The following is a 103,014-nucleotide window of genomic DNA, read 5'->3' on the forward strand; positions in this document are numbered from 1 at the left end:
AATATTATTTTCACTATTCTTGTTGTTTATAATTTCTTCTTCATTGGCTATAAGAATTACATGATTTTCTTTATGTTCAACAAATTGATTAATGAAACCGAATATACTTTCTAATGGTACAGAAGATCGTTCTACATCATCAAAAACCAGCAATTTATCTTCAGTTAAGTTAAATGACTCTAAAATTTTTTTTGGATCGAAATCTATTTTTAAGTACTTAAAAATACCTAAACACACATTTTTTGAAAGTGCACGTATATTAACTTTACCTTGAGAAGGTTTATCCATTAAACCATCTAAATAAATACTTTCACACAACAAATCGTATAATTGAGAAACAGAGCAAATTCCATTTAATGATATATAAATATATTTTTTATTTAATTGTGCTAATATTTTTTCAATAAATGTCGTTTTACCTACACCCCACTGACCTTTTAGTAAAATAGCAAATTCAGGACTTTCTAATTCAACATAGTTAATAATTGATTTATATATTAATGAATTATGAGTGTTCATCATCATATCCTAGTAAAATGGTATCATCAGATAAAACTTTTTCTCTTGCTGTATTGGGTTTCTTTAATCACAAACCTCATCAATTCGAAAAGATACGAACATGGTTTTTTTATCATTAAATGTATAGCGATACACAAATTGAAGATCGTTATTTCGAAATAATGATACAAAGTCATTATTTTCACAGGCTCTTTTGTCGAAAATCATTTGCACATATAAGGCAAACATCTCTGGTGTGTACTTTTTACTGTTATCGTTATAAAGATAATCATAAATAATATATTGTCCATCAGCAGTGATATTTGCTAATGATGTTTCATCGTTTATTTTTATTGGAAATTGGCCATATTGTTTTTGGATTTGTTGTTTAGCAATTCGAGCCAGCTCTCTCGCCACGCCGTTGGGGCTAGCATTATAACCTATGCACAATATTTGCAAGTTTTGAGTAACACTTTTTCTTACTGTTAGATCTTTTTCTTCTGCTAGTTCGATTAATCGTTTTTTATCAGATTGCTTAAACCCTGTAAAATGGACATCAAACGTTTCTTTTTTAGCTTTACTTTTTTTTCTTGAACTTCCAGCATTATTGCTAATTTGTAAAACTTGGGTTAAAAACTGTTTAATACTATAATCATGATAATTGTACTCAATGGTGGATATAATACGATCTACCTTAAATGTTCGGATTTCATCACGAACGGCACAAATACCAGAAAAATAGATTTCACTATGTTGGTTAATCAATACCTTATTTAAATTTAAAAGACGATAGCTAATATCATCATTTGCATCAGAATAAGAAAACTCAATATCTTTTGAACCTACCCACAAGGTTTTTAGTTTAGATTCAAAATTATCTTTTAAATATCGATCACGTTCTTTAGCTTTTTTCTCTTTTTCTTCTTCAGTTGGAGGAATGTAAGAAATACTTCTGACTGGATTCTGTTTTTTTTCTTTTTTTGCGTCAGCTTTAATTGCTTTTTTAACTTTGGATTTTAGAATTTTTTCAGGTGAGCTTTTAGATAATTTTGCTGTGCCAAAATTGATCGTATCTGAACTTGTTGTATCTTTTTGTTCAGTAATTTTTGGGGAATCATTGCCTTTTTCTACCTGTATAGAATTTGAAATATTAATTTTTGATATTAACTTGAATAAAATAAAGCGTATTGCTACGAAAAGGGCAGATGTTATTGAGGAAAAAAAAGAGATAACAATTGCAAATGATGGCAACAACAATGAAAATTTATTATTATCTTTATCAACAAATACAACGAAAAGAATTGATGTACAAAAAATTAAGAAACTAAAGCCACTAAATTTTAAAACCACTTTGTTGGTGCTTGTTATTAATTTTTTTACGGTCAAAAACAAAAAAGATACTAAAAACCCTAAAGCTGAAAAGAAAAATAAAACGACAATAAAAAGACCTAACATTATAGATTTTTCGTCGTAATTAATTGCCAATGAAATAGAAAACACAAATGTAAAGAAACAAACAATCATAAATAAAAACAGTTTTTTATCTGAAAATAGATGATTGTTTTTCATCCTTTAGTCTCCTGTCAAAACAATTTAGCCTTTAATTCGTTAAACTCTTGATCGGTTATTGCACCCTTTTCTTTTAGGTTGGCCAGTCGTTCCAATTTTTCTAACGTTTCATCTGTTAGAACGACTTCTTTTGGTTTTTCATTCGGTAAAAATTCACCTTGACCATTCGCCAACCATTCTAATGTGGCGCCTGTTTCAGCCATGCAACGAATAACCAAATCAGAAGGGAAAAAGTCCCTTTTGTATCTCAAGGACAAATTAGACGCACTAGTGCCTAAATGGTTACTTAGTTCTAATTTTGTTTTAAAACCATAAGCCTTTATAACCCTATCAATTACAGCGGCTCCACCTTTTTCAAAATCTATCTTCATAAATGAATCTCAAATCAATGCAAAAATACACTTGAAATGAATCCAAGATTCATTTATATTAATCTCAGATTCATTTTTACATATATGACAATATAAAAACAACTAACTAGGAATAATGCACTATGACGCCAAGAATATCAATAGCTATTTCAGCGCCTTATGTCACTGTTGATGAATTTGCCCGTGTATCAGGCATGAATCCACGCACGGTAAAAAAATACATTAGTGAAGGCAAATTACCTATCCGCAAAAAACAAATCACAGGCAAGTACGACCGTTCATCAACCTTTATCAATATGGTGGCTTTAACCCTTGAGGGCGCTAAAGCGTTTAACCCTGAGTTAAATATTAAAGAGGAATAAACAATGAGCTACGCAGTCTATTTAAGCCCGAAATGCGCCGGCGTTTCGAAAACAATTTATATCAAAATCAATCAACATAACCAGAAAGGCTGGGTTGAGAAGTCGAACGGTAAAGTAATTAAGTTGCATAAAAAGTTAATGGCTAATTAAGTGAGCCTAGGCGCACTCAATCCTGGACATTGCAGGGGGAGGGGGTTACATGAACACAATGCAAAATAATCAAACTATAGAACCACGCAGTCTATTGCGTGAGTTTCACCAAATATTAAGCAATAAGCGCAGTTTAGCCCGTTCTGCTTTTAACAATTTAAAGCCTGGGCAAAAGCGTTTACTGCTGAACGCATCAGGCATCGAACCGCGCACAACAACCATTTACAACGCAACCAGTCAATTTACTCACACTTGGGAAATGAATTACGACAATTTAACAGATAACGAAATTGACGATCTGAAAAAGGGTTTACGTCGGTTGCAAGCAATTATCGATGCATTCGCACTATGTGAAGAACAGGATTTTAAGAAAGAAACTAAAAAGGTGGCATAAATGAACATGACAACATTATCTGGAGATGCGTTATTGCAGGCTCTAAACCAAGCAAAAGAAGAAACTAAATCAGGGTTGTGCGATGTATTTACCGCAAAACTTGAGCGTTTGGCGGTACATATCCGCAATAATTATCTAACACCGATCGAATCAGCCGAGCTGTTAGAGCAAGAAGCCGAAGCAATGCGATCACAACAACGGGAAGATGTTTGATGGCAGATTTAGCAGATATAGCACAAGCACACATTGAAACAGTTGCCGCTGTAGCTGTGAAAAATGTAAGCGCAAAAGTTTACACCGGCAAATCATCACTTTATTGCTGTGAATGTGGAGAGCCAATACCAGAGGCACGGCGTGAAGCGGCGCCGTATTGCAGTTTGTGTCTTGATTGTCAACAGTTAGAAGAATTAAAAAATGTAGGTAGAGGGAGAAAAATGAATGTTTGAAAAATTTATACACGCTGCGTACAAGAATTTTTACGTGGACGCCCAACTGTTTGAGTTGATTGCTGTTTATGGCGTTCGGGTTATTAGCGTTTTAAAAAGCGAGTCCTCGCCGTTGGAGATCGGTGACACATTCACTATCACGTTTGGATTTCGTTAAATCATAATTAATTTTAAGGAATAAAAATGCGTGTAGAAAAGTCCTTTTTGAAGTGGCCGGGCGGTAAAGGTCGCATCATTGAAAAGTTATTACCATTCTTTCCTAGTGATTGTCAATTTATAGAGCCGTTCGTTGGTGCTGGTAATGTCTTTATTAATGTGCCCGCTAAAAGCTATATCTTGGCTGACATTAATCACGATTTAATCAATACATATTCTTGGCTAAAAGATGATTTATCGACGCTATATAACACAACTAAAGAATTGTTTGATACAGAAAATGATTTTTACGATATTCGAAATCAATTTAATCACCCAAAAATTAGGGGGACTGTAAAGTTAGCGGCTCAGTTTATCTATTTAAATCGACACGGATTTAATGGGATGTGCCGTTATAACAAAAAGGGGGAATTTAATGTCCCGAAAGGAAAACATAAAAATATTTATTTTCCGGGTACGGAAATGATTAATTTTAGTAATAAATTACTTTATTCCGATGCCTCTTTACTCTGCCGTGATTTCACGCGAACGATTGGGCTAGCTAGTGCCGGATCGGTTATCTATTGCGATCCGCCATATCTAACTAAACATAAAGATAGCTTTGTTGGTTATGCGCCGTCAGGTTTTGGTTACTCAGACACCGAGCTATTGGCTAACTGTTTGTATGATGCCGTTTCAAGGGGCGCAACCGCAATTATTTCAAACTGCGACAATGGCGCCACTCGCGACATATTCCACCGTTTTAAACTTCACTCAATAGACGCCCCACGATCGATGGCAGCAAATGGCAATCGTCAATCTGCAAAAGAGATTATTGGCGTATTAACGCCGGATATGCTTTAACAACAACCACCAAGTTGGAAATATAACAATGCTTAACTACATACGTAAATATTTATTACACTCAGCTAACCTATTTCATGATCGTTTAGCGGTTGTTATGCAGCCGCCGAAATTGAAAAAAGGCAAAGGCAAAAATAAAACTGCGCACACGCCCACAGGTGTAGCAAAAGCTCGCCGAGCGGCTAAAAAGATGCGTAATAAACAGCATAGCAAGTAACATGACCACAATCACGCAAAACCTACCAACATTAAATCACAGGGTTAAATATGCCCTGCTTTCTGGTATGCGTGATTTTTACGATACCGTCGGTAAATTTTTGCCGACTAAATTCATTCAACAAAAATCACAATACGCAACAGCCCACCGTGCGCCTCGTGATTTAACAATTATTGAGCGTCCACTGTGGGAGCAGATTCCGCATGAGTATGACTATTTTCACCCGTATTTTAGTGACGTCCCGCAATTTATTGGTAGTTATTTTGCTCGCAAATATGCAACCCTGTATCAAGAAAAAGGTTCAAAAACAGCAAATACTTATTTACGCACTTGTGGACTAACTCGATGTACCGAAGTGCAACAGCAATACGCAATCAAAAATGCAGGGGAAAGCCTGATTGTACAAGAATTTTATGAGCAATTATCGAGATTACCAATTTTAGACAAAATAGACATTGAAGAACTTGCCGGAAAGATTGCAGGCTATATGCACAATCTAATTATCAAGTTTTTAGAAACAGATGAATTTAAGTTGAGCGATAACGCTCATGAATTAGCTATCTATAAATTTGCATTAGAGCAACTCAAGCCGTTAAAAATTGTCGCCCCTTATTTTGCTGATTATAAAAAAGGTGAAATCAGTGAACAGCAAATTGTTATCGCGCTAGCTAAATTATCAGATGATAAGTGGTGGAAAAGCAAGTTAAAGCGACGATGGGCTTTTCAACGTGAACACTTGGCTATTGCTGCCGGACAAGTTCAGAAATCCGCAAGCCCTTACGCAAGCCGTACTTGCATTGGTGAATGGAAAGAGCAAAAAAGGAAAAACCGAGAATGGCTGAAAAATCAATGTATAGAAAATACTGAAACAGGCGAGCAATTTGAACTTGTTTTACAAGTAGATAAATCCAATGCTAACCCTGCAATCCGCCGTTGTGAGCTTATGGTAAGAATGCGGGGCTTTGAAGATATTGCTGATGAGTACGGCTATGAAGGGGCATTTATAACATTGACCGCGCCATCTAAATATCACTCAGTACACGTCAAGGGTGGTTTTGTTCAAAACTGGAACGGCGGCACACCACGCGACACGCAACGTTATTTATGTAGTGTTTGGGCAAAAATTAGAGCAAAACTAAGTCGCAAAAATATTAAAATTTTTGGATTTAGAGTTGCAGAGCCTCATCACGACGGCACACCGCATTGGCACATATTAGTGTTTATGCTGCCGGAACATAAACAACGGGTTTACGACATCATGCGATCATACGCATTAGAAGAAGATGGCAACGAACAAGGTGCGCAGCACGCGCGTTTTAAATTCGAGAACATCGAAAAAGAGAAAGGCACTGCAACGGGCTATATTGCCAAGTACATCTCAAAAAATATTGATGGTTATCAGCTTGATAACGAAGTCGATGACGAAACAGGACAAAATCTAAAAGAAATGGCAAAAAATGTGACTGCTTGGGCAAGTCGTTGGGGTATTCGCCAATTTCAGCAAATCGGTGGCGCACCTGTAACTGTTTGGCGTGAACTCCGCAGACTGGGTAGTCAAAAAGTCGAAAGCCCAGCAATCGATCCGGTTTTGGCCGCTGCCGATGTGGGCGATTGGGCCGCATACACAGAATTACAGGGCGGCGCAATGGTGCAGCGTAAAGATCTGCGCGTCAGAATTTCGTACGAGGACGAGCAAAATCAATTTGAGGAGACCATACAAAAAATAAAAGGCGTCTTTTCGCCGATCGTCGGCGCCGCGTCATTTATTTGTACGCGACTAATTAAATGGACTATCGTCTCAAATAGGCGCGAATGCGCCCCTTGGAGTTCTGTCAATAACTGTACGCAGGTTAAAAAATCACCGCAGTACGATCAGCGTGAAGAAATTAGAAAACAATTGAAAACAATTGGCTTGCCCGATGATAATTTCACCATAAACAGGCTTTATTTACGAAAGAGTTTAAAAATTAGTGAAAATCAGTGGTTAAAATTAGACAACACTTTAGACGGTGTGCATCTCATCGTTAGCAATTCGCCAAGCCGATTTAAAAAGCCGATTAAAAATGATTTTGTTGAGTTTGATTTTTAGTCCAAATTTGATAACGACTGTAAAAAACTTTCAGGAATCTATACCGTTTCAACTTAAAACAGGAATTAATACACATGTTGACAATGAAACTAAGATCGATATATAGTAAAAATGCGTTAGCAAAATCTAGCGTCAAGTTTAGCAGCTTGCGTATTCAAGAGAGCATAACCGCTCAGTGCGGTATTTTTATGCGTGCTTAGTCATATCTGTTCTATGGTGGACTAAGTGAGGGAGCCGGAAGGCTCGCCGTTTCTCTTGAGCGGTCTGCTAACCTTGCTTGGTTCACCGCCAAATTTTAGCAGGTTTGGGGTGATTATATTAATAATTTATCAAGAGAATAATATAATGAAAAACTTTAACCAACTTACACCAGTTGACACATCCGAAAACGTTATTATCAACTTAAGCGCTTACGCAAAAATTGAACAAGCTGAACTACTCGCTAGATTTCTTCTAAATTCAAACTACACAGATAAAAATGAATTCACAATCGCAGTAAGTTGCATTGCTGATTTATTGTGTAGTGTGATGAAAAAAGCCAAATAATAATCGAAAATAATAAAGCCCACAATGTGGGCTTTGGAAGATTTATGAAACGAAATTAGGTAAAATCAAACACTACAGATCCCTTACCTGCTTTAGCGATATTCAGGAGTTGATGGCCGTTCATACTATTTGCATTTTTTAAGGTAAGTTTAGCTCGCCCCTCAAAAGCTTTAGTAGCAATCTTTCTTAACTGTGGTTCATTATATTTTTTTGCATCTAAAATAATTCCACTACCTGATGCTGCAATATTTTCAAGTGTTAATGCAATTGATGTCATTTTAGTTTTCCTTGTCATCTAATACGAGAATCTATAAAAATTTTACGGATGATAAAATCATAATACAGTAATAATTAACTTGAAATATTTTTTTGTAACTATGTGAACTACAGCACATTTTTTATATGTAAATAAAAAGTTACCTGAATCTAGTTATTTCACCGAAAAAACAATAACCCATAACGATAACAAATATTATTGAAAATTTCAACAATCAAATAAAACTAATGGATATTGATTAAACTAATGCAATTTAAATATTTATCTATTAGCATTTTCATATCGCGCGATAATTCATAGCTTATTTATAAGTTGATCTATATTTTAATTTTTTATATACAGTTACTTGAGGTGTAAAATGGACAAATTAGAAAAAGCAAAAAAAATAGAACGAGCTGAATTACTTATCCGTGTTATAACAGAATCCGAACATCTAACAGAAAGAGATAAGGATATTACACTGTTTTGGATTCGTGATTTGTTGGAGCCAATAAAAGATAACATCTTAAAAACAAAATCAATGGAAAACCCATAAAAATTTTTACTGCACACCTATACTGCACGAAATCGCAAGATCTAAAAAGGATCACGGATCACCAAAGCCCTTATACTAGGGCTTTTTTTGTGGCATTTGCAACTTTGCACAATTTCATACACTTTTAACCCGGGGGTGGCGTGGGGTAAAAATATCACAATTCGACTTTTAGCCTTTACATCATCATCAAAAATCAACGACAGCCCATCTAAAACGCTCACAATGAAGAGATCTTGAAATCTGTGAACAGCTTATGTGTAGAATAAAAATTGCTTCTCTATATGCTTTACAGCTAAAATTAAATTTTCAAATATTACATTTAGTGAGCTGAATGTTTATATATGTTAATAACAAAAAAAGCCCCTTTCGGGGCTTTCATTTGATTATGTGATTAAGTCAAGCTACATTTAGTTCAAGACGTTTACCCAAAGCAGACAATGCTTTGCTGATCGTGTCAATTTTTGTTGCATGCTCTAAATTAACAATACGTTGTACTTCTTGTGGCTTTACATGAATGCGTTTTGCTAATTCAACGTTAGAGATATTTTGGTCAATCATTTCATTTAGCAACAATACTTTTGCATAAAGACTTGCTGGTAAATCAATTAAGTATTCGCCTTTTTTTGCCTTACTAGGAAGTGGTACTTTTCGATGATCTTCAAAATAAAAATCCATACTTGTTACTAATGCCTCTTGAGCCATTTCTAACGCATCTTGCAAATCATCACCACACGTAATTGCTTCTGGAATATCCCTAAATGTGACTGTATAGCCATCATCTTCTTTAGTTAGTTTTGCAGGATAAAACATAATAACCCCTTTTAAAAAAAAGCCCCCTTACGAGGGCTTTAGTTATTTAGATTTAGTTGCTTCTTGATTGCTATCATTGTACCGTTTTTTAACTCCTTGCTAGGATGTCTTGGCATTGTTGATTGCTTTCCGTTGTAATAAAGCTTCAGGTGATTACTCCCTTGCTTTACCTCAACACCTTGAGCAACTAACCATCTTAAAAACTCACTTTGTTTCATTATTGCTCCGTGCTGTTTTAAGACAGTTAAATAATAAACAAAAATGTTTATCACGTCAACTTAATAATAAACATTTTTGTTTGTTTTTATTCAAGTAAATAAGGATTAAACCTTACAACCTCCTCCCCCATCCAATCATTAAGCTGTAAAAATCTATCTTGTAACGGTTTGATTTCATTACGAGCAAATACCTTAGATGCCTTTTCTGGATCACCAAATCCGCCGGTATTTTTTGGCGTAATTCCCATCAATGATAGCGGTACCCTATGAGCTGTTAAAATATCATCTTGGCTTACTGATTTTATATCAGCAAAGTTATCTTTGGCGGCCACCTCGCCAACTGGAATTAATTTTAGTCCATCTGGTTTACCATTTGGTGCATACATTAAAAGATTACGAAAGTTACCAGGTCCACGACTGCTTTGTAATGCCTTTTTTAGTTCTTCAATATCTTTTTCATTATGGGATGGATTAGATAAATATAAAATAAATCCAGCATGTGAACCATTTTTATAATAACGTTGACGAAATACAGTAGCCGAGTTATCTAGCCACACCGAATTAATAGCGGCTAAGTATTCAGGTAGTCCGTAAATTTCTTGGTTAATATCGGGCGCAAGCATATGCCACACCGACCCTTTTTTGAATTTATGCTCTTCCCAATACTTATCAATATACCAATATTCGTTCTCGACTATTCCACGACGGGTATATTTTGCTAATGTTGGCTTTAGTCCGTCGGTTTGCCTTAGCATATTGGCCCGTTTTTCGAGATAGCAATTACCTAATATTAAAAAATCATTAGCGATTCGCTCAAATGCTTGACGTGATAAGTATTTATGCGGAATAAATGTACTGGTTAAGATATTCCGTTTTACATAAATCGGGCTGCTATGATATGACGATGAACTAAAGGTATTGGCCAGCGTATCTAAATTAACTGGCGGCTCATACCAATTGCCGCACGGGGTGCATTGTAAATAATTTAATAAGTCTTTTGCATCGGCTAAAGGCTCACGATCGCCAAACGTAAAACATTCTACCTTTTCATCTTGTTGTGTAAATTCTGTCATAACTAAAATACTCCCATAAAACCGCTGTTACTGTTTGCTCCGCTAATACTTTCTAGCGGTTCGTTATAAATTGCGTGCATGGTTGCCCAAGCAATATCGGCATGTGATACATCTTCATTACGATCGGCCACATACGTTACATAACGCTGGCTGGCCGTTAATGTTTTTCGAATTGCCATAAATGATTGGGCTAAGTCTGTCCAACCTGCATCAAACTCTAAACGCTGACGTCTGATGACATCTTGCATTTTCAAAATTAGTCTTTGTTTAATTTCAATTGAATATTTAAATGCTACTACGGCGGGATAAAATTGCTTAACTAGTTGATAAACCCCTTCACCTAATCCCGTGGCATCAATACCGATGTAGGTGACGTTATATTTTTCAGTCATTTTTCGAATAGCTTCAGCTTGTGAAGCAAAATCCATCCCCGTCCATTGATGCTTTTCAATTACTCGGAATTTACCACCTTCAACCATCGGCGGTGAAACAACTGCACAACCTGCACTATCCCCCGTGTGTGACGGATCATAGCCGATCCATACTGGTCGCTCACCAAGTGGCCGCAAGGCAAATGGTTTATAATCATCCCAAATATCCCACGAATCGACCATACACGGTTGTAAACTGGATAACGGAAACACTGATGATGAATCATCAATAAAATTACATAAAAATAAATTAGCGAACTCATCGGGACTATATTCAAGTTTTAGTTGATTAATATCAAATAAATCAAATCCCAATTGCTCGGCATCTTCAATCGTAACAATCTGCCGCCATTGCCCATCGGCACATAATTTGCCACCTTTTAACGCTTGATGTGAAATATCAACGTTAATGCGTTGCTCTTTTCTACGTCCTTTATTAAATAGCTCACCAGTCCAAAACTTATATGCTTCATGATTAATGCTAGACGGCGTTGAGAAATAAGTTTGTCGCCAACGTTTTTGGCTCGACATGCCAGAGGCAACTTTACGCAGTTCTAAAAATTTATTAATCCAAAAATACTCATCCAAATATAAATTACCATGATAGCTTTGTGCCGTTTTAGAGTTGGTACCTAAAAAGTAAAGGCGGGCATCATTATGTGGAAAGTGGATAACTTCCCCTTTCAGATCCATATCTATACCGTGGAAAAAATCAATAATATATTGCCGAAATTGAAAAGCTTGGGATTTTGAGGCGGATAAAAATATCTGATTACGCCCAGTATTCACCGCATCAACCGCACCCTCACGAGCAAAAAACATAGTTGCTCCAATTTGGCGTGATTTGTTAATGTTTCTTATGCGGTTTTGTAAACCTGCCCGATACCAAACTTTTTGATGCTCATATAAGCCATCATGAAATAGTTCGTTAATTTTTTCGATTTGCTCATCAGTTAAAAGATTGGTTTTAGGTTTCTGCTTTGGCTTGGCATTACGATTGGCAATATTAGGGTTTAAATCAACTTCATTACCGCCATTTTGATATTTTTCAATTCTGGCCGTACGTTCTAGCTGACGGCTAAGTAAATCAATTTCTTTAAAATCTTTACCTTCCTTATTTGGCTTTATCACAAGGTGGATTAATTGCGCTTCAAGAACCCCATTAACTCGGTCCAATACTGATGACTCATCCCACTTATCACGCCGTTTCCAGCTATGAATAGTATTAATATTTTCATTCAATAGCTCAGCAATGCGGCTAATACGATACCCAGCCCAATACAGCGATCTGGCGGCTTTTCTTGGGTCGGTATTATCGCTAATTAAATGATTTAATAAATTGACGTTTACCATAAGTTCTCCTTTAGTAACGCCAATTTACCTATCATTTTCTTTTTTTTATGTTTGTTCAGCTTGTAAAACACCAATCTACAAGTTGCCCCAATTGCTCTCTTTTGTTTGTCAATTCAACATAAGGCAAAAACAATCAGCTAAGGATTACAACAATGGGCACAGACGTTAAGAAGTCAAAAAAAATTAAATCAAAATGGTTTCGTGTTGCGGTGGAAGGTGCAACAACTGATGGGCGTAAGATCCAAAAAGAATGGATCAAGCAAATGGCAGAAAATTATGATCGTGATGTTTATGGTGCACGCATCAATTTGGAACATATCAAAGGTTATTCACCTGATAGCCAATTTAAACGCTATGGTGACGTATTAGCATTACGAGCCGAAGAAATTAAAACGGGTCCGCTTGCTGGAAAGCTAGCATTGCTTGCACAAATTGAACCAACCGATGAACTTATTCAGCTGAATAAAGCTAAACAAAAAGTTTATACCTCTATCGAAGTTAATTACGAATTTGCGGACACCGGCGAAGCTTACCTTGTTGGTCTTGCGGTAACTGACGACCCAGCTAGCCTTGGTACTGAATTTTTAGAATTCAGTGCAAAAGCAACTGTTAACCCATTAGTTAGCCGCAAACAATCACCTAACAATCTCTTTACCGTTGCCGAAGAAACAGTGATTGATTTTGAAGAAGTAGACACTCAAAACGACACCACATTTAGCTCAATGCTAGAACGCCTAACTGGCTTATTCAAAACCAAATCAGAAAAAGACTCAACCAAATTTGTACAACTTGGTGAGATTATCGAACAGTTCGCCACAGCAACAACTGATCGCTTTACGGAAATGGAAGCCAAAATTGTTGAACTAACTAACGAGCTAAGTGATGTCAAAAAACAAAATACCGAACTTGTCGAGCTATTAAGTGAATTGCCAGATTCGCCTGATCGCCCTCTTTCTGCTGGTGGCTCGATCGACGTTGAAACAGACTGTTAAAACGGTAGATTAAATTAAAACAGTGGATTAAAGAACAAAACAGATTAACTAAATTGGGAAATCAATAATGAGAAATGAAACAAGAAAGCTATTTAACGGATTCAAACACCGCATTGCACAGCTTAACGGCGTTGATAATGCCAGTGAAAGTTTTGCTGTCGATCCAACCGTAAACCAAACATTAGAAAAACGGACACAACAATCATCCGAATTTTTAAGCAAAATCAATTTTGAATTTGTTGACGCCCAAGAAGGTGAAAAAGTCGGCGTTGGCGTAACAGGTACAACAGCCAGCACAACAGACACGACAGCACAAGATCGGCAAGCGGTAGATATTTCCGACCTTAATAAATTTAACTATCGTTGTGAACAAACTAACTACGATACATCAATCCGTTATGCAAAATTAGACGCATGGCGTCATAAAAAGAACTTCCAAACAATTTTACGTGATGCGTTAATTAAACAAAAAGCATTAGATCGGATGATGATTGGTTTTAACGGCACAAGCCGTGCAGTAACATCCAATAGAACCGCTAACCCATTATTGCAAGATGTCAACAAAGGCTGGTTGCAACATTACCGTGAAGATGCGCCAGAAAGAGTAATGAATGAAGGCACACTCACACCAGGTAAAATTATTGTCGCTAACAATGGTGGTGATTATAAAAATTTGGACGCACTCGTCTATGATGCGGTTGAAAATTTAATTGATCCCGTCTTTTCTGATGATACCGGTCTAGTTGTTATCTGTGGTCGTGGCCTGCTTCATGATAAGTACTTCCCTATTGCTAACGAAGCCGATAAAAACACCGAAAAAGTAGCCGGTCAAATTTTACTGGCTAAAAAATCAATCGGTGAATTACCTGCGTATCGAGTGCCGTATTTCCCTAAAGGAGCCATGCTTATTACCTCATTTAGCAATTTGGCTATCTATATTCAAAATGGAACCGCTCGCCGTCAAATTATTGATAACCCGAAACGTGATCGCATTGAAGATTACCAATCTGCCAATGAGGCGTTTGTTGTAGAACGTTATGAAGCAGGCTGTTTAATTGAAAACATCGAGGTTCAATAACATGGTATCACCCGCTCAAAAATTTTTACAAAAACATTACGCTCAAAAAGAGCGTAATAGAAACGATATAAAAACAACCAATGCTTATGAAATGATGCTGGCAAAGCTCAATAACGATCGCCTTCGTTTGAAAAAATTTCAATCAACAGAAGCAAAAATTGAACTTAAAAAAACACTTATTCCTGAATATATGGATTGGATTAACGGCGTGCTTGAATCTGATAATGCTCAGCAAGACGATGTATTTATGCGCCTATTAGTTTGGATGATAGACACCAAACAATTTGAACAAGCATACCCTCTGGCCGAACATGCACTAAAACATAACTGGGTTACGCCTGATGAATACCAACGGCAAACCGCCACACTCATCACCGAAGAGCTAGCTAATACCACACTAACCCAGATTAGCAACAAGCAAGTTGTTGATGCGGGTATTTTGCTTAAATTTGCTGAACTCGTCGCTGATAAAGATATGTTTGATCAGGTTCGAGCAAAACTAAATAAAGCCATCGGCTATGCACTAAAAGAAACACAGCCAGATCAAGCGTTAGGTTATTTGAAACGAGCTTTAGAGCTTGATGAAAGTTGTGGCGTAAAAACAGCCATTAAAGAATTAGAAAAGGCCTTAAATAAGACCGATGCTTAACCGAGTGAACCCTCACACCTCGGCGGCACAAAAGCAATAAATGCATTCTGCAGGTTAGCGCTTTTGTCCACCGCCGATTAACAAAGGTAAATTATGAACGACTTTACGGCTATCGCAAGCGCTAACGAAGCTGACAATATCGAAATTAGTAATATTTCGTTTTTTCCAGCAATTAATATCAGTGATGTTCGAAAAACTCAACGGCTAGACGGTACCGTCACAACAGAGCGATTAAAAACAGCAATTGCCAGTGCGATTATTGCAGTGAATGACGACTTATATAACTGGCGGCTAACAAAGCAAGCGGCAGGTATTACATCGATTAACGATCTAAATGATGAGCAAATTAATGGTGAATCAAAATATTTGATTTTATACAAGCATGCGGTTTATTCATGGGCAAACGCCTTATTGAATGAACAGTACATTAATTTTGATGCAACAGCAAAAGCCAAAGGCGACATTGAACCTAACATCGAAAGTGTGGGCAACTTATACCGCAATGCACGTTATGCCATTCGTGACATTTTAGGTAAATCACGATCAACCATGGAATTAATTTAATGATTGTTTATGCAATGCAAAATGAAACCGTTGACGCATTGGCGTATCGAGTTTTTGGCAAAACTAAAGGGATTGTTGAAATTATTTACCAACAAAACCCAACACTTTGTGAACTGCCGGCAACACTCCCCATGGGTACCGCCGTAAATGTGCCTGAAGTGGTGCCAGAGCCAGAAAAAAAACGCTTAAATTTATGGGATTAACCGAATGACAGAACCAACTACAACAACCTTCACCGCAGTGATTAGTGCATTTTCAATATCAATGATTTATCCCAATATTGAAAATGGCATTATTTTAGGCGCACTGTGTGGATCAATCTTACTGGTAATTAGTGAAGAGCATATCTCGGTTCTTCGTCGCACCCTTCTATTTTTTATATCGTTTGCGCTTGGAATATTGTTGGACGAAATAACATTATATTTACTAATACCACTTTTTCCATCCAACATTCAAACCAAGGTACCGCTTGGTCTTGGTGCGTTAGTGGCATCAGCGGTAAGTGTCAAACTACTTCTTTGGTTAATTAAAAAGTTTGATGACCCATCTGATTTATTGGATAAATTTAAAGGGGGAAAACCATGATAACCCTTAACGCTTTTCTTTGTTTATTAATTGCTATTCGATTATTTACCTTTGATCGTGAAAATTGCCAATACAAAGCCAAATATAGCTGGCTAGCATGGCTAATGATTACATCAAGTGCATCAGTATTTTTATTCTCATCTTTCGGTTTATTAAGCCGTGCTTACTGCGCTCAGGTAGTTATGAATATAGCACTGCTGATCTGCTTTTTAAAAAGCAAAGGCAACATTGGCACGCTTTGCCGTTCTCCAAATCAACATCAGCATCATAAGAGGTTAAATAAATAATGATAACAACTGAACAATTGCAAAATGTGGCTAATAAGCTAGAAGTTGAGCTGGCTATGGTACAAGCAGTAACAAAAGTTGAAGCTCGCTCATCAGGTATTAAAAACGGCTTGCCCGTAATTCTATTTGAAAGGCATATCTTTTACCGTCAGCTTAAAAAGCATGGTTTTGATGTAGAAAAATTATCAAATACTTATCCAGATTTAGTCAACTCAATTGCTGGTGGTTATTTAGGTGGTGCTCGTGAAAACTATCGACTAACGCTGGCCAAACAAATTGATATTGATTCAGCAATTGAAAGTGCAAGTTGGGGCTTATTCCAAATTATGGGCTTTCACTGGCAACTACTTGGTTATGAATCAGCTCAACAATTTGAACAATGTATGACAGAAAGCGAAGTAATGCAGTTAGATGCGTTTTACCGCTTTATTTCTCATAAATCGAATTGCAAGCTATTACAAGCAATGAAAAATAACGATTTTTCAACGTTTGCCAAACTTTACAACGGTCCAGCTTATAAAAAAAACAGTTATGACAAAAAACTTAAAGAGGCGTACGAAAGCTATGCAAAATCTACTAAAAAATAAATTGTTACCGTGGTTGCTATTACTGCTCTGTTTATCGTTTGGCTATTTACGAGATCAACTATTAAGCACCAAAAATAAACAATTACAGGCAAGCAATCTACAACTTCAAGACGACAAGCAAGAATTGATCGAAATCATTGATTATAAAAACAATGAATTGCTTAACCTTAGTGATCAATATCAAGCAAACGAACAAAAACTAATAGAACAAAAAAATCAACTGCAAGCAGTTGATACGTTAAATCGTCAATATCAACAACAGTTGGAGCAACTTATCAATGAAAATAAACAATTACGTATGTGGTCTGATACTGATTTGCCTGATGTTATTAAGCGGTTGTACGCACGGCCAGAAATCAAAGGAAGTACAGATTATCAAAACTGGCTGTCCAGCCGTAACGCCTTGTTATCTTCCCATGAATAATTTAAAGCAGAACCGCTCATTAATTGACGATAATCAAGCCATCTTAACGGCATGGCATCAATGTGCGGTTCAAGTCGAAATGATTTATCAATGCCAACAGGAGCAGCATGAAAAAAATTAATCAACTTCGAAAAGTACTTGAAGACAATAATTTATTTATCAAAAACAATCCCGATAAATTACATATATTTGTGGATGACGGTGACATAACAGCAACGGCTGCCAAATCATTAAGTTTTGAGTATGAGTACAAAGTTAATTTAATCATTACTGACTATGAACAACCCATTGATTATTTGATTGTACCAATAATGAGTTGGATGTATATCAATCAGCAAGAATTTATGGCAAACCCTGAACTAAGAAAAGGTGCCATTAAATTTGAAATTGAGCAATTAAACAATAATACAACCGATGTCAGTATTGAACTGAAATTGACAGAGCGTGTTATTGTAAAAAAAGGAAGCAACGGATTGGAATACAAACACATTACCGACGAACCACCCATAGATATGCGTCCTGATTGGGTTAATGAAATATGGCCGACGAATTAAATAAATTACATGAGTATGCAAACGGCATACTCACTCAACTAAATAACAGTAATCGCACCAAATTAGCGCGTGAAATTGCTAAAAAACTACGGGAAAGTAACCGTAAACGTATTACAGCCCAGAAACAACCAAACGGCACCTCTTTTAAACCTAGAAGACCACAGGCGTTTCGAAAAAAAACGGGAAAGATTCGCCGTAAAATGTTTACCAAGCTACGAACAACTAAATATCTACGCATATCAGCAAACAGCAACTGCGCTACCGTAAAATTTATTAATTCGGTATCTCGTATAACACACATTCATCATTACGGATTACGTGCACGAGTAAATAAAAAAGATGATTGGACCATTAAATATCCGTCCAGAAAGTTGCTTGGCTTCAATCAACACGACTATAACATAATTGAGCAAATCACTATCGCCCACTTGGCTAGTAAGTTGTAAAAATCAATTTTACAAGTCGATAAGCTTTATTGTTTGCTTATAAATAATAATGATAACGCTATGCAAAATTATCACCCTGCCGACCTTGTCGATATATTACGAAAAATTGAAAACCTGATCCGCCAAGGCGTTGTTTATCAAACCAAAGGCGATCGGGTAAAAGTCCGTTCTGGAAAATTAGTTACTGCTTGGTTGCCATGGTTTACTCATCGTGCTGGCAAAAGCCGATCGTGGTGGCGTCCTTCTATTGGTGAACAAGTATTTATTTTAAGCCCTAACGGTAACCTTGAACTTGGTTGCGTATTACCAAGCCTTTATTGTAATGATAACCCTGCGCCATCAACTTCAGAAGATGCTTATTTAGTAACATTTCCAGACGGTGCAACATTTGAATATGAACCGAAAAACAGCAGTTTAACCATAAAAGGCATAAAAACAGCAGTTATTGAAGCAAGTGAACAAATCACCGCTAAAGCGGGTACTAAAATCCACCTTGATACACCACTTGTTGAATGTAGTGACCATGTGACATTTAAATCATTTAGCGCAACAGGTGGTGTTAGCGGTAATACGGGGGTATTAACCGGAAACGTAATTCATCAGCAAGGCAAATTGTCGTCTAACGGCGTTGTACTCGACACGCATAAACATAGTGGCGTCAAAGTTGGTAGTGATCTAACAGGAGGGCCACAATGAGTTATATCGGAATGAACAGCCAAAATGGACGAACCATTACGGATATGGATCACATTAACCAATCCGTTAAAGATATTTTAACAACACCGATAGGCTCACGCATAGAGCGCCGTGATTATGGTTCTTTTTTATTTTTACTTTTAGATAATCCAAACACCGAAGCAACAAGATTGCGTGTCATTTCAGCGACAGTAATGGCACTAAATCAATGGGAGCCACGCATAAAACTGGATGCAGTTGATATTTTTGCCGATAACGAAAAGCTAACCATGCAATTAACCGGCTCACGCACAGATAAGCCTAATCAAACCTTTACCAGTGACATAGAGATTGCAACATGGCCACGTTAACTGATTTATCAAAACTACCTGCACCAGATATTATCGAACCACTAGGCTTTGAAGCTTTATTAGCTCAACGTAAAGAAAAGTTTATATCGCTATATCCAGCAGAACAGCAAAGCGAAGTTGCTAAAACATTGCAATATGAAAGTGAGCCAATCGTTAAACTACTACAAGAAAGTGTCTATTATGAATTGATCTTAAGACAAAGAATCAACGAAGCATCACACGCATTAATGATTGCTCATGCTAAAGGCAATGACTTAGATCATCTTGGGGCTAACTTTCATGTGTATCGCTTAATCATTCAACACGCAGATAATACTGTCACGCCATCAATTCCTGCAATTAAAGAATCAGATAGTGATTTTAGGCTACGAATTCAAGCGGCATTTGAGGGCTTATCTGTCGCGGGTCCTCGTGCCGCTTATGAATTTTATGCCCGCAGTGCGGATGGTCGAGTACTAGATGCCGCCGCTGAAAGCCCCGCGCCTGCATGCGTAACGCTCGCCATTTTGTCTCGTGAAAATAACGGTATTGCCAGTAACGATCTGATTAGTACTGTCGCTGACGCTGTCAATCAAGACAACCGCCGCCCCATTGCCGATCGTGTTACTGTGAAATCTGTCACATTGATTGAATATAAAATAAACGCAAAACTTTATTTATATCCAGGTCCTGAATCAGAACCCATCAAAAAAGCGGCAATTGCTAATTTACAAGCATATATAACCGAAAAGCACCGTATTGGGCGCAGAATTAATCGCAGTGCCATTATTTCAGCATTACATGTAGTTGGTGTGCAACGTGTCGAATTACTACAACCCGTACAAGATATATTAATCAATCGAGATCAAGCGAGTTATTGCACAAGCTATTATGTTGAGGTTGCCGGTTATGACGAATAGAACGCTATTACCCCCCTCTGCCACTCAACTTGAAAAAAATTTATCACAAGCTATGATTTGTGATCTACCTATTCATTTACGTTCACTTTGGGATCCAAAAACATGCCCATTTGAACTATTACCTTATTTAGCTTGGCAATATAGCGTTGATCGCTGGGATGAAAACTGGCCAGAACAAACAAAACGCAAAGTTATTGCCGAAGCGTTTGAAATTCACAAGTTAAAAGGCACGAAAGAAGCCATCCGCCGTGCGGTTGAACCTTTCGGCTATTTGATAAATATTATTGAATGGTGGCAAAACAACAATACACCTGGCACATTTGCAATTGAAATTGGCATATCAGACAAAGGTATTACTGATGAATCCTATCAAGAGTTGAGTCGACTTATTGATGATATTAAACCCGTTTCAAGGCATCTATCAGGTTTATCACTACAACTAGTAACAAGCGGTAACACAGCTATGGGTGCCAGCAGTTACGATGGTAATACATTGAGTATCTACCCGTATATTACTCAAACCATCCATACAACAACAAAACGCCATTTATGTGCAACAATTCATTGCATTAATACACTTAATGTTTATCCCTATATTACAGCTACGATATCTACTTTATCTAAGCGCCACTCAAGTGTGGCTATACATTTTATCGACACAATGAGAATAAAACCATGAGCCAAACATACTATACAATATTAACAAAATTGGGAGCAGAACTATTAGCTAATGCAACCGCGTTAGGGATTCCGCTAAAATTAACCAGCATGGCAGTTGGTGATGGTAATGGTTCGATACCAAAACCTATCGCCACGCAAACCGCACTGGTTAACGAAGTCCGCCGAGCATCCTTAAATTCTCTATCAGTGGATAAAAACAACCCTAACCAAATTATTGCTGAACAAGTGATACCCGAAAATGAGGGCGGTTGGTTTATTCATGAAATCGGCCTGTATGATGATAAAGGCAATTTAATAGCTGTAGGTAACTGCCCATCAACCTATAAGCCAAAACTTGCCGAAGGTAGTGGCAGAACTCAAGTTATCAGAATGATTATTGTTGTTGATAATATTGATTCTGTGGCACTAAAAATCGACCCTTCCGTTGTATTAGCTACTCGTGAATATGTTGACGAGAGTATAAAAAAGAATGTACCAATCACACGCAAAATTAATAACAAGGAATTAAAACAAGACATTGTTTTAAATGCTGTCGATATTAATGCATTACCAGCCTTAAAAAAGAGAAATGGACATGAATATATTTTTGGTGTGAGTGAAAAAACTGAGTTCGAACAACGTCCTCTTTTAAACGGTTCGGAATTGATCTGCTTAGCAGATTACAAATATGAGATTAATGATTCTGTAATTGTTCTACGGCGTGCAGACGGACTTATTATTCAATGTTTTAAGGCCATGTTCTTTGGTGTCGACGGTATTAACGGTACAGTTGCACCGTTGCCGATTGCATTTCCAAAAAGCTTTTATTTTGCGCTTTCTAGTGACGGGGCGGACGGATGTCATGCAGTTAGTGCATTACCCAATACACAAGAATCAGTTAGATTGTTTGGTAAGGTTGGGGATATTTATGTTGATTCTTTATTACAAGTAATAGCAGTCGGGAGATAAAACAATGATATTTTATAATGCAAAAATAAACGGCTTTTATGATTCTAATATTAGTGAACCGCCAAAAAATTCTATAATAATTGCTGATAAATATCATTCTGAATTATTACAAAAACAATGTGCTGGTTTAGTTATACAACCCGATGAGTCTGGTTATCCAATTGCGGTCAAACGAGTATTAACAACCAAAGAAGTAATCGCAATAAATGAATCAAAAAAACAAAAATTAACCAATGAAGCAAATGAAAAAATAACAGTGCTTCAAGATACCATTGATCTTGATATGCAAGAAGCAAACGAAGAAGAGCAACTTAAACAATGGAAAAAATATCGAATATTGTTAATGCGTGTCGATATTAACCAGTCTGATATCAATTGGCCAGAACAACCACGCAATATTTAAAATATTGGTGTTAGCTATTCAACTTGTAAAAACAAAATCTACAACCTGAACAACTAACACCATTTTTTTTAATGTGCAACTATCTCCGTACATTTATTTTACAAAATCGTAAAACACCGGAGAACTTATGCCAAACGACTACCACCACGGCGTCCGAGTCATTGAAATTAATGAAGGTGCACGAGCAATCAGAACCGTTTCAACGGCTGTTATTGGGATTGTGTGTACTGGCGATGATGCGGACGCTAACCATTTTCCACTTAACACCCCTATTTTAATTACTAATGTAAATTCGGCTATTGGTAAAGCAGGTTCACAAGGCACACTAAAACCAACGCTTGAAGCTATTGCCGATCAGTGCTCACCCGTTATTGTTGCTGTGCGTGTTGAAGCAGGTGCAACAGAAGCCGACACAACAGCAAACATCATTGGTACAACAACCAGCGACGGCAAATATACAGGCATGAAAGCCCTACTTTCGGCACAAACTCAACTTAAAGTTAAACCACGTATTTTGGGTGTACCTGGTTATGATTCTCTGCCCGTTGCTACGGCATTAATATCAATAGCACAAAAATTGCGTGCATTTTGCTACTTATCAGCTTACGGAGCAAAAAACAAAGAAGATGCCGTACTTTATCGTGATCAGCTAGGTGCCCGTGAAGCCATGGTAATTTGGCCAGACTTTATTGGATTTGACACCACACAAAAACAAAACATCACATTAGCCGCAACTGCTAGGGCTATTGGCTTGCGTGCCAAAATCGATCAACAGGTCGGCTGGCATAAAACATTATCAAATGTCACCGTTAACGGTGTAACGGGTATTTCTCATGATGTCTTTTGGGATTTGCAAGAAGAAAGCTCTGATTCAAATTACCTAAACGAACATGAAGTAACCACATTAATTTGTAACCAAGGTTACCGTTTTTGGGGATCACGCACCTGTTCCGCTGATAACCTATTTGCATTTGAAAACTACACGCGCACAGCCCAAGTATTGGCTGATACCATTGCCGAGGCTCAATTTGCCTTAGTTGATGCGCCAATGCACGCTTCGCTAATCAAGGATTTGATCGAATCAATTAATAATAAATTCCGTGAATTAAAATCGAACGGTTACATTGTTGATGGCAAAGCATGGTTTGATCCTGAAGCGAACACGCCAGATATTTTAAAAGCGGGTAAGTTATATATTGACTATGACTATACCCCAGTACCACCACTCGAAAACCTAATGTTACGTCAGCGTATCACTGATAAATATTTGGTTGATTTAGCTAATTCAGTGGCAACCAGTTAAGGAGAAAATCAATGGCTTTACCTAAAAAACTCAAATACTTTAACGTTTACGTTAACGGTACTTCTTACATCGGTCAGGTTGAATCATTCACGCCTCCAAAACTAACTCGCAAACTTGAAAATTTCCGCGGTGGTGGTATGCCTGGTTCAGCCCCTATTGACCTTGGCTATGACGATGACGCTTTAGTTGTAGAATGGTCAATTGGCGGCCTTGCCTACGAAGTATTAAAACAGCACGGCGGTTTATTAAATGGCGTCAAATTACGCTTTGCGGGTGCTTATCAAAAAGATGATAGTGAAGATTTCACTAAAGTCGAAATCATTATGACGGGTCGCCACAAAGAACAAGATCGCGGTGAACTCAAACAAGGTGAGAGCAACTCAACAAAGATTACCACACACTGCACCTACTATAAAGAAGTTATCGACAACGAAGAAAGCGCCGAAATTGATTTTATCAATATGATTGACAAAATTGGCGGAAAAGACCGATTAAAGCAGGCTCGCCACGCAATCGGAATTTAAAAAATCAACAAACAAAACATAGCCCGCAAGGGCTATCACAACTATCACTAACACGAGGGTAAAAGTTATGCAAAATACACAACAAGTTAAATTAAAATCAGGACTACAATCAGGTAAAAACACTATCACAGAATTAACAATCCGCAAGCCATTAACGGGTGATTTACGTGGAATTAAATTAGTTGACTTTATTGAGCTGGATATTGATTCACTCGCAAAAGTATTACCGCGTATCACAACGCCCACCATTGCAGAGCACGAAGTTTTCAATCTAGATTTAATTGACTTATCAGCTATCACACAAGTTATTGCTGTTTTTTTGTCTACGACATCGAACGATGTAACGACGGAATCCCAGCCAGAGTAGACGATGCAATGGCAGATATTGCTTCAATTTTTCATTGGCAACCGTCTGCTATGTATGAATTTACCCTATCTGAACTAATGGAATGGCGAGGACAAGCTCGCCTAAGAAGCGGCGCATCTGATGAATGATTTACAATTAAAAATTACGTTAAACGGCATAGATAAAACAAGTCGGCCGCTTCGCAATGTTATGGGTGGGGCTAAGGAGCTGGCTCAACAATTAAAAGACACTCGTAATCAATTAAACAAACTTAACAACACTCAAAAAAATGTTGATGGCTTTGTTCAGTTAAGAAAACAGTTTGAAGAGGCAAAAAATAAAGCTAAGTCATTAGCGATTGAACTTAAAAACACTACGACACCGACAAAGGCGTTACAACGTGAATTTAATAAGGCAACCGCAGAAACAAAAAAATTAAAAGATAAATTAACACCATTGCGTGCAGAGTTACACCAATCTGGAATTAGCACTAAAAATTTAACACAACATCAAATTACATTAAAAAACCAAATAACAAGCGTCAATCAAAGCATTGGGCAGCAATCAGAGCGATTAAAACAATTAAACATACGTCAACAAAAAATAAGCCAAATTCGCTCAAAATACGATATAGGCATGCAACGCATGGCGGTACTTGGTGGAGTTGGCTATGGTGCCCTATCGACCGGGAAAACAGTAGCCAGAGGTATGAAAAATCTGCTACATGTCGGATACGAATTTGACGCTAGCATGAGCGCAACGCAAGCGGTAACCAGAATTGACGATAAAAACGATCCTCGTATGTTAGCACTACGAAAACAAGCACGAGAATTGCCATTAGTCTCTAAATTTACTGATAGCGAGGTAGCTCAAGGACAATATTTTTTAGGCAGAACGGGATATAATCCAGATCAAATATTAAAAGCAATGCCTCATGTGTTGAACCTTGCCGCCGCTGGTGATCTTGATTTAGCAACTACCGCCGATATATCTTCAAACATACAAAAAGCAATGCGCATTCCAGCAGAAGAAATGGGGAAAGTATCTGATGCCTTAACTGCCGCATTCACACGCAATAATGTTGACATTCGAATGTTGGGGGAATCCCTTAAGTATACTGCTGGTATTTCTCAGCAATACGGTCAAAGTTTGGAAACACTAACTACCGCTACTGCGCTACTAGGTAACGCTGGTATTCAAGGTAGCCAAGCAGGTACATCTCTTCGACAAGTTCTAATTAGAATTGGTAATAGTAACACGGTTAAAAAACTGGAAATAAAAACTGCAGATAAAAACGGCAACATGAGAGATCTTGGAGATATATTTGAAGAAATACAAAAAGCTACATCTCACATGGGCAACGTGCAACGAGCGGCGATATATAAAGATATTGCAGGACAAATCGGAGTTACTGGATTTAACGAATTAATGGCAACCGTTGAAACAGGGGAATTCCAAGCCATGCGTCGAGAATTATATAATTCAAAAGGCGAAGCCGCAAAAGTAGCAAAAATAAAACTCGACAACTTAGCCGGTGATATGACAATGCTACATGCTGCATTTGAAAACATCAGCGTTGAACTATTCGAAAAAAATAATGACTGGCTACGTAAAGCTGTTCAAGGTCTAACTAATTTATTACATGGATTTGGTGAGTTTCTCAAAAAACATCCAGCGGTAAGTAAAGCATTGGTTGTTATTGGTGCGGGGCTAGCAACAATTACTACTGCATTTGGTGCATTTGCAATAATGATAATGAGTATATTTGGTCCAATGTTGATGACCCGATTTATATTATCACGATTAGGGTTGTCTCTGGGTGGTTTATTCACTAAAACAAATATAGCCGGTGGTGGATTGAAAACGCTTGGACGTGCTTTACTTTCAATAGCAGGGTCACCGATAAAAACCCTTGGAGCCGCGTTAAAAAGCTTAGGGTTCATATTTACTTCTGTTGGTCGCGCTTTTTTATTTACTCCAATCGGGTTGGCAATTACGGCAATAATTGCTGTTATTGTTATTGCCGCATTGGTAATTCGTAAATACTGGGAGCCAATTAAAGCTTGGTTTATTGGATTTTGGGAGGGATTAAAAGAATCATTATCGCCCGTAGCTGAAGAATTTTCATACCTTGAACCGTTTGTTACAACAATCGGTGACGGATTTAAATGGCTTGGAGAAAAAATAAGTAGCTTAATAAATTGGTTTTGTGAACTGTTTGAACCAGTAAAGTTAACAAAAGAAGAGTTCAAAAATGCAAAAGAATCAGGCAAATCTTTTGGGAGAAGTGTCGGCGAGGCAATTCGATGGCCTTTAAGTATGTTAAACAAACTATACTTAAAAATTAAAGATATTATTGACTTTATACAATTAATCCCTACAAAAATAAATGATATGTCTCAAAAGATTGAAGCGGCATTTACTGGCGAAAACAGCATATTTAATAAATTATCTAGAATCGGCTCTGATATTTCTAATGGGGTCATCACAGGAATCAACAATAAATGGGATGAAACAAAAAAAGCAGTATCAAATCTTGGCACCAATATTGGCAACTGGTTTAAAAACACACTAGATATTCATTCCCCATCAAGAGTTTTTTCTAAGTTTGGTGGTTATACAATCGACGGTTATATACACGGCATCGAACATAACCAAAGCGAGGCATTGCGCTCAATGAACCAACTTGGAAAAAAAATCAGCAACCGATTTAAAAATACATTAGATATTCACTCACCTTCGCGTTTATTTGCAAAATTTGGTAGTCATACTGTTGATGGTTATATCAATGGCATTGAGGGTAATCAAGATGATGCAATTCATAAAATTAAACGATTTGCAAATGACATAATAACAACAGGCTCACAACTCTCAAATGGCGTTGTCGTTGATAATCGCCGCCCTATCAGTGGAGCTTCTGGCGTATCACAATATTATATAACAATCAATGCCGCGCCGGGCATGAATGAACAAGAACTAGCACGTTGCGTGGCTAAAGAGATAGAACGGCGTGAGCGTAATCAGTCAGCGCGCTACCGATCAAGTTTAAGGGATATCGATTAATATGATGATGTGTTATGGTTTATTTGTTTTCAGCTTAAAAACAATACCCTATCAGACTGCAGAAGAAAACAAAGACTGGCGGTTCCCAGCTAATTCACGGGTAAATCAGCGTTCAGCATTACAATTTATTGGTCGTGATAACGAAACAATAACCTTATCTGGCGTATTGTATCCAGAATTAACGGGGGGTAGATTAAGTTTAGCACTTTTAGAAAGAATGGCCGACCTTGGCTATTCATGGCCATTAATCGAAGGATCTGGCATACCACTTGGCTTTTTTGTAATGACTAACTTAAAAAAAACAAAAACCGAATTTTTTAAAGATGGTGCGCCTCGTAAAATTGAATTCACTATATCACTAACAAAAGTTGACCCTCCCGACTGGTTACCTTTCGCTGATATTATAGGAATGATATGAAACAACCAACCTACACCATTACTATTGATGATAAAGATATTACATCGAATTTTGACAAACGCCTAATCTCAATGCAAATTACTGACAATCGAGGGTTAGATGCTGACACCATATCGATTGAACTAGATGATAGCGACGGCAAGCTTGAACTGCCCAAACGGGGGATTCAAATTAGCGTATCATTAGGCTGGGTTAATGATAATGTTATATTACAAAACATCTTCACTATTGACGAGTGCGAGCACTCAGGAACGCCAGACGTACTATCAATTAGGGGAAAAAGCGCCAATTTACGTGACTCATTAAATGAAAAGCTTGAAAAAAGTTACTCCAGCACAACGCTAGGAGCAATAACTCAAGAAATCGCAAAGCGGCACGATCTACAATACAGAATAGATAATAGCATAGAGTATGAACACATTGCCCATATAGATCAAACCAACGAATCTGACGCATCATTCTTAACCCGTTTATGTAATGATTTTAATGCGGCTGTAACATTAAAAAACGGCATGCTGATTATTTTCAAAAAAGGATTGGCAAAAACAGTAAATGGTCAAGACATCCCGACAACAACAATCACCCGTAAACTTGGCGATCAGCATCGTTTTGCTATTGCTGATAGAAATGCTTACACTGGTGTAAAAGCGTATTGGATTGACTACCGGCAACAAAAAAAACAGCAAGCCAAGGCAACTCGAAAAACAAAACCCAAAAACAACCAAACAAGCAAAGATGAAAACAGCGTACTTGCTGGCGCTGACGGAAACGTAAAAATACTGCGACATACCTATGCATCAAAACAAAATGCATACCGAGCGGCTCATAATGAATGGTACAAATTACAACGCGGTGCATCACAATTTAGCATCAACCTTGCCGAAGGTCGCCCCGATATTTACCCAGAAATGCCCGCATCGGTTGACGGATTCAAAAAGGAAATCGACTCCACGCTATGGACAATAACCCGTTGCACACACAGCTTAGACACAAACAGTGGTTATACCACCTACGTTGAGCTAGAAATTAAATTAGGTGATGACGAAAAACCCAAAGAAGAAAATGAATAATACTGGATTTAATTAAAAGTTAATATAAAATTAACTAAAAATTAAAGAAGAGGTAAAGTATCGATGAAATGCCCACACTGTAGATCAAAAACAACGATTAGAACTAGCGAAGAACTCAGCAATATAACTCGTAAACAATATCGGCAATGTACAAATATTTACTGTTGTCACTCATTTACAGTATTGCAATCTGTCTCAGAAACAATCGTACCCAGCGCATGCCCTGATCCGAATGTAAAAATACCGTTTTCTTCAAACCGCCATCATCAACTAAATTAATGGTAAATGTGGGTTGTGCAATAAAATACAGCCCAACCAATCAGAAACTCAACCGCCATTTCACCGCCACTTAAGAAAATAAGTTAGTTTGCTAATGTTGATTATTTGATGTAATTTCTTGATTTAAATAGGTTTTATTGGTGGCCCCTACTGGACTTGAACCAGTGACCAATCGATTATGAGTCGACTGCTCTGACCAACTGAGCTAAGGGGCCATTTCGGCGTGCTACTAAGTTAGTAGGGTTGCGATTATAATAGAGTTAAATCGAATTTGCTATAATTAATTAATAAACTAGGTTAGTTTGATTATTTCTTAATCTGAAATGTATTTATAAAGTTTTCCTCTCGCTTAATTACTAATATTTTTTGCTTAATGAAACTGATACAATAACTTGGCTCATTATTATTTTTTGTTATATTGGCTAAGGAAATATTATGTCTATCAAAAAATCAGTATTTGTTGGTGTTGTAATGTTAGCAACTTTGCTTTTAGGTGCGTGTAGTAGCGATAAATATCAACCAACTGCTGCTGGTCGCCAAGTTCAATTTATTGATACTAAGCCTGCAGATTCTTGCCAGTTTTTGGGGAAAATAGAGGGACGTCGTAGCAGTTTCTTTTCTGGACTTAAAACACATAGTGAACTTATTCGCGATGCGGCATCAGACCTTATGAACAAAGCGGCTACGATGGGTGGTAATGTGATTTATAATGCGCAAGATACTTCTATGCAATATATTTCAGATATTGCACCAACAGATGCAGTTATGGTTGGTGAAGTATATAGTTGCAAATAGGCTAGCTAATTAAAAAGGGAGGTCCTACCTTTCCTTTTTTAATTGGCGTCACTACTTATATAGCTTTCAGCTATTTTGTTTTTCAAATTGCTGCATAAAGTCAATTAAATAATTCACCCCTTCTTGATCCATAGCGTTATAAATTGATGCACGCATTCCTCCAGCAATTCGATGCCCTTTAATACCAATAATGTTAGCTTGGCTTGCTTCGCTTACAAATTTTTTATCTAGCCCTTCATTTGGTGATAAAAAAGTGACATTCATAATTGATCTGTTAACGGTTGCAACCGTATTTCGGTAAAAATTAGATTGGTCGATATATTGGTATAGCGATTGCGCTTTGACTTGGTTACGTTGCTGCATCGCTTTTAGTCCACCAAGTTTTTTTATCCATTTAAACACTAAACCCGACAGGTACCATGCAAAGGTAGGCGGTGTATTAAACATAGAATCGTTATCCATTAAAATTTTGTAATCTAATATTGATGGTAACATTTTTTGTGCATGACCGATTAGATCTTCACGCACAATAACAATAGTAATACCTGATGGACCAATGTTTTTTTGGGCACCCGCATAAATGATGCCATATCGGCTTATATCAATTGGTTGTGATAATATGCATGATGATAGATCGGCAACGACTGTTTTATTACCAAAATTAGGCTCTTCAAAAATTTCAATACCATCAATTGTTTCGTTGGGACAATAATGTACATAAGCAGAATCATCATTTAATTGCCATTCTGACATAGGTTTGATAGCGGTTAATCCATTTTGCTTTATGACCACATTTTGCTCGTGAATTTGGCAATATTTACTGGCTTCTTTAGCAGCACACTGGCTCCAATAACCGCTATTGATATAGTCTGCATTGGTTTTATTGCCTAAAATATTTAATGGCACTGCAGCAAATTGTGCTCTAGCACCACCTTGGCAATAGAGAATTTTGTAATTATTGGGGATATCTAATATTTCACGCAGGTCGTTAGAAGCTTCAACAGCACAAGCATCAAAATCTTTACCTCTATGGCTCAATTCCATCACCGATGCACCTGTATTATGCCAATTCAATAACTCAGTTTGAACTTGTTTTAATACATCTGCAGGTAATTTTGCTGGACCTGCACTAAAATTATAACTTTTATTCATAACAATTCACTTTAATCCATTCAAAAAAGAATTCTATTTTTACACCGACTTAACAGATATACAATCAAATTTTTTAAGAAAAAGATGCATAAGTCTATACCTTTTGGCTATTTTATTCCTGTAATCAAAAGCTATTGCTTTACATAGCATTATTGATTTAATTGGTATAAAAATACCGGCAAATGCCGGCATAGTTATGAAGAAGAGTGAAAAGACTAGGATAATTGTTGCTTTGCATTTTTAATTGCTAATTTGACTTGTTGTGGTGAAACCCCTCCTTTAGCGCAACGTTTGGCTAAGCATGATTCTAACGATAATATTGAATAAACGTCATTACCAATAACAGGGCTAAATTTCTGTAATTCCTCAAGCGAGAGCTCTTCAAGTGCCTTTTTCTTGATGATTGCATCAATTACTGCTTCACCAACAATATGATGTGCTTCCCGAAATGGTATACCTTTGGCAACTAAATAATCAGCAAGTTCGGTCGCATTGGAATAACCTTGTTTAGCCGCTTCTTGGCAGTTTGCATAGTTAATTTTAATATCTTCTAATACTAATATGGCAATATCTAAACATTCATGCCAAGTATCCAGTGCATCAAATAGATGTTCTTTATCTTCTTGTAGATCTTTATTATAAGCAAGCGGTAAACCTTTCAAGGTCATAAGCGCTCCAGTTAATGCGCCAGTCACTCGACCTACTTTGCCACGAATTAGTTCTAATGCATCGGGATTCTTTTTTTGTGGCATAAGTGACGAGCCCGAAGTAACGCGATCAGATAATTCAACAAAGTTAGCTTCACCACTGTTGAAAATGATAAGATCTTCAGCAAAACGTGATAGATGCACCATACCAATTGAAGCATTATTTAATAGCTCAAGAATGTGATCTCGATCAGACACCGAATCTAAACTATTATTTGTTGCTATCGAAAAACCTAACCAATTTGCTAATTGATCACGATCCATGGGATAAGCAGTTCCAGCCAATGCACCTGTCCCTAATGGGCTTACATCTAAGCGTTTTAAGGTATCTTGTAAACGACTAACATCACGGGTGAGCATTTCAAAATAAGCTAAACACCAATGTGCAAATGTGATTGGTTGTGCTCGCTGTAGATGGGTATAACCAGGCATAACGGCATTTTGATGTTGTTTTGCAGTTGTAACAAGAGATTGTCGCAATTGATTAATGGTATTAATTAAATAAGGAATTTGATCTTTACACCATAGTTTTAGGTCAGTGGCTGATTGATCGTTGCGACTTCGACCTGTATGCAATTTTTTACCCAAATCACCAATTTTTTCGATCAGTTTTTGCTCCACCCAACTGTGTATATCTTCAGCATCACTTTGTAAAATCTGATTGGGATCTTGTTGTACCAAAACCAGTAATTCGTTCAAAGCTTTTTCTAACTTTTTTTGCTCATCATAAGATATAACGTTAACAGTCACCAATGCTTTCGACCAAGCAATTGAACCAATGATATCTTGCTCTGCAAGACGATAGTCAAAGCGCAATGAATCATTAAAATGCTTAAATTGTTGATCTGCCGCTTGGCTAAAACGCCCACCCCATAATGCCATAATTACCTCTATATTATTTTTAATAACTAGTTAAACAAGTACAATTTTATCTAAAATAACAACATACAGACATTAGCCTGTATATTGTTGTTATTTTATTTATGATATCGGAAATCACTTTTTCACTTTTGTCGCTATGTTTTACTCACCGGTTCCGCTGTTTTAATAGATTTAGCTGATTTGGTCTTTTGAGCTGGTTGTTTTTTCTTATCTTCATTTAAAGCTCGTATACGTGAGGATAACGAGAATAGACGAATAAAGCCACCTGCATGGCTGTGATCATAAACTTCATCTTCTCCAAATGTTGCAAACTCTTCATTATATAGACTATTCGGCGATTTTTTTTGTACTGCTGTTGCATTACCTTTATAAAGTTTAACAACAACTTCGCCTGTCATGTCTTGTGCTAATACTTCAGCGGCTGCTTGAATTGAACGTCGATATGGAGCAAACCAACGACCATCATAAACAACATAGGCCATTTCAATTCCGAGTTGTTCGCGCCATTTAAAGCTGTCACGGTCTAAGATTAATTGCTCTAAACCACGTAATGCTGTCATCATTATTGTGCCACCTGGAGTTTCATAGCAACCACGTGATTTAATACCAACTAGGCGATTTTCAATAATATCTACGCGACCAACACCATGTTTTGCACCAATTTTATTCAGTGTTGCCACGCAGTTGTAAGGCGATAATTTTTCGCCATTTACCGACACTACTTCACCTTTTTCTATTCCAATAGTAACCAGTTCTGGTTTATCTGGCGCATCTTCGGGCGAAACAGTCCAAGCCCAGCAATCAGCATTAGCTTGGTTCCAAGTACTTTCTAGCACACCGCCTTCAGTCGAGATATGCCATGCGTTTTCGTCACGGCTATAAATTTTTTCAACCGTTGCCGTGGTTGGGATTTTACGAACTTTTAAATAATCAATTAATGCTTCACGTGAACGTAGATCCCATTCACGCCAAGGTGCAATGACTTTTAGTTGTGGTGCAAGTGCGGTGTAAGTTGTTTCAAAGCGTACTTGGTCATTACCTTTACCTGTTGCACCATGACATAGTGTATCTGCACCAACTTCTAATGCATATTCTACTTGTGCTTTTGCAATAATTGGACGAGCCATCGAGGTACCAAGATAATAAGTGCCTTCATATAGGGCGCCTGTTTTCAAAACAGGGTATACATAGTCTTTAACAAATTCTTCTCGTAAATCAACCACTTTACAAGCCACAGCCCCCGAGGCTTTAGCTTTCTTTTCGACATCTTTTAATTCTTTGGAATCTTGACCTACATTAGCAACAAAAGCGTAAACTTCACATCCGCCATAGTTTTCTTTTAACCAAGGAATAATTGCTGATGTATCCAAACCACCTGAATAAGCTAATACAACCTTTTTTGTTCCACTTTTTTTCATGTTACACCCTTTCCAAATTAACTTACGATAAATAAATGCGTTAAAGATATATACTTTTATATTTGCATTGATGATAACTAGCCTAATACAAATACTTATTATTTAAGCAATAATTTTTGTACCCGTTGCTCCTGATATTCCATTAAATAATTTAATAAGTTGATCGGACTCTTTCCAACTGGCAATTACAATCGGCTGCCCCAGTTCTTTAACTGCTTCAAAAGCCGAATTCACTTTTACCACCATACCATCGGTAATAATACCTTTAGCGATCAATTGATTCGCCTGCGATTGTGTTAAAGACTCAATCCGTTGCTTATTTTCGTCAAACACGCCAACGACATCAGACAACAATATTAAGTCTGCACCTAAAGTTTTAGCGAGCGCTACCGCAGCATGATCGGCATTAACATTCATCATTTGCCCACTTTCGGTGATGCCAATTGAGCTAACAATTGGCAAATAACCTGCATTAACAAGTAAATTTATTAATGTAGGATCGCCTGCTTGAGCTTCGCCAACATAACCTAGCTCTTCCGAAATTTGTTTGACTTTAACACTATTACCATCAGCAAGGCAGAGCCCAACACTTGGTATTTGATGTTTTTTAGCCTCAGACAATAATTTGGTGTTTGCGCTACCAGCAAGGCTTCCTACAATAACATCAATTTGATCAGCTGGCGTTACACGTAGCCCATTTCGGCGTACTACGGGTAAAGAAAGCCTATCCATTAATGAATCAACTACCGTACCACCGCCATGAACAATAATTAAAGATCGTTGATAATTCTTTTTATATTCACTAATAACAACAAATAATTGGCTTAAGGCATCTTTGTTATCAAGTAATACGCCACCAAGTTTTATAACTAATGGTCTCATTTTAGTTTCCTAGTAATTTAACTTATTGTTAAGATGTTCAAAATTTAAAATAGAAATTAGTCCATTTTTATAATAATGCGGTTGTTTCATCAAAACCATACCGAATGTTCATGCACTGTACAGCCTGCGTTGCTGCGCCTTTTAATAAGTTATCCTCAACAGAAATTAAGATTAAATGACGATCTTTTAATACAAAGCCAATATCGCAATAAGGCAAACCAACAACAGATTTTAATGCAGGCCAATCTTTTTGATACACTCGAATTAAAGGTTTATTTTGGTAATATTTATTTAAAGCAGCAAGAATATCTTGTGATGTTACACCCGCTTTTACTCGGCAAGTGATTGTGGCGTGGATACCTTGTTTAAAACTACCTAAATGCGGTGTAAAAATAACTTCTTGCCCTAAATGCGTTGCAATTTCGGGCTGATGGCGATGAGTAAATACCCCATAAGCATGTAAACTTACTTCGCAAAATAAATTATTATGTGAAGGCTTTCGGCCTGCGCCACTCACACCACTTACAGCATTAATTACCGGCCATTGTGAATTATCCAATAAACTCTCTTCGATTAACGGTTTTAGTGGTAATTGCGAAGCGGTAGGATAGCACCCAGGCACAGCAATAAGCTGTGCATGTTTGATCTGCTCAGCATTCCACTCAGCTAAACCATAAACAGCTTTATCTAACCATTTAAGGTGTTGGTGCGTGAAACCATAGTAATCGCTATAAAAAGTAGCACAATTTACCCTAAATGCGCCTGACAAATCAAATACAGTGCAACCATACTCTAAAAAGTAAGGAGCAATATTGTGACTAACGGTATGTTCGGTGGCTAAAAAAACAATATCAACATCATTGATATAAGCAGAATAATCAGACGTGGCTATAAGTGGCAGATCAATAACCCCTTTTAGCTGAGGATGTAGCTCATAATCAGAAATCAGCCTGCCACCATCTTGACTATTTTCCGACACAATTAAAGCGGTAAGTTCGACATGGGGATGCTTGTGCAAATAATAGGCTAATTTTGCGCCCGCATACCCGCTTGCACCGATAACAATTGCCTTTAACATATTCATCCTTATTAATTCTTACGCAATAATTGTGCATATAGTAAGCCATTCAAAAGACTAATACAAGCGCAAAATGAATTTTTATTCACTTTTTATGAATTTAATTTCATTATTTCTATTCGGAATTGATTTTAAGATAAGGCTTAAATGCTAAAACAATTTTTGCAAAAGTAAGGTACAAACAAATAATGTTAATACCTACCAATAACGATCGGTAGGTATTTAATGAGCTATATTATTTTAAAAAACTTGCTGATTTTAATATTGCTATCAATAATTCCCAATAACGATAAACACTTTGGATATTGACTTTCTCATCTGGGGAATGTGGTGAAACAATTGTTGGTCCAATTGAGATCATATCCATATTTGGATAGCTTTGCTTAAATAGACCACATTCCAGCCCTGCATGTATCACCATTATTTTTGCCTGCTGAGAAAAAATTTCGTGATATTTACCTTTTGCAAGTTTAAGTAATTGCGAATCTAAATTGGGTTCCCAACCCGAATAGCCACCACTGATTTCGTAATTAGCATTAATAAGTTGGCTAAACGATACCAATGTTGATACAACAGCATCTTTTGCACTATCCACTTGAGAGCGAATCAAAAAATGGGCATTAAATTGGTTGTCTTCGATACTGACTATACCTAAATTAAGTGATGTTTCAACCACACCATGAAGCTGATCGCTCATTCTAATCACACCATTAGGTGCGGTATTGAGATAGTTTATAATCTTATTTTGATGCTCGACTGTTAATACCCTTTTGACTTTATTAGATTCAACTTCAGATAATGTTATTTCGATAGTGGGTTCTACATGGCCTAATTCATTGTGTAAAATAGTTTGATATTGTTTAACAATGGCTTCTAATTTAGGTAGATCTTGTTTATTTAAAGTGATTTCAATAAAAGCTTCTCTTGGAATAGCGTTACGTAATGAGCCACCTTTTATGTCGGCTAATCTAAATGGGATATCTTGTACATACTGCGCTAAAAAGCGAGCCATTAATTTGATTGCATTACCGCGCCCAAGGTGAATATCACAACCAGAATGCCCACCTTTTAGTCCTTTTAGTGAAATGCTCATATAACAATCGTGCTTTTCAGGTATTACCGCATAGGTCACAGCAAAAGTTGTGGAAAAATCAACACCTCCAGCACAACCCGTAAATATTTCCCCCTCATCTTCAGAATCAGTGTTAATCAAATAACGGCTCTTTAACCAATTAGGTTGTAAACCAAAAGCACCGTGCATACCTGTTTCTTCTGAGGTCGTTATCAATACTTCAATCGGCCCATGTTCAACAGCCGGATCGATTAACACAGCTAGCGCAGATGCTAAGCCGACACCATTATCTGCACCTAACGTGGTACCTTTGGCTTTTACCCATTCACCATCAACATAAGCTTGAATTGGATCAGTTAAAAAATCGTGCACAGTGCCTTCATTTTTTTGTGGCACCATATCCATATGAGCTTGCAAAGCAATTGATGGGCACTGTTCCATACCTTTGCTTGCTGGCTTAGTGAGTAAAATGTTACCTACTTTATCAAGTTTGCAGTCGATATGATGCGTATTAGCAAAATCGACAATGTATTTAGTTATCATTTGTTCATGATGAGATGGATGCGGGATTTTACAAATATCATTAAAAATCTGCCAAACAAATTTGGGTGCTAAAGTAGAAAGCATGATATAACCTCAAAATTAATTAAGTTAGTATTAAATTAAGGAGTGGTTTTTTTTAACTAATCACTCTATAATAAGGTGCAATTTTACATCTATTTTTAGTTCATGAATATTTATTTATTCACACATTCGATTAAAATTGCAGGTTACTCATGTCAACAGAACAAACTTTATTAACAGAAGAAGAAATCCAAGCCAAAAAACAACACAAAGCAGAACTTATTGCTGAAAAGAAAAAATTCAACGTTACCTGGGAAATGTTGCAATCCTACGGGCGTCAACTATCAGAACGTTTATTACCTGCTAATCAATGGAAAGGTATCATTGCCGTTAGCCGTGGTGGTTTAGTCCCTGCCGCTATTTTAGCTCGAGAACTTAGTATTCGTTATGTCGATACCGTTTGCATTTCAAGTTATGATCACGATCATCAACGCGAAAAACTGATCCTAAAGCAAGCCAATGGTGATGGCGAAGGCTTTATTGTCGTTGATGATTTAGTCGATACGGGCAACACTGCTCACACTATTCGTGAAATGTATCCAAAAGCCCACTTTGTTACTATCTTTGCAAAACCGGCAGGTAAACCACTTGTTGATGATTATGTTGTAGATATTGCTCAAGACACTTGGATCGAACAGCCTTGGGATACAGGTGTTATGTTTGTTAAACCTATTTGCGATCATAAATAATCAATAAGGATACCAAGGTTGTTATGGCAGCTACCGAAAATCTAACAGCACAGATATTCAAACCACAATTGAATTATCCTGAAACTTCGACGCTAATTAACCGTACTGATAGTAGTAATGGCAGTAGCATTAGTGCGTTAGATGGAGAGGTCGACTCAAAATGGTATCGAATTGTCAACCCCATTTTGTGGCATTGGCGGGGGTTACCAAAATTAGAAGCTGAAGCGGTTTTATCAAAAATTGCCGCTTCAACAAGATGCCACACAAATGATAAATGGCTAGATACTGTTATCGGTTATCAATCTGGTAACTGGATTTATGAGTTTTTAAACCAAGCAGCAATGTGGCAAACTAAAGCAGAGTCAGTAGATAAAACAAATCTTACCGATGCAGATAAAGATAAGCTACTCAACGAGTATCTTATTGCCAGTGAATATGCAAGTATTGCCAGTTATCCACATTTTAAAAATGATGAACTGGCAATGTATGCCCAAGCCTGTGCTTATCAAGCTTATTCCAAGGCCCTTAATTTTTCACCTTTTTTGGTTAAAGAACTTGAATTTAAAGTTGATAATCACAACGTTAAAACAATTCTACACCTACCAAAAACTGAAGGGGCTTGCCCTGTGGTACTAATCTGCAATGCTTTGGGTAATTTACAGATCGATTATTATCGATATTTTAGTGAATTTTTAGCCCCTCAAGGGTTTGCCATGTTAACTGTTGATTTACCTTCTGTTGGCTATAGCCGTAATTTTGCTTTAACACAAAATAGCAGTAAAATTCATCAAGCTATATTGGAACAATTGCCCAACATACCATGGATTGATGATCATCGTGTTATTGTTGCTGGTTTTCGATTTGGTTCGCATATTGCCACTCGTTTAGCTTATTTAATGCCAAATAAAATTAGAGGATTATTTAACTTTACGCCATTTGTTCATCAAATTTTTGCTGACAAAGAACTGCAAAAAAATCTCCCTAATAGTTATAAAGATATGCTAGCTAGCCGTTTGGGTTTACCTTCGATATCCAATCAGCAATTAGCCGCAGAGTTAAATTATTTTTCTCTAAAAAACCAAGGTCTTTTAACACATGCTTGCCAAGTACCAGTCATGAATATCATTTTTGAAAATGATAAATTAAGTAATCTTAGTGAAGCAAAATTGATTCATTCAACTAAACAAAATAAAATAGTGACCGTGCCAAAAACACCACTACAAAAAAGTTTACATCAGGCGTTAACCCAATCAATCAAATGGATGAGGTCTGTTTTATAATTCACGATTAACCAAAAGAGCCATATTATGTCCAATAATAAACAACAAACTATTGTTGTTAAATTAGGCACCAGTGTACTAACTGGTGGCACCAAACAGCTAGATCGGGCACGAATAGTTGAGTTAATACGACAATGTGCAACTTTACATCAAAATGGACATAAAATTATTATTGTTACTTCTGGCGCCATTGCCGCAGGTCGCGAATACTTAAACTACCCTACCTTACCTAATACTATCGCCTCAAAGCAATTACTCGCCTCTGTTGGGCAAAGCAAACTGATACAACTTTGGGAACAGCTATTTTCTATCTATAAAATCTATATTGGCCAAATGTTACTAACTCGTGCAGATCTAGAAGATCGTGAAAGGTTTTTAAATGCACAAGATGTATTAAAAGCCATGTTAGATAATCGTATCGTTCCTGTAATCAATGAAAACGATGCAGTAGCGACAGCCGAAATAAAAGTGGGCGATAACGATAATTTATCTGCCCTTGCTGCTATTTTAGCTCAAGCCGATAAACTGATATTATTAACCGATATTGATGGTTTATATACAGCCGATCCAAGAACAGATAGTAATGCAAAACTTATCCAAGAGATCGACCATATCGACGATAATTTACGTAGTATTGCTGGTGGTAGTGTTTCTGGACTGGGTACAGGAGGTATGAGCACAAAATTACAAGCTGCGGAAATTGCAGGTAGCGCAGGTATTGAAGTGGTAATTGCTGCTGGAAATAGATCTAATGTGATTATTGATATTATCAATAATCAATTTGTTGGCACAAAATTTCTGCCGCAAAAAACGCCACTAGAGCACCGAAAATACTGGTTATTTGGCGCGCCTAAAGTTGGTAAAGTATTTTTAGATGATGGTGCGGTTAATGCAATATTAAACAACGGTAGTTCACTACTACCAAAAGGCATTATAAAAGTTGAAAAAAACTTTTCTCGTGGTGAAGTGATTGATATTTGTAATAGCATCGGCAAGCATATTGCTCAAGGTGTTAGCCGATACAATAGCGATGCACTGAGGCAAATTGCAGGACACCATTCCCAAAATATTAGCCAAATTATTGGCTATGAATATGGTTCTGTTGCTGTTCATCGAGATGATATGATAATTAAATAACAGATAATTGAATTAATGTTTTTCCGATATAACCCAATCATAAACAAAAAATAATGTATTATTGTATTAAACGATTAACTCATTAGGATAGAAAATAAAGTCATCTTAAGGAAGAATCTAATCCAAAGTTTGCGTATTTACTCGTTAAAAGTGATGAGAAGTTCTGTTACCAAATTCTACAATAAACCAATCGATTGCAGCGTTACAATTTCAAATTCGCATTATGAGTTCTTCAAAAACTTATTATATAGCTAAATACATCATCTTTTGACCGAATCATCCATCGGAAGCCTTACGTTTCTCAGATTGTTAGATAACTCCATTACTAAATCTTTGAATATTTTTTATTCATTTTCAGTTGCCTATTTTTTGTATATTACAAATATTAAAAATATTAAAAATAAGTAAATACACACAATTATTTATAGGATTGGATAAAACACATTTTCAGCCAATTATTGCAGCGCTTATCACATCACTTGCTGTTTATAAAATGTGTTAATCCTTTTAAAACTTTAGCTGTTCTAATTAAATAATTTATCTTGCTGCGCGCTCTAAAATAGCTTCAGCGGGCTGTCTTTGGATGTAAACCATTCTAGCAATTAATAATAATGCTGCAACAGCAAGCCCTGATATAATTCCTATCCAAAAACCAGCGGCACCGATTGGCTTAATGATTAGATCGGTCAATCCTAGAACATAACCAACAGGCAATCCAACAACCCAGTAAGATAGTAGTGTAATAAAAAAAATGCTTTGAGTATCTTTATAACCTCGCAACACATTACTTGCCACAACTTGCAAATAGTCAGATGCTTGATAGATAGCAAGTAAAATAATTAACTGCATACAGATAGCAATGACTGCGGCCTCACTGGTAAATAGTGCGATAATTGGTGTTTTAAAAATAACTAGAACTAGTGCAACAAAAACAGCCATGCAGAGCGATATTGATAAACTAATATAGGCGGTTTGTTTAGCTAACGCTGGTTTTTTATTACCTAGTAAATAGCCAACACGTATACTGGTTGCAACACCAAGAGATAATGGAATAGCAAAGGTCAAACTACTGATAGTAAAAATGATTTGGTGAGCAGCAACGGTTATTTGGCCTAATGGAGCTATTAATAACGCAATCACAGCAAAAAGGCTCATTTCAAAGAAGTAAGCCAGCGCTAAAGGGGTACCCAGTATAATAATCTTTTTGATTATAGTAAAATCAACCAGTTTTGTGATTGGAGTATTACGTATATCTTGTTGGCTTGGACTAACTAGTGTATATAAGCGTATTAAAATAAACATAAGCCAAAATATAATTGTTGCTGTAATGCCACAACCAACGCCACCAAAAGCAGGTAAGCCTAACTTTCCATAGATTAAAATATAGTTAATTGGAATATTGGCAAGAAGAGCAATAAATATGATTACCATAGCGGGTTTAGTATTCGATAGTCCCTCACATTGATTTCGGTAAACTAAAAAGAGTAAGAACGCAGGCACCCCCCACATGATAGCGCGTAAAAATGAGACGGCAACGTTAACCATTTCGGGATCAATCGGGTGATCAACTGAACTCCTTAAATTAATTATTTTGTCAGAATGATATAAGAAAATCATCATTAATATCGACAATATTAAAGCAATTACCACACCTTGACGAGTTTGGCTTGCAACCTGATCACGTTTAGCTGCACCATTTAAGTTTGAGATAATAGGGGTTAGCACCGTTAACAAACCTTGGCCAAATAAAATTGTTGGTAACCAAATTGATACGGCAATAGCTACTCCAGATAAGGCTGTTTTGCTATAATTTCCCGCCATAATGGTATCGACAAAGGTGATTGCTGTTTGAGATACTTGAGCAATAAGTACAGGAACTGCTAATTTACCAAGATTTTTTACTTCATGTTTATAATGTTGTTTCATGGTTTATTACCTTTTAACTGTTCCCCAGAGGTCGTATTCATCAGAATGCTCAATATTAACTTGAATAATATCACCTACTTTAACTTGGTTTTCTTCATTTAAATATACAACACCGTCTATTTCAGGAGCATCAGCCATGCTACGGCCTATTGCGCCTTCATCATCAACTTCATCAATAATAACGGGAAGCGTTTTACCTATTTTGGCTTGTAGCTTTTGTGTGGAGATTTTTTGCTGTAATTGCATAAAACGATCAAAACGCTCTTGTTTGATCGTTTCTGGTATTTGGTTAGCTAGTTTATTGGCAGCAGCACCTTCTACGGGGCTATATGTGAAACAACCAACACGATCCAATTGTGCTTGAGATAAAAAGCTGAGCAATAGCTCAAAATCTTGATCTGTTTCACCTGGGTATCCGACTATAAAAGTGGAGCGCAAAGTAATATCTGGGCAGATTTCACGCCATTTATCAATTCTCTCTAAGGTTCTTTCAATAGTTCCCGGTCGTTTCATTGATTTTAAAACTGATGGGCTTGCATGTTGTAATGGCACATCTAAATAAGGTAGGATTTTTCCTTCAGCCATTAATGGTATTAAGTCATCAACACTAGGATAAGGGTACATATAATGCAATCTTACCCAAATTCCTAGGTTAGCTAACTGTTCACAAAGGGTCTGAATATCGGTTTTTAATGGTATACCATTCCAAAAGTTAGTACGGTTTTTTATATCGATACCATAGGCTGACGTATCTTGCGCAATAACTAATAGTTCTTTAACTCCACTATCAGTTAAGCGTTTGGCTTCATCTAAAACGTTACCAATTGGTCGGCTAATCATATCTCCACGCAAAGATGGGATAATACAAAATGTGCAACGGTGGTTACAGCCTTCTGAAATTTTGAGATAAGCATAATGTTTCGGTGTTAATTTCACACCTTGTTGAGGAATCAAACTCGTATAAGGATTATATGCAGGTTTGGGGACATATCTATTAACATGACTTAATACAGATTCATAGCTATGTGGGCCAGATATTTCAAGTACTTTGGGATGTACAGATCTAATTTGATCTTCTTTTGCGCCAAGGCATCCAGTAACAATGACTTTACCATTTTCGTTCAATGCTTCACCAATTGCTTCAAGAGATTCTTGTACGGCACTGTCAATGAATCCACAAGTGTTAACAATAACCAGATCGGCATTATCATAGCTTGGCACAACTTGATAACCTTGCGTGCGTAATTCAGTTAAAATTCGTTCAGAATCGACTAGATTTTTAGGACAGCCAAGGCTCACAAATCCAATTGTAGGGGGTGATATATTCATAGTGTTTATAATTGTGTTTTATATAAAGAGGTATTGTTTGAGAATTTAATAAACTATTTTTATAATTATTTGCTAATCAAAATAACCTCGGCATTCTATCACATTTCATTACAGTTGATACACTGATTTTCAAATTTGAAAGGAATATTAGATATGTATTAACTGATTTAGTTGATAGTAGTAATAAGATTTAACCTATTATTTTTAAATAGAAAAAACAAATTATTGAATAACACCTCCATTTCAACCAAATATAGCCTTTATTACTAATAAAGGCTATTTTAATAATAGGGAGATAAATTTATTAACAATCTTATTTTAATGCATTAGTGACTTCGTCTATCTGAAGATTTATACTTTCAGAACCACCACCAGACAAATACCAAAGATCAGGTGTTAAATAAACTACTTTTGTTTTGCTTTTGTTTAGTACTTTTGGAGAAAAATAGTGTTCAACCATACCTTGATTACCAATTGCTTTACTGCGGTCAACGATAAAAACGATATCTGGTTTCACTGATTTGATGTAATTATCATCAATAAAAACTGGCGCAGGTTTCCCGAGTTTTGATTGCGCAGGCATAATAGTTAGTGGCACAGCACGCTTAACGTTTAGCACATCATGAATAAGCGCCGCACTTGAGCTTGAATTAATAAGTATCATCTTTCCATCATTGTGGATAGCTACAATGGCCTTTTTAGGGCTGGCTTGAGCTACAGATTGGGCATTTTGAATTTTTTTATCTAATGATTGGATAATTTCATTCGCTTTGCTTTCTGACCCAGTTATATTGGCTAGCACTTGAATATGGTTTTTGGTCGATTCAACATAATTTTTAGCATCAACACTTAAATTAATGACAGGTGCTATTTTTGATAGTTCTTCAGTTTTACTTGCTTGACGCCCATCAATTACAATCAAATCAGGCTTAACTTTTTTGATTACCTCAATATTAGGCTCTTTCATATTACCAGTATCGGAGAGCGACGCATGATTAAATTGTTGCAAATAAGATGGAATAACTGATAGTGGAGTTGCAGCAACTATCGCTCCTTTTCCTAACGCATCTAAAGTATCTAATGCACCATAATTCATTACTACTACTTTTTTAGGCGATTTAGGAACAACTACCGTTTGGCTATCAGTAATTACGCGCATTGTTGATGACTGACAGGCGGTTAACCCTAATACAATTACAGCAATACTACTCAAAAGTAACTTTTTTTTCTTATTCATGTCTAAATTCTCGCATCGGCTTAGTTTAAATGATAATAATTATTATTCAACAAAGAAAGTTTGTCTAGATATAAATAATTTTTTACAAAGATATTGATAATCATTATCATATAGTGTAGTGTGCTTAGAAATGAAAAGAAATGTAAATATCATTATAAATAATGGGGTTATAATAAATGAACGCAAAAAGGAAGTTTAAGTTGGCAACACATGTCATTAATACTAGCATTTTGTTGTCATTATCAAGTACTGCTATGGCTGCTAGCAATTCAGATACTGATACCATGGTTGTTACTGCATCAGGTTTCTCACAACAAGTGAAAGAAGCACCTGCGACTATTACAGTTATTACACCTAAAGAAATCGAAAATAAACCTTACCGCGATGTTACTGATGCGCTAAAAGATATCCCTGGCGTAAATATTACCGGTGGTGGTGATTCTACTGATATTAGCATTCGTGGTATGGATGCAAAGTATACCTTGATATTAGTTGACGGCAAAAAAATTAGTACGCGTGAAACAAGACCTAATAGTGACAATTCTGGTTTTGAACAAGGCTGGCTACCACCATTAACCGCTATTGAACGTATTGAAGTGGTGCGTGGGCCGATGTCGTCATTATATGGCTCTGATGCCATGGGTGGGGTTATTAATATCATTACCAAAAAAGTGTCAAATAAATGGCAAAGTGGCCTGCGTCTAGAATCAGTTATTCCTTATCGTTCAGAAGAAAAAAATACCTATACTGGTAGTTTCTCAACTATGGGACCGATTATTGATGATATTTTGGGTATCCAACTTTATGGACAATATTCAAGACGCCATGAAGACAAATTTTTAAATGGTCATTCAGGACAAAAATTACGTAGCTTAAATGGTAAATTATCTTTAAATGCATCTGATACACAAAAATTTGATCTTGATTTTGGACGATCTTTGCAAAATAGTAACGCAACCTCAGGCAAAACAAGAGATAAATCTAGAAATAATTTTAATCGGGATAATCGCCGTAATTCGTTTGCTCTGACACATAATGGTTTGTTTGGTGATGTATCTACCACTTCCTTTGTTGCTTATGAAGGCAATAACAACCCTAAAAGAAGTATGAAAATTCGAAATACCGACGTAGATACACGTGTGACTATTCCTTTTAGTATCAATATGCTGACTTTAGGCGGAAAATATAATTATCAAGAATTACATGATAAAGGAAACCAGCTAAAAACAACATTATCTAAAATCGATCGTTGGAATTATGCGCTATTTGGCGAAGATGAATTACGCATTTTAGAAAATTGGAGCCTAACTTTAGGATTACGTTATAACAAAGATGAAAATTATGGCAGTAACTGGAATCCAAGAGTTTATAGTGTTTGGAATATTGATGATAACTTTACTCTAAAAGGAGGTTATTCTACAGGCTATGCAACTCCACAGCTACGTTATGTTGTAAGTGATTGGGGACAAGTAACTGGAGGCGGATACTCAGATGGGGTAATCATTGGGAATCCAAATTTAAAACCAGAAAAATCAAATAATTTTGAAATCGGGATCGGATATACTAATGATTATGGTATCGATACTTCTGCAACAGCATTTTATACAAAATATAAAGATAAAATTCAGTCATATTATATCTGTAATCACAAGCATAGCTGTGAGTTAAATGGTTATAGTAAAATATTTGACTTTATACAAGGTCGTGAAAATGTGGGTAAGGCCGATCTTAAAGGTTTTGAATTTTCATTCAAAACACCATTATTAACCGATTTTTTACTAAGCTCTAACTACTCTTGGACAAAAACAGAACAAAAAAGTGGCAAATATAAAGGACGTCCTTTAAATCGAACACCAAAACAAAAATTCAATACCCAACTAGATTGGTATGCTACTGAGCAATGGGATTTATGGGCTAAAATGGCCTATTATGGCATGGAATCATCGAATAATCGTAATGGTACAAAAGTTGACTATCCAGGCTATACTTTCTGGGATGTGGGCGCATCTTTCCAAATAAACAAAGATGCTAAAGTTTATGGTGGGGTCTATAATTTGTTTGACAAAAACGTTTCTAACGAAGATTTTGGTAAAACCTTAGAAGGTCGCCGTTATTTTGTGGGCACCGAAATTAATTTCTAATCAACCAATATTTTATTTTGGTTTATTATTTTAAGGCAGCTTTAATTTAGTTGCCTTTTTTGTAAATAATCCATTGATTTATGCGTTTATTTACTAAAAAATAACCCATATAAAATGTTGATTTTATTTTTTTGTTTTTGATAAAAATACTCTGTATCAATCATAAATTGAGTTTGTGATATATCTAGGCTTTTACTTACTTGCTCAATTAATGCGATATTGTCAATGTGTTTTTTTAAATCTTCTACTTCAAATCCTCGTTTTGAGCTGTTTCAGTTACTGATTTTGCCATAAATCACCTTGATTGATTAAATATCTGTTGATATATTTAAAACAGGAGGTGGCTACGCCCCACCTTTGATGGTTAATAGACTGCAAATGATATCAATATTATAAACAAGAGAATTAAGCGTATATTTATTCTTTTACTCTTTTAAATCCTTATCGAAAGCTGAGGGTTTATTTTATCAAGTTTCTTGCAGGATGGTTCTGTTGCAGGATGCTCTACTATAAAAATCGATGTTTTATATAACATATTAAATTTTTACAGTTATTGGATTTATTTCAAATGGATATTATGGGGAAAATAGCTATCTTACTTTTATTTACTCTATTATTGGTTTATTCAGCACAGAACTTTAATTCAGCTAAAACACATTTAACTAAATTATATAAATCAAACCCGGATCAAACTACATTTTATTACAGGTGAGAATTTTCGTGGATAGATAAAAATGTGTTGTTGATTTTGACAAATGTGGATACCATACAAGAAAAATCAGGCTATAGCTGAATGAATTGAGTGGGACCATGTTATACCTGCCGAAAATTTTGGTAGACACTTAACATGCTGGCAAGCAGGTGGACGTAAAGCGTGTCAATCAAATAGCAAGTGATATACATAACTTTCAAGCGGCTATTAGTGAAGTGAATGGCGATAGGTCTAATTATCGTTATTCGCTATTCACTAAAGTATTTAATCAGTATGAAAAGTGTAAAAGTGCTGTGGATTTTAAAGCTTGCATATTCCAGCCACGTGACGAAATTCGTGGAATGATAGCACGCAGCTATCTTTACATGTCTGATAAATATAAAACCAATTTATCTAATCAAGAAAAGAAGCTAATAATGGCTTGGAATAAAATGTATGCACCTGAAAATTTAGAGTGTAAACGTAATGCGCATATAGCAAAAGTGCAGGGTAATGATAACAAGTTTGTTACTGGGCGATGTACACAATGAAAAAGTTAATCGTATTATTTTTAATTATTTTTTGGTCGCAAATTGTAGATGCGGCAGTAATCCATAATATAACGTATCGTGGTTCAGATCCTGATGCAATTAGGTTGATCGGTGGTGTATCTTTTTTTGCTTTGATTTATATCTGTTTTATTATGGTCAATTTTCTATTAGAAGAGAGTGACAAACCAAAGGATGAGCAAGACAAATTAAAGCAAAATGGAGTGCGTTCTAGCAAAAAAAACAAGCCAGTGAACGAGAAATTCAAAAAATACGAAATATACACTTCTAAGAATTTTAAAAAGAAAAAATGAAGTCGCTTGACTGCGTTTTTTTGTGCCTAGATTTTGAGTAATTCACTCAATACCAAATCGACAGCAATGCTATATACACATCATAATAAACAGCATTAGACTAAAGAGCGATTTAACTTTATGAAAAAATTAGGGAAGTAAGCAGGTAGAATGTTATTAAACTGGAAACGAGTTAAGTCAATTATTGAAAATAAGACCCATTCCTTTCACCAAAATAAAACTCAAAATTCAAGCAAAAATCAGTCATAACAATCGCCGATTTTATTGAAATTTTTTCATGTGGAAATTCGTTTATTTTGAAATTGTTAGCATTTAAAGGGCTATTTAATGGTATCTATTTTACCCTACTAATAAAATCTGAATTCAAGGTAATCACTTTAAAGACTTTCTAGATAAGGCTTTAGAATGGTACGCCCGGGTGGACTCGAACCACTGACCCCCACCATGTCAAGGTGATGCTCTAACCAACTGAGCTACGGGCGTATATTTGAAACACGCAAATATTAACTGGCAAATTGCTTTGTATCAAGTAAAAAAATAAAAAATAGCTGTTTTTTTAAGCTGTTGAACAATATTGACTATATAATAAACATTATTTACTTTGAAATTGAAAAAAACTTTGTATTACCATTTATGAAGCCTTTTATTAGTATTTTTTTATTTTTGCGAACAATTGTAAATTTATGAAAATTCTGGGTGGTTTGTTTAAATTAATTTAGCTATACTCGCTTCTTTACGTAGGTGTTACATGTTTAGGATTGTATGTCGATAAAAGATCAGATTGAAGATGTGTTGCAAAATGTATTTGGTTATAAATCATTTAGAAACCAACAAAGGGAAATTATTGAATCTATTATCGATGGACGTGATACTTTAACAATTATACCAACTGGCGGGGGAAAATCTTTATGTTATCAAATTCCCGCAGTTTTGTTATCAGGAACAGCAATAGTTATTTCCCCATTAATTTCCTTGATGAAAGATCAGGTTGATCAATTATCAGCCAACGGTATTGCTGCTGCATATCTTAATGCATCACAATCACAAACCGAACAACAAGAAGTACTAGCTAAATATTTAAATCATTCAATAAAGCTATTATATGTTTCACCAGAAAGGTTGGCTGTATACTCTTTTTCAACATTAATAGATGAACATCCACCTTCATTAATCGCCATTGATGAAGCGCATTGTATTTCACAATGGGGACATGATTTTAGACCAGATTATCGTCAATTAGGTCAGCTTTCATCTCGTTTTCCAAAAGTGCCAATTGTTGCATTGACGGCAACCGCCGACAAAATGACTCAAGCTGATATTATTCATCAACTTAATTTGATCGATCCGTTAGTTATAGTAAGAAGCTTTGATCGACCTAATATTCGTTATACGGTGGTTGAAAAATTTAATCAAACCGAACAAATTGTCTCGTTTATTGAAACACAAAATGGTAATAGTGGAATCATTTATTGTTCAAGCCGTTCTAAAGTCGAAGATATGACCACAAGACTTGCTGCCCGCGGTTTTTCAGTTGCAGCGTATCATGCTGGGTTGACGAATAATGAACGCCAACAAGCCCAAGAATCCTTTTTAAAAGATGATGTTCAAATTATTGTTGCCACCGTTGCATTTGGAATGGGAATCAATAAACCCAACGTGAGGTTCGTTATTCATGCAGATTGCCCTAGAACTATCGAAGCGTATTATCAAGAAACGGGGCGAGCAGGACGAGATGGTGTGCCGGCTGAAGCGGTACTATTGTTTAATAAAAAAGACTTAGATTGGTATTATCGACAAATTAACGAAAAAATGGATGGTCAACATAAAGACGTTGAACAACATAAAATAAATGCCATGGAAGCATTTGCACAAAGTTTGACTTGTCGCCGAATTGTGTTGCTTAATTATTTTGGTGAGGATCGAACAGAGCCTTGTAATAACTGCGATGTTTGTTTATATCCACCTGAACATTATGATGGTTTAGTTGATGCACAAAAAGTTTTATCTTGCACTTACCGTATTGGGCAACATTACGGTGCTCAATATATTATTGATGTTTTACGTGGATCTGGGCGTTCCCAAATTAAAGAAAGTGGTCATGATAAATTATCAGTTTATGGAATTGGCAAGCAGCATTCATCAGCTTATTGGCACAGCGTTATTAGGCAGCTCATTTATTTGGGATATTTATGCCAAAACATATCAACTTATACAACACTACAGTTAACGCAAAAAGCGCGTTCAATACTTAGAGGCGAAATACCGCTATCTTTGGCTAAACCTCGTTTAGAAATCGTTAAGAAAAGCCGTATAAATCGATATGCTAGAGCAATTAATTTAACAACAATTTTATCTTACGAAGAACGAATTTTATTTGGTAACCTTAAGCGATTGCGAAAAAATATTGCTGACGCAGAGGATATCCCTCCATATATTGTTTTTAGTGATGCGACATTGCTTGAAATGGTTCAAACCACACCAGCAAGTAAAAAACAGCTAATTAATATTACTGGTGTAGGTAAAATCAAATTGGAAAAATATGGTAATTTGTTCTTAGATGAAATAAAGGAATTTATGATAAAAAACATGTAATAATTTTTTATCAATTACATATAATAACCATCTTTAGAGAATTTTGATTTATTTGACCCTATAAATAATTTTATGTATTTGCTTATTTTTTAGCGTATTGTAGTGCATAAAAATAAGTAAATGAAAATGAAAACCAAAAGATTAAAATAGTTAGTAACTAAGTTAGCTAACAAGATACTCCCCCAATTGACTTGGATGAGTGAATATCTTTTCAAATAAATTGACCATCGAAACGGCTCTTAAAGCAAAATGGCTGAGTATTTCGGTCATAACAAATATCACAGCGAAGCAACAATCAGCGCAATGATTATAGCAAAAAGCGGTGATGAGTAGTCATAGCGAGCTAGAGCTACCTTATACTATTCTCACCGCAAATTACATTATCTTTGTGTATTATATTCAATATATGGTCATGTTTAATACATTGTGTAAAAAAGATTCAGGAATCTATACCATTTCACCGTAAAGATGATTTATTACATAACATCCAATTGCGAGTAATAATAAAAATGTCAATAATTGGTTTTCCACATGCTAATTGAATAGCGAATTACAGAGGCAAGGTCGGTTATTTACAACAAGCTATCTAGTTAAATTTTATCAGATTGAAGAGCAATGCTTTATTCTATGATTGGATAACTGACTGGAAAAATAAATGGTGGGTTGTGAGGGGATCGAACCCGCGACCAATTGATTAAGAGTCAACTGCTCTACCGACTGAGCTAACAACCCACAAGAATTTATATAGGTATTCTATATAAATTTAACCAACATTGCAAATTACTAATCAATTTTATTTATTAACAATTTGAGATAAATCTCAAAAATATCAAATTTAATATGATAAGATGATTAAAACAATATAATTACTCTATTGAACTTTAATTTCTCATTGGTTAATAGTTACTACCCTTAGCAATTAAAATTTAATACAGCTTTTATGAAAATAATTTAGATTGTTATTGTTTTTAGTGCTTCAACAAGATTTTATGTCATAAATTATAAATAAGGAGGCAAAGAATGAAAATATCATCGGTAGCTATGGTGATTTCAATGGGGTTAGCAAGTTCAACTGCTTATGCACATACTGCAAATGAAATTATTATCCGAGGTGGACCTGTTTATGTTCACCCTCAAGATAAAAGTGATCATGTCAAAGTAGGCGGAGCAAAAACTGATCTAAAAGCAAAAGCGGATAACGACACTCAGCTTGGATTAAACTTTCAATATATGGTTACAGATAATATCGGTGTTGAATTATTAGCTGCAACCCCATTTAGCCACCAAGTTAAATTAGGAGGGGGAAATTCAACAGGGCTTTCTGGCGCTCATCTTGGTAAAATCAAACATTTGCCACCTACATTAAGCGCTGTTTGGTATCCACTTGATTCACAATATGAGTTACAACCCTATGTTGGATTAGGCATAAATTACACGTTCTTTTTTGATGAAAAACTTAGTAGAGAAGCTAAAAATGCAGGATTTCATGGTTTAGATCTTGATAGTTCTTGGGGATGGGCTGCACAAGTCGGTACAGATTATACCTTTAATAATAATTGGCTTATTAATGCTCAGATCCGTTATATTGATATTGAAACTAAAGCAACTACTCATTTAGGCAATACTAAAGTTACAGCTAATTATAAACTTGATCCATGGGTTGCAATGATTGGTGTGGGCTATAAATTTTAATTTAATAACGCATAAAAAACCTCTCATCTGAGAGGTTTTTAATTACAAAGATTAGAGATTTTTTATTGCAGCATACTGCTCTTGCAGTTTTGCTTTATCATCAATATAACCTTGTTGTTTTTCTTTCTCTTTGGCAACAACTGCTGCGGGAGCCTTGTCAACAAAGCTTGCATTAGATAATTTATTAGTAATGCGAGTAATTTCACCTTCAATGCGAGCAATTTCTTTCTCTAAACGAGCAAGTTCATCTTCTTTATTAATTAATCCCGCCATCGGCATTAATAATTCTGCACCATCTACTAATTTTGTTACCGATAATGGTCCACTTTCACCTTCATCTAATAATACTATTTCAGATAATCTAGCGAGTGATTCAATAAAGCTAATATTATCGCTAATGATTCGGTGCACCGTTGGTGTTGCTTTGCGAATTAATAATTGCAAAGGTTTGCTTGGTGCAATATTCATTTCAGCACGAATGTTACGAACCGCAATAACAACATCTTTAATCCAATTGATATCGGCAACAGCTTCATTATTTAAATGCTGTTTATCACAAGCAGGCATTGGCTGTAACATGATAGTATCAGCTTTGATTTTCATTAATCCTTTTACATTTTGCCAAATTTCTTCAGTAATAAATGGAATAATAGGATGAGCAAGACGCAGCAAAGCCTCTAAAACAGTAACTAAGGTGTGACGAGCCGCGCGTTGCTGTGAAGATTCACCATGGGCTAAAATAGATTTTGTTAGCTCTAAATACCAGTCACAGAATTGGTTCCACGTGAACTCATATAGAATGTTAGCAGCTAAATCGAAACGATAAGTATCAAAAGCTTCACAATAAGCCTTAACTGTTTGATTAAATTCAGCCAAAATCCATTTATCCGCTAGAGAGTAGTCAAAATCGCCACCATTAAATCCACAATCATGCCCTTCTGTATTCATCAATACATAACGGCTAGCATTCCAAAGCTTGTTACAGAAGTTGCGATAACCTTCCAAGCGTTTTAGATCCCAATTGATATCTCGTCCTGTTGAAGCTAATGCGGCTAAAGTAAAACGTAGTGCATCCGTGCCGTGAGCTTCTATACCATTAGGAAATTGTTTTTGAGTGCGTTTAGCGATTTTTTCCGCTAATTGAGGTTGCATCATGTTGCCAGTACGCTTTTCTAATAGTTCTGGTAGTGAGATGCCATCAATCATATCTAAAGGATCGATAACATTTCCTTTAGATTTTGACATTTTTTGCCCTTCTTCATCACGAATTAATCCAGTTACATAAACCGTTTTAAATGGAACCTGTGGCTTGCCATCTTTATCTTTAATAAAGTGCATAGTCATCATGATCATTCGCGCAACCCAAAAGAAAATAATATCAAAGCCAGTAACTAAAACATTAGTTGGGTGGAACGTGGCTAAATCATCAGTCTTATTCGGCCAGCCTAATGTTGAAAATGTCCAAAGCGCTGAAGAGAACCAAGTATCAAGCACATCTTCGTCTTGGTTAAGCTCAATATCATCAGCAAGGTTATTTTCTCGACGCACTTCCGTTTCATCTCGCCCGACATAAACATTTCCTTGTTTATCATACCAAGCGGGAATACGGTGTCCCCACCATAATTGTCGAGAAATACACCAATCTTGAATGTCATTCATCCAAGAAAAGTACATATTTTCATACTGTTTTGGCACAAATTGAATATCGCCATTTTTTACCGCTTCAATGGCAGGCTCTGCAAGCACTTTAGCACGTACATACCATTGATCGGTTAGCATAGGCTCAATAACAACACCACCACGATCGCCATATGGAACGGTTAAATCATGTGGCTCAATTTTGTCTAAAATACCCTGTGATTCACATTCTGCCACAATCGCTTTACGTGCGGCAAAGCGCTCTAAGTTTTGGAACTGAGCTGGAATTGTTGTTTCATATGCTTCGCTTGGCTCGCCATTAGTATCAAATACTTGAGCTTGCTCACCAATATGACCATCAAAAGTTAAGATATTTATCATTGGTAATTTGTGGCGTCGCCCTACTTCATAGTCATTAAAGTCATGAGCTGGCGTGATTTTTACGCAACCAGTACCTTTAGTCATATCGGCATGCTCATCTCCAATAATCGGTATACGACGATTAACAAATGGTAATACAACAAATTTACCAATCAGATCCTTATAACGCGGATCTTCAGGATTAACAGCAACACCGGTGTCCCCCAATAAAGTTTCAGGACGGGTTGTAGCAACAACTAAATAATCTTTACCTTCAGCTGTTTTTACGCCATCAGCTAATGGATAACGTAGATGCCACATTGAACCTTTAACCTCACGATTTTCAACTTCAAGATCTGAGATTGCTGTACGCAATTTGGGATCCCAATTGACTAAACGTTTACCGCGGTAGATTAAATTTTCTTGGTATAATTGGACAAAGACTTCTTTAACTGCATTTGACAAACCTTCATCCATTGTGAATCGTTCACGATCCCAATCAACCGAATCGCCCAAACGTCGCATCTGCTTGGTAATGCTTCCTCCAGACTCTGCTTTCCATTGCCAAATTTTTTCGATAAATGCATCACGCCCATAATCATGCCGCGTTTTATTCTCTTCAGCGGCAATTTTCCGCTCAACCACCATTTGCGTTGCAATACCAGCATGATCAGTACCCGATTGCCACAAAGTGTTATTGCCTTGCATACGATGATAGCGAATTAAAGCATCCATAATAGTTTGTTGAAACGCATGCCCCATATGTAAACTACCCGTTACATTTGGCGGTGGAATAGCAATACAATAACTTGGTTGAGACTTGTCACCATTGGGTTTGAAATAACCGCTTTCTTCCCAATGTTTATAAATAGGTTGTTCAATTTCGTGTGGATTATAAGTTGTATTTTTCATAATAAATGCACAAATCCTGATTTAAAGCATAAAATGGTTGCTATTCTACAGTAAAATAGCCAAACAATAAATTGGCATAACAATAAACTCACGGATTTAATCTGCTTTTTAAGAATTTTTAACAGAGAATGAATTACAAAAAAATACCGCTGACTATTAAGCGGTATTTTCATAATTGTCATTCATAATTTTGTCTACAATTATTGCTGTTGGTAAATAAAATTATCAATTAATCGTGTTTTACCAATATAAACCGCCAAGGCACATAAACTATCTTTGGCAAGCATATTAATCGATGCTAATGATGCTAGATCGACAAATTCAATATAGTCAATTTTAGCCAAAGGTTGGTTGGAAATAACATCATCCATTGCTTTCTTAATAACTGTTACTGACTTTTCGCCCTGCTTTATCATTTTTTTAGCGCATTCAATTGCTTGATAAAGACAAACAGCAGCCTTACGTTCATTTTCAGATAAATAGCTATTACGTGAGCTTTTAGCCAAACCATCTGCTTCGCGCACAATCGGGCAACCGATAATATCAATATCGAAATTTAGATCACTGACCATCCGTTTAATGACAGCTAATTGTTGTGCATCTTTCTGCCCAAAATAGGCGCGATCGGGTTGAGTAATATTAAATAATTTGGTAACAACCGTACATACACCTTTAAAATGTCCTGGGCGCCTTTTTCCACATAACGCATCTGTTAAGTTATTCACATCAACATAGCTACTAAAATTAGGCATATACATTTCACTTGCCGTTGGATGAAAAATCAAATCAACGCCCATTTGCTCACAAGCTATTTTATCTCGTTCTAAATCGCGTGGGTAACTATCTAGATCTTCTGACGGACCAAATTGTATAGGGTTAACAAATACGGTCACAATTACTTTTTGGTTATCTTTTTTAGCCGCAGCCATTAAACTTTGATGACCTTCGTGCAAAAATCCCATTGTTGGAACAAGACCAATACTATAACCTGCTTGTCGCCAAATTTTAACTTGTTCTCGCACTTGTTTTATTGTCGTTACAACATTCATTTGTATTAACCCTTTTTGTTAACAGTAAATTCAAGTTTAAGTTTTTCTATAATGTCGTTATCAATGGCGAACTCATGAATTGCCTCTGGGAACTGTTGTTTATTGACTTCTTGACAATACTGTTTAAAAGCTTGTTTCATTTGATCGCCGATTGACCCAAAAGATTTTACAAATTTTGATGATATGCCATCATACATGGATAACATATCTTGATAAACAAGCACTTGCCCATCACAATTCACACCAGCACCAATACCAATGGTAGGTATGCTTACTAACTCTGAGATAATTTTTGCTAAATCAGCCGGCACACACTCTAATAAAATGGCTACAGCGCCGGCTTGCTCAACCGCTAATGCATCAAGAACAATATTTTTAGCCTCTTGATAATCCTTGCCTTGAACTTTATATCCCCCTAAAGCAAGCACGGATTGAGGCATTAATCCTATATGTGCAAAAACAGGAATCGAAGCTTGCGTAATCATTTTGATATGCTCACAAAATGCTTGCCCGCCTTCAAGCTTAACCGCTTGCGCTTGACCTTCTTTAATCAAACGACCCGCATTTAAAACAGCATCGTAAACCGAGGTGTGGTAAGACATAAAAGGTAAATCTGTAACAACAAATGCGGATTTTGCTGCTCTTGCGACCGCTTTTGAGTGGTGGATCATATCATCCATCGTAACCGATACGGTGCTATCGTAGCCAAGCATAACCATACCTAAAGAATCACCAACTAATAAACAATCCACGCCACTTTCGTCCATCAATTTGGCTGTCGTATAATCATACGCCGTCAACATGGTAATTTTCTGACGATTTTGTTTACGCTTTTGTAAAGTAACAATAGTATTTTTCAAGATAACAACTCCAATTCTAATTGTCGATAATCCTTATTTGGATGCTTTGTTCGACTCATTCTAAGTAAAATAGCGGATAATTGTTGATAAATAGACTTATATTCGGTTGGCAAAGCATTTAAATGTTGTTTAATTGTTTCAACATCTCCTCGCTCAACAGGCCCAGTTAAGGCTCCAATACCCCCCACACGGCAAACCGCATTAGCATTATCTAGAAATAAAGCGTGCCAAGCCTGTTCAGTAAATTCTTTGTCTAATCCACTTTGAGCCAGTAAGCTAGTCCCAACTTGTGCTAAAGCAATAACCTGATTACTTAACATAACACAAGCGGCATGATAAAGATGCTTTTTCTTGGCTGAAAGGATCGCGATAGGATTTTTTAATAGGCTTAAACGCTTTTGTAGCTGAAAAATCACGTTGTTATTAGCTTCTAACGTAAAAAAAACTTTCGGCATGGCATGATAACAATCAAACCGATCATATATGGCATACAAGGGGTGTAAAGAAAAAGCAAAAGGATGAACAGATTGATTATTGATAAAGATATGCGATGTAAGCAAACCACTACAGTGACCAATCCATTTATTAGTAATAGGCAACAGACAAAGATCTTGCCAAACATTAGTTATTTGGTCATCGGGCACTGTGAGCAATAAGCAATTACAGTCATTAACTAAATCAACTAAAGTTGAATATGCTTGGCTTTGCGTAAAATCGCTCGCCTCTTGTGTGTGAGCATAGGTTCGACTATAAAATCCCGCTACCTTTATGCCACATAAAGTAAAATGCTTTGCTAGTGTACATCCTACTTTACCTGCACCAATAAAACCAATAATCATTATCACTATAAATTGTTTAATAATTATCGCATTATAGCCCAATCGGTTTGATATTCAATCAATTTAACTATTGATAACAAATAAAATTGGTTGCAGTATTCTTAATATCAAGTAGAGACAAAACCACAAAAAAACAGAAATTTATTTGCAATTTAAGTACAGAAAAACAAGTCCTCCGATAAAAAAGATATTTAATCATATTACGATGTTTATATGCAAATATTTAACATTACAAAAAACTACTAAGCGCCTTATTTTTAGGTATAATAATTGTATAGAGATAGTTACTGTTTTTTGTATATAGTGGATACGAGGGCTAAAATAACTGATCATACTCAGTTGGCTATTGTTAAGAACCCCTCATACCACCATAAGCATCTTCCATTTCAAGTATTAATAGCTATCTATTTTACCTTTTATTCATAATTAATGATGTAAAAACAAAACACCGAAAAATATTAATTATATCTATTAACTTTAGATCATTATCTTCTTAACTTAACAATCATAGGCACTTATATGAATTCATATTTATTACTATTTTTTGCAATTATTTGTGAAGTAATAGCTACATCTTCATTGAAACTATCAAATGGCTTCACTAATTTGATGTTCTCAATTATTACTATTATTGGCTATAGTGCATCGTTTTATCTTCTTTCATTAGCATTAAAAACCATTCCTGTTGGTATTGCCTATGCGATTTGGTCTGGAATCGGCATTGTATTAATCAGTTTAATTGCGTGGATCTTTCTAAAACAAACCTTAGATTTAGCAGCACTAATAGGCATGGGATTTATCATGTTTGGTGTAGTGATTATTAATTTATTCTCGAAAGTTGCGGGACATTAACATCTAAATATGATGATTTTTTATTAAAAATAGCATTAGCTTAAACAAAATATTGAAGTATTTTATTCAGCTAATGCTATAAATTGCGTTATTAATCGTTTTTTAAAACGCTTTTATAATCAAAAGTCGTTTTAAATAAACCTAAAATACAATTCACAGTTTTAGCAAGATTATTAATTTAGGCATAAATTACAAAATATTTTGTAATTGGATATACAAATAATGAATAAACCAGCAATGCTTCTATTATGCTTGAATTATACGTATATAAAATGATCTTAAACGATTACCCAACATTATTAGCCATTTGACACATTATGGCATATTATCATTATGTAAAAAATATTTACATTTAATTTATCACCCATTTAATTTGCAAGTAAACGGCAATAGTGAGTTAACAAAGATATCGACTAAAATTAAGTTAGATCAGGTCCTAAAAAGCCCAATTGAAGTTTGATAATTTTTATCGTTTTATTCATTTTTAACTCTATTCTTAGATTATAAAATATCTTAATTATAAAAACTTAGATGTCAAATTAAGTTGAAATAATTAAAAACGGTACTTTAATCATCGGCGGATTAAATCATCGCCATAACCAACCCATTTATAAGTAGTTAAAGCTTCAAGCCCCATTGGTCCTCGTGCATGTAATTTCTGTGTGCTGACAGCCACTTCAGCGCCTAAGCCAAACTGTCCACCATCGGTAAAACGTGTTGAAGCATTGACATAAACTGCTGCCGCATCAACCAAATTAGTGAATTGCTGTGCATTAGATAAATTACGGGTTAAAATGGCCTCGGAATGACCGCTACCATATTCACGAATATGTTCTACGGCGAGTTCAAGTGAGTCAACAATGACTACATTTAAATCTTTTGATAGCCATTCTTGGCGTAAGTGCTGATCTTCAACAGCAAAAACATTTGCAACACAAGATTTTAATATTTCATAAGAATTTGGATCAGCATGCAACACAACATCATTATCAGCCATAATTTGACTGAATTTAGGTAAGAATTTATCTGCAATGTTTCGATGAACAAGAAGCGTTTCAAGCGTATTACACGTACTTGGTCGTTGAGTTTTAGCATTTACGATAATAGAAAGGGCTTTATCATAGTCAGCGCTCTCATCAACAAAAATATGGCAGACACCAATACCACCAGTAATAACAGGAATTGTTGAATGTTCACGGCATAATTTATGTAAGGCAGCGCCTCCACGTGGAATGATCATATCAACATATTGGTCGAGTTTAAGTAATTCAGTAATGTATTTGCGATCAGGATTATCAATACATTGTATTGCTGCTTTAGGTAATCCCGCTTGATCTAATGCCTGCTGAATGATAGAAATAGTCACAGCATTTGTGTGCATGGTCTCTTTTCCACCTCGCAATATTGCTGCATTACCCGTTTTTAAGCAAAGCGTAGCAATATCAATGGTGACGTTTGGCCGAGCCTCATAAATAACGCCAATCACCCCTAAAGGCACTCGGCGACGTTGTAGCTTTAAACCACTATCTAAGGTTGCACCATCAATAATTTGGCCAATGGGATCGGTTAATGAAACCACTTTGCGAACATCATTAGCAATAGCCATTAACCGCTCAGGGGTTAATAATAATCGATCAATAATAGCCGCGCTCAGTTCCTGTGTTTTTGCTATTTCAATATCACGCTCATTTGCAAGTAAAATAGCTGTGCAGTGCTGTTCTAATAAATCAGCAATCATCGTCAATACTTTATTTTTGATTGTTATTGGACATTGGGCTAATTGGTATGATGCCAGTTTTGCAGCTTTACCCATTTGTTGTAACATTGTTATCACCATTAAGTTATATTATTGTTTGCATCACTTCATTTTTTAAATGATTGTATTTTATTAGCTATATCATTCTAATCTATAAAAATTTATTTACGAGCAGTATTTTTTAGCCTATCTAAATTATAGGTTTAATTTCTTAAATAAAACACGGGCATAGCTGTTAATATAATATTGAAATAAACCACAGTTATAAAAGCAAACATTTTCACCTCAAAAAGTTGTTCAGAAAACCAATTGATTTTATTAAAGTTTTTATTTCAATTTATTTATACTAAATCAACATGTTATAAATGATAAAGTCGCCTACATTGAGACATATGAAAGTTTATATTTAATACCCCCCTTTCTTTAATTAAATTTTGCCAGAAAAATCACTAAATTTATTGTAATTAACATTGAATTCCGATTTTTGGAAAAATATTCAAACACAATGGTGATATGATGGCTTACTTGATTAAATTTGGGTATTCCTAATGGAAAAATATACAACAGAGGTATTTAGGCAAGCTCGTATAAGCAGAGATCCTCGGTTTGATGGCAAAGTATTTATTGCTGTTAAAACAACAAAAATATTTTGTCGAACAATTTGTCCTGCAAAACTACCACTGGAAAAAAATGTTACCTACTACTTATCCAAAGAAGAAGCCCTTAGCGCAGGTTATCGCCCGTGTTTTCGTTGTAAACCCGAATTCTCGCCAATTTTAACGAGCTTTCTCGTTACTCTATATTTACGCAACAAGCTATAAAGTTGATCCAATCAGGAGAAATGCTGACATCTAGTGTAGAAGATATTGCATCAGCCTTATTTACTTCCAGTAGAAATCTAAATAAAGCGTTTACAAAAAACTTAGGAATACCTTTAAAACAGTTTCAAGATATGACAAAAGCATTATTTGCGAAAAAACTGTTATACTCATCAAATTTAAGTATTGTTGAAATATCAGAAGCGTGTGGATATAGTTGCGTTAGTGGCCTTTATAACCTGATTAATCGATTTTTGAAAGTTCCAGTTCGAAAATTACTTAGTAAAACTAAGGATGGAGCGAAACTAACAATTGATTTAAAAATACCTTATATAAATTTTTACAATTGGGATTTTTTTCTCACATTTCAATCAAAAAGGCTTATTAGCAACATCGAAAGTATCGAAGGTAGAGTCTATCGACGCACAATAGAAATTGAAAATATCAAAGGCTACTTTGAAATCAAGTGCGAAGATCGTGTTTTTATTATAACTTTATCTAGGTCATTTCTACCCAAAATGGCAGAAGTCTTAAGAAAAATTTCAGCCATGTTTGATTTGAATTCAAATATTAATTTTATTGAAGATCGGCTTAAAAATTTATATCCATCTATAATAAAAAATAAAGGGTTGCATATTCCTGGTGTTCTTTCGCCATATGAAGCAGGAATTCGAGCTATATGTGGTCAACAAGTCTCTGTTTCCGCGGCGACCAATTTACTAAATCAATTTGTTTCTATTTTTCACAAAAAAGATGAACAAGCAAATCATTACTTTCCCTGCCCAAAAGAAATTACAGCGTCTGGGTTAGACAGAATGAAAACAACTCAATCCAAAAAAAATACATTATTTGCATTTTCTCAGTGGTGCTGCAATTACGATATAAATTCACATATCGATAGTTTGAGCCAAGTAAAAGGTATTGGTCCGTGGACTATCAATTATATAAAGTTAAGAGGAATGAATGCTTCAGATATTTGGATGGAAACAGATTTAGGTATAAAAAAAGCGCTCGATAAATATGAGCTTCGAAATAGTGATAGTGCTGCACCGTGGAGAAGCTATTTGAGTATTCATTTATGGAACAATTTGTGATGTATTTTGATCAACTTACATGCCCAGAATCATTTCCTTGGCATTTTGCAAATATAGTTGCTACAAATGAACATATCATTGAAGTAATGTTTTCTAACACAGCATCAGAAATTAATAAAAACAAAATCACTGAATTATGTAAACAGCAATTAATACTCTATTTTTCTAAAAAACTAACCACTTTTTGTCTTCCTTTCATATCTCAGGGAACACGCTTTTCGTCCACTGTCTACGATGAATTACTCAAAATTCCTTTTGGTGTAAATACCCCAAACTTAGTACACTATTAACGTAGAAAATTAAGCAGCCTGTTTTAACGTTTTATATTCGAGCGGTGTCATGTTATTTAGTGCCTCATGCGGTCTTTCGGTGTTATAAATCGTTAGCCATTCTTCGGTTACCTTTCTTGCTTGTTCTAGATTATTAAATAGATATAAATCAAGTACCTCAGTGCGATAGGTACGATTAAATCGTTCAATATAGCCATTTTGATATGGGCTACTGGGCTGGATATAATCAATGGTTATATCATGTGATTTAGCCCAGTTTATAAAGGCTTTCCCTGTAAATTCTGGCCCATTATCGACCCGCATTTTTAATGGATACCCATGATATTCGGCCAGTTTATCTAAGTAACGGGTAATCCTTCCTGCGGGTAAGCTTACTGCAATATCAATCCCTAACGCCTCACGATTAAAGTCATCGATGACATTGAATGTCCTAAAGCGACGTTGATTACGACTACTGTCACTCATAAAATCCATTGACCAACATTCACCTTGTTTATTGGGGACTAATAACCTTTCTAGGCATCGTGGAGGAATGCGTTTTTTACGCTTTACCCTGAGATTAAGCTTTAATTCACAATACACCCGATATACCCGTTTATGATCCCATTGATAGCCGAGCTTTCTGATACGATTAAAACATTTAGGAAAGCCCCAGCGTAAATGCCGGTCTGTGACAGTATTCAACACCGAAATAATCACGGAATCATCCTGAAACTTAGGTTGGTAATAGTAAGCACAACGGCTTAAACCAACAATGGCACAACTCATCGTAATAGTGACTGAATGATTTTTTTGTAGTTGCTGTGCCCACGTTTTACGTGCCTTGGTGGGCACTAAAACTTTTTTATGATTTCTTCCTGAAGCTGTGATTTTAAGCTCAGTGTTGAATTACCCATGCCCTATTTACGGCACAACTCTTTAACAGGAATACCTGCCTCTGCTTCTTTTAAAATAGCTACGATTTGATGTTCAGTTTTTTTCATAATTGAATCCTCTTTTACTTTTATCATAGAGAATTTTCTACTTTTTAGCTGTACTATTTTAGGGGATAATTACATAAAATCATTATACAAATGTTTCATTAGGCCGTTTTTAAGAAAAAGCTAGATATTAGCTTAGAGGAATTACAAAAAGATCTGGACGAATGGTTAGATTATTACAATAATAATCGAACTTATTAAGGAGAAACACGTCAAGTAATAGCACTTGTTTAAACATTACTTGATAACAATTCAGACTAGCTAATACCCTACTGAAACCATTATCAGTAGGGGTTATTGTAAAATCTGGTCTTGACTACTACAAAAAATTGGGATTAGCCATGGCATTCAATGAAGATACACGCGTAAAAATACCAACCATTATGCATTTGGTTCGTTTGGGGTATCATTATTTATCGCTCAAAACACAACAATGGGATATTAACACAAATATTTTCCCTGAGTTATTCCGTCAAGCGGTTACAAAAATCAACCCTCATTTAGAGCAAGATGATGTTGGACGATTGTTGGAGGAAGTAAAGCTAAGCTTAGACAATGAGGATTTAGGTAAAGCCTTTTATGAGAAATTAACTGCTCGCTCAGGTACAAAACTCATTGATTTTGAGCATTTTAATAACAATAGCTTTCACGTAGTAACAGAGCTAACCTATAAAAATGGTGATGAAGAGTTTAGACCTGATATAACATTATTAATTAATGGTATGCCGTTAGTCTTTATTGAGGTGAAAAAACCCAATAATCCTGAAGGAATATTAGCCGAACGTGATCGAATCAACAAGCGCTTCCAAAATAAAAAATTTAAGCGATTTGTGAATATAACCCAGTTTATGATCTTTTCTAATAACATGGAGTATGAAGATGGCGCCGTTCAACCACTACAAGGCGCATTTTATGCCAGTGCTTCTTATGGTGAGCCTATTTTCAACTACTTTAGAGAAGAACAAACACTAATTTTACCTGAGCTTTCTAAGCCACTTGATGAACAAAAAGTGCTAGAAATTCTCAAAGATAATAACAAGGAAACTCTGCGAAGCAGTGAGGAGTTTAAGCTCAATAAAAATGAGCTTAGACCAACGAACCGTATTTGTACCTCATTATTAAGTAAAGACAGATTAGCTTTTATTTTACGCTATGCGCTTACTTATGTGGCAGAAACACAAGGGCTTGAAAAGCACATAATGCGTTATCCGCAAATTTTTTCAACAAAAGCGATTGAATATAAGCTTAATGAAGGGATTAAAAAAGGCATTATCTGGCATACTCAAGGCAGTGGTAAAACCGCGCTAGCCTACTATAACGTTCGGTTTTTAACCGATTATTTTCAGCAAAAGCAGATTATTCCTAAATTTTATTTTATTGTGGATCGAATCGATCTGCTCACTCAAGCACAGCGCGAATTTACTTGCCGAGGCTTAACAGTTTATACCATCGATTCGCGCGAGGCATTTAGTCAAGATATTAAAGCTACTAAAGCGATTCATAATAATACCGGTAAACCTGAAATAACAGTGGTCAATATTCAAAAATTTAAAGATGATCCCGATGTTGTTTCAACAAGTGATTACGATGTCAGTATCCAACGGGTGTATTTTTTAGATGAAGTACACCGCAGTTATAACCCCAAAGGTAGCTTTTTAGCCAATCTAGAGCAATCTGATCGCAATGCGATTAAAATCGGTTTAACAGGTACGCCATTATTGGGTACAGACTATAACTCGCGCCAATTATTTGGCGATTATATTCATAAATACTATTATAACGCCTCTATTGCCGATGGTTACACCTTAAGATTGATTCGTGAAGAAATCGCCACTCACTACAAAATGGCCTTACAAAAAGCCTTAGAGGAAGCAGAAATTCAACAAGGGGATGTGGATAAAAAATTTATTTATGCCCACCCTAGCTTTGTCGATCCTATGCTGGATTATATTATTGCTGACTTTCAAAAAAGCAGAGGCGCTCTCGCTGAGTCTACCATCGGTGCAATGGTCATCTGCGACAGTGCGGAACAAGCCAAGCAACTCTTTAAGCTATTTAATGATCGTTACCCAAAAAACAACCAGCAAATTAACCAAGTAGCGGCCAATGATAACGAACTAACTCAATTGAAAGTGGCGGAACCAATCACAAACTACGCTGTCAAACGTAAGCAAGATAACGAAGTTAAAACAGCCGCGTTAATTTTGCACGACGTAGGCACAAAACAACAGCGTAAAGACTGGGTTGAAGACTTTAAAGCCGGCAAAATAGATCTACTCTTTGTATTTAACATGCTATTAACAGGTTTTGATGCCAGACGATTAAAAAAACTCTATTTAGGTCGTGTAATACGTACCCACAACCTCCTGCAAGCCCTAACGCGAGTAAATCGGCCTTATAAAGATTTTCGTTATGGCTATGTAGTTGATTTTGCCGATATTCGCAAAGAGTTTGATGATACCAATAAAGCCTATTTCAAAGAGCTACAAGACGAGCTGGGTGATGAAATAGAAAGTTATTCACAACTGTTTAAATCGCAAGAAGAAATCCAGCAAGAAATTGAACAGATTAAAGATACGCTATTTAAATACGATATCACCAATGCTGAAATTTTTTCACAGCAAATTAATGAAATAGACGATCGTGAAACAATTTTAGTTCTTAAAAAAGCCTTAGCTAATGCCAAGAGCCTACACAACCTTATTCGCCTACAAGGGGAATCTAGCTTCTTAGATCAACTCGATTTTAATAAACTAAATCTGCTTTATCGTGAGGCGACTAATCGGCTTAATCTGCTCAACTTAAAAGAGAACCTAGAAAAAGGCACAGAGACCACCAATATTTTAAATATTGCCTTAGAAGATATTCTCTTTGAATTTATTAAAGTGGGGGAAGAAGAACTGCAACTGGCAGATGATTATCAGCAAACACTCAGACGCACCCGTGAGGCGCTAAACAATAATTTTGATCAAGACGACCCAAAATTTATCACACTAAAAGAAGAGCTGGAACGGCTATTTAAGAAAAAGAACTTGAGTGCAACCACCCAAGAAGAAATGAAAACCAATACAGAAATACTCAATAAAATTTATGAGCGTGTCAAAGTATTAAATAGAGAAAATAATTTGCTTCGTCAAAAATACTCAGGTGATGTAAAATACGCTCGCATTCATAAACGCTTAACAGAAAAAAACAAAATAAGCGCCAATGAACGTAAAATTTTCGAAGCACTAAATGGTGTAAAACACGATACCGACGAGCAAGTATTACAAAACTTACAACTTCTAAACAATGAAGGGTACTTTAAACGAATTACTATGCCAACGGTTATTAAGCAATTTATGACGCAGCAACAGATTAAATTAAATCCTACTACCTCTTGTTATATTAATAAGCTGGTGGTTAAAGAATACCTTAAAGAATTTACTAACGGAGCTCCTCAGTGGTAGTTGAACTCGCCTTTCAAGAACAAACTAGAAAGTTAATTGACGATCTAAAAGCTATTTGTGCTAACTATGGCTTAGGTAACGATGGCAACGAATTTAAAATCATCACCCAAGCTTTTCTCTATAAATTTTTAAACGACCAATTTGCCTCGGCGGTAAAAAAAATACAACCTCACATAGCTAAAAGCGATAAGTGGGAAGAAGTATTGACATCAATGGAGCATGAACAGTACGAAATGCTCCTGTTGAGTTTACCCGCAGGGGTTGCGCACCTACAGCCAGTACATTTTATTGGCTATTTATTTAACAACCAAAATCAAGAAGATTTTGCTAAAACTTTTGATGACACGCTAATCGATATTGCCAGTAGCAATACCGACGTATTCTCCATTAAAACGGAAGGCGGCGCTAAGGTGGTTTTGTTTGACCGCATCAGCAACTTTATTGCCGATGACAGCAAAAAAGATGACTTTTGCCGTGCTATCATCAATAAGCTGGTAGACTTTAGCTTTGAGCATATCTTCTCAAAAGGCTTTGACTTTTACGCCACTATTTTTGAATACCTTATCAAAGACTATAACAGCAATAGTGGCGGTAAATATGCTGAATATTACACCCCCCATGCCGTCGCTCGTATTATGGCGGCAGTGCTCGTGCCTGTTGAGCAACGAGGCAAAGTAAATAATGTCAGCTGTTATGATCCTTCGGCGGGATCGGGCACTTTATTAATGAACGTCGCCCATGCTATTGGTGAAGCAAGATGCAGCATCTTTACCCAAGATATTTCACAAAAGTCATCTAATCTATTACGCTTAAACTTAATTTTGAATGGCCTCGTGCATTCTATTCCAAATGTGATACAAGGTAATACCATCTTACACCCTTACCATAAAGAAGGTGGCCACTTAAAACAATTTGACTATATTGTATCTAATCCACCTTTTAAGCTAGATTTTAGCGATTATCAAAAAGAGTTAGATACAAAAGCCAATAAAGAGCGCTTTTTTGCTGGCATTCCAAAAATCAAAGCCAAGGATAAGGACAAAATGGAAATTTACCAATTGTTCTTACAGCATATTATCACTTCCTTAAAACCCACAGGTAAAGCGGCAGTAGTAGTCCCCACCGGCTTTATTACCGCACAATCAGGCATTGATAAAAAAATCCGTGAGTATTTGGTGAATAACAAAATGCTAGCAGGCGTTGTCTCTATGCCTAGCAATATTTTTGCCACCACAGGCACCAATGTCTCTATTGTGTTTATTAATGCCACCAATAAAGATCAGGTGGTTTTGATTGATGCCTCCAATCTTGGTGAAAAAGTAAAAGACGGCAAAAACCAAAAAACCGTACTTACTCCAGCAGAAGAACAGCAAATTATCTATGCCTTTAATCAAAAACAAGCGCACGAGGATTTTTCAGTGGTGGTGAGCTATGAGGAAATTATCAATAAAAACTACTCCTTAAGTGCCGGGCAATATTTTGATGTGAAAATTGAGTACGTGGATATCACACCAGAAGAATTCGCCGCCAAAATGCAAGGCTATACTCAAAATCTAGAAGAGCTGTTTAAAGAATCTCAAGCTTTAGAAGAAGAAATTAAAAAGCAGTTGGCAGGGTTGAAATATAATGGCTAGTGTTATTTTATCTGATGTTATTGACATTATAAGTGGGGGCACTCCTAAAACGAGTGAGGCAAAATACTGGAGTGGTGGAAATATTGACTGGTTATCCATTAATGATTTTAATAACGGAAACCGATTTGTCTATAATTCCGAAAAAAAAATTACAGAGTTAGCATTAAAAGAAAGTAATACAAAGTTATTAAACAAGGGCGATGTTATTATTTCGGCAAGAGGAACTGTTGGTGTACTTGCTCAAATAGGTAAACCAATGTGTTTCAATCAATCATGTTTCGGTTTAAGGGGTAAAAAAGGGTTAATTGATAACGATTTTTTATATTATGTTTTGAAAAACTATATTCATAACCTTAAAAAGAAAAGTCAAGGATCTGTATTTGATACAATAAATATCAAATCTTTTGATTTAATGGAAATTGATATTCCCAACTATGCATCTCAATGCAGTATAGCTAGCGTATTATCAGCTTTAGATAAAAAAATCGAACTAAACAATCGCATTAATGCTGAATTAGAAGCCATGACAAAAACCTTATATGACTACTGGTTTGTGCAATTTGATTTTCCTAATGAAGAGGGCAAGCCCTATAAAAGCTCAGGCGGTAAAATGGTTTATAACACCATCCTAAAGCGTGAAATACCTGAGGGGTGGGAGGATAAAAAATTACTTTCGGTTACCACTTTAATTAGAAGAGGGATATCTCCAAAATATACAGATAAAGGTGGGGCTTGTGTTCTTAATCAAAAATGTATTAGAGATCAAAGAATCTTATTTGAAGAGGCTAGGCGATATGCAAATATATTATCAGATAATGATGAAAGGCTATTAATTATAAATGATATCGTCATCAATTCTACAGGAGTTGGAACTTTAGGAAGAGTTGCATTCGTTAAACGGCTTTTAGAGCCAAAAACAACTGTTGACTCTCATATTACAATCGTTCGTGCTAATCCTGTTAATATTTATCCAGAATATCTAATTTGGACACTATGTCGGTTTCAATATTTAATTGAGTCGGCTGCTAATGGCTCAACAGGTCAAGTTGAACTTAATAAATCATTTTTAGAAAATTTTAATTTAGCTCTCCCTGATATTCATATCCAAGCAAAATTTAAAAATTTTGTAAGCCCGCTTATAAATAAAATAGCAGTACTAGAGCAAGAAAGTGAAAACCTTATTCAATTAAGAGACTTCCTCCTCCCCATGCTAATGAACGGCCAAGTCACCGTTAAATAATAGAACTCGCTTTAGTTTGGCTAAAGCGAGCTTTTTTAAAGCCACCAATGTGAAAATTATAACGATTGACTAAACCTAATCCTTGTCTTGATAACCAACCCTCGTTGTCCTAAACGTCACTTACAGAGTGTTACGAATCATCTTGGTATGCCCTACTCTTTTTAGTGCCAAAAAGATAAGGCCATAGGTTCACTTTATTTTTAATTAACGGCTGATAATCTAAAGGCAAATGAAGTCTATTGTAATTAAACCAATCCATATAGTGATTAAATTGCAATCTAAGCTGTTCAATACTGATTTAGTGTTTAGATAAGTTATTTATTAGCATCTAAATTCTTGTGTATTCCAGTTAAAATAATCACTCATTTGCAGTTTAATATAATCAGTGATGGAATTTAAGTGATCTGATAATAACAATAGCAAATTATTAAGCATTATTTTTATATTCATAATAAATGATATCATGACTATGTTCATCAGCAGTCGTTAGCTCATTTATCGCCAAAGATAGGGGAAGTAATACAATCGCATCACCTTGTTTAACGATTGATAAGATATTATTTAACGTATCAGTTTCAATGAGTATTCGTGTTTCTTGATAAAGTTGAATAGATAATTTTCTAAGAGGGCATGAAATATCACGATTAATTAATATTGGGAAATTACCCATATTTTTAGCCTTACTACTTTTTAGCATACCAACTGCTAAATAATGCTTTTTGGCTAAAGCGTAATTTTTATTCTTTAATCTATTAAATGTAACAACAGCGTTATAATAATGACGATCTAATTCATATTCGATTGCACCCGTTGTTTTATTGACAATTTCATTTGAAAAAATGTTTCTTTTGTTATTTTAATAGTTTATCCCTTAAAGTCCATTATCATTATTTTTGATATCCCTATCATAGACTAAGACTATTCAATAATAATATCTGCCATTTATAATTATTTTAATTATTTAAATCGAGAGGTGATGCTCATGTACGCTATGCAATATAAAATCAAATTACCCGATAATTATGATATGGAGTTAATAAAAAATAGAGTTAAATTAAATGGATATAAAACAGATAAATTTGATGGCTTATTATTTAAAGCCTATTTAATATCAGAAATCAATTCTAATTTTAATGCTGTTGTTTTACTAACTATAAATTATCTAAATGGTAGTCAATTAAATATTGGAGCGGGAAACGAGGTTCGAACTCGCGACCCCGACCTTGGCAAGGTCGTGCTCTACCAACTGAGCTATTCCCGCATAAGAAGTGTTTGGTTAATGGTGCCCGGGGCGAGACTTGAACTCGCACGGCCAAAAAGGCCGAGGGATTTTAAATCCCTTGTGTCTACCGATTTCACCACCCGGGCTCAAAACTGGTTACTTAAGAGTAACTGCGTTTTGAATGCTGTGCATTCTACCCATCTAAAATTTGGCGTCAACAAAAATATTAAAATTATTGTCTAACTGCTCAATGTTTGTCATGTTTTGTGGCTTTATTGTTCTATTTGACTAAAAATCAGAAAAGTATGATTGTTTGTTTAGCGATAAAAGCTAATAGTGTAAAAAAACAAATGCAATTTAAACACTAAAAGAAGATCCACAGCCACAAGTTGTTGTTGCATTAGGATTATCAACCACAAAACGAGAGCCTTGTAATCCTTCAACATAATCAATGGTGCCACCAACTAAATATTGCAAACTCATGGGATCGATAACTAACGACACACCATTTTTTTCGATAGCTAGGTCATCTTCATTCACTTTTTCATCAAAGGTAAAACCGTATTGAAACCCACTACATCCACCACCAGTTATATATACGCGTAATTTTAGATTTGGGTTTTCTTCTTCTGTGACGAGTGATTTAACTTTATTAGCTGCCGCATCAGTAAAGTTAATCGGTAAAGCATCGCTCATATTCTTCTCCTAATATATTGATCTTTGTATTATATACTGTTGCCAAATAAAAATACAAAATAGAAAACTTCTATTAAATAAATTTTTAATAGCTAACTTGAATTTATTTTGATTTTATGAATAAATACAGCAAATTTTTATAGAGAGATTATTCCGGTTATGCTAAACACATTTAAATCAGAAAAGCTTTATCATCAAGCATTATCCGTTATGCCTGGTGGCGTGAATTCCCCTGTTCGTGCTTTTAATGGTGTGGGTGGCACCCCCTTATTTATTGAGCGAGCAAACGGCGCATACATTTATGATGTGGACGATAAGGCCTATATCGATTATGTAGGTTCTTGGGGACCAATGATCCTTGGGCATAACGATCCTGATGTTGCCAATGCGGTAATTAATGCAGTGCGTAATGGTTTAAGTTATGGAGCGCCAACCGAAATAGAAACCAAAGTTGCTAATTTAGTGACACAATTAATGCCTTCAATTGAAATGGTGCGGATGGTGAATTCAGGCACTGAAGCAACCATGAGTGCTATTCGGGTAGCACGTGGTTTTACTGGCCGAGATAAGATTATTAAGTTTGAAGGTTGTTATCATGGCCATGCTGATTATTTGTTAGTTAAAGCGGGCTCCGGTGCTCTGACTTTCGGTCATCCAACCTCTCCAGGTGTGCCTAATGATTTTGTTAAGCATACATTAGTTTGTGATTATAACAATTTAGAATCAGTCAAAAAACAATTTGAGCAATATCCCAATGATATCGCCGCTATTATCATTGAACCTGTTGCAGGTAACATGAACTGTATCCCAGCCAAAAAAGAATTTTTACATGGATTACGTGAACTTTGTGATGAATATGGCGCTTTATTAATTATTGATGAAGTGATGACAGGTTTTAGAGTCGCACTGGGTGGTGCTCAAGATTATTATGATGTTGTTCCTGATTTAACTTGTTTAGGAAAAATTATTGGTGGTGGTATGCCTGTTGGAGCATTTGGTGGTCGTGCTGATATTATGAGGCAATTAGCACCAACCGGGCCAATATACCAAGCTGGCACCCTGTCTGGTAATCCTGTTGCGATGGCAGCAGGATACACTACATTAACTAAACTAATGGAAGTTGGGATCTATCAAGAGTTAGCAGAAAAAACTGCACAGCTTGCTAACGGTTTATTGTCAGTTGCCCAAAAGCATAACGTGCCGTTAGTCGTAAATTATGCTGGTGCAATGTTTGGTTTATTTTTTACAACTGCTTCTGAAGTAAGCTGTTATCAAGATGTCATGCAATGCGATGTTGAATTATTCAAAAAATTCTATCATCATATGCTAACTGAAGGTGTTTACTTTGCACCATCAGCTTTCGAAGCGGGTTTTATGTCACTTAAGCACACAGACAAAGAGATCAATCACACCATTGATGCAGCAAGTCGTTTTTTTAGTAAATTAATTTAAAAGTATGACACTGTTTTATACACCAAGAGAACATTAAACGATTAAAATAGGTAATAATTATATGGTTAATCCACTTAAAGAAGGCGTAAAAGCACCTCAATTTTCGTTACCTGACCAAGATGGAGAGCAAATAAGCTTAAAAGATTTTAAAGGTCAACGAGTTTTAATTTATTTTTATCCTAAAGCGATGACGCCAGGTTGCACTGTGCAAGCTTGTAATTTGCGCGATTGTTCTGATGAGTTAAAAAAATACAATGTAACGGTTCTGGGTATCAGTACCGATAAGCCAGAAAAGTTATCTCGATTTGTTGAAAAGGAATTATTAAATTTTACATTGCTATCTGATGAAAATCATGAAGTTGCCCAAGCATTTGGTACTTGGGGCGAAAAAGAGTTTATGGGTAAAACCTATGATGGAATTCATCGCATTAGCTTTTTAATAGGTAAAGATGGAATAATCGAGAAAGTATTTGATAATTTTAAAACAACTAACCACCATGAAGTGGTTTTAGATTATCTTAAAAATCACAGCAAATAACTTTGATTAAAAGCAGATTAATGACTAATCTGCTTTTAGTTCACTATTGGCATTATTCAATTCATCCAGTTTTGGCCAAGCATTGATAATTGCTTTAACCAATGTTGCCAAAGGTATTGCAAAAAATATTCCCCAAAAGCCCCACAAGCCACCAAACACAATCACCGCCAAAATAATAACGAGTGGATGCAAGTTAAGCTTTTCTGAAAATAAACAAGGAACTAATAAGTTACCATCTAATGCTTGAATCAAAATATAAAAGCATAGCAAATAGCTAAATTCAGTAGTCAATCCCCATTGGAACAGCGCAATTAATACAACAGGAATACTTGAAATAATAATACCAACATAAGGCACTAACACAGATAATCCAACAAGTACAGCTAATAATAGTCCATAATCTAAACTAAAGTACCAAAAAGGAATATAAACACATACGGTCAATATAATAATATGTAAAACATTACCAACAATATAATTAGATATTTGCATATCCATTTCCGCTGCAACTCTGTTTAAAATTGTACGATTTTTAGGTAGAATTTTTGAGCAATACCCCCAAATTTTGGCTTTGTCTTTTAATAAAAAAAACATCATTATTGGCACTAATACCGCATTAATTGTAATCGAAACCAGCCCAAATAAAGACACAATAGAAAATTGTAATAACGAATTACCTGTTTGCACAACTTTGTTAGTAACACCTTGGATAATCGAATCAAATAAACCAACATCGATTAATTCAGGATAGTGCTCTGGCAATGTAGTAATGAAATTGTTAGCGAAATTTAGCATGTTCGGAATATTAGTGATTAAGCTAATACTTTGCTGCCAAATTAATGGTAATAGAATCATAAAGCCAACTAAAACAATCATTAAAAAAAACAACAATACCATCACAACAGCCAGCGTTCTTGGTATGTTTTTTTTATGCAAAAAGTTAATTGGCCTATCAAGTAAATACGACAGTACAATAGCAATCAAAACAGGCAGAAGAATTTTATTAAAAAAATAGATGATAATAAATAAGCCAACAATCACAGCCATTAACGACACAACATGCGGATCGCTAAAACGTTTTTTATACCAATCTATAAACATTTTTAACATCAAACTCTCCTTTTGCTAAATTTTGGGAATAATAAACTTAAGTTAATTATTTTTTAAAACCACCTAATATACCACGGGTGATCTGTTTACCGATTTGATTGACGACTTGCCTAGTTGTACTTTTGACTATTTTCTGAGCCACACCATCATGTTGCCCACCTTTTGGACCTTGCTTGCCAAAAAGAAGTGTACTAAAAAAATCAATCAACCCACCGTGATTTTGTTTATTGCTTACCTCTTCTGTTTTGGCCTCGTTACTATTCGTATTTTGGCTAGGCAGGCTATCTAACAAAAATCCATTTTTCAATAATTCATAAGCAGATTGACGATCTAGCATTTGCGCATATTTATTATAAAGATGAGATTGATGAACAATTAATGATAACTTATCTGGCGCCATTGCCCCCATCTTTGAACCTGGGGCAATAATATAGCCACGTTCAACTATGCTTGGACGGCCTTTTTCGTCTAGAAATGAAATAAGCGCTTCACCAACACCTAATTCCATTATTGCTTTTTCCGTATCAAAACTTGGGTTGGCACGCATGGTTTGAGCAGCTATTTTAACGGCTTTTTGGTCTTTTGGTGTAAATGCACGCAAAGCATGTTGTACACGATTGCCTAATTGCCCCAAGATTGTGTCAGGAATATCACTCGGGTTCTGAGAAGCAAAATAAATTCCGACTCCTTTAGATCGAATTAAGCGCACAACTTGTTCTATTTTTTCTAGTAATGCTGGTGAAATATTATTGAAAAGTAAATGTGCTTCATCAAAAAAAAAGACAAGTTTTGGTTTATCAAGATCCCCCACTTCTGGTAAATGCTCAAAAAGCGCTGACAATAACCATAATAAAAAGACAGAATATAATTTGGGTGAGCTATATAATTTTTCAGCCGATAAAATATTAATAATGCCACGACCTTGAGCGTTAACTTGTATTAAATCCTGAATATCCAGCATTGGTTCGCCAAGAAAAAACTCAGCGCCTTGTTGTTCTAGTGTTAATAAGCTACGTTGGATTGCTCCAATTGATGATAGCGAAATATTGCCATATTGCGTAGTAAATTGTTTAGCATTATCGCCTACAAATTGAATTAATGCTCGAAGATCTTTAAAATCAATTAATAATAGTCCTTTATCATCAGCAATTTTAAATATCAGTTGTAACACACCTGATTGAACATTATTTAAGTCGAGTAATCGACCAAGTAGAATCGGCCCTATATCTGACACGGTACTACGAACGGGAATGCCCTTTTCAGCAAACACATCCCATAATTCAATTGGTGATGCGTCTGGTTGCCAATTATCAACCTCAATGCTGGCTAAACGAGCCTGTAGTTTTTCAGATAGTATGCCCTTTTCGCCAATCCCCGTTAAATCACCTTTAACATCAGCAAGAAAAACTGGCACACCTATTTTTGAAAAACCTTCAGCCATTTTTTGTAATGTTACTGTTTTACCCGTGCCTGTTGCACCAGTAATTAAACCATGACGATTAGCCAATGCAGCAATAACAGATAAATCTTTGCCATGGCTTTTGGCAATTACAATCGACTCACTCATGCGGTACCCCTTTAGTAACTTTATGATTAAATTTGTGATTTAATTTATAATTCAACCTGTTTTATTATAAATAACAAAACAATGTAGCCATTTGTGCAATTTTTCTATTAATCCAACCAATAATATTGTATTCTGAATTAGCAATAGCTGCTATTGTTATTATTCTATCCAACCTATTATAAGGAGGCGTTATGTTTCCAGAATACCGAGAAATCATTTCTAAATTAAAAAATACTGATTTACGTTTTCAAAAATTATTCGATCAACATAATGAGTTAGATCAAAAAATTAAAAATATTGAGTCTGGCATTATTGTCAATACGACCGAAACTATAGAGGCATTAAAAAAGCAAAAACTTAAAATTAAAGACGAAATTTATGAAATTTTAAGAAAAGCGTCTGATACTCATTTAAACTTATAATTGAGCACAGTTCATCACGAATTGAAAAAATAGACTTTTATTATATTAAACGATTAAATAAAAACCCCAATAGTTTGGGGGTTTTTATTATATGTAAACTTAATTCATTGCACTAATTATTTAGCTTGTAATTGCTGCTGTGTCTTTTTTTGTTTTCGGCTTTTAATTAACATTATTAAATTTTTATGTGGTGTTTTCATAGATTATTTCCTTTTAGTTATAATTATAGGGCTAATAAAGTAGTTTTTAATACGATTTTATTATATGAGTTTTAAAATCGCTAAGCGATGTTAACATCGCCTAGCTGTTTCTAACAATTAGAACCACTGACCAAAACGTTTGATATAAATACGTTTCATCAATTGTGCAACACAGCAATAGCTAAACAAGGTTGCTAAAAGCCATGGAAAGTATGACCACGGTAATGGCTGTAATCCAATTAATCCACCCAATGGAGAAAACGGGATATAAATACCCACAGCCATAATTAACAAGGTCATCACAATCACAGGAAATGCAGCTGTGCTTTGCACAAATGGAATTTTTTGTGTTCTCAGCATGTGCACAACCAAAGTTTGTGACAACAACCCTTCAATAAACCAGCCTGAATGAAATAGTGATTGCGCTTCAACACTGTTAGCACTAAAAACAAACCACATTAGTGCATAGGTTGTAATATCAAAAATAGATGATGTTGGTCCAATCCAAATCATAAAACGTTTAATATTTAGCGCATCCCATTTACGCGGTTTTTGTAAAAACTCATCATCCATTTTGTCCCATGGTAATGAGAGTTGTGAAATATCATACAGCAAGTTTTGAATTAGTAAATGTATTGCTAGCATAGGTAAAAATGGTAAAAACGCACTAGCAACTAATACTGAAAAAATATTGCCAAAATTCGAGCTCGCTGTCATGTTTAAATACTTCATGATATTGCCGAAAGTTTCACGTCCACATATTACACCTTCTTCTAATACCATTAAGCTTTTTTCAAGCAGGATAATATCTGCGGATTCTTTGGCAATATCCGTTGCGGTATCAACCGAAATACCAACATCCGCATCACGTAATGCTGGTGCATCATTAATACCATCACCTAAAAAGCCAACGGTATGTCCGTTTTCTTGCAATAATCGAATAATTCTTGATTTTTGCAACGGCGTTAATTTAGCAAAAATAGTATGTTGCTCGATTTGTATTTTCAGTTCAGTATCGTCCATTTTTTCAACTTCAGTGCCTAGCAACGGAACACCTGGTTCTAAACCGACTTCGCGACACACTTTAATGGTGATAATTTCGTTATCGCCTGTTAATACCTTAACTCCCACACCATGTTCACTTAATGCCGAAATGGCTTCAAGCGCACTTTCTTTTGGTGGATCTAAAAAGGTTAAAAAACCACGAATTGCTAATGCGGTTTCGTCTTGTACTGTGTATTGCGCTTTTGTATCGCTAGCGGGAATATCCTTAACACCCACAGCTAAAACTCTAAACCCCTCTTTGTTATAATCATGAGCTAAGGCAATTAACGCTTGTTTGCGGTTGTCATCTAAAGGTAAATATTCACCATTTTCATAAACATAACTGGCTATAGATAACATTTCTTCAACTGCGCCTTTACAAATCATTAAATGGTTATCACCACCATTTTGTACAACAACTGATAAACGGCGACGCACAAAATCAAACGGTAATTCATCAATTTTTTTATATAAACCGACCCCAACCCTTTTCATATTGGTCTTTTCTTCAGTAAAACGAATGATCGCTTTGTCCATCAAGTTTTTCATACCGCTTTGATAATAGCTGTTAAGCCAAGCAAGTTCTAAAACCGATGAATCAACTTGACCATTGATATCAAGATGATGTTCTAAAATGATTTTATCTTGTGTTAAAGTGCCAGTTTTATCGGTACATAAAATATCCATTGCGCCAAAATTTTGAATGGCATTTAACCGTTTAACAACCACTTTGCGCTTTGCCATGCCAACGGCACCTTTTGCTAGATTGGCACTCACAATCATTGGTAACATTTCAGGCGTTAAGCCAACAGCTACCGCTAAAGCAAAAAGTGCAGCATCACCCCAATCATTTTTTGAAAAACCATTAATAAAAAAGACGATTGGCACCATAATTAACATAAATCGAATAAGTAACCAGCTAACACTATTAACCCCTCGATCAAACGAGGTTTCAGCACGAGATCCTACAATCGATTTTGCTAATGATCCAAAATGTGTATCAGCGCCAGTCGCAACGACAATAGCCGTCGCAGTGCCACTTACGACATTAGTTCCCATAAAACAGATGTTATTTACATCAAGTAAATTATCTTTACTAATATTGGATGCTTCAATATTATCAGTTGTTTTTTGCGTAACTGCACCTAATGTATCGTACTTTTCAACAGGAATTGATTCACCCGTTAAAACAGCTTGGCTAACAAATAAATCTCGCGACTCAATCAATCGAATATCCGCTGGGATCATGTCACCAGCAGATAAATAAACAATATCACCGGGAACAATTTCACTTAATGGAATTTCAATGCGTTCTGGGCTTATATCTTTATGTGCACGGCGCAATACGGTCGCTGTTGTGCGAATCATTGACTTTAACGCTTCAGCAGCTTTATTTGATCTAAATTCTTGCCAAAAACGTAATAACCCACTTAGTGACACCATTGTTAGAATAATAATAATCCCTGTTAAATCCGTTTCTTCGCCATTTTGCAAAGGCAACCAGAAATCAGTCACAAAACTAACAGAGGCCAACGCTAATAATACAAATATAAATGGGTTATTAAATGCCATTAATAATTGTACTAAAATTGAGGGGGCTTTTTCTCGTGCGACTTCATTTTTACCGTATTTTTCAATTCTTGATTTTGCATTTTCTTGCGTTAAACCTGAAAGGCTTGATTGAAATTTAGATAAAATACTATCGAGGCTACTTTGAGCTTCATTGATAGCTTTGATATCTACACTATTTTGTATTTTATGTTGTGATGTATTTTTTGTCATCTTACGTACCTATATTCATAATTTTGGCAAAAGTATGCCTACTCATTGTTGCCAAGTAACGATAAGTAATTGAATTTTGTGATAAGCTAAAATTTAGTGCATAACAAAATTAGCCCATAAGCTATTTTTTGCAGCTAACTTGTGCTGCTAATTTGTACAGCCAATGCTGAGCATTAAATTAGCCAATAGAATTAATTAAGAATTTAGATACAACTCGGTGGTTCTAAGTGTTTTTCTGAAAGGTGTAAAACACGCAGTATTAAGCCTTGCGCGCATTGATGTTTTGAATTTGTGTGATAGCGTGTAAAAAAATGCATATCGTTCACCGTTACCGTTTTATCAATTTCGGTTTGTGAACTGAAAAAATGATGATTCAGACAGGTTCATTAACCGATAATGATGTGTTTAAATTTATCGCCCCTCATTTTGGGGTGATCCGATTGAGTGTCCATATTTCTCCTGTAAATTGAACTCTACACTTTGTATTTCAACTTTTCTTTACTCTTATTTTTAACTTATGTAATAGCTAAAAAGAAAGAAAAGCTTAAAAGGCGGGGGAATTTATACGCCTTTAGCAAACAGATGTCAACCCATAAAATAGCAAAAGGACGGCATTTACTAAAAAACAACACTTATGGGCTTTTTTATTTACATTATGATATAGAATCGATACCGCTCTTATCCAATATAAGTTACAATTACACTACGATAAATTAACGAGAATATGTTAAATGAACCCTTCTGAATTACTTTATGCTAACTGGTTCAATTTGGTAATTATCTTTGTTCTGTCTTTGGTTGCATTTATCTACAAAAAACGGACTAAAAATGAAAATTTTGATAATATCATTAAGTATGCAGATATTTTAGAAAAAGTACCTCACTCAAAATATCAAATGGATTATTTAAATAACATCAAAAAGAAACTTATTTGGGAAAAAGTCTGCTTTTATAAATCAGGCAGTATCAACAAAGAAAATATTGCTATTTCATTAATTAATGCTGATGCCCATAATCTAATTAAACTCACCCAATTAGATTTATTAACGCAATATTTTAAAATCGAAAACACACACATTACACCACTTAAACCATATTTAATTACAGAAGTGTTATTTAGTGGCATTGCCTTTGTGTTGGCATTTATTATACTGCTTGCTAACATTATTACTATGCTAAGCTCACCTTGGGTAATTGATATCATTATTGCTACTTTGACAGTCTTTATCATTGTGACCGCGCTGTTTCTTTTTGCTGTAGATCCCATAAAACGATTCAAAACCTACCTTTTTATTCTAAAAGACAACGCTTTTTTACAAAGAGCAAACGATGAGCTGGCGAAAATAATTGAAGATAAAAATTGTTAATTAAATGATTAATAACACTTTTATTATCAACTTGATAAACATTTCTATCCCTTTTTCTATTTTTATAAAATAATTAACCCAATTGCTAGCACTTTTTATATTTAAGGTAAATAATCGAAAAAAGACAAAGACTAATAAGCAATAATACCGGTTCGACAAAAAACGATGCTTATTAACTAAAAATGCCTATGACATAGCGCCAAGTAAACTTGTTAAAAAACAACAAAAAGCAGTCAGAAAAACCATTGATTTTATTGAAGTTTTTTGAGAGCACTCTTTTTGCTAATCATTTATAACATTTTGTTTTTTAACAATGAAAATAGGGTGAATGGATATTTTTTAGAAATATAAAAACCACGCTAACTCTCTTTTTCTTCTTGGTTCCAATAGATTTTTCGTCCAAATCCCAATAAATTACTGGTCATCTTTACACGTTGTAACTGTAATGACCAAATTGGTGCTTTTATTATTCTAGCAAACGGAAATGCTTGATAATATTGTGCATAAGCGTGCTTGGCCTGTTCTTTTTGTAATTGTATTGCTTGAGCTTGAAATTGGATGCCTTGAATTTGGGCAACCGTTTTAGGTGTCACACTAATTGTGCCTGCAACTTGTGGGCAAGTTAACATGGCTTTAGCATGTTCAGTTTTTAATTCGGAAAGGAGATACAAGCACATTACACGTTCATCAAAGACATAAAAGGCATTACATGCCCATGGTTTGTTGTCTGGCAAGATGACGTGAAGCGATAATACATGATGCTTTTTGATGAATTTAATAATTCTAGGATCCGTTTGCATATTTTCTGGACTCGATTGACATTATTCAGGTTTAACGTTAAGGTGCAGATCTTCACCCCAACGAGGTAGCGATGGAACGTCCATGCCAAACAAATCAAGCGCCCTAACTACACTGTGGGTGATCATGTCATCAATACTACTAATATGCTGATAAAGTGCTGGCACGGGTGGAAATATCACGCCCCCCATTAATGTGACTAATTCCATATTTTTAATATGCCCCAAATGAAGTGGTGTTTCTCTAATCATTAAGACTAACCGACGTCGCTCTTTTAATACGACATCAGCAGCACGAGTCAGTAAATTATCTGACAAGCTATTAGCAATCGCCGATAATGAACGCATTGAGCAAGGAGCAACTAGCATGCCGATTGTTTTATAAGAGCCACTAGCAATTGCAGCACCAATATTGTTAATGGAATGCACTTTATCTGCAAGTGCTTCAATTTGTTTTATATTCATGTTAGGAACTTCGTATGCACTTGTTATTTGTGCTGCTTTAGAAATAACAAGATGAGTTTCGATGTCCATTGGTTTTAATAGCTCTAAAGCTTTTATTCCATAAGCAATTCCTGTTGCACCACTAATGCCAATTATTATTCGACGCGTTGTCATGTCTATTCCTGTATTAATATCCAATTGCGATAAAATCATTAATTTAAACAGTCAACTTATAACATTATACTGCTCATAACAAGCGATATTAAAGCCAGCTATCAAGGAAGTGACTATACCCTATATATGCGTAGCGAATCAAGTAGACAGCAGGTTATTCTTAGCTTTATTGATACATTGATAATAAATAAATTAAGAAGCGGAGGTTAAGTTATTAAGCGGTTATTGATGGCTACCAATATAAGATTTTGGCAGCCATTTTTAGTGATTTATTCTTTAGCCATGGGTTCATTAACAACTTTGGTTTGTTGGTTACCTTGAATAGCCTCGATTTTTTTTGCATATTTTGTTACATCATCTTTATTCGATAATAAACTATAAGTTAAGGTAAACTCTGCGCTTTGTCCTGGCTCAAGTTGTCGAACACGTTTTTGTTCACGCTCAATAGTTACAGGATAAGCAAAGCTAGTACCTGGCTCTAAACCGGTGACATAACCTTGCTTCAGTGTGTCGGTGTTTTTCCACAACGAAAGGACAGGCAACTGTTTAATATTATAAGCAATACCAGCGGCTTTATCGCCAGCTTTGTTAGTTACCATTACTTGAGTTTGACCGTTGCTATCAGCGAAAGGATACACATTAAATACCATTTCATCAAAGCCTTTTGTTGGTCCTAAATAAGTTTGCCATGTGTTTAAACCATTTTTAGCATAATCGTTAAATGGTGAGATTTCTTTTACTGGCGCAACAAACTGTGCACCTTCTTCAAGAATTGGCGTACCAAAATTGCTATGGTAGATAATTTGGTAATCGCGTGCATAATCACTTTTATTAGTCACCACATCATGCACGGTAAACTCCCTACTTCCTGGTACATAGCTAAGTGATGCCCACGTTTCTAGGTGACTTTTTTTGAACGTATTTTCTTTGATTAAACCTTTCACTGTAATAGTGTATGGTGCTTTATCAGCAATATCCACCATTAATTTAGATACCGGCGTGTTTTGTGCACGACCATGGAGTGTATACATCATACCATCAGCTTGCGTCGCATGACCTGTCCACTCAAAACCACAGCGCACCATCATTTCGTTAAAACCATCTAGCCAACCTATGCCTCCACGACTTTCTAAATTGATATATTTGGGGTGAACAATTTCATTTACTGGCGAATCCCAGCCCATACGCACACCATCACCAACAACCGACAAAATACCTAATCCTCGAGTTGGGCTTAATTTAATCGTGAAGTTATCACTAGAAATAGTTAAAACTTCAGTACCATCTTGTTTACCACCTTTAAGCACGGTATTTTCAATAGTAAACGTTTTACCTTTTACACCTAAAGCTTGACTTGAAATCGACCAATTCCCTTTAGCAAGGCCGTTTTCATTATCAGTCAATACAAATTCTTTCGCATTGGCATGATAACTAGCCAAACTAAGTAGCACTGCTAATGAAACAATTTTGATTTTCATGGTAAGACCTCATCGTTAATAAGTTAATACTGAATCGTTTCAGTCAATATGACATAAAAACCGAAGAAGCAATAAAAGAAAATGGCAAAAATGAGAGGTCATTCACACTTTTTTAGCATCAAATAAATCAACCTATAAACGTAATTTATTGACTTAAAATCAGTGTGAAATGTTTAGAATATCAGTTTTTAGGCCTAATTTGCCCAACCTTCCAGTGTTTTCGGCACACTGAATGGTATTCGCTATCACCCAGATGAATGGAATTGCCAAATTTAACAATTTGACCATCTTGCCCTTCTAATAAAATCATGGTGGCTTTTTTTCCACACCAGCATACGGTTTTAAGCTCTCTAAAATTGTCGGCAATTTCAAGTAGCGTTTTAGATCCTTCAAACAGATGCCCCATATAATCGGTTTTAATACCAAAGAACATAATTGGGACGCTATATTCATCACACACATCAGAGAGCTTCCAGATGGTGTTGCGCGATAAAAACTGACTTTCATCAATCAATATGCAGGCATATTGATTTTGTTTGATATGCTCAATGATGGCATCAACAGTTGTGTCATCAAGCAGTAATGCTTTTTTGCGTAATCCTAAGCGAGAGACAATTTCGACAGCCGAATCACGTGTATCAACCGATGACTTAAGTAGTAATGTTTGCATATTATTACTTAAGTAGTTGTGATCAATTTGTAGTAGTTCGGTAGATTTTCCGGCATTCATTACGCCATATATATAATAGATCTTAGACAAAATAACGCTCTCAAAATAAAAACAATGAATAAAAATAATGAATAAAAGCTGTGATGTAGGTAATAAAAAAGGTAAGTTAAATAACCTACCTTTTTTAACTTTAAGAAATAATTATTTTGCTTTACCTTGGTTTGCAACAGCCGCTTGTTTTGCAGCGATTTCATCAGCATTACCGAGATAATAGTGTTTAATGACTTTCATATTGTCATCAAATTCATACACTAACGGCACCCCAGTTGGGATGTTAAGCTCAATGATATCATCATCACTGATGTTGTCTAAATGTTTTACTAGTGCACGCAGTGAATTACCGTGAGCGGCAATAATAACACGCTCACCTTTAGCTACGCGTGGCGCAATTGTTGATTCCCAATAAGGAAGTACACGTTTAATAGTCAATGCTAAACTTTCCGTTAATGGTAATTCTGCTTCAGGTAAGTTGCTGTAGCGTGAGTCATGCCCAGGAAAACGTTCATCTGATTTTTCAAGTGCAGGAGGGGTAATGGCAAAACCACGACGCCATAATTTTACTTGCTCATCGCCATATTTTGCTGCGGTTTCTGCTTTGTTTAAACCTTGTAATGCACCATAATGGCGTTCATTTAATTTCCAACTTTTTTCAACGGGTAACCATGCTTGATCAACTTCGTCTAGAACGTGCCATAATGTGTGAATAGCGCGTTTTAATACTGAAGTATAAGCATAATCAAATGTGAAACCTTCTGTTTTTAGTAATTTACCCGCTTCAGCAGCTTCTTTATTGCCTTTATCAGATAAATCAACGTCAGTCCAACCACAAAAACGGTTCTCTTGGTTCCAAACACTTTCTCCATGTCGAATTAACACTAATTTTTTTACAGCCATGAGTATAACTCCTTTATTACGTATAATTAAATTTTAAGTGTATTTGGTTTATAGGCAAGTGGTATATGCAACCATGCCTGCCTATTTGTTTTGAATTAAAATGCTTAATTCAAAACATTTATTTTCTTGGTAAGTATTTTAATGGATCAACTGATTGCGCTTTATATCGAATTTCAAAGTGTAACCTAACCGACGAAGTGCCCGTAGCCCCCATTGTAGCAATTTGTTCACCTGCACGCACCGCTTGCTGTTCTTTTACTAATATAGATTGATTGTGCGCATACGCTGTTAAATAATCATCATTATGTTTAATAATAATTAAATTACCATAACCGGGTAATGAATTGCCCGAATAAACAACACGCCCATCAGCCGCCGCCATGACTTTAGCCCCAACTGAGCCTGATATATCAATACCTTTACTTGTATTTGAGAATTTTTCAACAATCTTACCCCGTGCTGGCCATTGCCATGAAATATTAGCCACATTCACTTTTGAGGTACGAGTTGGTATAATGTCAGAAGAACTATCTAACGGCTCAGTAATAGTTTCCGTCTTTTCGATTGTCGTTGGTTGTTGATTTTTATCTGTTTTGGTAATCGAAGTCGTTGTTGTTTTAGTGATCGTTGGTCTCGTTTTAGCTTGCCCCATTGCGATAGTAGTATTACTGCTATTAACTTTATTAGATGTTGCTGGGTGTGTAGTGGTTTTTTGGGTTACGACAACTGTACCACCACTAACATCTAGCACTTGCCCAACATTAACGGCAAAGGGTTCTTTGATATTATTTTTAGCCGCTAGTGAACGGTAATCGTTACCTGTTACCCACGCAATATAAAACAATGTATCCCCACGTTTTACAGTATAAGTATCGCCTTGATATCCACCTTTAGGTATTTCGTCATAATTACGGTTATAAACAATACGCTCGTTGCTAATTACCGTATCATTACTGTTAGCACTGCTTATAGAATGAGTGTCGTTAGCGGTATTTGTATTGGACGTTGTCGTTTGTCTTGATGAAGGTATAGAAGAGGCTCTACCACCCGTTGAAATATTCGCAGGTGGTTTGGTGTAAACAGAAGACGTTGATGCTCCACCTGCTCCCGAAATATCTTCAATTTCGGCTTGCTCGGTTTGAGTACAAGCAGCCGCTAACAAACTTAAGCAACTTAATGTCAGTATTTTTTTCAAAGCAACACCTTTCATTCTCGAATTTCATTTTTAGTTATTTTATGCAAAATACTATTTTCAGCACATATGGGGGATATTTGCACATTTTAGCGTTTTTATAGTAAAAAGCTATTATATTGATTACTTATTAAGTAAATCAATAATTTTATTTAGTTCTTTATGATTTTAGTTAATATTTAGCTTGTCAGCATATCATTTTCATAAAAATAACGATGCATACTCAAATTAATTGAACCTGATACGATTCACTTTTAATTTAGGTTAACCACTTTATCAACTAAGACTGCACACGCATATTGTTGCCATAAGCAAATTCTAGTCATAAGCAAGTTATTTTAACTTATATTTGTTAACTAATTTACTTAGACTAGTTGAATTTATTTTGAAAGTAGTGAGTATATACAATAAAATGAGGTTTCGTACAGTATCTTTACTATCTTTCTATAAAAATTTAATGTGATTAAAAATAATGACTTTATATATTGTTGCTACCCCCATCGGAAATTTAGATGATATTACGCTTAGAGCGATCGATATACTTAAAAGCGTCGATCTTATTGCGGCTGAAGATACGCGTCATAGTGGCTTACTTTTACAACATCTTGGAATTAAAGCGAAGCTGTTTGCTTTGCATGATCATAATGAACAAGAAAAATCCAATATACTTATCGAGAAACTCAAATCAGGGTTATCCATTGCGTTGATTTCCGATGCAGGTACGCCATTAATTAACGATCCAGGATATCATTTGGTTAAAGCATGTCACGAAAATGGCATTAAAGTCGTACCAATTCCTGGCGCTTGCGCTGCGATAACAGCTCTATGTGCTTCAGGATTACCGTCAGATAAGTTTATTTATGAAGGTTTTTTACCCGCTAAAACTAAAGCACGCCAAGATTACCTTACCCATTTATTAGACGAACCACGCACAATCATCTTTTATGAATCGACTCATCGCTTATTAGACACGCTTAATGATATGCAAACTATTTGGGGTGCTGATAAGCCAATTATTTTGGCTAAAGAGCTAACCAAAACGTGGGAAACTATTGTCAGTTTTAAGGTTAATGAGTTGATAAATTGGTTAAATGAAGATCCTGCCCGCCAAAAAGGTGAATTTGTGTTAATCGTGCAAGGCCATACAAAATCAGAGGAAGATATTGATCCAAAGGCGATTGGTACTCTTAAACTATTGCAAAAAGAACTGCCATTAAAAAAAGCAGCAGCTATTACCGCTGAAATATATGGACTTAAAAAGAATCAACTTTACCAAATCGGTTTGAATACAGAACAATAACTAAATGACTAAGTGGGTGGGTTATGGCCAGTATACAGCAAATATTAACTTGGTAATAAACTAAGCTTGGTAATAAACAATAAATAGTAACTGTTAATTTGTTTAATTCCTCGTGGATTTATCGCTAAGAACATTGGCATAAATAGCACAATTTAGTATATAATCTCCCCTTATTTTTAAGACATTTATGATAAAAGGTAACAAACAATATGGGATTTAAATGTGGTATCGTCGGACTACCTAATGTGGGTAAGTCAACGCTTTTTAACGCACTAACTAAAGCTGGCATTGAAGCGGCTAACTTTCCGTTTTGTACTATCGAGCCAAACACTGGGGTTGTGCCGATGCCCGATCCACGTTTAGATGAACTGGCAAAAATTGTAAAACCACAACGTACATTGCCAACTACTATGGAATTTGTTGATATTGCAGGTTTAGTTAAAGGTGCGTCGAAAGGTGAAGGTTTAGGTAATCAATTTTTAGCTAATATTCGTGAAACTGAAGCCATTGGCCATGTTGTACGTTGTTTTGAAAATGATAATATCATTCACGTCGCTGGCAAGATCGATCCGGCTGAAGATATCGAGATTATTAATACTGAACTTGCCCTATCCGATCTTGAAGCTTGCGAACGTGCAATAACGCGCCTACAAAAACGTGCCAAAGGTGGCGATAAAGAGGCCAAATTTGAATTAGAAATCCTTGAAAAATGCTTACCACATTTAGAGCAAGGTAAAAAATTGTTGCAACTTGATTTAAGTAAAGAAGAGCTTGATGCAATTAAATACCTAAGCTTTTTAACCCTAAAACCAACCATGTATATCGCTAATGTGAATGAAGATGGTTTTGAAAACAATCCTTATTTAGATAAAGTCAAAGCCATTGCTGAACAAGAAAAGGCCATAGTTGTACCTGTATGTGCCGCAATTGAAGCCGAGCTTGCTGAGCTTGATGATGCTGATCGTGACGAATTTATGCAAGATTTAGGGTTAACAGAACCTGGTCTAAACCGCGTGATTCGTGCAGGATATAGTTTGCTTAATTTACAAACGTACTTTACAGCAGGTGTTAAGGAGGTTCGAGCATGGACAATTTCAGTTGGCGATACAGCGCCACAAGCAGCAGGTAAAATTCATACTGATTTTGAAAAAGGGTTTATTCGCGCTCAAACTATCGCTTTTGAAGATTTTATTAAATACGGCGGTGAACAAGGTGCAAAAGAAGCAGGCAAAATGCGCGCTGAGGGTAAAGATTATGTCGTGCAAGATGGCGATATTATGAACTTCTTATTTAATGTATAGCTAATGATTTGACGTCGCCTTTTGGCGACGTTGTTATATTAGCAATCATAAAGATCAATTCAATCTTGATAAAAAAGTGATTTTTACTAAAACAGATACATTTCCTGAAATTTCTTAGCAAGATCAAATAATAGCTTCATAAACATAAGGAAGGCATACTTTTATGTTACTCACATTTCAACAAGCCAAACAGCAAATGCTTCAACGCGCATCAGCCATAAAATCACTCAATTGCGAAAAAGTTTCTTTGTTAGATACATTAGGACGTATCACTGCAAAGCCGGTAATGTCGCCGATTAATGTGCCAAGCTTTAATAACTCAGCGATGGATGGGTATGCCGTTAGATTATCCGATGTTAATCAATCTAAATTATTACCTATAGCGGGCATTATTTTAGCTGGCGATGATATAAGTAATCTTAATTGGCCACAAGGTACTTGTTTACGTATTATGACTGGAGCACCCGTACCTAATGATGCTGATGCCGTAGTGATGCAAGAACAGACCGAAAAATCGGAGCTAGGTATCACTTTTTTAAATGAGGTAAAAGTTGGCGATAATATCCGCCGTATGGGCGAAGATATAAAAAAAGACACTGCCGTTGTGAGTAAAGGAGAAAAATTAACCATCCCTATACTATCAACCCTTGCGACATTAGGCATTAGTGAAGTTTTGGTTTTTAAAAAACTGAAAGTAGCTATCTTATCAACAGGTAATGAATTAACGCCAATTGGTGAGCCTTTAGCTGGTAATAGTGCTATTTATGATAGTAACCGTTTCACGCTAAAATTATTATTAACTGAGCTTAACTGTGACATTGTCGATCTTGGTATCATTTCTGATGACCCTGCTCAAATCAAACAAGCGTTGATAGCCGCATCGAACCAAGCTAATTTAGTCATCACCAGCGGTGGCGTTTCTGTGGGCGATGCAGATTATACTAAAGTGGCTTTAGAAGCGCTTGGCAAAATCAGCTTTTGGAAAATTGCGATGAAACCTGGCAAGCCTTTTGCCTTTGGCAACATTGGCGAGGCGCTATTTTGTGGTTTGCCCGGCAATCCAGTTTCAACCTTAGTGACTTTTTATCAATTAGTACAACCACTAATTTTAGCGCTTTCAGGGGTTGAAGCACCAGCCATTGATTTAACCTTTAAAGTAAGCACTGCAACCAATCTTAAAAAGAGCCTTGGTAGAGTAGACTTTCAACGTGGTATGTTACAAATAAATGCACAAGGTGAGTTAGAAGTTAGCACAACAGGTCAGCAAGGATCGCATATGACACAATCATTTAAGCAAGCTAATTGTTTTATTGTGCTTGAACAGGATCGTGGTAATGTCAGCAAAGGGGAGCAGGTAACGGTTGAGCTGTTTAATCGTTTACTAAAGTAAGCGTGGTTTAAATACCCATTTGCATTATTTACCATAATAGTCATGCACATTTATTATGTGTATGATTTAGTTGTGTAAATAGGTGGTATGTAACATTATGAACATATCGTTATATTGGTTTATTACTATATAACGGTATAACCCGCTGGCAGATAATAAGTTGAGATATAATTAAAATAGTGCAACTAATATCGCGCCTACGGCAATCATAGCAACCCCTACACCAGCTAATAGCGAAACCTTTTCACCGAATAAAATAGCAGCAAATACAACAGCAAAAACTACGCTTAACTTGTCAATTGGCGCAACTTGCGATACTTTGCCCTCTTTAATCGCCATAAAATAAAATAGCCAAGATAGCGCACCGGCAATGCCACTCAGTGCAATAATAAATAACGCCTTTTTATCATTAAAAAACGTGTTGATAAGGCTTAGTTTACCTTGAACAGCAACCACCCCAACTAAAAAAATAGCCATGACAATAGCACGAATTGCAGTTGCTGTGTTTGCATCAAGGTACTGTAAACCGATTTTTCCTAAAATAGCTACGCATGCCGCAGTAATAGCGGAAAGTAGCGCATAAATAAGCCACGCACTCATATTAGTATTTATCGATTTTAAATAGGTATTGTTGATTGTTGGAATTCGTTTCACATTGTTGTGATTTACTCATCACCCCACGACAATCTTCTAAAACACCGTGAGCTTTTGACCAATGATAAGTTTTACCTTCGTCGTTTTTACCTCCACATCCAACTAATGCCAAGCTAAACATCAAACAAGACAAACCAATAACCATAGCTTTCATTTCATTCTCCTTTTTTGGGCAAACGCATTAAATATTTAACAGCATTGCTGTTTTTTTTATGGGAATTATTTTAATTCAGAATGAATGTGATTAATAGCTAAAGTACCACCTATTTTTAATAGATTAAAGTGGCGGTTTGCTTTATATTCATTTAATAACTGGCACGGTTCATCTAATGGCTCGTCAGCTAATTCAAATGCTCCCCAATGAATAGCTATGGCTGAATGGCATTGTAATTCATCGTACAGTTGCACAGCTTGCTTGGGGTCAATATGCTGTGATTTCATATACCAACGTGGCGCATAAGCACCAATAGGTATTAATGCCAAATCAATTGAAGGAAAACGCCTAGCAATCTCTTTTAATTCAACACAATAGCTAGTATCCCCCATAAAATAGACTGTTTTTGTTTGATTAGCAATCTTAGATTGGATCATCCAACCACACCATAATGCTTTATTCACATCAAACAATCCTCGATTGCTCCAGTGTACAGCTGGGGTAGCAGAAAAAGTAAGCCCATCAATAGTTTTACAATCCCACCAATCTAATTCAATAGTGTTCTTAGCCCCCCACTTTAGTAATGTTCTTTTTAAACCAAGCGGAACCATAATGACAACATGAGGGAAACGAGCCAATAATTGCTGAATACTTTGAGAATCAAGATGATCATAATGGTTATGTGAAATAACAATAAAATCAATCTGCGGCAATTGTTCAATATCTAAAGCTGGCGGTGTTCGCCGTTTAGGTCCTATGAATTGCGAAGGTGAAGCCCGCTTAGAAAAGATAGGATCAGTTAAAATCATCTTACCGTTTAAACGAATCAATGTTGTTGAGTGGCCAATCCACCAAACTCTATCATCAGGTAAACTGAGATTGATTGGCTCAAACCATGTTTGGTTAAAAGTATGATAACCTACTTTAGGTGGTAACACTTTACGCTTAAAACGCCAACGTAAAAACTCGCCAATTTTAATTTTAAAAGATGCATCATGTTTAAACCCTTTAGCAGTATGATGTTTTTTTTGAGTCGTTAAATCTTGTTTTTGATCATCCATCCTGATAGCCTTCTTTGACAATCAATTTAGTTTAGTAATTTGCTGTTCGTTCAATAATTACAGCAACATTCCGAGCATTTGCTATTGCTGTTGGTTTAGATACTTTAACTTTCAACCAATTAACAGAAAATTGTTTAATAATCATTTCAGCGACTCGCTCTGCTACACATTCAATCAGCTCAAATTTCGAAGATTGAATAAAGTGTGTTATCGTTTGGCTAACCTCAAAATAGTCTAAACAAAGCGATACATTATCGCTTTCGCCAGCAGGTTTATTATCCCATGCCATTTCAAGATCAAGAACTAGCTTCTGCTTGATGGTCTTTTCCCAATCATAGACGCCGATGGTTGTTAGAACAGTTAATCCTTCAATCAGTACCCTATCTTTGCTGTATGTATTCATACCCGATTCCAAATGCCTAATTACATTAAATAGAGATTACCGAATCTTGTTAAATTACGCTATAATTTATTTTAAATAATACTAAATATCCGTAATTATGACTCGAATTTTTCAACCTTTTATTATTGAGCAAAATAGCCTTATTACCTTGGATGATAATGCGTTTAACCACCTTATTCGTGTATTACGAATGAAGGTCGGTGAAAAAATTATCTTATTTGATGGATCTAATCATATTACCCCTGCGATTATTCATGAAGTCAATAAAAAATCGGTTACAGTCAAAACAGCTTCGTCCATTTTAGATAATCGCGAATCGCCATTAGAGATCCATTTGGGGCAAGTGATATCACGCGGCGAAAAAATGGAATTTACTATTCAGAAATCGGTTGAGTTAGGTATCAGTAGTATAACGCCACTACTTTCTGAACGTTGTGGGGTTAAGCTCGATACCGAAAGATTAGATAAAAAAACACAACAGTGGCAAAAAATTGTGATTTCAGCTTGTGAACAGTGTGGACGCAATATAATACCTGAAATCAAACCTGTCATGAAATTAGAAAACTGGTGTGCAAGTTTAACGCAAGGATTAAGACTCAATTTACATCCTAAAGCTAAGCACGGCATAAAACAATTAGCCAATGAGCATAAAAAAATTTATTTATTGATTGGGCCAGAAGGTGGATTGTCTGACAATGAAATTAGCATGACGCATGACTATCATTTTACAGATATTTTACTCGGACCAAGAGTGTTACGAACAGAAACCGCTGCGCTCACAGCGCTTACCGCATTACAAGTGCACTTAGGCGATCTTGGATAAACACAGCAAAATGTAGCCGATAAGTAATGATTACTTTGCAACTGGCTTAGTAACGAGTATGATAACAGCAAGCATTATTTTGGGTGTTGCCATTAAGCCTTGACAAAGCGCTTTAGGTAATACCTATATTTTAATATAAAAACCCAATTAAGTAGATAAAATCAGTAAGGAGTCATTATGATAAAACTGGGCATTGTAATGGACCCAATTAGTCATATCAAAATAAAAAAAGATACCAGTTTTGCCATGTTACTTGAGGCACAAAAGCGAGGGTATCAACTTTTTTATATGGAAATGAATGATCTCTTCTTACGCAATGGTGAAGCTTATGCAACAACACGGACATTAACTGTTTGTAATGATGATCACCATTGGTTCGATATGAACAATGAACAAACCATACCCTTAAGTGATCTTGATGTCATATTAATGCGTAAAGATCCCCCATTTGATACCGAATTTATTTATGCAACCTATATTCTAGAGCGTGCTGAGGCAAAAGGCGTATTAGTAGTAAATAAGCCTAAAAGTTTACGTGATTGTAACGAAAAATTGTTTACTGCATGGTTTGCAAAATTTACGCCTGAAACATTGGTTACTCGTCAAACTCAACAGATTAAATCCTTTTATCAAGAGCATAACGATATCATTTTAAAGCCACTTGACGGTATGGGTGGAGCGTCAATTTTTAGAATTAAAGCTGGTGATCCCAATGTGTCGGTTATCATTGAAACCTTAACTGAGCACAACTCACGTTACTGCATGGCTCAAACTTACATACCAGCGATAACAGACGGGGATAAACGTGTTTTGGTTGTCGATGGTGAGCCTGTACCCTATTGTTTAGCAAGAATTCCACAAAAAGGGGAAACTCGAGGTAACCTTGCCGCAGGTGGGCACGGAGAAGTAAGAGCATTAAGTGAAAGTGATTGGCATATTGCCAAAAGTATTGCCCCAACGTTAAAAGAAAAAGGCTTACTATTTGTTGGTTTAGATATTATTGGCGATAAGCTAACTGAAATTAACGTAACAAGTCCCACTTGTGTTCGTGAAATTGAGGCAAAAAAACCAAATCTTTCCATTACAGGTATGTTAATGGATGCCATTGAACGTCGATTAAATAAGTAGAGCAAAAAAATGATCAGAGAATATAAAACAGCAGATTTAGATAAAGTCATGGCTATATGGCTAGAAGGTAATGAACAAGCACATCGTTTTATTGATCCTCAATTTTTCAAACAAAATTATGAATTAGTAAAAATGCTCATTCCTATGTCGACATTATATGTTCAAGATCTTGATGGAGTAAAAGGTTTTATTGGCATAACTGAAAACTATATTTCAGGTTTATTTGTTGATGAGGCTTTTCGCCGACAAGGGACAGGTAAAGCACTCGTTGAAAAAGCAAAACAACGCCATAATGAACTGCTAGTGCATGTTTATAAAAAAAATACCGCAGCGATTGATTTTTTTCTTTCTCAGGATTTTAATATTGTATCAGAATCAATCAACGAAGAAACCGGAGAGCCTGAGCTATTAATGCGCTGTAATGTTGAGCATAAAGTTAAAATTGGTAAATGCGCGTTATAAACTATTAAAAATGTGAACATATGAATTTAAAAAATCATTTTATCATCGCTATGCCAACGATAAGCGATTCAACATTTAGTCGCTCGGTTATCTACATTTGTGAGCATAACCGCGATGGTGCTATGGGTATCACCATTAATAAACCGATATTAGAACTTAATGTATCAACAGTACTGACACGTTTAGATATAACAGCAAGCAAAAATTGTGCTGAACTGGAACAGCCCGTTTTCGCTGGTGGTCCTATTGCTGAAGAACAAGGGTTTATTTTGCACACACCACAGCAAGGTTTTTCATCAAGCATACAAATTTCTGACGATGTGATGATTACAACATCGCTTGATTTATTAAAAACTATCGGTTCTCCTGAACAACCAAAAGATATATTGCTCGCATTAGGTTATACCAGCTGGCAATCGCTACAACTCGAAGAAGAAGTAGCACGAAACAATTGGTTAGTTGCTGATACAGATCCTAAAATTATTTTTGAGATTGCCATCAATGAACGGTGGCAAAAAGCAGCAGAATCGCTCGGCATTAATATGAATACTATTTCACACCAAATGGGAAATGCATAACCAATGGCAACGATTATCGCATTTGATTTTGGCACAGCAAGTATTGGTGCGGCTATTGGCCAAGATATCACTAAAACAGCTAGCCCTTTATGCTCATTTAAGGCACGCGATGGCATTCCTAACTGGCAAACAATCGAAAAGGTCTTAAACGAGTGGAAACCCGATTTTTTAGTAGTCGGATTGCCTTTAAATATGGATGGCACAGAGCAACCACTCACTGCCCGAGCACGCAAATTTGCTAACCGTTTACATGGTATGTTTGGTTATCAAGTCCATTTACAAGATGAACGATTATCAACCGTTGAAGCTAAATCACATATTTTTGCTTCTCGCGGTTATCGAGCACTTGAAAAAGGTCATGTAGATGCGACTTCCGCAATCATTATTTTAGAAAGTTGGTTTGAAAACAATTAATTATTTTAATTAATCAATTCTTTTACCTAATAATAGATCGCCAACCAATATCATCCTTGCTAAAATAAACAGCAATTTTTTATTGGAAGGAACTTGCCGTGTCAAATAACAACTCTCTTAGTTATAAAGATGCTGGTGTCGATATTGATGCCGGCAATGAACTTGTTAATCGCATCAAATCGGTTGTAAAAGAGACCAAGCGCCCCGAAGTTATGGGGGGATTGGGTGGTTTTGGTGCGTTATGTGCTATTCCACAAAAATACAAAGAGCCAATTTTAGTATCGGGCACGGATGGCGTGGGTACTAAATTACGCCTAGCAATGGATTTAAACCGCCATGAATCAATTGGTATTGATTTAGTGGCAATGTGCGTTAATGACCTGATTGTGCAAGGTGCGGAACCTTTATTCTTTCTTGATTATTATGCCACAGGTAAACTTAATGTCGATGTTGCAGCAACAGTAGTCACAGGCATTGCCGAAGGCTGTAAACAATCAGGATGTGCTTTAGTTGGCGGCGAAACTGCCGAAATGCCAGGCATGTATCAGGGAAATGACTACGATTTAGCGGGATTTTGTGTTGGTGTAGTTGAAAAATCAGCTATGATAGACGGTAGCAAGGTGCAAGATGGCGATGCATTAATCGCATTAGCTTCAAGCGGTGCTCATTCTAATGGCTATTCGTTAGTACGTAAAATTATTGAAGTCAGTGGTGTAAACCCTGCTACTGAACAGTTAGACGGCAAACCACTTGCCGATCACTTGCTAGCACCAACTAAAATCTATGTTAAGCCCATACTTGATTTAATTGCGCAAGTTGATATCCATGCAATAGCACATATAACAGGTGGTGGTTTCTGGGAAAACATTCCTCGTGTGTTACCTGAAAATACTCAAGCGATAATTAATGAAACAAGTTGGCAATGGCCTGCTATATTTAATTGGTTACAAAAAGCAGGCAATGTTAGCCGCCATGAAATGTATCGCACCTTTAATTGTGGTGTTGGCTTAATTATTGCCATACCAAAACCATTGGTCGATAAAACAATTACCTTACTAAATAATCATGGTGAAACAGCATGGCTATTAGGTGAAATTAAACAGACTACATCAGCAGAGCGGGTAATAATAAAATAGATTTTACATTCACTTTATCTACCCAAATCTTAACATCCTCCCTACCCCCTAAAGGACGAAAATTCCTACTGAAGTTAGTTTATGCTAACTTCAGTAGGTTTCTGCTTCTGATAGCATGATGACTGCACCATTCGCATTACAGACGCTTCGGCATATCCTACCCCTAGTATATATTAAGGCACTAACCATTCATCCTCGCCAAAAAATGAACCAATGCCTTCTGTACCGCCACTTATCCAGATATAGTTAACATTAAATTCAGCTTGTTTTTGATATCACTAAAGCTAATGGTGTCTGTATCAAGTTTGTTTTGTTAGTATCTTCGGCTTCTGAAAATATTTCAACTCTTTTTAGGTAGTATTGTGACAAAAGAATTTATATTATTATTTACTATCATTTTATAAAATAAAAAATCAAATAAAATCAATGGTTTTTCTGAATTATTTTTGTAGCATAATCATCTTAAGTATGGATTTTGGCAATAGAATTAACTGTTACCTTTAGTTGATAATATAACTATCTCCTAAAACAAGCGGCTTAATTTTCTAGGTGGCTTGTGTGTTAAGTTTGGGATATTTACACAAGGCTAATTTGACAATATCATTTGCTTTATAATAAAAGCAACAAATCCAATAGTAAAAAATCAATTAAAATAGAAAGGAATATTATATGCAATGGCTTATTACAGATGAATTTAGGCAAGACTTAAAAAAATTGGTAGCACTTTTAACTAACAGTCTTGATTTACAATGGATTAATGATGTGATTGATCATTATGAATGGGATGAAGACGAAGATGAGGAATTTGAAACAGATTATTTAGTGAGTGAAGACGAACTGATCACTTTTCGCCAAGTTGAGATATTAGGCGATATATTACAACCGGAATTTATGCTACAAATCGATTGGAAAGAAAGCGTTGATGAGCTTAAATTAGGGATTGCAGATCTGTTACTCAATAATTTTGGTGTTAACCGTGTTTCGTTCCCGAATATGCGTCATTACGATAACCGCACAACTGTTTCAGGTGATGGGGTGTTAGCAGATTTTAATCGAGAACTAAAAAAACAAGGTTTTAATCTTGCTAATGTCATATCGGGGGATGACAATTTATGGATTATTGTTTACCCAACGACAGCACATAACGAAGTAGAATACCTAGTTAATCAATTGGGTAGCGAATTAGAGTAGTGGGATAAATTACTTTACAAACAGGCGTAGCATTGTTCGATCATGGCGTTAAAATGCCATCTGTACCCATTAATGGTTGTTGGTTATTTTGTAATAACTTTAATGCTTTTTCAGCATGATGTTGCTTGGGATTGACCTCAGGGTAAGTCACTGTGTGTAATTGACCGGCGTTATCATAACGATAACGGCGTGGCTGATGTCTGGTGATTTCGGCAAGCTGTCCGTTAGGATTGTAGTGATATTGCTGTTGCCAAATTGGCGTTGGCGAGGTCTGGGTGCTGATATCATAACGATGATAACGTTGATGGGCAATAAGTTGCCCTAGTAGGTCATACTGGTAACGGTTAACCAGTCCATTACCCTGACGGCGTTCACACTCTCGCCCTTGTTTATCCCAACGAAAAGCGGCTAATGGCTGATGGTCGAGTGTCATCCCCAGTAGCTGACCCTGATTGTAATGATATTCTAACCATTGCCCATCGGGCAGTTTAGTGCCATTAAGTAAGCCGGTGTTTTCATCGTAGCAATGGCGAGTTGAAGTACATTGCTAGATAGATATTTATTTATTCGGATTTATATATAAGTATCGGCTGTCTAACTTCAAATTAAGTAATTTTACAATTTTAAGTATTTTTTGATATTCTTCAGAGCTAATTTTTACGTCAAAATCTGCAATATGATCACATAATGTTTCAAAAGCTAGAATACTTTCAGAATGATTTATATAGTCAATTGCATAATCAACTATTTCAGGATCCAACCTATCTTTTAATCCGTTTCCAAATTCTTTTATACAATCATTTACTAACATAATATTTAATCCTCTTTAATTTTTCACTTGCCTACTTTTTTATAATTTTTGGGAGTAGGAGCATTATCTGGAAATGCTGTTATTACTCTTCCATTTGCGGGTTGATAAATAACTCTTATACGGACTTCATCTCTAATTTCATATGCAACCCACCTAGCTGGCTTACCTGATTTGGTATAAATACTACCAGTTCCTGTTTGAGCATACCATTGTGTATTTGGAGCAGTTGCGATATCACCTATTTCATGAACGATCTTGTCTGCAGACCAATCCTTTGGAAATGTTGTCTTACCAGGATTACCCGGATACATGTGTCCCCCACTTGTTGGTCCATCACCGTATAATATATGTTGTTTAGCTTCTGGTGATAAAATATCTACATATTTTTCATTTTCAGGAGAAATTTTTGAGCCAACCCCCTCAAACCCATTATTTTCAATCTTAATCAACCCTAACGGATCTATCCAATTTATCGGATCACCATTGACATATTGATAACTATTTAGTCCGCCTAGTATACCTAGTGGGTCTTGGGTGATATATCTGCCGGTAAATGGGTCGTAGTAACGGTTTAGGTTATAATGAAGCCCTGTTTCCTCATCATAATATTGCCCTTGGAATCTTAATGGATTATCGGGCAGGGAATCTATATCGTCCTGATGATAGGTTTCGTTTATTATCTGCCCATAGGCATTATACTGGCATTCGTAGAGCGTGTCACCTAAGCTGCCGGTAAGGGCTATGGGTGTGCCGAGGTGGTCGTTTTGATACCAGTAGAGTTTGATGTTATCTTGCTGCGCATTGCCGTGCACAAGGGCTAAGGGACGGTAAGAGTCTGGCTCGTAAAGGTAGCTTTGCCAGTGTTTATCGTTATTGGTCTCGGCAATAAGTTTATTAGACTGTGGCCTTTTCCGCGTTTTTCCACAATCAGGTTACCAAAGCAATTATACTCAAAGTATTTGCCACCAAAAAACGTTTGGGTTTATCATAATATTAACGCTAATAACATCATAGCAAATAGTTAGTTGACACAATAATGATTTAAATCTAGCAAAGTAAGCTAAGTATTAAGCTTGCCTTGCCGATTTGATATGTTAAATTGAATCTAAATTGGAACTTATTCTACAGGCTCTAATGAAACTGCCATTTCTAAAGCGATTTGATTATATTTTTGTCCGAAATTTAGCGCTGCCTGAGGTTTTAGCTCATCTAACGCATATACAATACTTGCGCTATAGCCAATCTTAAACAGCTTGGAATCTTTTTTTTTGTTGGCATAAATACCAACAGATTGAATTGTTCCATCTTCAAGTAATAAATCAAGTGTATTATTAAAATTTGAGGGATCTTGTCCTGCTACATAAGCTTTTTTTATTATTCCAGAAATAAATAATAAAGGGATTCTCCCTTGCTCAATACTATTCCACCACTCCTTTGTACCAAAAAGACCATTAGTGCCATTTAATCCAACGTAAGGCTTTGTATGATCAAGTGTTAAAGCTTGAGTCAAAGAAGCATATTCTGGATTTACTTTTAATTTTTCTGAAAGAAGGTACACCATTTTCATTGGTACTTTTGAATTTTCTAATTTTAATAGCATATTTTTACCTTTATTTTACTTTTTCAAAATGAACAATATTTTCATTAAAAATTTCTAT

At 35.9% G+C, this 103,014-nt stretch carries 103 protein-coding genes, 5 tRNA genes and 6 pseudogenes; 67 read left to right on the forward strand and 47 right to left on the reverse strand.

Annotated elements, in window-relative coordinates; translation table 11 throughout:
• From A9G42_RS01165 to A9G42_RS01175, 3 genes are all read right to left on the reverse strand, one after another.
• Positions 1–519, reverse strand: a 519-nt coding sequence (locus A9G42_RS01165; protein ID WP_218837735.1) for a P-loop NTPase fold protein, incomplete at its 3' end; no start/stop codon positions are given.
• Positions 520–582: 63 nt separating this feature from the next.
• A complete protein-coding gene (locus A9G42_RS01170; RefSeq protein ID WP_065652396.1) occupies positions 583–2,067 on the reverse strand; it encodes a hypothetical protein in 1,485 nt (494 codons plus the stop codon).
• Positions 2,068–2,081: 14 nt separating this feature from the next.
• Positions 2,082–2,438: a helix-turn-helix domain-containing protein gene (locus tag A9G42_RS01175; RefSeq protein ID WP_065652397.1), complete on the reverse strand. Its 357-nt coding sequence runs from the start codon at positions 2,436–2,438 to the stop codon at positions 2,082–2,084.
• A gap of 122 nt (positions 2,439–2,560) precedes the next feature.
• Between A9G42_RS01175 and A9G42_RS01180 the strand changes: the two genes are divergently transcribed.
• The 8 genes from A9G42_RS01180 (at position 2,561) to A9G42_RS13525 (ending at position 7,641) form a co-directional block, all read left to right on the forward strand.
• Positions 2,561–2,800 (forward strand): MerR family transcriptional regulator, encoded by a 240-nt coding sequence (locus A9G42_RS01180; RefSeq protein WP_065580831.1) that lies wholly within the window; start codon positions 2,561–2,563, stop codon positions 2,798–2,800.
• A gap of 199 nt (positions 2,801–2,999) precedes the next feature.
• The gene (locus A9G42_RS01185) at positions 3,000–3,344 is read left to right on the forward strand and encodes a hypothetical protein (RefSeq protein WP_065652398.1); all 345 of its coding nucleotides are present in this window, start codon (positions 3,000–3,002) and stop codon (positions 3,342–3,344) included.
• Positions 3,345–3,557, forward strand: coding sequence for a DUF2732 family protein (locus tag A9G42_RS01190; RefSeq protein WP_065652399.1), 213 nt, complete (start codon positions 3,345–3,347; stop codon positions 3,555–3,557).
• A complete protein-coding gene (locus A9G42_RS01195) occupies positions 3,557–3,790 on the forward strand; it encodes a TraR/DksA C4-type zinc finger protein (RefSeq protein ID WP_065652400.1) in 234 nt (77 codons plus the stop codon). Before A9G42_RS01190 ends, A9G42_RS01195 begins: the two co-directional genes overlap by 1 nt.
• Before the next feature lie 183 nt (positions 3,791–3,973).
• Positions 3,974–4,789, forward strand: a complete 816-nt coding sequence (locus A9G42_RS01200) for a DNA adenine methylase (RefSeq protein ID WP_065652401.1) — start codon at positions 3,974–3,976, stop codon at positions 4,787–4,789.
• A 28-nt stretch (positions 4,790–4,817) separates the two neighbouring features.
• Positions 4,818–5,006: a hypothetical protein gene (locus tag A9G42_RS01205; RefSeq protein ID WP_065652402.1), complete on the forward strand. Its 189-nt coding sequence runs from the start codon at positions 4,818–4,820 to the stop codon at positions 5,004–5,006.
• Between the two features lies 1 nt (position 5,007).
• Complete coding sequence (locus tag A9G42_RS01210; RefSeq protein ID WP_065652403.1) at positions 5,008–7,095, forward strand: replication endonuclease; 2,088 nt, start codon at positions 5,008–5,010, stop codon at positions 7,093–7,095.
• 345 nt (positions 7,096–7,440) lie between these two features.
• Positions 7,441–7,641, forward strand: coding sequence for a hypothetical protein (locus tag A9G42_RS13525; protein ID WP_143426073.1), 201 nt, complete (start codon positions 7,441–7,443; stop codon positions 7,639–7,641).
• 55 nt (positions 7,642–7,696) lie between these two features.
• On the opposite strand, the gene A9G42_RS01220 is transcribed toward A9G42_RS13525, so the two are convergent.
• Complete coding sequence (locus A9G42_RS01220; RefSeq protein WP_065652405.1) at positions 7,697–7,918, reverse strand: hypothetical protein; 222 nt, start codon at positions 7,916–7,918, stop codon at positions 7,697–7,699.
• Positions 7,919–8,276: 358 nt separating this feature from the next.
• Here A9G42_RS01220 and A9G42_RS13775 point away from each other — a divergent pair, with 358 nt between their 5' ends.
• Positions 8,277–8,453: a hypothetical protein gene (locus A9G42_RS13775; RefSeq protein WP_179854579.1), complete on the forward strand. Its 177-nt coding sequence runs from the start codon at positions 8,277–8,279 to the stop codon at positions 8,451–8,453.
• Between the two features lie 396 nt (positions 8,454–8,849).
• On the opposite strand, the gene A9G42_RS01225 is transcribed toward A9G42_RS13775, so the two are convergent.
• From A9G42_RS01225 to A9G42_RS01240, 4 genes are all read right to left on the reverse strand, one after another.
• The gene (locus A9G42_RS01225) at positions 8,850–9,263 is read right to left on the reverse strand and encodes a type II toxin-antitoxin system HicB family antitoxin (protein WP_065652406.1); all 414 of its coding nucleotides are present in this window, start codon (positions 9,261–9,263) and stop codon (positions 8,850–8,852) included.
• A 38-nt stretch (positions 9,264–9,301) separates the two neighbouring features.
• The gene (locus tag A9G42_RS01230) at positions 9,302–9,481 is read right to left on the reverse strand and encodes a type II toxin-antitoxin system HicA family toxin (protein ID WP_065579632.1); all 180 of its coding nucleotides are present in this window, start codon (positions 9,479–9,481) and stop codon (positions 9,302–9,304) included.
• Positions 9,482–9,567: 86 nt separating this feature from the next.
• Complete coding sequence (locus A9G42_RS01235; protein ID WP_065652407.1) at positions 9,568–10,554, reverse strand: phage portal protein; 987 nt, start codon at positions 10,552–10,554, stop codon at positions 9,568–9,570.
• A 2-nt stretch (positions 10,555–10,556) separates the two neighbouring features.
• Positions 10,557–12,338: a terminase large subunit domain-containing protein gene (locus A9G42_RS01240; RefSeq protein ID WP_065652408.1), complete on the reverse strand. Its 1,782-nt coding sequence runs from the start codon at positions 12,336–12,338 to the stop codon at positions 10,557–10,559.
• A gap of 152 nt (positions 12,339–12,490) precedes the next feature.
• Here A9G42_RS01240 and A9G42_RS01245 point away from each other — a divergent pair, with 152 nt between their 5' ends.
• From A9G42_RS01245 to A9G42_RS14605, 26 genes and pseudogenes are all read left to right on the forward strand, one after another.
• Positions 12,491–13,330 (forward strand): GPO family capsid scaffolding protein, encoded by an 840-nt coding sequence (locus A9G42_RS01245; RefSeq protein ID WP_065652409.1) that lies wholly within the window; start codon positions 12,491–12,493, stop codon positions 13,328–13,330.
• A 67-nt stretch (positions 13,331–13,397) separates the two neighbouring features.
• On the forward strand, positions 13,398–14,408 hold the full coding sequence (locus tag A9G42_RS01250; protein ID WP_065652410.1) for a phage major capsid protein, P2 family: 1,011 nt from the start codon (positions 13,398–13,400) through the stop codon (positions 14,406–14,408).
• A 1-nt stretch (position 14,409) separates the two neighbouring features.
• On the forward strand, positions 14,410–15,057 hold the full coding sequence (gene gpM / locus A9G42_RS01255; RefSeq protein ID WP_065579637.1) for a phage terminase small subunit: 648 nt from the start codon (positions 14,410–14,412) through the stop codon (positions 15,055–15,057).
• A gap of 93 nt (positions 15,058–15,150) precedes the next feature.
• Complete coding sequence (locus A9G42_RS01260) at positions 15,151–15,621, forward strand: head completion/stabilization protein (protein ID WP_065652411.1); 471 nt, start codon at positions 15,151–15,153, stop codon at positions 15,619–15,621.
• A complete protein-coding gene (locus tag A9G42_RS01265; protein WP_065590164.1) occupies positions 15,621–15,824 on the forward strand; it encodes a tail protein X in 204 nt (67 codons plus the stop codon). The genes A9G42_RS01260 and A9G42_RS01265 overlap by 1 nt, the downstream gene beginning before the upstream one ends.
• A 4-nt stretch (positions 15,825–15,828) precedes the next feature.
• The gene (locus A9G42_RS01270; RefSeq protein WP_065652412.1) at positions 15,829–16,206 is read left to right on the forward strand and encodes a putative holin; all 378 of its coding nucleotides are present in this window, start codon (positions 15,829–15,831) and stop codon (positions 16,204–16,206) included.
• Positions 16,203–16,493 (forward strand): phage holin family protein, encoded by a 291-nt coding sequence (locus A9G42_RS01275; protein ID WP_065579641.1) that lies wholly within the window; start codon positions 16,203–16,205, stop codon positions 16,491–16,493. Before A9G42_RS01270 ends, A9G42_RS01275 begins: the two co-directional genes overlap by 4 nt.
• Complete coding sequence (locus A9G42_RS01280; protein WP_065579642.1) at positions 16,493–17,080, forward strand: N-acetylmuramidase family protein; 588 nt, start codon at positions 16,493–16,495, stop codon at positions 17,078–17,080. Before A9G42_RS01275 ends, A9G42_RS01280 begins: the two co-directional genes overlap by 1 nt.
• Complete coding sequence (locus A9G42_RS14205; RefSeq protein WP_065579643.1) at positions 17,058–17,504, forward strand: hypothetical protein; 447 nt, start codon at positions 17,058–17,060, stop codon at positions 17,502–17,504. The genes A9G42_RS01280 and A9G42_RS14205 overlap by 23 nt, the downstream gene beginning before the upstream one ends.
• Positions 17,404–17,625 carry an Rz1-like lysis system protein LysC gene (gene lysC, locus A9G42_RS14020; protein WP_255307548.1) on the forward strand — a complete coding sequence of 74 codons (222 nt, stop codon included), beginning with the start codon at positions 17,404–17,406 and terminating at the stop codon, positions 17,623–17,625. The genes A9G42_RS14205 and lysC overlap by 101 nt, the downstream gene beginning before the upstream one ends.
• Positions 17,612–18,058, forward strand: coding sequence for a phage tail protein (locus A9G42_RS01290; RefSeq protein ID WP_065574056.1), 447 nt, complete (start codon positions 17,612–17,614; stop codon positions 18,056–18,058). Before lysC ends, A9G42_RS01290 begins: the two co-directional genes overlap by 14 nt.
• Positions 18,043–18,504, forward strand: a complete 462-nt coding sequence (locus A9G42_RS01295) for a phage virion morphogenesis protein (protein WP_065652413.1) — start codon at positions 18,043–18,045, stop codon at positions 18,502–18,504. Before A9G42_RS01290 ends, A9G42_RS01295 begins: the two co-directional genes overlap by 16 nt.
• Positions 18,505–18,564: 60 nt before the next feature.
• Positions 18,565–19,200: a phage baseplate assembly protein V gene (locus A9G42_RS01300; protein WP_065652414.1), complete on the forward strand. Its 636-nt coding sequence runs from the start codon at positions 18,565–18,567 to the stop codon at positions 19,198–19,200.
• Entirely contained in the window at positions 19,197–19,550 is a 354-nt protein-coding gene (locus A9G42_RS01305) for a GPW/gp25 family protein (RefSeq protein WP_065579645.1), read from the forward strand. The genes A9G42_RS01300 and A9G42_RS01305 overlap by 4 nt, the downstream gene beginning before the upstream one ends.
• Positions 19,538–20,449: a baseplate assembly protein gene (locus A9G42_RS01310; protein WP_065652415.1), complete on the forward strand. Its 912-nt coding sequence runs from the start codon at positions 19,538–19,540 to the stop codon at positions 20,447–20,449. Before A9G42_RS01305 ends, A9G42_RS01310 begins: the two co-directional genes overlap by 13 nt.
• Positions 20,439–21,041: pseudogene (locus tag A9G42_RS01315) on the forward strand (phage tail protein I); the annotation flags it as partial. The gene A9G42_RS01310 and the pseudogene A9G42_RS01315, both read left to right, overlap by 11 nt.
• 83 nt (positions 21,042–21,124) lie before the next feature.
• Positions 21,125–21,592, forward strand: a pseudogene (locus tag A9G42_RS14600) (phage tail protein); the annotation flags it as partial.
• A 490-nt stretch (positions 21,593–22,082) separates the two neighbouring features.
• Positions 22,083–22,481: a tail fiber assembly protein gene (locus tag A9G42_RS01325; RefSeq protein ID WP_065652418.1), complete on the forward strand. Its 399-nt coding sequence runs from the start codon at positions 22,083–22,085 to the stop codon at positions 22,479–22,481.
• 127 nt (positions 22,482–22,608) lie between these two features.
• The gene (locus A9G42_RS01330; protein WP_065652419.1) at positions 22,609–23,784 is read left to right on the forward strand and encodes a phage tail sheath protein; all 1,176 of its coding nucleotides are present in this window, start codon (positions 22,609–22,611) and stop codon (positions 23,782–23,784) included.
• A gap of 11 nt (positions 23,785–23,795) precedes the next feature.
• Positions 23,796–24,308, forward strand: coding sequence for a phage major tail tube protein (locus A9G42_RS01335; RefSeq protein WP_065579651.1), 513 nt, complete (start codon positions 23,796–23,798; stop codon positions 24,306–24,308).
• 67 nt (positions 24,309–24,375) lie between these two features.
• Positions 24,376–24,675 carry a phage tail assembly protein gene (locus tag A9G42_RS01340; protein ID WP_065652420.1) on the forward strand — a complete coding sequence of 100 codons (300 nt, stop codon included), beginning with the start codon at positions 24,376–24,378 and terminating at the stop codon, positions 24,673–24,675.
• Positions 24,676–24,683: 8 nt separating this feature from the next.
• Positions 24,684–24,803, forward strand: coding sequence for a GpE family phage tail protein (locus tag A9G42_RS13105; RefSeq protein WP_082211750.1), 120 nt, complete (start codon positions 24,684–24,686; stop codon positions 24,801–24,803).
• Complete coding sequence (locus A9G42_RS01345) at positions 24,796–27,717, forward strand: phage tail tape measure protein (protein ID WP_065652421.1); 2,922 nt, start codon at positions 24,796–24,798, stop codon at positions 27,715–27,717. The genes A9G42_RS13105 and A9G42_RS01345 overlap by 8 nt, the downstream gene beginning before the upstream one ends.
• 1 nt (position 27,718) lies before the next feature.
• A complete protein-coding gene (locus tag A9G42_RS01350) occupies positions 27,719–28,135 on the forward strand; it encodes a phage tail protein (RefSeq protein ID WP_065579654.1) in 417 nt (138 codons plus the stop codon).
• Positions 28,132–29,205, forward strand: coding sequence for a phage late control D family protein (locus A9G42_RS01355; RefSeq protein ID WP_065652422.1), 1,074 nt, complete (start codon positions 28,132–28,134; stop codon positions 29,203–29,205). The genes A9G42_RS01350 and A9G42_RS01355 overlap by 4 nt, the downstream gene beginning before the upstream one ends.
• A 63-nt stretch (positions 29,206–29,268) precedes the next feature.
• Positions 29,269–29,484 carry an ogr/Delta-like zinc finger family protein gene (locus A9G42_RS14605; RefSeq protein WP_081301545.1) on the forward strand — a complete coding sequence of 72 codons (216 nt, stop codon included), beginning with the start codon at positions 29,269–29,271 and terminating at the stop codon, positions 29,482–29,484.
• 138 nt (positions 29,485–29,622) lie between these two features.
• On the opposite strand, the gene A9G42_RS01360 is transcribed toward A9G42_RS14605, so the two are convergent.
• A tRNA-Ile gene (locus A9G42_RS01360) sits at positions 29,623–29,699 on the reverse strand.
• 220 nt (positions 29,700–29,919) lie between these two features.
• Between A9G42_RS01360 and A9G42_RS01365 the strand changes: the two genes are divergently transcribed.
• Entirely contained in the window at positions 29,920–30,279 is a 360-nt protein-coding gene (locus tag A9G42_RS01365) for a DUF4156 domain-containing protein (protein WP_065652423.1), read from the forward strand.
• A gap of 66 nt (positions 30,280–30,345) precedes the next feature.
• Here A9G42_RS01365 and serC read toward each other — a convergent pair whose 3' ends face one another.
• The 6 genes and pseudogenes from serC to A9G42_RS01395 form a co-directional block, all read right to left on the reverse strand.
• Positions 30,346–31,431: a 3-phosphoserine/phosphohydroxythreonine transaminase gene (gene serC, locus A9G42_RS01370; RefSeq protein WP_065652424.1), complete on the reverse strand. Its 1,086-nt coding sequence runs from the start codon at positions 31,429–31,431 to the stop codon at positions 30,346–30,348.
• A gap of 215 nt (positions 31,432–31,646) precedes the next feature.
• A complete protein-coding gene (gene argH / locus A9G42_RS01375; RefSeq protein WP_065652425.1) occupies positions 31,647–33,020 on the reverse strand; it encodes an argininosuccinate lyase in 1,374 nt (457 codons plus the stop codon).
• Positions 33,021–33,220: 200 nt separating this feature from the next.
• Positions 33,221–34,438: pseudogene (locus A9G42_RS01380) on the reverse strand (argininosuccinate synthase); the annotation flags it as partial.
• 102 nt (positions 34,439–34,540) lie between these two features.
• Positions 34,541–35,320 (reverse strand): acetylglutamate kinase, encoded by a 780-nt coding sequence (gene argB / locus A9G42_RS01385; protein WP_065582948.1) that lies wholly within the window; start codon positions 35,318–35,320, stop codon positions 34,541–34,543.
• A 67-nt stretch (positions 35,321–35,387) separates the two neighbouring features.
• A complete protein-coding gene (gene argC, locus A9G42_RS01390) occupies positions 35,388–36,398 on the reverse strand; it encodes an N-acetyl-gamma-glutamyl-phosphate reductase (protein WP_065582949.1) in 1,011 nt (336 codons plus the stop codon).
• A gap of 235 nt (positions 36,399–36,633) precedes the next feature.
• Positions 36,634–38,097, reverse strand: coding sequence for an aminoacyl-histidine dipeptidase (locus tag A9G42_RS01395; RefSeq protein ID WP_065582950.1), 1,464 nt, complete (start codon positions 38,095–38,097; stop codon positions 36,634–36,636).
• 149 nt (positions 38,098–38,246) lie between these two features.
• Here A9G42_RS01395 and gpt point away from each other — a divergent pair, with 149 nt between their 5' ends.
• The 3 genes from gpt to proB are packed head-to-tail and all read left to right on the forward strand — an operon-like array spanning position 38,247 to position 41,200.
• Positions 38,247–38,783, forward strand: a complete 537-nt coding sequence (gpt, locus tag A9G42_RS01400) for a xanthine phosphoribosyltransferase (protein WP_081302232.1) — start codon at positions 38,247–38,249, stop codon at positions 38,781–38,783.
• A gap of 23 nt (positions 38,784–38,806) precedes the next feature.
• Complete coding sequence (gene frsA, locus A9G42_RS01405) at positions 38,807–40,063, forward strand: esterase FrsA (protein ID WP_065588077.1); 1,257 nt, start codon at positions 38,807–38,809, stop codon at positions 40,061–40,063.
• Between the two features lie 27 nt (positions 40,064–40,090).
• The gene (proB, locus tag A9G42_RS01410) at positions 40,091–41,200 is read left to right on the forward strand and encodes a glutamate 5-kinase (RefSeq protein WP_065588078.1); all 1,110 of its coding nucleotides are present in this window, start codon (positions 40,091–40,093) and stop codon (positions 41,198–41,200) included.
• A 537-nt stretch (positions 41,201–41,737) separates the two neighbouring features.
• On the opposite strand, the gene A9G42_RS01415 is transcribed toward proB, so the two are convergent.
• From A9G42_RS01415 to A9G42_RS01425, 3 genes are all read right to left on the reverse strand, one after another.
• Positions 41,738–43,126, reverse strand: a complete 1,389-nt coding sequence (locus A9G42_RS01415; RefSeq protein ID WP_065652426.1) for an MATE family efflux transporter — start codon at positions 43,124–43,126, stop codon at positions 41,738–41,740.
• A gap of 6 nt (positions 43,127–43,132) precedes the next feature.
• Positions 43,133–44,455: a 30S ribosomal protein S12 methylthiotransferase RimO gene (gene rimO, locus A9G42_RS01420; RefSeq protein WP_065588080.1), complete on the reverse strand. Its 1,323-nt coding sequence runs from the start codon at positions 44,453–44,455 to the stop codon at positions 43,133–43,135.
• A gap of 313 nt (positions 44,456–44,768) precedes the next feature.
• Positions 44,769–45,692: an ABC transporter substrate-binding protein gene (locus tag A9G42_RS01425; RefSeq protein ID WP_065652427.1), complete on the reverse strand. Its 924-nt coding sequence runs from the start codon at positions 45,690–45,692 to the stop codon at positions 44,769–44,771.
• A 200-nt stretch (positions 45,693–45,892) separates the two neighbouring features.
• Between A9G42_RS01425 and A9G42_RS01430 the strand changes: the two genes are divergently transcribed.
• The 3 genes from A9G42_RS01430 (at position 45,893) to A9G42_RS01440 (ending at position 49,386) form a co-directional block, all read left to right on the forward strand.
• Positions 45,893–47,833: a TonB-dependent receptor domain-containing protein gene (locus tag A9G42_RS01430; protein WP_179854580.1), complete on the forward strand. Its 1,941-nt coding sequence runs from the start codon at positions 45,893–45,895 to the stop codon at positions 47,831–47,833.
• Positions 47,834–48,694: 861 nt separating this feature from the next.
• Complete coding sequence (locus A9G42_RS01435; RefSeq protein ID WP_065652429.1) at positions 48,695–49,075, forward strand: endonuclease; 381 nt, start codon at positions 48,695–48,697, stop codon at positions 49,073–49,075.
• Positions 49,072–49,386 (forward strand): hypothetical protein, encoded by a 315-nt coding sequence (locus A9G42_RS01440; RefSeq protein WP_065580376.1) that lies wholly within the window; start codon positions 49,072–49,074, stop codon positions 49,384–49,386. The genes A9G42_RS01435 and A9G42_RS01440 overlap by 4 nt, the downstream gene beginning before the upstream one ends.
• 406 nt (positions 49,387–49,792) lie before the next feature.
• On the opposite strand, the gene A9G42_RS01445 is transcribed toward A9G42_RS01440, so the two are convergent.
• Positions 49,793–49,869 (reverse strand) — tRNA-Val (locus A9G42_RS01445).
• Positions 49,870–50,148: 279 nt separating this feature from the next.
• Between A9G42_RS01445 and recQ the strand changes: the two genes are divergently transcribed.
• Positions 50,149–51,978 (forward strand): DNA helicase RecQ, encoded by a 1,830-nt coding sequence (recQ, locus tag A9G42_RS01450; protein WP_065652430.1) that lies wholly within the window; start codon positions 50,149–50,151, stop codon positions 51,976–51,978.
• A 656-nt stretch (positions 51,979–52,634) separates the two neighbouring features.
• Here the strand turns inward: recQ and A9G42_RS01455 are convergent.
• Positions 52,635–52,710, reverse strand: a tRNA-Lys gene (locus A9G42_RS01455).
• Positions 52,711–52,998: 288 nt separating this feature from the next.
• Here A9G42_RS01455 and A9G42_RS01460 point away from each other — a divergent pair.
• Positions 52,999–53,670, forward strand: coding sequence for an OmpW family outer membrane protein (locus A9G42_RS01460; protein WP_065580373.1), 672 nt, complete (start codon positions 52,999–53,001; stop codon positions 53,668–53,670).
• A 51-nt stretch (positions 53,671–53,721) separates the two neighbouring features.
• On the opposite strand, the gene A9G42_RS01465 is transcribed toward A9G42_RS01460, so the two are convergent.
• The 4 genes from A9G42_RS01465 to A9G42_RS01480 form a co-directional block, all read right to left on the reverse strand.
• On the reverse strand, positions 53,722–56,580 hold the full coding sequence (locus A9G42_RS01465) for a valine--tRNA ligase (protein ID WP_065652431.1): 2,859 nt from the start codon (positions 56,578–56,580) through the stop codon (positions 53,722–53,724).
• A gap of 200 nt (positions 56,581–56,780) precedes the next feature.
• Positions 56,781–57,629, reverse strand: a complete 849-nt coding sequence (gene panC / locus A9G42_RS01470; RefSeq protein WP_065652432.1) for a pantoate--beta-alanine ligase — start codon at positions 57,627–57,629, stop codon at positions 56,781–56,783.
• A gap of 5 nt (positions 57,630–57,634) precedes the next feature.
• The gene (panB, locus tag A9G42_RS01475) at positions 57,635–58,489 is read right to left on the reverse strand and encodes a 3-methyl-2-oxobutanoate hydroxymethyltransferase (protein WP_065652433.1); all 855 of its coding nucleotides are present in this window, start codon (positions 58,487–58,489) and stop codon (positions 57,635–57,637) included.
• Positions 58,486–59,328 (reverse strand): Rossmann-like and DUF2520 domain-containing protein, encoded by an 843-nt coding sequence (locus A9G42_RS01480; RefSeq protein WP_065652434.1) that lies wholly within the window; start codon positions 59,326–59,328, stop codon positions 58,486–58,488. The genes panB and A9G42_RS01480 overlap by 4 nt, the downstream gene beginning before the upstream one ends.
• A 519-nt stretch (positions 59,329–59,847) precedes the next feature.
• Between A9G42_RS01480 and A9G42_RS01485 the strand changes: the two genes are divergently transcribed.
• Positions 59,848–60,180, forward strand: a complete 333-nt coding sequence (locus A9G42_RS01485) for a DMT family transporter (protein ID WP_065568194.1) — start codon at positions 59,848–59,850, stop codon at positions 60,178–60,180.
• 571 nt (positions 60,181–60,751) lie between these two features.
• Here the strand turns inward: A9G42_RS01485 and proA are convergent.
• Positions 60,752–62,005: a glutamate-5-semialdehyde dehydrogenase gene (proA, locus tag A9G42_RS01490; RefSeq protein ID WP_065652435.1), complete on the reverse strand. Its 1,254-nt coding sequence runs from the start codon at positions 62,003–62,005 to the stop codon at positions 60,752–60,754.
• 479 nt (positions 62,006–62,484) lie between these two features.
• Here proA and A9G42_RS01495 point away from each other — a divergent pair, with 479 nt between their 5' ends.
• The 3 genes from A9G42_RS01495 to A9G42_RS01505 are packed head-to-tail and all read left to right on the forward strand — an operon-like array spanning position 62,485 to position 64,138.
• Positions 62,485–62,757, forward strand: a complete 273-nt coding sequence (locus A9G42_RS01495) for an Ada metal-binding domain-containing protein (protein ID WP_065652436.1) — start codon at positions 62,485–62,487, stop codon at positions 62,755–62,757.
• Positions 62,758–62,777: 20 nt separating this feature from the next.
• Positions 62,778–63,848 (forward strand): DNA-3-methyladenine glycosylase 2, encoded by a 1,071-nt coding sequence (locus A9G42_RS01500; RefSeq protein WP_065652437.1) that lies wholly within the window; start codon positions 62,778–62,780, stop codon positions 63,846–63,848.
• A complete protein-coding gene (locus A9G42_RS01505) occupies positions 63,833–64,138 on the forward strand; it encodes a hypothetical protein (protein ID WP_065652438.1) in 306 nt (101 codons plus the stop codon). Before A9G42_RS01500 ends, A9G42_RS01505 begins: the two co-directional genes overlap by 16 nt.
• A 9-nt stretch (positions 64,139–64,147) precedes the next feature.
• Here the strand turns inward: A9G42_RS01505 and A9G42_RS01510 are convergent.
• Positions 64,148–65,121: pseudogene (locus A9G42_RS01510) on the reverse strand (IS3 family transposase).
• Positions 65,122–65,193: 72 nt separating this feature from the next.
• Here A9G42_RS01510 and A9G42_RS14210 point away from each other — a divergent pair.
• The 4 genes and pseudogenes from A9G42_RS14210 to A9G42_RS01525 form a co-directional block, all read left to right on the forward strand.
• Positions 65,194–65,316: pseudogene (locus A9G42_RS14210) on the forward strand (IS481 family transposase); the annotation flags it as partial.
• A 143-nt stretch (positions 65,317–65,459) separates the two neighbouring features.
• Complete coding sequence (locus A9G42_RS01515) at positions 65,460–68,567, forward strand: type I restriction endonuclease subunit R (RefSeq protein ID WP_065652439.1); 3,108 nt, start codon at positions 65,460–65,462, stop codon at positions 68,565–68,567.
• Positions 68,561–70,201, forward strand: a complete 1,641-nt coding sequence (locus tag A9G42_RS01520) for an HsdM family class I SAM-dependent methyltransferase (protein WP_065652440.1) — start codon at positions 68,561–68,563, stop codon at positions 70,199–70,201. Before A9G42_RS01515 ends, A9G42_RS01520 begins: the two co-directional genes overlap by 7 nt.
• Positions 70,194–71,441: a restriction endonuclease subunit S gene (locus A9G42_RS01525; protein ID WP_065652441.1), complete on the forward strand. Its 1,248-nt coding sequence runs from the start codon at positions 70,194–70,196 to the stop codon at positions 71,439–71,441. The genes A9G42_RS01520 and A9G42_RS01525 overlap by 8 nt, the downstream gene beginning before the upstream one ends.
• Before the next feature lie 427 nt (positions 71,442–71,868).
• Here A9G42_RS01525 and A9G42_RS01530 read toward each other — a convergent pair whose 3' ends face one another.
• Complete coding sequence (locus A9G42_RS01530) at positions 71,869–72,138, reverse strand: hypothetical protein (RefSeq protein ID WP_065652442.1); 270 nt, start codon at positions 72,136–72,138, stop codon at positions 71,869–71,871.
• Positions 72,139–72,432: 294 nt separating this feature from the next.
• Here A9G42_RS01530 and A9G42_RS14610 point away from each other — a divergent pair.
• Positions 72,433–72,558, forward strand: a pseudogene (locus A9G42_RS14610) (DUF4865 family protein); the annotation flags it as partial.
• Between the two features lie 68 nt (positions 72,559–72,626).
• On the opposite strand, the gene A9G42_RS01535 reads toward A9G42_RS14610, so the two are convergent.
• From A9G42_RS01535 to erpA, 3 genes are all read right to left on the reverse strand, one after another.
• Positions 72,627–72,702: transfer RNA gene (locus A9G42_RS01535), tRNA-Gly, on the reverse strand.
• 19 nt (positions 72,703–72,721) lie between these two features.
• Positions 72,722–72,809, reverse strand: a tRNA-Leu gene (locus tag A9G42_RS01540).
• A gap of 211 nt (positions 72,810–73,020) precedes the next feature.
• Positions 73,021–73,359 (reverse strand): iron-sulfur cluster insertion protein ErpA, encoded by a 339-nt coding sequence (erpA, locus tag A9G42_RS01545; protein WP_034914816.1) that lies wholly within the window; start codon positions 73,357–73,359, stop codon positions 73,021–73,023.
• A gap of 159 nt (positions 73,360–73,518) precedes the next feature.
• On the opposite strand from erpA, the gene hemL reads away from it, so the two are divergent.
• Together hemL and bcp are read left to right on the forward strand one after the other, a co-directional pair.
• Positions 73,519–74,811, forward strand: a complete 1,293-nt coding sequence (hemL, locus tag A9G42_RS01550) for a glutamate-1-semialdehyde 2,1-aminomutase (RefSeq protein ID WP_065589037.1) — start codon at positions 73,519–73,521, stop codon at positions 74,809–74,811.
• 61 nt (positions 74,812–74,872) lie between these two features.
• Complete coding sequence (gene bcp, locus A9G42_RS01555) at positions 74,873–75,349, forward strand: thioredoxin-dependent thiol peroxidase (protein ID WP_065582972.1); 477 nt, start codon at positions 74,873–74,875, stop codon at positions 75,347–75,349.
• Positions 75,350–75,373: 24 nt separating this feature from the next.
• Here the strand turns inward: bcp and A9G42_RS01560 are convergent, their stop codons facing one another.
• Together A9G42_RS01560 and A9G42_RS01565 are read right to left on the reverse strand one after the other, a co-directional pair.
• Positions 75,374–76,459 carry an AI-2E family transporter gene (locus A9G42_RS01560; protein ID WP_065652443.1) on the reverse strand — a complete coding sequence of 362 codons (1,086 nt, stop codon included), beginning with the start codon at positions 76,457–76,459 and terminating at the stop codon, positions 75,374–75,376.
• 46 nt (positions 76,460–76,505) lie between these two features.
• On the reverse strand, positions 76,506–78,026 hold the full coding sequence (locus A9G42_RS01565; RefSeq protein ID WP_065652444.1) for a helicase HerA-like domain-containing protein: 1,521 nt from the start codon (positions 78,024–78,026) through the stop codon (positions 76,506–76,508).
• 191 nt (positions 78,027–78,217) lie between these two features.
• Between A9G42_RS01565 and A9G42_RS01570 the strand changes: the two genes are divergently transcribed.
• Positions 78,218–78,448, forward strand: coding sequence for a YdcH family protein (locus A9G42_RS01570; RefSeq protein ID WP_065582975.1), 231 nt, complete (start codon positions 78,218–78,220; stop codon positions 78,446–78,448).
• A gap of 317 nt (positions 78,449–78,765) precedes the next feature.
• Here A9G42_RS01570 and mgtA read toward each other — a convergent pair whose 3' ends face one another.
• Positions 78,766–81,474, reverse strand: coding sequence for a magnesium-translocating P-type ATPase (gene mgtA / locus A9G42_RS01575; RefSeq protein WP_065652445.1), 2,709 nt, complete (start codon positions 81,472–81,474; stop codon positions 78,766–78,768).
• Positions 81,475–82,205: 731 nt separating this feature from the next.
• Here mgtA and A9G42_RS01580 point away from each other — a divergent pair.
• Positions 82,206–82,841 (forward strand): hypothetical protein, encoded by a 636-nt coding sequence (locus A9G42_RS01580; RefSeq protein ID WP_065652446.1) that lies wholly within the window; start codon positions 82,206–82,208, stop codon positions 82,839–82,841.
• Positions 82,842–83,200: 359 nt separating this feature from the next.
• Here A9G42_RS01580 and A9G42_RS01585 read toward each other — a convergent pair whose 3' ends face one another.
• The 6 genes from A9G42_RS01585 to nlpD form a co-directional block, all read right to left on the reverse strand.
• On the reverse strand, positions 83,201–83,641 hold the full coding sequence (locus A9G42_RS01585) for a hypothetical protein (RefSeq protein ID WP_065567100.1): 441 nt from the start codon (positions 83,639–83,641) through the stop codon (positions 83,201–83,203).
• Positions 83,642–83,662: 21 nt separating this feature from the next.
• The gene (locus A9G42_RS01590) at positions 83,663–84,256 is read right to left on the reverse strand and encodes a UbiX family flavin prenyltransferase (protein ID WP_065652447.1); all 594 of its coding nucleotides are present in this window, start codon (positions 84,254–84,256) and stop codon (positions 83,663–83,665) included.
• Between the two features lie 269 nt (positions 84,257–84,525).
• On the reverse strand, positions 84,526–85,734 hold the full coding sequence (locus A9G42_RS01595) for an aldose 1-epimerase family protein (RefSeq protein WP_065567102.1): 1,209 nt from the start codon (positions 85,732–85,734) through the stop codon (positions 84,526–84,528).
• 181 nt (positions 85,735–85,915) lie between these two features.
• Positions 85,916–86,494, reverse strand: coding sequence for a thymidine kinase (locus tag A9G42_RS01600; RefSeq protein WP_065567103.1), 579 nt, complete (start codon positions 86,492–86,494; stop codon positions 85,916–85,918).
• Positions 86,495–86,605: 111 nt separating this feature from the next.
• Complete coding sequence (gpmA, locus tag A9G42_RS01605) at positions 86,606–87,358, reverse strand: 2,3-diphosphoglycerate-dependent phosphoglycerate mutase (RefSeq protein WP_065582986.1); 753 nt, start codon at positions 87,356–87,358, stop codon at positions 86,606–86,608.
• Between the two features lie 118 nt (positions 87,359–87,476).
• Complete coding sequence (nlpD, locus tag A9G42_RS01610; RefSeq protein WP_218057900.1) at positions 87,477–88,553, reverse strand: murein hydrolase activator NlpD; 1,077 nt, start codon at positions 88,551–88,553, stop codon at positions 87,477–87,479.
• A 469-nt stretch (positions 88,554–89,022) separates the two neighbouring features.
• On the opposite strand from nlpD, the gene rsmI reads away from it, so the two are divergent.
• The 3 genes from rsmI (at position 89,023) to moeA (ending at position 92,541) form a co-directional block, all read left to right on the forward strand.
• Positions 89,023–89,850: a 16S rRNA (cytidine(1402)-2'-O)-methyltransferase gene (gene rsmI / locus A9G42_RS01615; protein WP_065652448.1), complete on the forward strand. Its 828-nt coding sequence runs from the start codon at positions 89,023–89,025 to the stop codon at positions 89,848–89,850.
• Positions 89,851–90,059: 209 nt separating this feature from the next.
• The gene (gene ychF / locus A9G42_RS01620; RefSeq protein WP_065567107.1) at positions 90,060–91,151 is read left to right on the forward strand and encodes a redox-regulated ATPase YchF; all 1,092 of its coding nucleotides are present in this window, start codon (positions 90,060–90,062) and stop codon (positions 91,149–91,151) included.
• 163 nt (positions 91,152–91,314) lie between these two features.
• Entirely contained in the window at positions 91,315–92,541 is a 1,227-nt protein-coding gene (moeA, locus tag A9G42_RS01625; protein WP_065652449.1) for a molybdopterin molybdotransferase MoeA, read from the forward strand.
• Between the two features lie 171 nt (positions 92,542–92,712).
• Here moeA and A9G42_RS01630 read toward each other — a convergent pair whose 3' ends face one another.
• From A9G42_RS01630 to folB, 4 genes are all read right to left on the reverse strand, one after another.
• On the reverse strand, positions 92,713–93,141 hold the full coding sequence (locus tag A9G42_RS01630) for an EamA family transporter (RefSeq protein WP_065567109.1): 429 nt from the start codon (positions 93,139–93,141) through the stop codon (positions 92,713–92,715).
• Position 93,142: 1 nt separating this feature from the next.
• Entirely contained in the window at positions 93,143–93,349 is a 207-nt protein-coding gene (locus A9G42_RS01635; RefSeq protein ID WP_065567110.1) for a hypothetical protein, read from the reverse strand.
• 65 nt (positions 93,350–93,414) lie between these two features.
• Positions 93,415–94,410, reverse strand: a complete 996-nt coding sequence (locus A9G42_RS01640; protein WP_065652450.1) for an MBL fold metallo-hydrolase — start codon at positions 94,408–94,410, stop codon at positions 93,415–93,417.
• A gap of 31 nt (positions 94,411–94,441) precedes the next feature.
• Positions 94,442–94,813, reverse strand: coding sequence for a dihydroneopterin aldolase (folB, locus tag A9G42_RS01645; RefSeq protein WP_065567112.1), 372 nt, complete (start codon positions 94,811–94,813; stop codon positions 94,442–94,444).
• A gap of 97 nt (positions 94,814–94,910) precedes the next feature.
• Here folB and rsmE point away from each other — a divergent pair, with 97 nt between their 5' ends.
• From rsmE to A9G42_RS01680, 7 genes are all read left to right on the forward strand, one after another.
• Positions 94,911–95,636 (forward strand): 16S rRNA (uracil(1498)-N(3))-methyltransferase, encoded by a 726-nt coding sequence (gene rsmE / locus A9G42_RS01650; RefSeq protein ID WP_065652451.1) that lies wholly within the window; start codon positions 94,911–94,913, stop codon positions 95,634–95,636.
• Between the two features lie 177 nt (positions 95,637–95,813).
• Entirely contained in the window at positions 95,814–96,764 is a 951-nt protein-coding gene (gshB, locus tag A9G42_RS01655) for a glutathione synthase (protein ID WP_065652452.1), read from the forward strand.
• A gap of 9 nt (positions 96,765–96,773) precedes the next feature.
• On the forward strand, positions 96,774–97,226 hold the full coding sequence (locus A9G42_RS01660; RefSeq protein WP_065567115.1) for a GNAT family N-acetyltransferase: 453 nt from the start codon (positions 96,774–96,776) through the stop codon (positions 97,224–97,226).
• Positions 97,227–97,246: 20 nt separating this feature from the next.
• Complete coding sequence (locus A9G42_RS01665; RefSeq protein WP_065567116.1) at positions 97,247–97,804, forward strand: YqgE/AlgH family protein; 558 nt, start codon at positions 97,247–97,249, stop codon at positions 97,802–97,804.
• 3 nt (positions 97,805–97,807) lie between these two features.
• Positions 97,808–98,218 (forward strand): Holliday junction resolvase RuvX, encoded by a 411-nt coding sequence (gene ruvX, locus A9G42_RS01670; RefSeq protein WP_065567117.1) that lies wholly within the window; start codon positions 97,808–97,810, stop codon positions 98,216–98,218.
• Positions 98,219–98,316: 98 nt separating this feature from the next.
• Entirely contained in the window at positions 98,317–99,354 is a 1,038-nt protein-coding gene (gene purM / locus A9G42_RS01675) for a phosphoribosylformylglycinamidine cyclo-ligase (protein ID WP_065652453.1), read from the forward strand.
• 669 nt (positions 99,355–100,023) lie between these two features.
• Positions 100,024–100,545: a DUF6630 family protein gene (locus tag A9G42_RS01680; RefSeq protein ID WP_065652454.1), complete on the forward strand. Its 522-nt coding sequence runs from the start codon at positions 100,024–100,026 to the stop codon at positions 100,543–100,545.
• Between the two features lie 40 nt (positions 100,546–100,585).
• Here the strand turns inward: A9G42_RS01680 and A9G42_RS01685 are convergent, their stop codons facing one another.
• The 4 genes from A9G42_RS01685 to A9G42_RS01700 form a co-directional block, all read right to left on the reverse strand.
• Positions 100,586–100,978 (reverse strand): RHS repeat domain-containing protein, encoded by a 393-nt coding sequence (locus tag A9G42_RS01685; protein WP_065652455.1) that lies wholly within the window; start codon positions 100,976–100,978, stop codon positions 100,586–100,588.
• A 126-nt stretch (positions 100,979–101,104) separates the two neighbouring features.
• Positions 101,105–101,356: a MafI family immunity protein gene (locus tag A9G42_RS01690; protein WP_065588177.1), complete on the reverse strand. Its 252-nt coding sequence runs from the start codon at positions 101,354–101,356 to the stop codon at positions 101,105–101,107.
• Positions 101,357–101,379: 23 nt separating this feature from the next.
• Positions 101,380–102,168, reverse strand: a complete 789-nt coding sequence (locus A9G42_RS14460; protein ID WP_065652456.1) for an RHS repeat-associated core domain-containing protein — start codon at positions 102,166–102,168, stop codon at positions 101,380–101,382.
• A gap of 305 nt (positions 102,169–102,473) precedes the next feature.
• Positions 102,474–102,956 carry a hypothetical protein gene (locus tag A9G42_RS01700; protein ID WP_065652457.1) on the reverse strand — a complete coding sequence of 161 codons (483 nt, stop codon included), beginning with the start codon at positions 102,954–102,956 and terminating at the stop codon, positions 102,474–102,476.
• Positions 102,957–103,014 lie beyond the last annotated feature (58 nt).

Origin of the sequence: Gilliamella sp. Nev6-6 (genome assembly GCF_001690605.1) — a bacterium.
GTDB lineage: Bacteria > Pseudomonadota > Gammaproteobacteria > Enterobacterales > Orbaceae > Gilliamella > Gilliamella apicola_C.

What these genes read in the sequence shown, in the direction of transcription:
- A9G42_RS01565 (WP_065652444.1), bottom strand. Translation starts at nt 78,026, where the DNA reads ATGAGTGAGTCGATTGTAATTGCCAAAAGCCATGGCAAAGATTTATCT.
- A9G42_RS01200 (WP_065652401.1), top strand. Translation starts at nt 3,974, where the DNA reads ATGCGTGTAGAAAAGTCCTTTTTGAAGTGGCCGGGCGGTAAAGGTCGC.
- bcp (WP_065582972.1), top strand. Translation starts at nt 74,873, where the DNA reads ATGGTTAATCCACTTAAAGAAGGCGTAAAAGCACCTCAATTTTCGTTA.
- A9G42_RS13105 (WP_082211750.1), top strand. Translation starts at nt 24,684, where the DNA reads ATGGCAGATATTGCTTCAATTTTTCATTGGCAACCGTCTGCTATGTAT.
- A9G42_RS01440 (WP_065580376.1), top strand. Translation starts at nt 49,072, where the DNA reads ATGAAAAAGTTAATCGTATTATTTTTAATTATTTTTTGGTCGCAAATT.
- A9G42_RS01220 (WP_065652405.1), bottom strand. Translation starts at nt 7,918, where the DNA reads ATGACATCAATTGCATTAACACTTGAAAATATTGCAGCATCAGGTAGT.
- A9G42_RS13775 (WP_179854579.1), top strand. Translation starts at nt 8,277, where the DNA reads ATGGACAAATTAGAAAAAGCAAAAAAAATAGAACGAGCTGAATTACTT.
- A9G42_RS01580 (WP_065652446.1), top strand. Translation starts at nt 82,206, where the DNA reads ATGAACCCTTCTGAATTACTTTATGCTAACTGGTTCAATTTGGTAATT.
- A9G42_RS01665 (WP_065567116.1), top strand. Translation starts at nt 97,247, where the DNA reads ATGAATTTAAAAAATCATTTTATCATCGCTATGCCAACGATAAGCGAT.
- A9G42_RS01525 (WP_065652441.1), top strand. Translation starts at nt 70,194, where the DNA reads ATGGCTAGTGTTATTTTATCTGATGTTATTGACATTATAAGTGGGGGC.
- A9G42_RS01365 (WP_065652423.1), top strand. Translation starts at nt 29,920, where the DNA reads ATGTCTATCAAAAAATCAGTATTTGTTGGTGTTGTAATGTTAGCAACT.
- lysC (WP_255307548.1), top strand. Translation starts at nt 17,404, where the DNA reads ATGTTATTAAGCGGTTGTACGCACGGCCAGAAATCAAAGGAAGTACAG.
- A9G42_RS01595 (WP_065567102.1), bottom strand. Translation starts at nt 85,734, where the DNA reads ATGAAAATCAAAATTGTTTCATTAGCAGTGCTACTTAGTTTGGCTAGT.
- A9G42_RS01240 (WP_065652408.1), bottom strand. Translation starts at nt 12,338, where the DNA reads ATGGTAAACGTCAATTTATTAAATCATTTAATTAGCGATAATACCGAC.
- A9G42_RS01585 (WP_065567100.1), bottom strand. Translation starts at nt 83,641, where the DNA reads ATGCAAACGGATCCTAGAATTATTAAATTCATCAAAAAGCATCATGTA.
- mgtA (WP_065652445.1), bottom strand. Translation starts at nt 81,474, where the DNA reads ATGACAAAAAATACATCACAACATAAAATACAAAATAGTGTAGATATC.
- A9G42_RS14205 (WP_065579643.1), top strand. Translation starts at nt 17,058, where the DNA reads ATGCAAAATCTACTAAAAAATAAATTGTTACCGTGGTTGCTATTACTG.
- erpA (WP_034914816.1), bottom strand. Translation starts at nt 73,359, where the DNA reads ATGAGCGATGCTTTACCGATTAACTTTACTGATGCGGCAGCTAATAAA.
- rimO (WP_065588080.1), bottom strand. Translation starts at nt 44,455, where the DNA reads ATGAATATATCACCCCCTACAATTGGATTTGTGAGCCTTGGCTGTCCT.
- frsA (WP_065588077.1), top strand. Translation starts at nt 38,807, where the DNA reads ATGGCAGCTACCGAAAATCTAACAGCACAGATATTCAAACCACAATTG.
- proA (WP_065652435.1), bottom strand. Translation starts at nt 62,005, where the DNA reads ATGTTACAACAAATGGGTAAAGCTGCAAAACTGGCATCATACCAATTA.
- A9G42_RS01340 (WP_065652420.1), top strand. Translation starts at nt 24,376, where the DNA reads ATGCAAAATACACAACAAGTTAAATTAAAATCAGGACTACAATCAGGT.
- ruvX (WP_065567117.1), top strand. Translation starts at nt 97,808, where the DNA reads ATGGCAACGATTATCGCATTTGATTTTGGCACAGCAAGTATTGGTGCG.
- A9G42_RS01505 (WP_065652438.1), top strand. Translation starts at nt 63,833, where the DNA reads ATGGAACAATTTGTGATGTATTTTGATCAACTTACATGCCCAGAATCA.
- A9G42_RS01485 (WP_065568194.1), top strand. Translation starts at nt 59,848, where the DNA reads ATGAATTCATATTTATTACTATTTTTTGCAATTATTTGTGAAGTAATA.
- A9G42_RS14605 (WP_081301545.1), top strand. Translation starts at nt 29,269, where the DNA reads ATGAAATGCCCACACTGTAGATCAAAAACAACGATTAGAACTAGCGAA.
- A9G42_RS01305 (WP_065579645.1), top strand. Translation starts at nt 19,197, where the DNA reads ATGAGTTATATCGGAATGAACAGCCAAAATGGACGAACCATTACGGAT.
- proB (WP_065588078.1), top strand. Translation starts at nt 40,091, where the DNA reads ATGTCCAATAATAAACAACAAACTATTGTTGTTAAATTAGGCACCAGT.
- A9G42_RS01335 (WP_065579651.1), top strand. Translation starts at nt 23,796, where the DNA reads ATGGCTTTACCTAAAAAACTCAAATACTTTAACGTTTACGTTAACGGT.
- gpmA (WP_065582986.1), bottom strand. Translation starts at nt 87,358, where the DNA reads ATGGCTGTAAAAAAATTAGTGTTAATTCGACATGGAGAAAGTGTTTGG.
- A9G42_RS01175 (WP_065652397.1), bottom strand. Translation starts at nt 2,438, where the DNA reads ATGAAGATAGATTTTGAAAAAGGTGGAGCCGCTGTAATTGATAGGGTT.
- A9G42_RS01310 (WP_065652415.1), top strand. Translation starts at nt 19,538, where the DNA reads ATGGCCACGTTAACTGATTTATCAAAACTACCTGCACCAGATATTATC.
- A9G42_RS01295 (WP_065652413.1), top strand. Translation starts at nt 18,043, where the DNA reads ATGGCCGACGAATTAAATAAATTACATGAGTATGCAAACGGCATACTC.
- A9G42_RS01355 (WP_065652422.1), top strand. Translation starts at nt 28,132, where the DNA reads ATGAAACAACCAACCTACACCATTACTATTGATGATAAAGATATTACA.
- A9G42_RS01660 (WP_065567115.1), top strand. Translation starts at nt 96,774, where the DNA reads ATGATCAGAGAATATAAAACAGCAGATTTAGATAAAGTCATGGCTATA.
- A9G42_RS01270 (WP_065652412.1), top strand. Translation starts at nt 15,829, where the DNA reads ATGACAGAACCAACTACAACAACCTTCACCGCAGTGATTAGTGCATTT.
- A9G42_RS01480 (WP_065652434.1), bottom strand. Translation starts at nt 59,328, where the DNA reads ATGATTATTGGTTTTATTGGTGCAGGTAAAGTAGGATGTACACTAGCA.
- A9G42_RS01235 (WP_065652407.1), bottom strand. Translation starts at nt 10,554, where the DNA reads ATGACAGAATTTACACAACAAGATGAAAAGGTAGAATGTTTTACGTTT.
- A9G42_RS01230 (WP_065579632.1), bottom strand. Translation starts at nt 9,481, where the DNA reads ATGAAACAAAGTGAGTTTTTAAGATGGTTAGTTGCTCAAGGTGTTGAG.
- A9G42_RS01350 (WP_065579654.1), top strand. Translation starts at nt 27,719, where the DNA reads ATGATGATGTGTTATGGTTTATTTGTTTTCAGCTTAAAAACAATACCC.
- A9G42_RS01205 (WP_065652402.1), top strand. Translation starts at nt 4,818, where the DNA reads ATGCTTAACTACATACGTAAATATTTATTACACTCAGCTAACCTATTT.
- A9G42_RS01515 (WP_065652439.1), top strand. Translation starts at nt 65,460, where the DNA reads ATGGCATTCAATGAAGATACACGCGTAAAAATACCAACCATTATGCAT.
- A9G42_RS01280 (WP_065579642.1), top strand. Translation starts at nt 16,493, where the DNA reads ATGATAACAACTGAACAATTGCAAAATGTGGCTAATAAGCTAGAAGTT.
- A9G42_RS01465 (WP_065652431.1), bottom strand. Translation starts at nt 56,580, where the DNA reads ATGAAAAATACAACTTATAATCCACACGAAATTGAACAACCTATTTAT.
- gpM (WP_065579637.1), top strand. Translation starts at nt 14,410, where the DNA reads ATGGTATCACCCGCTCAAAAATTTTTACAAAAACATTACGCTCAAAAA.
- A9G42_RS01190 (WP_065652399.1), top strand. Translation starts at nt 3,345, where the DNA reads ATGAACATGACAACATTATCTGGAGATGCGTTATTGCAGGCTCTAAAC.
- A9G42_RS01415 (WP_065652426.1), bottom strand. Translation starts at nt 43,126, where the DNA reads ATGAAACAACATTATAAACATGAAGTAAAAAATCTTGGTAAATTAGCA.
- A9G42_RS01260 (WP_065652411.1), top strand. Translation starts at nt 15,151, where the DNA reads ATGAACGACTTTACGGCTATCGCAAGCGCTAACGAAGCTGACAATATC.
- argH (WP_065652425.1), bottom strand. Translation starts at nt 33,020, where the DNA reads ATGGCATTATGGGGTGGGCGTTTTAGCCAAGCGGCAGATCAACAATTT.
- A9G42_RS01210 (WP_065652403.1), top strand. Translation starts at nt 5,008, where the DNA reads ATGACCACAATCACGCAAAACCTACCAACATTAAATCACAGGGTTAAA.
- gpt (WP_081302232.1), top strand. Translation starts at nt 38,247, where the DNA reads ATGTCAACAGAACAAACTTTATTAACAGAAGAAGAAATCCAAGCCAAA.
- rsmE (WP_065652451.1), top strand. Translation starts at nt 94,911, where the DNA reads ATGACTCGAATTTTTCAACCTTTTATTATTGAGCAAAATAGCCTTATT.
- A9G42_RS01495 (WP_065652436.1), top strand. Translation starts at nt 62,485, where the DNA reads ATGGAAAAATATACAACAGAGGTATTTAGGCAAGCTCGTATAAGCAGA.
- A9G42_RS01685 (WP_065652455.1), bottom strand. Translation starts at nt 100,978, where the DNA reads ATGACACTCGACCATCAGCCATTAGCCGCTTTTCGTTGGGATAAACAA.
- rsmI (WP_065652448.1), top strand. Translation starts at nt 89,023, where the DNA reads ATGACTTTATATATTGTTGCTACCCCCATCGGAAATTTAGATGATATT.
- A9G42_RS01345 (WP_065652421.1), top strand. Translation starts at nt 24,796, where the DNA reads ATGAATGATTTACAATTAAAAATTACGTTAAACGGCATAGATAAAACA.
- A9G42_RS01680 (WP_065652454.1), top strand. Translation starts at nt 100,024, where the DNA reads ATGCAATGGCTTATTACAGATGAATTTAGGCAAGACTTAAAAAAATTG.
- panC (WP_065652432.1), bottom strand. Translation starts at nt 57,629, where the DNA reads ATGAATGTTGTAACGACAATAAAACAAGTGCGAGAACAAGTTAAAATT.
- A9G42_RS01530 (WP_065652442.1), bottom strand. Translation starts at nt 72,138, where the DNA reads ATGCTAAAAAGTAGTAAGGCTAAAAATATGGGTAATTTCCCAATATTA.
- argB (WP_065582948.1), bottom strand. Translation starts at nt 35,320, where the DNA reads ATGAGACCATTAGTTATAAAACTTGGTGGCGTATTACTTGATAACAAA.
- A9G42_RS01325 (WP_065652418.1), top strand. Translation starts at nt 22,083, where the DNA reads ATGATATTTTATAATGCAAAAATAAACGGCTTTTATGATTCTAATATT.
- folB (WP_065567112.1), bottom strand. Translation starts at nt 94,813, where the DNA reads ATGAATACATACAGCAAAGATAGGGTACTGATTGAAGGATTAACTGTT.
- A9G42_RS01635 (WP_065567110.1), bottom strand. Translation starts at nt 93,349, where the DNA reads ATGAAAGCTATGGTTATTGGTTTGTCTTGTTTGATGTTTAGCTTGGCA.
- A9G42_RS01700 (WP_065652457.1), bottom strand. Translation starts at nt 102,956, where the DNA reads ATGCTATTAAAATTAGAAAATTCAAAAGTACCAATGAAAATGGTGTAC.
- moeA (WP_065652449.1), top strand. Translation starts at nt 91,315, where the DNA reads ATGTTACTCACATTTCAACAAGCCAAACAGCAAATGCTTCAACGCGCA.
- A9G42_RS01690 (WP_065588177.1), bottom strand. Translation starts at nt 101,356, where the DNA reads ATGTTAGTAAATGATTGTATAAAAGAATTTGGAAACGGATTAAAAGAT.
- A9G42_RS01180 (WP_065580831.1), top strand. Translation starts at nt 2,561, where the DNA reads ATGACGCCAAGAATATCAATAGCTATTTCAGCGCCTTATGTCACTGTT.
- A9G42_RS01225 (WP_065652406.1), bottom strand. Translation starts at nt 9,263, where the DNA reads ATGTTTTATCCTGCAAAACTAACTAAAGAAGATGATGGCTATACAGTC.
- A9G42_RS01425 (WP_065652427.1), bottom strand. Translation starts at nt 45,692, where the DNA reads ATGAATAAGAAAAAAAAGTTACTTTTGAGTAGTATTGCTGTAATTGTA.
- A9G42_RS01640 (WP_065652450.1), bottom strand. Translation starts at nt 94,410, where the DNA reads ATGGATGATCAAAAACAAGATTTAACGACTCAAAAAAAACATCATACT.
- argC (WP_065582949.1), bottom strand. Translation starts at nt 36,398, where the DNA reads ATGTTAAAGGCAATTGTTATCGGTGCAAGCGGGTATGCGGGCGCAAAA.
- A9G42_RS01245 (WP_065652409.1), top strand. Translation starts at nt 12,491, where the DNA reads ATGGGCACAGACGTTAAGAAGTCAAAAAAAATTAAATCAAAATGGTTT.
- ychF (WP_065567107.1), top strand. Translation starts at nt 90,060, where the DNA reads ATGGGATTTAAATGTGGTATCGTCGGACTACCTAATGTGGGTAAGTCA.
- A9G42_RS01570 (WP_065582975.1), top strand. Translation starts at nt 78,218, where the DNA reads ATGTTTCCAGAATACCGAGAAATCATTTCTAAATTAAAAAATACTGAT.
- A9G42_RS01630 (WP_065567109.1), bottom strand. Translation starts at nt 93,141, where the DNA reads ATGAGTGCGTGGCTTATTTATGCGCTACTTTCCGCTATTACTGCGGCA.
- gshB (WP_065652452.1), top strand. Translation starts at nt 95,814, where the DNA reads ATGATAAAACTGGGCATTGTAATGGACCCAATTAGTCATATCAAAATA.
- A9G42_RS01395 (WP_065582950.1), bottom strand. Translation starts at nt 38,097, where the DNA reads ATGCTTTCTACTTTAGCACCCAAATTTGTTTGGCAGATTTTTAATGAT.
- serC (WP_065652424.1), bottom strand. Translation starts at nt 31,431, where the DNA reads ATGAATAAAAGTTATAATTTTAGTGCAGGTCCAGCAAAATTACCTGCA.
- A9G42_RS01250 (WP_065652410.1), top strand. Translation starts at nt 13,398, where the DNA reads ATGAGAAATGAAACAAGAAAGCTATTTAACGGATTCAAACACCGCATT.
- A9G42_RS01185 (WP_065652398.1), top strand. Translation starts at nt 3,000, where the DNA reads ATGAACACAATGCAAAATAATCAAACTATAGAACCACGCAGTCTATTG.
- A9G42_RS01265 (WP_065590164.1), top strand. Translation starts at nt 15,621, where the DNA reads ATGATTGTTTATGCAATGCAAAATGAAACCGTTGACGCATTGGCGTAT.
- A9G42_RS01300 (WP_065652414.1), top strand. Translation starts at nt 18,565, where the DNA reads ATGCAAAATTATCACCCTGCCGACCTTGTCGATATATTACGAAAAATT.
- A9G42_RS01290 (WP_065574056.1), top strand. Translation starts at nt 17,612, where the DNA reads ATGAAAAAAATTAATCAACTTCGAAAAGTACTTGAAGACAATAATTTA.
- hemL (WP_065589037.1), top strand. Translation starts at nt 73,519, where the DNA reads ATGCTAAACACATTTAAATCAGAAAAGCTTTATCATCAAGCATTATCC.
- A9G42_RS01195 (WP_065652400.1), top strand. Translation starts at nt 3,557, where the DNA reads ATGGCAGATTTAGCAGATATAGCACAAGCACACATTGAAACAGTTGCC.
- A9G42_RS01170 (WP_065652396.1), bottom strand. Translation starts at nt 2,067, where the DNA reads ATGAAAAACAATCATCTATTTTCAGATAAAAAACTGTTTTTATTTATG.
- A9G42_RS01330 (WP_065652419.1), top strand. Translation starts at nt 22,609, where the DNA reads ATGCCAAACGACTACCACCACGGCGTCCGAGTCATTGAAATTAATGAA.
- A9G42_RS01500 (WP_065652437.1), top strand. Translation starts at nt 62,778, where the DNA reads ATGCTGACATCTAGTGTAGAAGATATTGCATCAGCCTTATTTACTTCC.
- A9G42_RS13525 (WP_143426073.1), top strand. Translation starts at nt 7,441, where the DNA reads ATGAAAAACTTTAACCAACTTACACCAGTTGACACATCCGAAAACGTT.
- A9G42_RS01590 (WP_065652447.1), bottom strand. Translation starts at nt 84,256, where the DNA reads ATGACAACGCGTCGAATAATAATTGGCATTAGTGGTGCAACAGGAATT.
- A9G42_RS01560 (WP_065652443.1), bottom strand. Translation starts at nt 76,459, where the DNA reads ATGTTAAAAATGTTTATAGATTGGTATAAAAAACGTTTTAGCGATCCG.
- A9G42_RS01275 (WP_065579641.1), top strand. Translation starts at nt 16,203, where the DNA reads ATGATAACCCTTAACGCTTTTCTTTGTTTATTAATTGCTATTCGATTA.
- A9G42_RS01460 (WP_065580373.1), top strand. Translation starts at nt 52,999, where the DNA reads ATGAAAATATCATCGGTAGCTATGGTGATTTCAATGGGGTTAGCAAGT.
- recQ (WP_065652430.1), top strand. Translation starts at nt 50,149, where the DNA reads ATGTCGATAAAAGATCAGATTGAAGATGTGTTGCAAAATGTATTTGGT.